Origin of the sequence: Pseudoclavibacter endophyticus, from assembly GCF_008831085.1 — a bacterium.
Lineage (GTDB): Bacteria > Actinomycetota > Actinomycetes > Actinomycetales > Microbacteriaceae > Pseudoclavibacter > Pseudoclavibacter endophyticus.
This window is the reverse complement of sequence record NZ_WBJY01000002.1, coordinates 1-113,079: the sequence shown is the minus strand read 5'-3', so window position 1 is coordinate 113,079 and position 113,079 is coordinate 1. Positions and strand designations below refer to the sequence as shown.

The following is a 113,079-nucleotide window of genomic DNA, read 5'->3' as shown; positions in this document are numbered from 1 at the left end:
CCTCGGGCACTCGAACGCCGCCATCGGCCGGGAGCTGTTCATCGGCGAGGCCACCGTCAAGACCCACCTCGCGCACATCTTCGAGAAGCTCGAGGTGCGCGATCGCACTCGGGCCGTGACCAGAGCCATGGAGCTCGGCCTGCTGTAGCGGTGCCCGCGGCGGCGACGCCGCCTGGCGGTCGGACCTAGAGCTCGATGCCGAGCAGCACCGGCTCCGGCTGCAACTCGACGCCGAACTCGCCGAGGACCCTGACCCGCACATAGCGGGCCAGCTCGGCGATCTCCTCGCCGGTGGCGCCGCCGCGATTCGTGATCGCGAGGGTGTGCTTCGACGAGATCGCGGCGCTCGACCCCGGCAGGGAGAAGCCTTTGCCGATACCCGACTGCTCGATGAGCCAGGCGGCCGAGAGCTTGGTGAGCTCGGTGCCGTCGGGCGCGGCCGGTTGCGCGTACCGGGGCGCATCACGCGGCAGTTCGCGCGCGAACGCCACCGAAACGACCGGGTTGACGAAGAACGAACCCGACGAGACGGAGTCGGGGTCGCTCGCGTCGAGCACCATGCCCTTGGAGGCCCGCAGCCCGAGCACCGTGTCCCGAACGCGCAGGACGGGGAGGCGCTCGCCGACGTCGACGCCGAGTGCCGACGCGAGTTGCGCGTACGCGATGGGGGCGCCGAGGTCGTCCGGCAGGTCGAGCAGCTCGAGCTCGACGCGCAGCACGACCCCGCGCCGTTCACCGCGTTTGAGGGCGCTCGTGCGGTAGCCGAGACCGAGGTCGTCGCGCATGATCCAGATGACCTCGTCGAGGTCGGCGTCGTAGAACTCGATCCGGCGCAGGGTCGACGCCACCTCCTGACCGTAGGCGCCGATGTTCTGCACGGGCGCGGCCCCGACCGAGCCGGGAATGCCCGCGAGCGCCTCGATCCCGGCGAAACCGAGGGCGACCGCCATGTCCACGAGCTCCACCCACGGCTCTCCCGCTTCGGCGACCACGAGCACGGTGCCGGCGTCGTCACGCTGGTCATCGACCGTTTCGATGCCGCGCGTCGCGATGTGGAGGACCGGCCGGTCGATGGGGTCGTCGCCGGCGATCGTGTTCGACCCGCCCGCGAGGATCACGAGCTCGTCGTGCTCGGCGAAGAGCCGCCGGGCACGCTCGACGAGCTCGTCCCGCGTCGTCGCGGTCTCGAACCGCCGCGCGGGGCCACCGACGCGGGTCGTCGTGTAGTCGGCGAGTCGCACCGTCATCGCGTCGCCGCCCGCGCGTCGGTCTCGTCGTCGCCGTCCGTTCCGGGCGCGAACCGGGCTCGCACCTGCGCCTTGCCCAGCACGGTCTTCCCCGCGCACGTCACCGTCAGGTCGATGCGACCGACGCCGTCGTCGCCGGCTGTCTGCCCCACGCGGGCATCGATCGTCACCTCGGCACCCTCATCTGCGTCGACCACGACCGGCCTCGTGAACCGCGTCGAGTACGACACGATGCGGGCCGGGTCGCCGAGCGCCTGCACGAGGGGCTGGATCGCGGCGCCCATGGTGAGCATGCCGTGCGCGAGGACGCCCGGCAGTCCGACCGCCGTGGCGATGTCGTCGCGGTAGTGGATGGGGTTGAAGTCGCCCGAGGCGCCCGCGTAGCGCACAAGCGAGTCGCGCGTGAACGTCATCGTCGTGGGGGCCGTGACGGCGTCGCCAACCTCGGCGGCCCGCCCGTCCCAGCCCGCGGGCATCGTCGTTTGCTCGCTCGCCCCCCGGCTCATGCCGCGACCTCCCCGCGCACGACAAGGGTTGCGGTCGCCGTCACGACGTGACCGCCATCGGCATCCGTCACGACGGTGTCGGCGGCGATCATGCTGTTGCCGCCGAGCGACTTGATGCTCGTGATCTCGAGGACGGCGCGCAGCTCGTCACCCGCGACGATGGGGCGCTCGTAGCGGAACCCCTCGTCGCCGTGCACGACGTTCTGGAGTTCGATGCCGGCATCGGGGTCGGCAAGGAACAACTGCATGCAGGCGTCCTGCAGCACGGCGGGGAACGTCGTCGGCGCGACCACGTCGGCGTAGCCGGCGGCCCGGGCCGCCTCGACCTCCAGGTGGATGCGATTGGTCGCGAACAGGGCGCGCGCCATGGCCCGCACGTGCTCGCGCCCCACGAGGTACGGCTCGGGCAGTTCATAGCGGCGGCCCACGAGGCCCTGGGAGTCACTCACCCGACCATCCTATGAGCCACGGACGCCCGCGCCCTGGTCAGTGGTGCGACGGACCCCGGACCCCGGTCGCCGGTGCCGCGTGCGAATCGCCGAGGTCGATCCGTCAGCTCGCGCGGCGCGCGCGGTGCTCCTCGAGGCTGACGGGATCAGCGTAGGCCGCGCCCCCCGCCTGGGCCCCGACGCCCGCGAATGGCTCGCCGGCCGCTGCTTCGACGGCTTCGGCGGCCCGCTCGTCGGCCTCGACGGCCTCACCGGTGCCCGCGGCGAGCACCGAGCGCTGCGCGAAGTCGAGCGTGCGGAGGTCGATGCGGGTGACCGTGTCGTCCGGCACTTCTTGCCAATCGTCCTGGTCGATGCCGGATGACGCGAAGACGGTCGTGCCGTCGGCTCGCCGGAGCATCTTCATGCGGTAGTAGTCGTCGTTGTGGTCGATCGGCAGCAGGTCTACGTCGACGCCGTACTCGGCGAATGTGTCGACCGTGACGTGCGCCGTCGACGAGGCCCGCACGACGAGCAGCTCGTTCTCGCTCATGAGCGTGGCGTTCAGGCTTGCGGTCGGGAACACCTCGCGCAGCACGCCGACCGCTTCAACGAGGCCGCGTCCGAGCGAGCCGAGGCGCCGCGCGTACTGCCGCACGAGGGCGAAGTAGAGCTCGCTGTCGGTGTCGCCGCTCACCCCCGCGAAGCTCGACGGCTCGAGCAGCCGGTGAAAGCGCGACGTTGGCGAAATCGTGCCGTTGTGGGCAAAGGCGATGCCCTCCGCGATGAACGGGTGCGTGTTGGTCATGGTGCGCTTGTGCGAGTCGGTCGCGAGCCGCAGGTGCACGAGACGCGCGGGCGAGGGCGTGTCGCGCAGGATCGTGGTGAGCACCGGATCGTCCTGCCCGGGCGTGGAGATGCGCAGCGATTCCACCTCTGGCGTGGGTTCGCCCGGGCCCGCCGCGAGCCACGCCGTGCCCCAGCCGTCGCTGTGGACCGTGGTCATGTGCTGAAACGCATCGCTGCGCATCTCGCCGATCACCTCGGAGACCGTCGTGGCGTGCGGGGCTGCGTACGCGAGCAAGCGGCACATGCGATGACTCCGTTCAGGCGGTCGGGACGGACAGACCGCTCCATCTTGCCTCGCGCCCGGCCGATCGCGCTCGGGCGGTGACGTCGTGTGACACTCCGTTCGCGCCCGGCCCAGTCTGGTCATCGTGCCGAACGTGCGGTTGCATTGGGGCATGCAGCCCCCGCACCGCCGCGTCGCCGCCCGATCCCGCGCGGCGACCCTCGTGGCGCTCGGCGCACTGTTCGGCGCCATCCTCGCCCCCCTGCCCGGCGGCGCGGCGGTCTCGGCGTCGGCCGCGCCCGCTCCCCCGCAGAACGTGCCCGCGCTCGTGCCGCAGCCCACCGCCGTTGTGGATGCCGACGGCGAGTGGCGGCCCGACGCGACCACACGCATCCTGATCGTCACGGAGCAGCCCGAGCTGTTCCCCGCCCAGAGCGCGCCACCTCACGGCCTCACGGGCGCGCCGGCGGACGGCGCCGTGCCCGACACCGAACCGTCGACCGCCCCTGAACGGCTCGCGGCCGAGGCGGCGCGCCTCGCGGCCGAACTCGTCGCGCTCGACGTCATGACAACGCCGCCGGAGCTGCACACGGTGACGCCGCTTGAGGCGGAGGACGTGGCGCTGCCGACCGATATCCGCCTCCGCACGACGAGCAGCACGCTTGCCGAGCCGCCGGACGGTCAGCCGGACGAGGCGGGTCGCCTCGAGATCGACGCCGAGACAGGGGTGGCGCTGAGCGCGCGCACCGACACCGGGCTTTTCCGCGCGAGCCGGGCGCTGCTGCAACTGCTCACCGCCCACGGCGGGGAGGCGCCGGCGGGTCTGTACGACTTCGTGCCCGCGACCGAGGTGCGCTCGGTGCACCTCGATATCGCGCGGAAGACCTACTCGCTCGAGTTCCTCAAGCAACTCGTCGACGAGCTCGCCTGGAACGGCCTGAACGAGCTCGAGCTGCACGTCAGCGAGTTCGAGGGCTTCGCGCTCGAGAGCACGACGCACCCAGGGATCCAGTCGCCGACCGTGCTGTCACAGGCCCAGCTGCGCGAGCTGCTCGCCTACGCCGAGGCGCAGCACGTGACCGTGACGCCGTCGCTCGACATGCCCGGACACCTCGAGCACGTGCTCGAGGCGCTGCCGCAGTACCGGTTGCTCGCGGCCGACGGCTCGCCCGTGTACGGCGCACTGGACATCACGAACCCCGAGGCGATCGCGTTCGCGCGCGAGCTCATCGCCGAGTACGCGGCGATCTTCGAGCCGGGACAGTGGAATCTCGGAGCCGACGAGTTCGTCGATTTCGACGACGACGGCGAGGTCGCCCTCCTGACGGCTGCGGCGCGCGCCGCGTACGGGCCCGATGCGACGGCGTTCGACGCCATGACCGCGTTCGTCAACGAGACGGCGACGTTTCTCGCCGATCTGGGCTTCACCACGCGGGTGTGGAGCGACGGCATGCTGCGCGCGAGCATCGTCGAACTGGACCCGGCGATCGAGGTGGCGCACTGGACCAGGAGGCCGCCCGGCTCGGTCCCGGCTGCAGCGTTCGCCGACGCCGGCCACCGGCTGATCAACGTCAACGACGAATACCTGTACTTCGTGCTCGGCGAGCGCGTCGGGTACGCCTATCCGACGGGCGAGGCGATTCTCGACGAGTGGCGACCCACGCTGCTGGCCGGCGACGATGCCGTGAGCCCGGATGCGATCGAGGGCGCGATGTTCGCGATCTGGAGCGACATCCCGGAGGCGCTCACCGAGGACGAGGTGCTCGAGCGGGCGCGTCTGCCGATCCAGGCCATGTCAGTGCGTTCCATGAACCCGGATGCGCAGATCGCCTTCTCGGACTTGGTCGACGCAGCCGTCGCGATCGGCCCGGCACCGGCGGGGCTGAGCGGCGTGCACGCCGCGCCCATCGCGCCGCCGGACCTGCCGTCGGTCGACGCCGGCCCATCGGCGCCTGCCGAGGAGACGGAGGGCGCCGCGGCGATCTCGAACCGGCTGCTGCTGACCGCCGGCGTGGTGGTCGCCACGATCGCGGTGATCGTGATGGCCGTGCTGCTCGTCGTGCGGTTCCGGCGAGTCGGCGCCGGGCGCGACGAGCGCGGGTCCGGGAGCGGACCGGGCGCCGGCGCCGAACCTGGCACCGACACCGATGGCCTGCCGACCCGGCCAGGCGGCCACGGCTAGACCTCCGGCCTCGGCGCCCGCAGGCGCTACGTGGCGACGCGCGCCATCGCTCGGCGAAGCGCGAGCGCCTTCAGCTCGACCTCGTCGGTCTCGGCCCCGGCCTCGCTCGCGAGCACGATCGCTCCGCCGGCGCCGATGGTCCACCGGCCGCCGGCGAAGACCGCGGTTCGGATGACGATGCTCAGCTCTGTCTGCCCGTCGGCGCTGAGCCAACCGAGCGCGCCGGAGTAGACGCCGCGCGGGCGACCCTCGAGCTCGGCCAGGATCTCGACGCTCCGCTGCTTCGGCGCCCCCGTCATCGAGCCGCCAGGGAACAGCGCCCGCGTCACGTCGAGCGATGTGACGCCCGGCTCAGCGACGCCGCGCACGGTCGAGACGAGCTGGTGCAGTGATGCGTAGCTCTCCACCCGCATGAGCGCCGGGACCTCGATGCTCCCGGGGCGGCAGACGCGGCCGAGGTCGTTGCGCAGGAGGTCCACGATCATGAGGTTCTCTGCGTACGTCTTGGGGTCGGTCGCGAGCGAGGCCGCGGCGCGGCGGTCGTCGTCGGGGTCGTCGCTCCTCGCGGCCGTGCCCTTGATCGGCTTCGTCTCGTAGCGTCCGTCACGCCCGCGCAGGTATCGCTCGGGAGACGCGCTCACGATCGCGACCGGTTCGCCGCCGTCGTCGAACTCGACGAGCGCCGCGTAGGGCGCGGGGTGCCGATGCGCGAGGTCCTCGAACAGTTCGAGCGCGTCGATCCGCATCGCCGCATCCACCTCGAAGGCGGTGGTCAAGCAGAGCTCGTACGAGTCGCCCGCGCGCAGCGCCCGCTGGCAGGCCTCGATCTTCGCCGCATACGCGGCGCGGTCGTCACGCCACGACCCGTCGACGACCGGCTCGCCGGCGCCGCCGGTCATGCCTGCGGTGTCGGCGGATGCTCGCGATCGGCCGTCCGGTTCTGCCACGCCGGGTGCACCGGCGGCGGCACGCAGCGCGTCGGAGACGCGGCGCGCCTCGCTCTGGAGTGCTGCGTCGGCGACACTCGTGTCGGCGCCGGCGACGCACACCGTGAGTGTGTTCTCGCGGTGGTCGATGACGACGTAGCGGGACGGACGCACCCAGCACGCATCCGGCGTCGATGCCCCGTCCGCGGCGACGCCGAGCTCCCGCAGGCCGAGCTCGTAGCCGAAATAGCCGATGTGCCCGCCTCGGAATGGCAGGTCCTCGCCGCCATCGATGCGCGTTGCGGCGAACCGCCCCTCGAGCCAGGCGAACGGGTCGTCGCAGGCGAAGGCCACGCGTCTGGGCTCGGACATCGCGCTGCCGCTCGACCACGAGTCGCGCACGATCGTGCCGGTGACGGCGCTCCCCCCGTGACGTGCCGCCCCCGTGACCGGCTCGTCGAGGCGGAACCGGAGGACGTACGCGTTGCCGTCACCGACCACGTCGCTGGCGTCGCCGAGCACGCTCCAGCGCGAGTCGTCGCCGTCGACGAGCGCCGATTCCAGCCAGAACGATCCGCGTCCGCGCGTGAGCACGTTGCGCACGATCGCGCGCGCGGCCGCCCGCGCGGTGATGCCGAAGCCCTCGAGTCCGAGGCGCTGCGTGCGAACGTGGAGTGTTGCCGGTTCGGCGCTGGGGCCTCCGACTGCGCCGGGAGGCCCGGCCGCGGCCGGCCGCGGCACCGCGACCGGAACGGTGCGCTCGCGCGGCGTCGCTTCGAGCGTCGGTTGGACGCTGCCGGGTCGCTGGCGCGCGAACCGCTCGACGACCGCGATGAAGTTCGCGAGGACTCGCGAGCCATCGGCGCTCGCGATCGACTCGGGGTGGAACTGCACGCCGAACCACGGGGTCGACTCGATCTCGAACGCCTGGATGACGGCGTCCTCGCTGCGCGCGGTCACGCGGAGGAGCGGCGACGGCGTGGGGCCTGGCACGATCGCGAGCGAGTGGTAGCGCGTCACCCGGGTGTCCGCGGGGATGCCCTCGAAGAGGCCGGCGCCCTCATGGCGGAGGGGGCTCAACCAGCCGTGCCGCGGCTCGGGCGCCGGCACGACCTCGTACCCGAACCGACGGGCGAGACCCTGATGCCCGAGGCACACGCCCAGCAGCGGCGTCGGCGTGTTGTCCCCCGCACGGCGGAGCACCGCGTCGATGAGGGCTCCTGAGGCCGCAAAGTCGCCCGCGCGGTCGGGGTGCCCCGGTCCCGGCGAGATGACGACGCCCGACACCTCGTCGGCGGCCAGGAGACGCAACGCCTCATCGCCGGCGTCGGCGGACACGACCCGCACCTCGAGGTCGGTGCGTTCGCGAAGGCGCTGAACCAGGTTGTAGGTGTACGAGTCTCGGTTGTCGAGGACGACGATCACAGTGGCTGCCACCAGCCTTCGGCTGCATCCAGCCACGCGCGTAGCAGGGCCTCGTCGTGGGTGCGGGAACTGCCGTCGACCGAGACGACCGGAGTGATGCCGTGGAGGGCGTTGACGTACCAAAGCTCGTCGACCTCGGCGGGGGTGAACCGTTCGACGCTGACCGCCGCAGGGGGGACGGGATGCGCGTCTGGCGTCGCCCCCGCGTCGGGCGCCGGGGGCGGCCCAGCAGGAACGCCCAGCGTGTCGAGCATGGCCGCGACGGTCGTGCTCGGCAGCGCGCGATCCGTGTCGGGCAGCACCAGCGTCAGCGCTGGCCCGTCGGGTTGGGCCGGGCGATGACGCCACCCGATGACCGCGCCGTTCGCCGCTTCGATGACGTGCCCCGCGGCATCCACGTACAGCGCATCGTCGTCGCCGGCCTCGCGCGCAGTTCCTCGGTCGCTCGCCGTTCGCTCGCCGTCGGCGCCCTTGAGGAGCGGGAAGCGCCGCCGGTCGCCGGCGACCGCCAGCCGGGTCGTCGTGCGCAACGGCGGTGCCGGGCGCACGGACACGTCGAGCGCGATGGCGCCGCTCGCCTCTGCTTCGAGCATGCGACGAGCCTGGAAGAGGGGGAACCAGTCGCCCTCGCGCGGAATCGATGCGATGCCCTCTCCCCAGACCACCTCGACCGCGGCTCGCGACGGCGCCTCCGTGCCGAACGCCGAGGTGAGCGCGGCGACGAAGCGTTCGAGATGCGCACCGGCCCGCACGGCGCGCCCGTCCCGCACGAGGAACGAATCGATGACGGTTGTCGGCGACTCGGGGGGCGGCGTCGGCGCGGCGTCGCGGTCGGAGGTCATCGCACCATTGTGCCGGTCGCGCATGAGGCCGGGAACATCCCCTTGCCGTTACCTATGTCGATAGGTATATTCGATCGCAGCGCAGTGCAGCGCCTTGCGACGTAAGGATCGAACGTGACGAACCCTGAAACAACGCCCGCGAACGCCCTCCGCCTCATCAGCGACTTTTCGGTTGAGATGACGGGGAAGCAGAAGGATATCGATGATCTGCGGGAGGCGGCGCCGCTGCTTCCGGCAGGAACCCGCGTGAATGTGACGTTCCTCGGGAATGAGAATCTGGAGATGCGGATTGCGGCGTCGAAGGCCGTGCTGGAGCTCGGCTTCACGCCGGTTCCGCATGTGTCGGCTCGCCGTCTCCACTCGGAGGCCGAGCTGACCGAGTTCCTCGCCGCGTTGCAGGAGATCGGTGCCTCGAAGCACATCTTCTCGGTCGGCGGTGATCCTGCCGAGCCGATGGGCCCGTACGGCTCGTCGCTCGAGGTCATCCAGTCGGGCCTGCTGCCTCAGTACGGGGTGGAAGACGTTTCGATCGCCGGTTACCCCGAGGGACACCCCGACATCGCGTCCGACGTGCTGTGGCGCGAGCTCGAGGGCAAGGCGGTGTCGCTTCGCGAGCAGAACCTCTCCGGTGTGATCCTCACGCAGTTCGGCTTCGACACGGACCCGGTGGCCTCGTGGGTGAACGACGTTCGCGGCCGCGGGATCGACTTCCCGATCCGGATCGGCACGCCGGGCCCGGCCGGCATCAAGCGACTCATCAACTTCGCAAAGCGCTTCGGTGTCGGCGCGAACGCCATGATCGTGAAGAAGTACGGGTTCTCGCTCACCAATCTGATTGGCACGGCCGGTCCTGACAAGTTCATCACCGAGCTCGGTGACCTGCTCGCCGCCAAGGAGTCGGCGGGTGATGTCGGCCTGCACTTCTACACGTTCGGCGGTATGACGGCCACCTCGAAGTGGGCGCAGGAGTTCACCGCGAGGCAGGAGGCCGCAAAGTGAACGCCCGCACCGAAGCCATGCGTGACCACGCGTGCCTCATCGTGTACGGCCCCGATAAGCGGGGCGTCGTCGCGGCGGTCACGGGCCTGCTCGCGCGCCACGAGTGCAACATCGTGTCGCTCGACCAGTACACCGACAACCCGGACGGGGGCGACTACTTCCAGCGGGTCGTGTTCACGCGCCCACACCTGACCGCGGCGTTGCCAGAGCTCGAGAGCGAGCTCGCCTCCACGCTCAAGCCGTTCGACATGGAGTTCAAGCTCACCGACCAGTCAGTGCCCAAGCGCATGGCGATCCTCGCCTCGACGTCGGACCACTGCCTGCTCGATCTCTTGTGGCGCCACCGCCGCGGCGAGCTGCCCGTGACGGTACCCATGGTGGTCTCGAACCACGACGTGACCGCGGATGACGTTCGCACCTTCGGCATCCCGTTCTTCCACGTGCCCTCGCAGCACGGCCCGGACAAGTCGCAGTCGGAGGCCGAGATCCTCAAGCTCCTCGCGGGCAACGTCGACTTCGTCGTGCTGGCCCGGTACATGCAGATCCTCTCGAACGACTTCATCGAGAAGGTCGGCGTGCCGGTCATCAACATCCACCACTCGTTCCTGCCTGCGTTCATCGGCGCCGGCCCCTACAAGAAGGCCAAGGAACGCGGCGTGAAACTGGTGGGAGCCACGAGCCACTACGTGACCGAGGAACTCGACGAGGGCCCCATCATCGAGCAAGACGTCGTGCGCGTCACCCACGCCGACACCGCGGTCGACCTTGCACGCCGCGGCGCCTACGTCGAACGCGAAGTCCTCTCGCGCGCCGTCACCTGGCACGCCCAAGACCGCGTCATCCGAAAAGGCAACCACACCATCGTCTTCTAGACGACGACGTCCGCACCCCACCATCCACCACCGCAACACCGAGAAACGGAAGGTTCCCACAGTGGCGAACAACCTCCAAGAGCTGCTCGACGAGACAAGTGCCGTCGAACTGCTGCGCAACTCGCAGATCGGCTCGTACATCTACCCCGTCGTGCCCGCCGACTTCACCAACTGGATCAAGGAGCAAAAGGCGTGGCGCGACACGGCCGTGCTCTACGACCAGTCGCACCACATGGACAACGTGTTCCTGAAGGGCTCTGACGCGATCAAGCTCATCTCGGACACGGCGATCAACTCGGTCGCCAACTTCGCCGTCGACAAGGCGAAGCAGTACGTCCCCACGACCGCAGCGGGGCACGTCATCGGCGACGGCATCCTCTTCCGCGAAAGCGAGGACGAGTACGTCTACGTCGGTCGCGCCCCCGCGTCGAACTGGCTCATGTACCACGGTGAGACCGGCGACTACAAGAACCTCGAGATCGAGGTCGACCGCCGCTCGCCATCGCGCCCCTACGGCCACGCCGTGCAGCGCCGCTACTACCGCTTCCAGATCCAGGGCCCCCGCGCCTGGGATGTCATCGAGAAGCTCAACGGCGGACCGCTCGAGCAGCTCAGGTTCTTCAACATGTCGACGATGACCATCGCCGGCAAGCAGGTTCGCACGCTGCGCCACGGCATGGCCGGCGCCCCCGGCCTCGAGATCTGGGGCCCCTACGCCGAGCACGACGAGATCCGCGACGCGATCGTCGAGGCGGGCGCCGAGTTCGGCCTGCTGCCCGTCGGTTCGCGCGCCTACCCCTCGAACACGCTCGAGTCGGGCTGGATCCCCTCGCCGCTTCCCGCGATCTACACGGGTGAGGCCGAGCAGGGCTACCGCGAGTGGCTCGGTGTCGACAGCTACGAGGCGACGGGCACGCTCGCCGGCTCGTTCGTGTCGGACAACATCGAGGATTACTACATGACGCCGTGGGAGCTCGGCTACGGCTCGTTCGTGAAGTTCGACCACGACTTCATCGGCCGCGACGCGCTCGAGAAGATGGACCCGGCCGCGCAGCGCCGCAAGGTCACCTTCGCGTGGAACGCCGAGGACCTCGGCAAGGTGTGGACGTCGCTCCTCAACGTCGACGGCCCCAACTACAAGTTCTTCGACCTCCCGCTCGCCAACTACGGTTCGGCGAACTACGACGCCGTCATCGACGCCGACGGCAACGTGGTCGGCTACTCGATGTTCACGGGCTACAGCTCGAACGAGCGCCGCGGCCTGTCGCTCGGCGCCGTCAACCCTGACGTGCCCGAGGGCGCCGAGCTCAAGATCGTCTGGGGTGAGCCGAACGGCGGCACCAAGAAGGCGTCGGTCGAGCCGCACGAGCAGACCGAGGTCCGCGCCGTCGTGAGCTCTGTCCCCTACTCGACGGTCGCTCGCGAGACCTACCAGGGCGGCTGGCGCACCGGCTACACCGACTAGCCGAACAACACCGCACCCTCGCGTATTCGCGCGAGCGGAGGGGGTGGGGCGACTGCCCCGCCCCCTCTGGTGTTTCGGGCGATGGTGGACCACGCGCCGCCCGGACACCTCCACACACGCTTTTTCGAAGGGAGCGTCCCCGTGAGCTTGCGCTACGCCCTGCTCGCGCTGCTGCGCGTCGGCCCGCAGTCGGGCTACGACCTGCAGAAGCAGTTCTCGGTCTCGGTCGGACACGTCTGGCATGCTCCCGACTCGCAGATCTATCCGGAGCTTCGCCGCATGGATGCTGACGGCCTCATCGAGGCCGAGGAGCAGGCGCGCGGTACCCGCGGCACGCGCCGCGTTTACCACATCACGCCCGCGGGCGACCAAGCGTTCATCGACTGGATGAATGAGACGCCCGACTATCAGCGCGTGCGCGAACCGGCCAATCTGCGGGCCTCCTACCTCGAGGCTGCGACCCCAGAGGCGGCCCGCGGTTTCCTCCGCGCGCACATCGCCCACTGGGAGGGCGAGCTGAGCCGCTGGGAGAACGAGCTCGTCATGATCGACTCGAGCACCAACTCGATGCTGCAGCGCCGCCTCGCCGTCACGCGCGACGAGGACCGCGAGCGCACGATCGCCTACAAGCGGTTCACGTACGAGGGGCTCGTCGAACGGGCGAAGACCGAGATCGCGTGGGCGAAGCGCGGGCTGAAGCTGGTCGATCGGTTCGAGCGCGAAGCGGACGTCGAGGCCGGGGAGAAGAGTGGGGACGACGCCGAGGCCGGTGCGGGGGTCGAGACCTCCGCCGCGTCGTAGGGCGCACTCGACCGGCGCGCGGCTGCTCGCCGCTACGCCACCGCGACGCCCGAGGCGGCGGCTTCGCTGCGGATGACCTGCGCCGCCTCGGCGAAGAGCGCGGCGCCGTCGTCGAACGGCGCGCGCCAGATCTTGAGATGGTTGGCCGCGGCCTCGGGCAGGATCGACCGTGAGAACGCCTCGACCCCCACCCTGCCCCGGTAGCCGGCCTCGAGGGCGGCGGCCAGCACCGAGCGCACGTGCGCCGCATCGCTCGCGAATGCTCCGCGGCCTGCGTCGCCGAGCTCGAGGTAGCCGAGCCATGGCGCGGCGGAGCGCACGGCCTCGGCTGGGTCGGGCTCTTCGACCCTGAGGTGGAACGAGTCGAGGTGCACGCGAAGATTCGACGATCTCGATGCCGTCGCGAACGCCACCGCCTGCGCCGCCGTGTTGATCGCCGCCGTCTCGTAGCGGTTCAGCACCTCGAAGGTCATGAGCACGCCCTGGTCGGCCGCCTCGTCGGCGACCCGACCGACCTCGTCGGCGGCGTGCAACATCCGGTCGTCGTCGACGGGACCGGCCGGCGACTCGAAGCGGCCATACGGCACGCCATTCAGTTGGTCGCCGCCGAGCCGCACCGTCAGTGCGACCATGGCCCGCAGGGCGTCCGCTCCGCGCTGGCGCACGGCGGGATCACGCGACGAGACGTCGGCGTCGACCGTCTGCCCGGCGATCGGGATGGGCACGATGCCATGATCGTGGAACCGCCCGCGCAGCGCCTCGACGTCGACGGCCGCGGGATCGACGGGAGGCAGCACCGCCGCCGCGCACCCGTGCTCGCCGAGGGCGGCGAGCGCGGGCAGCAGCTCGCCGTCGCCGAGCCCCGCGATGAGTACGTTGAGATGGCACGCGAGCTCGATCGTCCCGTCCCCGGGCTGCCGGCCGACCGGATCGGGCGCCATCAGAACTCGGGCAGGTCGAGTCGCTGCTTGAACGACGAGTAGCCGTCCTCGACCTGCACGACGGTGCCGTTGATCGCGTTCGCCTCGTCGGAGGCGAGGAAGGCGACGACGTTGGCGATCTCTTCCGGTTGCGTGAGGGCGCCGCGCAGCTGCTCGGCAGCGAAGGTCGCCCGCAGCTCGTCCGAGAACTGATTGATGATCGGCGTCGCGACGCGGCCCGGTGTGATCGCCACCGCGCGCGTGCCGTACTGCGCGAGCTCGTACGCAGCCGAACGGGTGAAGGCGATGACCGCGGCCTTGGCGGCGCTGTAGGTGAACGAGAGCTCAGCACCGTGCTCGCCGTACACGGAGGAGGTGCTGATGATGACGCCCCCGCCGCCCTGATCGCGGAACTGCCGGCCGGCGGCGAGGATGCCGTAGTAGACGCCGTGCTGGTCGACGCGGATCATCGGCTCGTAGTCGACCTCGGGGTCGTGGTCGAGCAACGGCTTGCCCCCCGCGATGCCGGCGTTGTTGAAGATGACGTCGAGCCGTCCGAACGCGTCGACGGCCGATGCGACGGCCGCCTCGACCTCGGCGAATGACGAGACGTCGACCCCGACGGCGACCGCTCGGCCCTCCCCCGCCGGCGTCGCGACGGCGTCTGCGACCTCCTGCGCCCGCCCGACGTCGATGTCGGCGATCGCGACGCTCGCGCCCTCGGCGATGAACTTCTCCACGGTCGCGCGCCCGATGCCGCTCGCTCCGCCCGTGATGAGGGCGACCTTGCCCTCGAGTCGCTTCGTCATGTGTGTGTTCCCTTCAGCGTGGTGATGGTTCGGAGGATCGGTGGGATGCCGTTGGGACGGCGGCGAGCAACCGGCCGTTAGTCGGTCGGCTCGATCTCGTCGACGTTCGAGCTGTCGACGAGCGTGACGTCGACCGCGACGAAGTTCTCGCTCGGCAACGTGCCGTCGGCGGCAAACTCGCCCATGGCATCCATCACGGTCTGCATGACATCGGGCCACGGCTGCACGACCGTCGCGATCATGGGCCCGCCTGACGAGATCGCGTCAAGACCGATGCCGACCGCGTCGACGCCCGTGACCACGATGTCGTCGCGTCCGGCCTCGCTGATCGCCTGCGCCGCGCCGATCGCCGCGTGGTCCCAGCCGCACCACACGGCGTCGAGTCCCTCAGGGTTGGCCTGCAGGTAGTCGGTGACGAATCTGAGTGCCTCCTCCTGCGAAGTACCGGGACTGAGCACCTGTCGGATCTCGCCGCCGGCGATGTTCGCCCCGGCGCTCTGGAACGCCTCGAGCGCCATGTTGCTCCGCGTCATGATGCCGACGTGCGGATCATGGCCGATCACCATGATGTCTTTGTCGGCCAGGCCGCCGAGCGCGTCGTCTATCGCGCCGACTGTGAGGTCGGCGATCTGCTGCTGGTTCGTCGTCACGTCCAGCACGAAGTCATCGTTCGGCTCGACGCCTCCGTCGATCGAGAAGATCGGGATGCCGGCGTCGTTCGCAGCCGTCACGAGCGGCGTGATCTGGCGGGGGTCGGGAAACCCGGCAAGCACGGCGTCGGCGCCCTGCGTGATCGCGGACTGCACGTCCGTATTGATCTTGTCGTAGTCGAAGTCGCTCGTGTAGAGGGTGACGTTCCAGCCGAGCGCCTGCCCCTCTTCGACGAAGCGATCGAGGGTCGATTTGCCGACGGGCGTGCCGTAGCCCGCGGTGAACGCCGCGACGGTAAACGCGTCGGGGTCGCCGCCCGCGGCGTCGGAGCATCCGGTCAGGCCGATCGCGGTGGCGAGGGCGAGGCCCGCGCCGATCAGGGTTTTCGTACGCATGCTGTTCTCCTTTGATACTGCTGCGTTGGAATGTGGCGGCTTCGCCGCCGGTGAAGAGGGATGCGCCCAGCACGATCGGCGCGCGAGGACAGCTCCGATGAGCCGAACGCCCGAGCCGCTCAGTGTTGTCGGGACTTGACGGCAGACATCGTCACGGCGGCGATGATGATGATGCCCGTGAGCACTTCCTGCACATACGTGTTGACGCCCAGGATGTTGAGACCATTGCTCATGACGCCGATGATGCCGACGCCGACAAGCGTTCCGCCGATGTTCGCCTGGCCCGAGCGAAGGATCGTCATGCCGAGGAACACGGCCGCGACTGCGAACATCATGTAGTTGTTGGCCGAGGTGGCGCTCGCACTGCCGAGCCGGCTCACGAGGATGATGCCGCCGACGGACGACAGCATGCCGGCGACGGTGAAGGCGAGGCAGCGACCGAGTCGGACGTCGATTCCCGAGAGCCTGGCGACCTCGGCGCTACCGCCGATCGCGTACCAGCGGCGGCCCTGCGTCGTGAAGCGCAGCACGACCCAGGCGAGCACGGCGACGACGACGGCGAAGACCACGGGCGTCGGAAGGCCGAGCGGGCGCCCCTGACCGATCCAGAGGAAGTCGTCCGGCATGCCGTAGAGCGTCGTGCCGCCCGTGACGATGAACGCCAGGCCGCCGACGGTCGTCATGGTTGCGAGGGTCGCGACGATGGCGGACAGCTTCATATAGGCGACGAGCACACCGTTGATAAGCCCGACGAGCGTGCCGACGGCCAGACCCGCGATGATGGCGACGGAAGTCGGCGTTGCCGTCGTCATGAGCACGGCAGCGGTCGCACCCGAGAGCGTGGCGTTGGTCCCGACCGAGAGGTCGATGTCACCGACCACCATGACGACGGTCTGCGCTGCCGCAATAATCGTGAGGATTGCGACTTGCTCGAGGATGTTCCGGATGTTACCGACGCTGAGGAACGCGTCAGGTCGCATGGCGCCGAACACGATGATCAGCATGAGCAGGGCGATGATCGTGCCGCCCTGCCAGAACCAGACGCCGATCGATGGGCGTTCGCTCGGCTGCGGAGGCGCGCTTGGCGCGGTCGTCGATTCAGTGGCGGTCATCGGTGACCCTTCCGTAGGCGTACGCGAGCAGCTGTTCGTCATCGGCGCCGTCGGCGCCGACGCTCCCGGCGATGCGCCCCTCGTGCATGATCATGATGCGATCGGACAGGCCGATCAGCTCGGGAAGTTCGGAGCTCACCGCGATGACGGTCGTTCCGTTCGCCGCCAGCTGCCGGATGAGACGGTAGATCTCGGCTTTCGTGCCGACGTCGATGCCGCGGGTCGGCTCGTCCATGAGCAGCACCTTCGGCTGACGGGCGAGCATCTTGGCGAGCACGACCTTCTGCTGGTTCCCGCCCGAGAGCTGACCCACCGGCTGACCTGGCCCGCGGGCCTTGACCTGGAAGTTCGCCAGTCCGGTGCGCGCGAGCTCGGCGACGGCGCGCTGCGACATCCACCCGATACGGCTGAGGGCGCCGAGGTTGGCGAACGCGATGTTGTCCTGGATCGACCGGTTGAGCACGACCCCCTGGCTGCGCCGCTCTTCCGGTACGAGTGCGATGCCGGCGTTGAGGGCGCGCCCGACACCGCCGAAGCGACCGACGGGCTCTTCATCGACGAGGACCCGGCCGGCCGTTCGTTTCTGGGCGCCGGCGATCAACCGCAGCAGCTCGCTGCGGCCCGAACCGGCGAGGCCACCGATCCCCAGCACTTCACCGGCGTTGACCGAGAACGAGGCGTCGACGACGCGATGGCCCGACAGCCCTTCGACGCGCAGCACCTCGCGCGACGTCGCCGTGCCGCGGTCGGGGTACATCGTGTCAGCACGGCGTCCAACCATGGTCGAGATCACCTCGTCGATGGTGGTCTCTGCCACGGTGCGGGTCACGATGGTCCGCCCGTTGCGCATGACCGTCAGCCGGTCGCACAGCTCGAAGACCTCATCCAGCCGGTGCGACACGTACACGATCGCGACGCCCTCCGCGCGGAGGCGCCGCAGCGTCTCGAACAGGTCGCGGATTTCGGTGTCGGTGAGCGACGCGGTGGGCTCATCGAGGATCAGGACTCTCGCGTCGGTCGCGAGCGCGCGGGCGATTGCGACCATGGTCTGCTTCACGGGTGGCAAGGCCCCCGCCAGGCGTCCGAGCGGGATGCGCTGGTTGAGGCGCGCGAGCTGACGGTTCGCCTCGGCGTGCAGACGGCGCCAATCGACGAAGCCCGCTGCGGCCGGCGTCCGCTCGCCGAGCACGATGTTCTCAGCGACCGTCATGCTCGGGATGATCGAGATCTCCTGGTACAGCGCGACGATACCCGCGTGGTTCGCGGCACGAACGTTGGGGATGCTCACGTGCTCCCCGTCTCGCGATATCTCACCGGCATCCGGCGGAAGGACACCGGTGAGCGCACGGATCAGCGTCGACTTTCCCGCGCCGTTCTCGCCCAGGAGCGCATGGATCTCGCCCGGCAGCACGTCCAGGTGCGCGTTGTCGAGCGCGAGCACACCGTCGAAGCGCTTCACGATGCCGTTGGCCTCGAGCGCCGGGACCATGGCAGGTGCTGGCGCGGGACGATTCGGGGAGGGCCGCGTCATGAGGCGCCCGCCGCATTCGGGGGGTCGTGCGCGTCGAGATCGTTGCAGCGGATGAGGACCTTGGCGTACCGGCCGCTGATGTGCACGCGGAACGCCTCTGCTGCGTCATCGAGGTCGAAAACGGCCTCGGTGAGCTCGTCGAGTTCCAGGTGCGGCAGCAGTTGCAGTGCGCGCGGGAAGGCGTAGGGCGAGACGAACACCCCCGTGATCGTGAGCTCCTGCAGGTAGAGCCGGTCGGAAAGGTTGAGCGGCATCTCGTAGGTCTCCGGATACATCGCGCCGTACACGACCGTGCCGCCGCGCGCGGCGAGGTCGAGCAGGCCGGCGACCGCGCGGGGGGAACCGGATGCGTCGATGACGGCATCGAAACCGGCCCCGCCCGTGATGCGGTCGGCTTCGGCCTTGAGATCGCCGCCCACCGGGTCGATGACGTGCTCGGCGCCGTGGCGCAGCGCCATGTCGCGCCGCTCGGCGATGGGCTCGATGAGGGTGAGCGAGGTCGCGCCGGCGCGCTTCAGCACCTGCAGGGCGAGCTGACCGATCGGGCCGCCGCCGCAGATCACGACGCGGTCGCCGACGCGGATGTTCGCCTTGTCGGCGATGCGCACCGCCACCGAGGTCGGCTCGAGGATGCAGCCGTGCCGCAGCGAGACCGTCTCGGGCAGCACGTGCACCTGCGACTCGTGCCACGTGACCGTCTCTGCCATGCCCGGGCGGTTGTAGTCGCCGATGCGCTCGCAGAACTGCTGGCGCCCGTCGACGCACGGCGGGCACGAGCCGCAGAAGCGCAGGAAGTTGCCGGCGACCCGGTCGCCGACCTTCAGGCGCCCGCGGCCGGCGACGACGCCACCCTGCGCGCCGAGCGCCTCGATGACGCCCGAGAGCTCGTGACCCAGCCCGATCGGCACATCCGTGCCGAAGAACCCTTCGGCGAGGTGCGGGTCGGAACCACAGATGGCCGAATACGCGACGCGGATGCGCACGTCCTCCGGCCCCAGCTCTGGCGCGGGCAGGTCGACGATGCCGATCCTGCCCCGCGCGGCCTCGTCGGGGTCGCGCAGGCTGCCGATCTTCGTGACCGCTACCGTTTTCATTCGTCGCTCCTTCGCGTCGAAAGGGTGGTTCTTCCTCGCGCCGTCGCCGGACGCCGGCGTCGCGGGCGCGTCGTTCCCCGGTTGCCGGCCGGGCGCCGGGGCGCGGCCTGCCGCTACTTCGCGACCGCGCGCCGGAGTGCGGCGAGGGTGGCGCTCGGGCCGTATCCGTGTTTTTCGCGGAGTTCCTCGTCATCGCCGAATCCGGCGTAGACCTGGGGGATGCCGAGACGTTCGAACGCGTTCAGCGCGGTCCCGTTGTCGGCGAGCACGTCGGCGATGCGTGTCGCGAGGCCCCCGTAGGCGAGGTGGTCCTCGAGCACCACGAACCGGCCGTCGGTCTCACTGGCGCACCGGAGCACGAGCTCGGCGTCGATCGGCTTGATCGTGAACATGTCGATCACCCGCACCGAGTGGCCCTCGTCGGCAAGCACGTCCGCCGCGTTGAGGGCCTGGAGCACGGTCGTGCCGTGCGTGAACAGCGTGACGTCAGCGCCATCTCGCGCCACGATGCCCTTGCCGATGCGGATGTCGTGCTCGCCCGGCTGGTAGAGCACCGCGTCTGCTTTGCCCGCCGCGAGGCGGATGTAGATGGGGCCCGGCATGTCCATCGACTGGCGAAGGATGTCGCCGACCATGAGCGGGTCACCGATGCTGGTGACGGTCATATTCGTCAGCGCCCCGAGCAACGTGAGGTCCTCGACCGCGTAGTGCGTCGATCCACCGTTCCCGACAAGGCCGCCGTGGGTACCGATGATCTTCACCGGCAGGTTCGGGTACGACACGTCCGTGCGGATCTGTTCCAGCGCCCGCATCGACAGGAACGGCAGCATCCCCGACACCACCGGGAGGTTGCCGTCGTAGGCGAGCCCGGCCGCGATGCCCACGCACGCCTGCTCGGCCAGGCCCACATCGATGAACCGGTCGGGGTACTTCTCGCGGAACTCGACCAGCGTCGCCCCGATGTCGGGAGTGAGCACCCAGAGGTTCTCGTGCGACTCCCCGAGCTCCGCGAGCGTCGACCCGATCACGGACCGGGCCGAGAGCATCTCGCCGAAGGTGAATGTCGTACTCACGCCACCCGCTCCTTCCGCGACGCCGCGAGCGACGCCATCGCCCGCTCAAGATCTGCGGCCCCCAAGCGACCCGCATGCCACGCGAGGTTGTGCTCCATGAAATCCACGCCCTTGCCCTTCACCGTCTCCGCGATGATCACCGTTGGTCGTTCCGACGACGACGACGGCAACCCGTCGATGGCGCCGACGAGCGCCGACATGTCGTGCCCGTCGACCTGTACGACGTTCCAGCCGAACGCCGCCCACTTATCCGGGTACGGCTCGAACACGACCCGCTCCTCGGCGAAGCTCGTCATGAGCTGCCGATTTCGGTCGATCACGGCCACGAGGTTCCCGAGCCGGTTGCTGCGAGCGGCCATCGCGGCCTCCCACACCGACCCCTCGCCCGTCTCGCCGTCGCCGAGCAGCGTGAACACGCGATGCGCCTCGCCGCGCCCCCTGGCGCTCAGCGCCATGCCGACCGCGAGCGGTAGCCCGTGCCCGAGCGACCCCGTCGACGCCTCGACACCGGGCAGCTGCACCTTGCACGGATGCATGCCGTACGCGCTATCCAGCTTCCCGTACGTGTCGACGATGCCGTCGAAGTCGAAGAACCCGCGGATCGACATCGCGATGTACATGCACACCGCCGCGTGCCCCTTGCTCAACACGAACCGGTCGCGCTCGGGGTTGCGGAGATCGGATGGATCCACGTGCATCCCGTACTGGAACAGGGCCGTCAGCACATCAGCCGCAGACAGGTCACCACCGATGTGCACCGCGCCCTCGTACGTGCCGCACAGATGCAGCAACTTCTCGCGGAGCTCGTACGCGCGTTCCTCGAGCTCGGCGACCGATGGCCGCTCGGCGGCCGCCGGCGTGTGTTCACCCATGAATGCCTCCTCTTCGACGCAGAACGGTGTCGATGCCGCGCAGCCCCCGGCATGCTCCGTCAACGTTGACGGCGGCCACGCGGGTTGCTCGACGCCAGCAGCGTAACCCGATTGTGTTTACAGGTAAACCCTTAATCTCATGAGGGCGTGCGCGCCCCCAGGAGGGTCGAACCGCCGACGGCCCAACCGGGGCGAGCGCTCGCGACGGCACGGCGCCCGGCCGCATTAGGCTCACTCTCGTTGCCCCAGCTCGGCGAGAGGAGACACGTGAGCGACGAAGGCGCGCGACCGGCCGAGACCGTGACGCAGTCGGTGCCGGCGGACGCGCTGACCGAGCCGCTCGCGGCCACCATCGACCCCGACGACTTCATGCCGCGGCTCGTCGCGCTGCTGTCGAACAAGCTCGTGTGGCGCGAGTCGCGGCTGTTGCGCGAGCGCTTCGACCTCGGAACGAACGACTGGCGCGTGATCTCGGCCCTCGCGATCCGGCCGGGGTTCAGCCTCACCGAGATCGCCGACTTCATCGCCGTCAACAAGGCGATCATCTCGAAGAGCGTGACGACGCTCATCGCGCGCGGGTTCATCGTCGTCTCGCACGCGCCCGGGCGCTCGCGGCCGCTGTATCTCACCCCCGCGGGGGCCGACATGCATGACCGGATGCTGCCGCTTTCGCTGAGCGGGCAGGACTTCGTGCTCGACGGCATCGACGTCGAGCGCGTCGCCGACCTCAATGCGTTGCTTCGCGAACTGCTGGCCCGAACGGACGAAGCGGGATTCCGAGAGCCGAAGGGGTTGTAGCGGCGACGCCCCTCCTGACGCGCCTCGCGGCCGCCCCGGAGGGAGCGGAACCGGGGATCGATGCCGAGTTCCGCTCCCGAGGAGCCGACGGAGGCGGCGTCACGAGGGGCGCACGCCGCGGTACCGCTAGTGGGCCATCGAGGCGAGGGCCTCCGGGTCGAGCCTCGAGATCGAGCGGGTGTCCTGGAAGGCGCGGACGCCCTCGATGCCCTGTTCGCGACCCATTCCGGATGCGCGCATGCCGCCGAAGGGAGCGCGCAGATCGAGGCGGGGAGCGCCGTGGTCGTTGATCCACACGTAGCCGCACACGAGCTGCGATCCGACGCGCTTCGCCACCTCGGGGTCGGCCGTCCACACGGAACCGGCGAGTCCCGCCCAGGTGTCGTTGGCGAGCCTGACGGCCTCGTCCTCCGTGTCGAACGGGATGATCGGGATCACGGGCCCGAACTGCTCCTCGGTCACGACCCGGAGCGACGGGTCGGCGTTCACGACCATCGCGGGCCGCACGAAGTTGCCGCCTTCGAGCTCGCCACCAGGAAGCTCGCCGTACTCGCGGACATCCGCCCCGGCCTCCTTCGCCTCGCGGATGAGCGTCTCGACGAACGCCTTCTGCGCGGGCTGGTGCAGGGGGCCCATCGTGGTGCCCTCGTCGAGCCCGTAGCCGAGCTTCGTCTTCGCGAGGCGCGCCTCGAACCCTGCGACGAGCTCGTCGAGCCTGGACCGGTGCACGAAGACGCGCTTCGCATTCATGCAGATCTGACCGGTCGTGTCGTACACGCCCGCGAACAGGCGATCGAGGTGCTCGTCGTCGATGATCGCGTCCTCGAGCAGGACCGCCGCGTCGTTCCCGCCGAGCTCGAGCGTCACGCGCGTCAGCGACTGCGACGCCATCTCCATCATCTTCTTGCCGCCGCCAACCGAACCGGTGAAGCACACCTTCGCGACGTCATCGTTCGCGATCAGCTTCGACATGTTCTCGTCGCGACCGGTCACGACGTTCAGCACGCCCGCCGGCAGCTTCTCCGCCACCCGCTGCACGACCCGGGTCGTCGCGAGCGGCGCCGACGGCGGCGGCTTCACGATCGCCGTGTTGCCCGCCAGCAGGGCGTGCGGGAGCGCGGCGCCGAGAATCGCGATCGGCCAGTTGAACGGCACGATCACGCTCACCACGCCGAGCGGCTGGTACGCCACCTCGGTCTCGGTAGGGATCGCGCCCATGATCGGCGGCAGCGTCGTCGTGCCGTCGACCTCGTCGGCCACGGCGAGCGCCAGATTCCAACGGATCTCGAACACGAGAGCGTCGACCCAGCCCTCCATGCGGACCTTGCCGTTCTCCTGCGAGAGCACGGCTGCATCCGTGTCGCGCTCGTCCGCGATCCCTGCGATCGCGTCGGCCATCATGGCGGCCCGCTCCTTCGCCGACATCGCCGACCACGCGGGGAACGCGGCCTTGGCGGCCGCGACCGCGTCGAGCACGTCCGCCTCCGTCGCCGCCGCAGCCTCGCCCACGATCACGCCGGGCTTCCCCGGATCGGCGATCTTCAGCACGTCATCCGTGAACCGCTCCTCACCGCCGATGTACAAGCCCGTGCGGACGGCCGCCTCGGTTGCTGTCTCTGTCATTTCAACACCTCTCTGTGTGTGACCAGGTCGTTTTCTGGGGGTCACCGCTCCGAATCGAAGCATGGTTGGGCGGCCGCCCGCTGGGCGGGGGCCCACGCCGCGGGACACTGGGGTTCAGCGCGATGCACTCGCGCGCCGCGATCTGCGACGATCTCGTCAACAATCCTGCCCGCCCCGCTATCCTGTGGCAACCAGCGGTTCGGGTCCATGCGTCGCGGCCGGCGACGATGACCGAGCGAGACGGGGGATGCATGTCTTCTTCGGTGCGGCACGTCGACGACGGCGCCGGGAGCGCGGTCAAACTCGAGCAGGAGCAGCCCGGGACGCCGGCGGGCACCGCGGGCCCCACGCCGGTCGACGAACTGACCGAGCGCATCCGCAACGCGATTCTCGCGGGCGAGTTCGCGTCGCACCAGCGGCTCATCGAAGCCGACCTTTCCGCGCGCTATGACGCGACGCGCGCGGCCGTCCGCTCGGCACTGCTCACGCTCACCGGGGAGGGGCTCGTCGAGCGCCAGCCCAATCGCGGTGCCCGCGTGCGAGCGATCACGGTCCGCGAGGCGGTGGAGATCGCAGAGGTGCGCGTTGGACTCGAGTCGCTGTGCGCGCGCAAGGCAGCCGAGCACGCGACCGACGACGACGTCGCCGGCCTCCTCGAACTGCGTGCAGCCATCGCGGACGCTGTCGCTGCCGGCCGCCTGCTCGAGTACGGCGAGCTCAACCGCGAGCTCGACCGCCGGCTCCGCCGGATGAGCGGGCACGACACCGCGACGCAACTGCTCGAACGACTGCTCGCCCAGTCGGCCAGGCATCAGTTCCGCCTCGCGTTCCACCCGGGACGGGCAGCCGTTTCCGCCCTCGAGCACATCGCCATCATCGACGCCGTCATCGCACGCGAGCCCGACTCCGCCGAGGCCGCGACGCGCACGCACCTGCAGGGCGTCATCGAGGCGCTCGCGTCGCAACGGGAGCACTAGCCAACCGCCCGGCACCGCCCCGAGCCGAGCATCCGCATCTCCGACCGCACCGCCGCAATCCCTTCGACCGTATCGCAGCAGAGGAGCAGCCATGCAGATCACCGCAGCCGTCGCCGACCACACGGGCGCCCGCATCGAACTCGAGCAACTGACGCTCGACGACCCCGGCGTCGGCGAGGTGCGTGTGCGCCTCGTCGCGACCGGGGTGTGCCACACCGACAAGATCACGAGGGACGGCGACCTGCCGTTGCCCCTGCCCGGCGTGCTCGGGCACGAGGGCGCGGGCGTTGTCGACGCGGTCGGCGAGGGCGTCACGGAGGTCGCGGTCGGGGACCACGTCGTCATGGGCTGGGCGTTCTGCGGCGTGTGCCGCAACTGCCGCCGCGGCGAACCCAAGTACTGCGAGCAGACTGGCCCCGCCGTCGCCTCCGGCGTGCGGTTCAAGGGCCCGAATGCCGGTGAGAGCGCCTATCGACGCGAAGACGGCACGCCGATCTCGGGTCACTTCTTCGGCCAGTCGTCGTTCGCGACGTACTCGATTGCCCTCGCGAGCTCGCTCATCAAGGTCGACCAGTCGGCCCCGCTCGAACTGCTCGGTCCGCTTGCCTGCGGCATCAGCACCGGCGCCGGCGCCGTGCTCAACACGGCCAAGCCGCAGCCCGGCGACACGATCGTCGTGTTCGGCGCGGGAGCCGTCGGCCTTGCCGCGGTCATGGCGGCGCGCTCGACCCCGGCGGCCGCGATCGTGGCGGTCGACCTGCACGACTCGCGGCTCGAGCTCGCGACCAAATACGGAGCGACGGCGGTCGTGAACGGGCGCGCCGATGACGCCTCCGAGCAGATCCTCGCCGCGTGCGGCGGCCGCGTCGACTACGCGATCGAGTGCACGGGCGCGATCGCGGTGATCGAGCAGGCCGTGTCGCTGATCGGGATGCTCGGAACCGTCATCCTCGTCGGTGGCGCCCCGGCCGGCTCGTCGTTCAGCGTCGAGCACCAGCCCGCCCTGTGGGGCAAGCGCATCGTCGGCACGCTCGGCGGGGGCTCGTCGAGCGCGGAGTTCATCCCGGCGCTCATCGCGCTGCACGCGCAGGGCCGGTTCCCGTTCGACGAGCTCGTGAAGTTCTACGAGCTCGCCGACATCGAGACGGCCATCGCCGACAGCCTCTCGGGCGAGGTCGTGAAGCCGATCGTGCGGATCTCGCAGCCATAGGAGGCGGCGCAGGCCGGTTGCGCGGCGTTGGCGACGCGGCGCGAGACCACGCACTGGCTAGGCTGATGCGCGGCGCCTCGACTGCGCCTCGCGGCGGCGGCCCGCCGATGGGCAGGGAAGCGCACACCAGATCGAGAGCAACGGAGACCGGCCAATCTTGAAGGAGCCCCGCGACGTCGACGATCGCGACTACGTGCAATCGCTCGAGCGCGGTCTCGCCGTCATCCAGGCCTTCGCCGACCACGGGCCTGAACTGTCGCTGACCGAGACAGCTCAGGCGACCGGCCTCAGCCGGCCAACGGCACGCCGTCTCCTACTGACACTCACGTCGCTCGGCTATGTCCGCGTGTCCGGGCGCAAGTACTCGCTCACGCCCAGGGTGCTCTCCATCGGCTATGCCTACGCGAACTCGCTCGACCTCACGGCCCTCGCTCAGCCGGTCATGGAACGCGTCGTTTCCGAGGCACGCGAGGCGTGCACCCTCGCGGCGCTGGACGGTGAGGACATCGTGTACCTCAACCGCGTCTCGACGCGCCGACTCGCCCACCTCACGTTGGCCGTCGGTACCCGGCTGCCCGCCTACGCGAGCGCCATGGGACAGGTGCTGCTCGCCGATCTGTCCCCGACCGATCTCGATCGCTACGTCTCCGCGACCGAGCTGTCACCGCTGACACCACGCACCATCCGCACCGAGCAGGCGCTCCGCGAGCGCCTCGACGACGTGCGCCGGCGAGGGTACGCGCAGGCCGATCAGGAACTGGAGGAGGGCATCCGAGCCGTCGCCGTGCCCGTTCGCGGCACCGACGGCCGGGTCTTCGCCGCGCTCGGTATCTCCTCGACGGCCGTCGAACTCGATGAGCTGTGCTCACGCCATCTCGAGTTGCTCCTCGACAGCGCGCACGAGCTGAGCGTCCACCTCGGCAGCGAGTACTCGGCGAGCTAACGCGGGCCGCTCCCGGACCGCTCGCAGCCGGGCACAGGATCGAGCAGCGTCGCGTCGAGGTCATCGAGGCGGGGCGCGCCGAGCAGCGCCATGGTGCGCCGGAGCCCGGAACCGAGAATCTCGAGGCTGCGATCGACGCCGCGCTCCCCGCCGGCCGCGAGCCCATAGAGGTAGGCCCGGCCGATGCCGACCGCGTCGGCACCTGCGGCGATCGCGGCCGCGATGTGCTCGCCCGACCGTACTCCGCCGTCGACGAAGACCGGGAGGCCGGCTCCGACGGCGGCGCGCACCGCAGGCACCAGCTCGAGCGTCGCGGGTGCGTGCTCGAGTTGGCGCCCGCCGTGGTTCGACACGACCAGGGCGTCGACGCCGCGCTCAGCGACCTCGACAGCACCGGCGACCGATCCGACGCCTTTGACCACGATCGGCCCCGACCAAACCTCCCGCAACCAGTCGAGGTCGCGCAGCGTCGCGGTCGGATCGAAGATGCGGCCGACCCGATCGACGAGCGCTTCGCCGGGCCGGCTGACGGCGGCCGACCCAAGCGGTTCGCGCGTGAGCATGTCGAACCACCAGCGCGGATACCGCGCGATATTGAGCGCCGTGCGGCGCGTCAACGCAGGCGGCAGCGTCATCCCGTTGCGCACGTCGCGCAGTCGTTCGCCCGCGACGGGCACGTCGACCGTGAGCACGAGCGCGCTGAACCCGGCGTCGCGTGCGCGCTCGACGATCTCGCGCGAGAAGCCGCGGTCGCGCCACAGGTAGAGCTGAAACCATCGCCGCGCGTCCGGCGCGTGCGCCGCGAGCACCTCGGGCGAAGTCGACGCCATCGTCGAGAGCACGTACGGAACGCCCGCCCGCGCCGCCGCGCGCGCCGCACCGATCTCACCGTGCGCGTGCACGGCGCGGGTCATGCCGGCGGGGGCGAGCCAGAGCGGCAGTTCCGCCGCGAAGCCGAGCATGTCGCGGCCCGTTTCGACGACCGACACGTCGCGCAGCACGCGCGGCGCGAACGTGACATCGGCGAACGCTCGCGCGTTGCGGCGGAGCGTGAGCTCTTCACCGGCGCCCCCGTCGATGAAGTCGAACACCATTCGAGGCACACGCGCCCGGGCGCGATCGCGGAGATCGGCGATGCTGTGCGACCGGCACAGGGCCCGGCCGCCCTGGCCCCGCTTCGGTCGCTCAAAAAGCCCGGCGATCTCGGAGACGTGAGGCAGCCGTCGCGCCGGGAGCCAATTGCCGGCATGCCCGGCCTCGTCATGCATCCGCGTCTCCCCCGCTCCCAATCCCAGCGGCGACGCGCCAGCCGTTGCCGAATCCGGCGGCGTGCGCGGCCCACGCGCCGGCCACCCTGCCACTGAGCAGCGACGGCCCGAGCATGGTTCCCTCGAGCGCGGCGGCGCCGTTGATACGCCCGCCAGCCATGCCGGACACCTCACCGGCCGCGAAGACCCCGGCGATCGGCCGCCCCTTGTCGTCCACGACGCGGCACCGCAGGTCGGTGCGCACGCCCCCGAGGGTCTTGCGTGCCAGCAGCCGCATCTCGAGGGCCGTGAACGGCGGCTCCGCGATGGGCCGGCGCCCCGCGATTGCCCGCCCGAACTCATCGGCCGCCGCCCCGCGCCGCGCCGCGCCGGCACCGTTGTATGACGCGACCGTCGCGGCGAGCGCTGCTGCCGGCACCCCAATGCGCTGGGCGAGTTCGTCAAGCGTCGGCGCCGTGGCGACGTGCGGTGAGTGCTCGAGGAAGCGCGCGATGGCTGAGCGATCAGGCCGCCCGTCTCGCTGGTACGGCGGATTGGCCAGTTCGAGCTCCACGGTCATGCCGGCGTCGATGATCGCCCAGCTTCGCCCCGGGAGCTGGCCGAGCACGGCCGCCGCACCGCTCATGCCGCCCGACAGCTCTTCGTTGTGGAAGCGCTGCCCGCGTCGGTTGATCCAGATATTGCCGGGCACGCGCCGGAACGCCACGCCATGCTCGGGCATCGCCTCGCGTGGATCGGGGATGCCGTACGGATAGCACCAGATCTTGTCGAGGTTCGTCATGGTGCCGCCGATCGATTCAACGAGGGCGTGGCCCCGGCCGGTGGCTCCGGGCCCGGACCCGACGCGGATGTCGGCTGCCGCCAGATCTGGGCGGTGACGGAGCACGAGTTCGAGATTCGAGGCGAACCCGCCTGTCGCGACGACGAGCGACGTGGCGTGCACCCTGATCGTGCCACCGCGAATCGCGATGTCGAGCTCGACCGCCCGGCCAGGTCCGCGCCCCGCGTCCCCGCCGGCAGCGGCGCGCAGGGCGAGGCGCTCGGCAGACGCCGAGGTGCGCAACGCACCGCCCCGCGCGCGGAAGGCCGCGAGCAGAGCACGCATGAGCCCGAACCCACCGAGCCTGGGCCTCGCCCATCGGGGCACGGAGTTGCCCTCATGCTGCACGATGTCGGTCCATTCGACACCGAACCGCTCCGCCCACACGCCGACCTCGCGGGCCGACGCCTCGACGTAGCGGCGCGCCCACTCCGCATCGGCCGTCGGCCCGCCGAGCGACATCCAGTCGTCGAAAGCGAGGGCGGGGCTGTCGCGGATGCCGAGGCGCGCTTGCAGGGAGGTGCCCACGAGCAGGCACCCGCCTCCGGATATGATGGCCGCGCCACCCGGGTCGGACTCGGCTTCGAACACCAGCACGCTCGCACCTGCGTCCAGGGCCTCGATGCCCGCCGCGATGCCGGCGGCACCGGAGCCGATGATCGCCACGTCGACGTCGACCGCCCCTGTGCCCGGCACCTCCCCTTCGCTCACGTGGCGTGTGTGCGGGCGGGTGAGCGGACGTCGCGCGTAATGCGGCAGTCGAGGACGAGTGGCCCGCGGCGATCCCAGGCGGCCAGCGCGGGAGCGAGGTCGTCGAGCCGGTCGATGGCGACCCCGGCGGCGCCGAGGCCTCTCGCCACCTGCGCGAGATCGGCCCGCCCGAAGATGGCCTCGTCGGTCGGGAGCCCGGCCTGATCGGCAATCAGCACCTCGGACCCGGCTGCCCCGTCGTTGTAGCACGCCACGAGCAGCGGCAGTTCCTCACGCACGGCCACCTCGAGTTCGCCGAGCGTCATATAGAAACCGCAATCGCCGATGAACAGCGCCGTCAAGCGGTCGTTCCTGGCCGTCGCGACCCCGATGCTCGGGCCGAAACCGCAGCCGATCGCGCCGAAATCGCACGTCCAGATCAGCGCGGTGGGCGCCTCGTGCCGCATGAAGCAGATGGGCCACACCGTGAAGTGGCCGCCATCGACCACGATCGTCCGGTCGGGCGGCAGCAGCTCGTCGAGTCGCTCGGTGAGGGTCCGCGGATCAAGCTCTCCCGGCCGCGACACGTCGACGTAGCTGATCCGGTCCGGGGCATCTGGCAGGTGCCGCGGCGGCTCCAGTGGTCGTGCCTCGAAGCGCGCGAGCAGCTCCTCAGCGACGCGGGCGGCGTCGCCGCAGACGCTGACGTCGGCCCGATTGAAACGTCCGATCGCGTGCGGATCGGCGTCGACGTGCACGAGCGTCGCGCCATGTAGATAGGTGTCGGCACGGGTCTGCAAGTGGTTGAGGCTCGCGCCGATGGCAATGATGCAATCGGCACCGTGAATGGTCGCGCGAGCAGCCGCGTGGGAGAAGCCACCGAAGATGCCGAGATTCGCGGGCGATCCCTCGAACAGCCCGACCGCCCTGACGGACGTTGCAAGGTACGCCCCGCACGCGTCTGCAAGTGCACCCAGCTGGAGCACCGCCTCGGGCGCCGCTGCGCCGCGACCGGCGAGGATCACGATGCGCTTCGCCGATCGGAGGACACGCTCGACCTCGTCGATGTCACCTCGCTCGGGTCGGCCGCCATCCGGACTGCTCTCCTCGGCATCCGCCAGCGCGCGCCGGGGTGCCGCCGTGCTCGATGCGCCGGCTGCGGGCTCCATCGGGCTTGGCGCGACTTCGACGCCGAACGGGATGATGAGCGCGACGGGCAGCCGCTGCTCGGCCGCCATGGCGTGCGCCCTCGCCGTGTCGCTGGAGGCGCTGCGCGCGCTCACCCTCACGATCGGCACCCCGATCGTCGCGAGGATCATGTCGGGCGTCAGCCCCTGCACGCCGACCTCAAACGGCGCCTGCCTCGGTGGCACGCCAGTCGTGTCGGCCATGATCATGACCTGCGGGCTTCGCGCGAGCACGGCGGTTCGCAGCGCCGTGACGGCGTTGGTGAAGCCCGGGCCGTGCGTGACGCTGCTCCAGCCGACACGATCGGAGGCTCGCGCGTATCCATCCGCGGCGCCGATCGCCCCGTTCTCGTGACGAAGATGATGCAGGCGCGCGCCCCGATCGCCGAGGTGATGCACGACGCGCAGATTGGTGCCGCCCATCAGGGTGAAGACGTCGTCGGCGCCAAGGTCCCGCGCGGCCGCCGCCACGGCCTCGGCAACGGTCGTCGCTCGCGTCGCCCCGGCCACGTGCTCGGACGTCACCGCGCCGTTCGCCGTCATGCCGCCTGACCGCTCCCCGCGTCGCCGCCGGCGCGCGACGAGCTGGCGGCGCTCGCCTCGGCGATCAGCGTCGCAACCCGGGTGCGCAGTTCGGCGAAGCGGGGCAGCGCCTTCGTCTTCACTTGGCTGCGCGGCCTCGGCAGATCAACGTCGATCACCTCCGTGACCACCGTCGGCCGGCCCGACATCACGACCACCCGGTCGCCGAGGTACACGGCCTCGTCGATGTCGTGCGTCACGAGCATGACGGTGAGGCCGGCATCCTGCCGAACGCGCAACGTCAGGTCTTCGAGGTCGGCGCGAGTCTGCGCATCCACCGACGCGAACGGCTCGTCCATGATGAGGAACTCCGGCTTATAGGCGAGTGCCCTCGCGATCGCGACGCGCTGCTGCATGCCCCCCGAAAGCTGCCACGGATAGCTGTCGGCGAATCCATCGAGACCGACCTCGTGCAGGGCGTCCGCCACGACCTTTCGTCGCTCCCGACGGTCCTTGATGGTGTTCTCGAGCGGGAGGGCGACATTGCGCTCGACCTTCGACCAGGGCATGAGTGAACGGCTGTAGTCCTGAAAGACGCACGCGACCTCCGGCGGCGGCGAGTCGATCATCTTGCCCGTACGCGTGAGCATGACCTTGCCGCTCGTGCGCGGGAGCAGGCCCGCGAGGCAGCGAAGCAGCGTGGTCTTGCCCGCGCCCGACGGCCCGACGACGGTGACGAATTCCCCCGCCTCGACCTGGAAGGAAACGTCGCGCAATACTTCGAGGGATTGCCCGTTCGAAATGTACGACTTCTGCAAATGCTCGACAGTCAGCATGGTTACTCTCCCGAATCTTGCTTGTACCAGCGAAGCATTCTTCGCTCGACCAAAATGAATAGTCCGTTGATGAGGACGCCGAGGATTCCCAGCAGCAACATGCCCGACCACATCAGGGTCACGTGGAAGTTCTGCTGCGCCTGCAGCGTCACGTAGCCGATGCCGTTCGTCGCGGCGACGAGCTCGGTGACGACCATCATCACGAACGCGACGCTCAACGCGATCCGCATGCCCGCGAGGATCTGCGGCCCGGCCGCCGGCAGCTGCACGTTCAGGAGCCGCTGCTTGCGCGTCAGGCGGTACGTACCGCACACGTCCTCGAGCACGAGATCGACGTTGCGAACACCGTCGATCGTGTTGAGCATGACGGGAAAGACCGTCACGAAGGCGATGAGCGCGATCTTCGGGGTGTCGCCGATGCCCATGAGCACGATGCTCACCGGCACGAGCGCGGTCGCCGGAAGGGCACGGCCGAACTGCAACACCGGGTTGAGCGCCCTCGCCACGAGCGGCTGCCGGCCGAGGACGGCACCGAGGCCGACGCCGATCACCAGCGCGATGGCGAAGCCGGCGAACATCCGCAGCAGGCTGGGAAAGACATCCGTCACGACCCTCGTGAGGAGCCAATCCTCGCCGAGCCTGACCATGATGTCGCGCAGCGGCGGAAAGAAGGGGGAGGTGCTGCCGAGCGACACCACCCACCAGGCGACGAGGATTGCGATGGGCACGATGACCGAGATGAGCACTCGATTCACCTGGCGGCCGAGCTTCAGCGGCGCGGCGGTCGTTGCAGTGGTCACGATCACTTCTCCCTATACGACGCGTGCCAGTGGAGCATTCGGCGCTCGGTGCGCTCCAGCACGACGTTGATGAGCACGCCGACCAGGCCGACGATGCCGACGAGCGCGTACATCTCGGGGTAGACGCCGTTCGTGGCGTACACCGCGATGTCGCGCCCGAGGCCCTCCACCGTCGTAATGATCTGGACCGCCACGACGACGACGAGCGCGTGGGATGCGGCGATGCGCAGGCCGGTCGCCATGAACGGCGAGACGGCGGGCAACACGATGTTGCGCAGCTGCTGCCTTCTCGTGAGCCCGAACACGCGGCCGGTGTCCTTCAGGATCGGCGAGACGCCGACGACGCCGTAGTACGTCTGGTAGAGCATCGGCCAGATGGTGCCGACCGCAGCGAGCACATACGCCGTTTCGGGCTTCGCCCCCATCACGAGGATCAGGATGGGCAAGTACACGACCGCGGGGATGAACCGCAAGAAGTCGAGTACGTAGTGCAGTAACCGGTAGAGCAGCGGAATCGCACCGACCGCCACACCGAGCGCGACGCCCCCGACGACGCCGACGATGAGCCCGATCGCGAGCTGCTGGACCGTCGCGACGAAGCTCACCCAGAACGTGCCCGTGAGCATGAGCTGCACGGCGGCCCCGAAGGTCACCGAGAACGGCGGCACCTCTGGCGGGAAGAAGCCCACTCGGCTCAGGACCTCTTGCAGCGCGATGATCGCGGCCGTCGTCACCCACGGCAGCGCCACGAGGAACCACGGTCGCTCCCGGAGGAGCACGGCCGGCCGGTTCCCGGGCGCCGGGCCCCCATCTTCCGGCCCGCGCTTTCGAACGTCGCCGTTCGGTGGCGAGGTGACGGCCGTCATGGCGCGACGATCTCGTCGATCTCGGGGGCTGAATCGAGCACGCCGTACTTCTCGAGGAACCCGGCCTCGGCCTCGACGGAGGCGACGTCGATCTCGGCGGAATACAGAGGAAGCGGCGCGCTTTCCATCAGCTCGGCGTCGACGCCCGTCTGCTCGACGATCTGCGCTCGCGTCTCCTCAGGATGCTCGTTGGCATACTCGGAAGACCGTTCGAGCGCTGCTCGCCATCGCTCGACGATGCCGGGGTTGTCGGCGATGAACTGCTCCGACATGTAAAACACGGTGAAGCCCGCCTCGGGGTTGTCGAAGGCGACGGCGGCCGAGTCGCCGATGTCGCGGAAGCCGTCCTGCCGAAGGCTCGTGGCGAACGGCTGCGCCGTGCTGATGGCGTCGACTTCGCCCTGCCGAAGCGCCGTCACCGCGTCGGCGAACGGCAGCTGCACGAGCTGGACGGCGTCGGGGTCTCCCCCGTCTTTCTCGACCGCCTCGCGCAGCCAGAACTCCCAGCAGCACGACAGCGAGTTGACGGCGACTGTCTTGCCCTCGAGGTCGGAGAACGTCTCAATGTCGCTGTCGCCCGCGACCATGGTCTGGTACTGCGTGCCTGCAGGGTCCTCGCGGTCGTTGACCGAACCCGACACGATCTGCACGGGAATCCCCTCGGCGACCGCGCTGATCGCCGGGGAGACGGCGCCGAGCGCCACGTGCATCTGCCCGTTGATGAGCTGCGAGATGGCTCCAGAGCCGGTGGCGGAGTAGTCGATCGTGACGTCGAGCCCCTCCTCCTCGAAGAAGCCCTGTTCCACGCCGAGCAACAGCGCGGTCGACGACTGCGATGCGGCGACGCCCGCAGTGATCTCCACCGTGCCATCACCGCCTTCACCGGCGTCGCCGCCGTCACCCGCGCATCCGGTCATCACGAGTGCGGTCAATGCCACCAGTGCACCCGCAGTCGTCAGTCGATGTTTCTTCGCATTCCAGGACATTGTCGTCCTCCAATTCGCGTCGTCGATTCCGGCCCTCGTCGGCCGAAATTCGATGGAGATGTGCGCCGCTGCGGCTGGGCACCTGAATCAGCTGGTCTTTGCTGAGGGTCCACGAGCAACAGCGCGGTGTTGAGTCATCGTCGTGTGCTGTTTTTGGGGGGTCGGCCCTGCGGGTCTTCGTTGACTGGTGGGGTTCCAGGGCCGGATGGTCGGGGAGGCGGCTCAGGAACCGGCCACGAGCGACCTCGCCGCCTGCTGGGCGTCGTAGTCGTAGAGCCAGAGCCGCAGCCCCTTCGAGCCACGGATCTCGTCATCGCGCTGCCCGAGGTCGTCGTAGCCGGAGTCGTAGCGGCGGCCGTTGTCGCGCGCGCCGCGCTGCACCGCGGTCGTGCGCTCGCGCCGGAGCCGCTCGTAGCGCTCGAGTGCGGACTCGACCGCCGTCGGTTCGGCGGCGCTGAGCACTTCTGCGAGCACCATCGCGTCCTCGACGGCCTGGTTGGCGCCCTGGCCCAGGTGGGGGAGCATGGCGTGCGCCGCGTCACCGAGCAGGGTGACGCGACCCGACGTCCACGTCGGCAGCGGCTCGCGGTCATAGAGCCCCCACCAGAAGGTGGACTGCACGGCGTCGAGCAGGCGTCCGACCCGTGGGTCCCACCCCGCGAAGTCGGCGCGGAGCCGATCCACATCGCCCACCGCCGACCACGACTCCTTCAGCCGCTCGTGGCTCGGGACGAAACCGACGTAGTTGATCAGCTCGCCGCCCCGCACCGGGTAGGTGAGGAAGTGCTTGCCCTCTCCCATCCAGAGCTGCCCGACGCCGCGCGGCCACTCGGGCAGGTCGCTCGCCGGCACGAGCCCGCGGTAGGCGATCGAACCGCTCGGGGTCGGGCTCGGCAGGCCGGGAACGACGGCCTGGCGCACCACCGAGTGGATGCCGTCGGCCCCGATCACGAGGTCGGCGCGCTCCTTGCGCGCCTCGGCGAAGCGGAGCGTCACGTCGGTCGCCGTCTGCTCGAGTGACTCGAGGCGGTGGCCGGTGCGAAGTCGCTCGCGACCAAGCGCCGTCGCGAGCACGTCGACGAGGTCGGCGCGGTGGAGGCCGAGCGTGAAGTACTGACCGGAGCTGTCGGCGGTGGTCATCTCGCCGATGGGCTCGCCGTCGGCGCGGAAGTAGCTCGAGCCGTCAGCATACCGCGCAGCGACGGCTTCAATCGCGCCGCGGAGCCCGAGTCGCTCATACATGCGTAGGCCGTTCGGGGCAACGCCGATGCCGGCCCCGACCTCGCCGATTGCACGGGCCTGCTCGTAGACCGTGACCTCGTGACCGGCCTGGCTCAGCGCGATCCCGGCCGAGAGGCCGCCGATGCCGGCCCCGATGATGGCGACCTTCATTGGCGCTGCCATGCCTTCATCCATTCGCATACCGAATCCTGTTCGCTTCTTAGAATAGTTGGGCGGTCAGAGCCGCGCAACGACGGGAGAGACGTGGTGGACAGTGAGTTGGAAGAGAGCATGGGCGGCCTCGCGAAGGGCCTCGCGATCGTCGAGAGCTTCGACCGGGACCATCCGCGCCTCACAGTCACGGAGGCCGCGAACCTCACCGGCCTCACCCCGCCCGCGGCTCGGCGATGCATGCGCACCCTCGAGTCGCTCGGGTACCTGAGCTATGACGGAAAGTTCTTCCGGCCAACGCCCCGCGTCGCCCGCCTCGTCACCGCGTACACCGATACAGATTCCCTTCCCCGTCTCGCGGCCCCGCTCTTGGTTGAGCTGCGCGACGAGTTCGGCGAATCCACGTCGCTCTCCGTACTCGACGGCAACGAGGTCTTGTTCATCGGCCGCGCCGAGGGGCAGCACCTGGTCAAGACCGGCCAGCGCGTCGGGGGCCGACTCCCGGCGGCACACTCTGCGGCTGGGCGCGTCCTGATGGGGGACCTCGCTCACGATGTCCTCACGGAGGTCATCGAGGCGAGCGCCGGCGGGACGACGACGGAGAAGGCGCTGCGCGGTGCCGACGCGCTCGCGGCAGAGGTGCGCGACGTCGCCGTGCGCGGGTACAGCGTCACCGATGAGGAAGTCGAGATCGGCCTCCGCGCGGTCGCCGTGCCCGTGCGCGACCCGGGCGGTCTCATCGTCGCGTCGCTCTCGATCAGCGCCCTCAGCGCCCGCGCGAGCGTCGAGCGACTCGTCGACGCGTTCGTGCCCGCCCTCGCGCTGCGGGCGTCGAAGCTCGGTCGCATGCTGTGACTCCATCGCCTCAGGCGGCTTCCGCGGCGTGCTCGACCACGTCGTAGTCGTAGATCCACTTGCGGAACTCGACGTGCGCGCGCATCTCTGCGTCCCGGACCTCGAGATCCTCGTAGGCCGAGTCGTACCGCAGCCCGTTCGCCCGCGCCCCGCGCTGCACCTCGCCGACCCGGTCGCGGCGGAGCCGCTCGTACACCTGCAGGCGCGCGGGAGCGTCAGCTGCCGTGGCGTCGGCAAGCACGGTCGCGAGCGCCATGCCGTCCTCCATGGCTTGGTTCGCGCCCTGCCCGAGATGAGGCAGCATCGGATGCGCCGCGTCACCGAGCAGCGTGAGCCGGCCGGCCGTCCAGGTCGAGATGGGGTCGCGATCGTAGAGCCCCCAGCGCAGCGTCTCGGTCACGTGGCTCAGCAGCGTGCCGATGCGTTCATCCCATCCCGAGAACTCGCGCCGGAGCTGATCGGGATCGCCCGGCGCCGACCATGACTCACGCATCTCGGCGGCGGCCGGAACGAACGCGACGTAGTTGACGAGCTCGCCGCGGCGCACGGGGAAGGTGAGGAAGTGGCGGCCTTCGCCGAGCCACATGTGCCACGCGTCATCCGGCCAGTCGGGTACGAGCCGGTGCGGCACGAGGCCGCGGTAGGCGACCGATCCCGAGAACACCGGGGTCGCCGGCGGCACGACCTGCTCGCGGAGCGCGGAGTGGATACCGTCGGCGCCGATGACGACGTCGGCATCCGCTTCGCTGCCGTCTTCGAACTCGAGACGCGCGCCACCGTCGGTCTGCGTGAGGCCGACGCATCGGTGCCCGGTGCGCACGACACCCTCGGGGAGCTGCCCCGCAAGGAGTTCGACGAGATCGGCGCGGTGCATGCCGAACACGGCGTTCCAGCCGGCCGAATCGGTGACCTGCACCGTCGCGATCTCCGTTCCGTTGTCACGGTGGTACCGAGAGGCGTGGCCGACGCGAACGCCGACGCGCTCGACCGCGCCGCTTACGCCGATACGTTCGAGTTGACGGACGCCGTTCGGCGTGAGAAACACGCCGGCACCGATCTCGCCGAGCGCACGGGCCTGTTCGAAGACCGTCACGGGGATTTCGTTGCGTAAGAGGGCGTTCGCCGTGAATAGGCCGGCGATGCCGCCGCCGACGATGGCGACGCGTGGCGCGCTGCGATGCATCTTGCGACTCCCTTCGTCCCGGCCCGCTACACCGTGACCGGTGCCGCGTCGCCGCGGCGCTCGGTCCGGACGACGTCCGCGTACGGCGAGGGTGCGACCGTTGCGCGGACATGCAGTTGCTGGTGCCGCTCGACCTGTGGCTTACGCGAGCCCCCGTCGGGTTCGCCCCAGACGATGACGACCTCGTCGCCGATGTTGACGCGATCGGCGTCGACCATGGCGAGCGACAGGAGCTTGCGCTCGTTGATCGTGTAGCCGGTCTTCGTTGCCAGGCCGATGCGGTTGCCGTCGGCGTCGAGCACCTCGTCGCGATGCATGAGGTTGCCGTAATCGGCGACGGGCAGCTCGAGGAATTTGTACGGAACGCCGGGGGTGAGCAGCGATCCGTAGACTTTGAGTACGTCATCGGGGTTCCACACGAGCGAGACCTTGGCCTTCTGCGGCTGGTCGGCCAGCGCTTCGAGGGCGTCGCGGCCGATGAAGTCGTGGTCGAACGACACGAGCTTGCCGTACCCCATGTCGTACGGCGTCACGTAGTAGCCCTCGATGCTGTCGGGGGTGAAGCTGCCGGCCAGTTGGAAGCGCGCCTCCCATGCCGTGTCGGGGAGCCACTCGCGGTAGGGGCGCAAAGCCTCGCCCGTGTAGACGGCCGGCAACGGGTACGCCATCCAACCGCCCTCGAAGCTCGCGCTGTAGTAGGTCTTCGTGCCGCCCTGCAGCAGGCCGCGCGGCGTGCCGGCGTCGAGGATCGCCTGTCGCACGATGTCGCGCTGCTCGTACGGGCCGGAAATCTCGACTCCCCGGTATCCCGACATGCTGTGGCCGAGCACCAGCACCTCGACGCCCGCCACGGTCACGGTGGCCGTGCGGAAGAAGCCGAGCTGCAGCGGGGCCTCGTCGATGACCGCATCGAAGATCGATAGCGCCTCGGGCCCGGCGAGCTGATAGCGGAACTTCGTGCGCGCCCCGGTCGGGTTGTCCGACGTGTTGTCGTCTCGCGTGATCGCGACGTCCCATTCGCCCGCCTCGGCTTGGAACTGCACCCAATTGAGCAGCGGCGAACTGCTGACGAGCTCGAAACTGCCGTCGGCGAGGGCGTAGAGGATGCAGTCACCGATCATGTGACCATCCGGGGTGCATCCGATGTACTGCTTGGCGCGCCCCGGCTCCAGAGTCTTCAGGCTGTTGATGCCCACGTAGTTCAGCAGCGCGAAGGCGTCGGGGCCGCTCACGAACAGTTCCGGCATGTGATGCGACTGGTCGAAGAGGACCGCGCTCTCGCGCCATGCGCGCTGCTCGTCACGCCAGTTCGTGAACTCTGGCCGAACCGGCGTCAAGTCCTGACGCCCCCGGCTGTGGGCTCCGGGCGAATCATTGTAGAGATACGAAACCAGGTCGGGCGTCGCCTCGATGAAGCCCTGCAGCGAGCGGGCCGTGGACTGAACGCTCATTCGCGCTCCTCTCACCTCATCGTTGAGATTTCGGATACCGGACCAATTGTCCGTATAGCGTTCATTTTGCGCCTCCTCGTTGGGCTTGTCAAGACGCATCGCAAATCGCGACAGCTGGCGCGATCGAGACCGCGGCGCTCGGCACCCTCGCCCCATTTCAGGCGGACCTACGATGCTCAGCACACGGAGCTACTTTCGTTTGAGAGGTGGCCAGGTCGGCACGAGGAGCTTCGAACTGAGCATTGACAGGCACCAAGACGCGAACCTAGGGTTTCGTCCGTACCCCCACAGACTTCGGCGAGGCATCGACGCTCACGCCGGTTCGGAACTCGCAGGGAGGCGCGTCATGACAGAAACTACGTTCATTCCGCATGTGATCGGGAGTGACGAGCGCGAGGCCAGTGACGGTCGGAGCTTCGACAACATCGATCCGTGGACGCAGCGCGCGGTTGCCAGTGTTGCCCGCGGCGGACCGGTCGACGCGGCGGCCGCCATGGCGGCGGCGCGAGCCGCGTTCGACGACGGCCCCTGGCCGCTGATGAGCGAACGCGAGCGCGGCGTCCTGCTGCACCGGTTCGCCGACGTCATGGCGTCGCACGCGGAGGACCTCGCACTGGCCGACGCGCACGACATGGGCCGGCCCATCGCAGCGATGCGCACGTTCGACGTGCCGAGGGCGATCGGCATGATCCGATTCTTCGCCGACCACCTCGCGTTGGCGACGGCCGACACGTACCCGATGGGCCCGGCGTTCCACGCCTTCACGGCCTATCGACCGGCCGGCGTGGTTGTCGCGATCTCGCCGTGGAACCATCCGCTCATGCTGGGCGTCTGGAAGATCGCCGCCGCCCTCACCTGGGGCAACACTGTCGTGTGGAAACCGGCAGAGGACAGTCCCACCTCGGCCTCTCTCGTCGGGGCCTACGCGCTCGAGGCGGGCATCCCCGCTGGCGCGCTCAACGTGGTGCAGGGGCGTGGCTCGGAGATCGGCGACGCGCTGACCTCATCGGCCGGCGCCGACCGCATCACGTTCACCGGCTCGACCGCGACCGGACGGCGTGTTGCCGAGATCGCGGCGAAGCAGCTCGTCCCCGTGACGCTCGAGCTCGGGGGCAAGGGCGCGACGATCGTGCTGGACGACGCCGACCTCGAGCTCGCGGCGAGCACCGCGGCGCGCGCCGTCTTCAACAACACCGGCCAGGTGTGTCTCGCCGGCACCCGGGTGCTCGTTCACAACCGGGTCCGCGAGGCCTTCATGGCGCGATTCCAGGCGCACGCCGAGGCGCTCCGCGTCGGCGACCCCTTCGACGCGGCGACCGACCTCGGACCGCTCGCCTCGCAGCGGCAATTCGAACGGGTATCGGGGTACTTCGACCTCGCACACGACGAAGGCACGGTGCTGCTCGGCGGCCCCGGCGAGGGGTGGACGTTCACCCCGACCATCGTCACCGACCTCGACCGCAGGGGTCGGGTCTGGCGTGAGGAGGTGTTCGGGCCGATGGCGGCCGTCACCGGCTTCGACGACCTCGACGAGGCCGTCGCCGCCGCCAACGACACCGACTACGGGCTCACGGCCGTCGTGTTCACGGAGTCGACGCGCCTGGCGCACACGATCGCACGACGGCTCCGATCCGGCACCGTGTGGGTCAACTGCTACCAGGTCCGCGATCTGCGGGCTCCGATCGGCGGGCCGGGCTCCTCCGGCATCGGGCGCGAGGGCGGCGATTTCAGTCGCGAGTTCTTCACCGAGCCGCAAGCCGTCTTCCTGTCGACGTCGGTCGACGACGCTTGAGCCGCCCGCAACGAAGAGGAACCACTCATGCTCACAGCCCTCATGCGCGGTGTCGACCAGCCGGTCTCGATCGAAGAGGTCGAACCGCTGCCGGCCGGCCCAACAGACCTTGTCGTCGAGATCGAGGCATCCGGTGTGTGCCACAGCGACATTTCGGCGATGCGCGGCTATCTGGGTCTCGCCAACCCGACGATCATCGGCCACGAGGTCTCAGGAACCGTCCTCGAGGTCGGTACGGAGGTACGAGGCTTCACGCCGGGCGACCGAGTCATCGGCAGTCTCGTTCCGCAGTGCGGCTCGTGCTCCTGGTGTCTCAACGGTCAGACGCACCTCTGCGCGACGACTATGAGCGTCCGCGAACGCGTGCGCGCCCGCACCTCGGACGGGCTGCCCGTCACCGCCATGCTCGGCCTCGGTGCCTTCGCCGAGCGCATGACGATCGACCAGCAGCTCGCGGTGAAGGTGAACTCGGACTTGCCCTCCGATCAGCTCGCCCTCATCGGCTGCGGTATTGCGACGGGGGCCGGTGCGGCGATGTTCACCGCGGGGGTGCGCCCCGGCAGCTCAGTCGCCGTCGTTGGCTGCGGCGGCGTCGGGCAGGCGGCGGTGCAGGGCGCGCGCATCGCGGGGGCGGCGCAGATCATCGCCGTCGACCCGATCTCCCTCAAGCGTGAGCACGCCCTGCGGAACGGTGCCACCCACGTCGTCGACCCGGCCGCCGGCGGCACCCCCGAGCAGGTGCGCGCCCTGACGCACGGTCGCGGCGTCGACGTCGCCATTGAGGTGGTCGGCATCCAGGCCACGGTCCTCGACGCGTACCACAGCGCCCGCCGAGGGGGCACGGTGGCGACGGTCGGCATCCCAGCGCCGGACACCACGATCAGCCTGCCCGCCACCGATTTCTTCCGCGCAGAGAAACGGGTCGTCGGCTCGTACTACGGATCCACGCAGGTGCGCACCGACTTCCAGAAGTTCGCCGACCTCATCGAGGCCGGACGCTTCGACGCGGAGAGCATGATCACGCACCACTACCGGCTGCCGGACGTGCAGCAAGCGTTCGACGATCTCGAGGCCGGCGGCGTCGTGCGTGGCGTCATCCGCCATGACTGAGCGCGCTCCCCGACCGCAACGAAACCGTTCGCAGCAGCGATTTCAGCCGCTCAGCCTCCTCGGCGTCGAGCGGCGAGCACAGTTCGCGGTGCACCGTTTCGGCGCGTGGCGTCAGATCCGCGAGCGCGCCGTGCGCCGCGGGCGCCAGGCAGACGACGTTGCGCCGCCGGTCGCGTTCGTCCGGTGTCACGACCACGATGTCCTGACGCCGGAGTCTCGAGATCACGTCGGCCGCGGTCGACGTGTCGAGCGACGCGAGCGAGCTGACCGTCTTCTGATCGAGCGCCCGGCCGGCGAGCGCGCACATGACGGCGTACTGCGTCGGAGTCGCGGCCCCGCCGACATGCGCCGACCAAAGGCGCTGATGCCGTTGCTCGGCCCGACGCAGCAAGTGGGTGGCCGTGGTCGGCAACGGCAGCACTCCTGCGCCGGGGTTCGCCGGCGGTTCCGCTCGAAGCTTCGGGGCGTCGGCGTACGCGACGGTCGCGAGCAGCCGTATGAGGTCGTCGCGCACCGCCTCGTCGAGATCCCGCAGCAGGCGCTCCTGCACGCTCCGCACCTGCTCGGTGATCACGTGCAAGCCCACCTGAGCCGGCGGCGTCAGCGTGAGCGCCCGTCGCCGTCCATCGTGGGTGGCCCGGCCGCGTTCGATCCAGCTGTTGGCCTCCAGTCGGGAGATCACATCGGCCGAGGTCGACCGGTCGAGCGCCGCGAGTTGATCGACCATCGTACGCGGAGCATCCGGATACGCCGCGACGACCGTGAGGATGGCGTACTGGGCCCCCGTGATGCCGCTTCCGACGAGGTCGCTCCAGTGCAGCGTGTGCAACTGCTGCGTGCGGCGAAGCAGGTGACCGAGCGACGACGCGAGTGGCGAGGACAGCGGCTGCTCGACGCCCGACTGGAGGCTTTCCGGTGCCGGCACGACCGCCTCAACTTCCTCGAATCCGAATGCACGTTCCGACGAGCGTCGCGATCTCCCCTCAGACACGCGTCCATTTCCCGTCATTCCTCACAATGACAGACCCCCGCAATGAAAGGCAACGAAGCCATGAATCGCAACGCTCGAGGCGCCCTCAGCGCCATCGCCGTGGTCGCCGCGGCCGCGCTCGCTCTCACAGGATGCGCGCGCGGTCCCGCGGGTGACGACGGAACCAGCCCCGGCATCACCGACGACAGCATCACGCTGGGCATCACGACACCCCTCAGCGGCAACACGGCCGGCCAAGGTGTCTGCTCCGTCGCCGGCCTGGCCGCCTATTTCGGCGCCAAGAACGCCGAGGGCGGCATCGCCTTCGGGGATGGGAAGACGCGCACGGTCGAGATCGAGGCGCTCGATGACACCTACGACCCGCAGAAGGCGAAGGCCAATTACGACCAGCTCAAGGACAGCGTCTTCGCCATGACGGCCGGAATCGGCACGCCAACCAACCGCTCGTACCTGAGCGCCGCGATCGCCGACGAAGTGCCGCAGGTCCTGCTCATGTCGGGAGACCCGATCTTCAACGATCGGGAGGAAAGCCCATGGCAGCTCGGCTTCGTGCCCACGTACATCAACGAGGGCGCGGCATTCGGCGAGCAGCTCGCCGGCTCGAGTGATGACCACGAGGTCGCCGTGCTCTATCAGAACGATGACTACGGCCTCGGGTACCTGGAGGGGTTCAAGGAGGCCGTCGCCGACGCCGCCAACGTAGAAATCGTGCAGGAGCAGTCCTACGAGTCGACCGATATCTCTGTCGATGCGCAGGTGACGGAGATGGCCGCGACCGGCGCGGACGTCGTACTCGCCGCCGTGCCGATCAACCCGCTCATGATCGGGGCGATGCAGAAGGCGCAGAGCCTCGGTTGGATGCCCAGCTGGCTGTTGCCCTCCAACACGTCGAGCCCATCGGTGATTCTCGAGCCCGGCGGCGCGGAGAACTATCCCGGCGTGTATTCCGTGGCATTCGCCGTCCCGTTCGACGCCCCGGAGTACGCGGATGACCCGGAAGTGCAAGGCTTCCTCGCGAATCTGGAAGCGCACGGCGACTACGCCGATGTGCCGCCGTTTCCGCACTGCGCGTGGAGCTACATGATCGCCGCGACCCTCGACCAGGCGTTCCAAGACATGGGGCAGCCGACGCGCTCGTCGTTCATGGAGGCGTTGCGCTCGATCGATGACTTCCAAGCGCCGCTCATGCTGCCGGGCACCTCGATCAGCACGACGGAAGACGGCCAGCCCGCCGTCTCGTCGGTGGTGGTCCAGAAATACAACGGCTCGGGGTACGACACCGTCGAGTCGTGGGACGAGGGATGACCGGCGTGCAAGCGGCCCGTCGGCGAGGCGCCGTCGCGCTCCGGCCCATTCACTTGAGAGAGGAATTTCCACAATGAGTCACGAGACCCTGCAGGACGTCATCGACGGAACCACCGACTTGGTCGCCCATTTCCGTTCGTCGAAGATCGGCAAGCACGTCTATCCCGTCGTGCCCGCAGAATTCACGAACTGGATGAGCGAGCAGCTCGCGTGGCGCAACAGCGTCGCGCTGTTCGATCAGACCCACCACATGGACAACTTCTTTATCCAGGGCCCGGATGCGCTGAAGCTCGTCTCCGATACCGGCATCGGGTCGGTCGCGAACTTCGACATCGACCGTGCGAAGCAGTTCACGACGACCGCACCGAACGGGCGGGTGATCGGGGATGGGATCATGTTCCGCGAATCCGCCGACTCGTTCACGTTCGTCGGGCGTGCTCCGACCGTCAACTGGCTTTCGTATCAGGCGGAGGTCGGCGGGTATGACGTGGAGACGGTGATCGACCGCCGTTCGCCGTCTCGCCCCCGCGGCCCGGCCTCCCGGCGGCTGTTCCGGTTCGAGGTGCAGGGCCCGCTCGCCTGGCAGGTGCTCGAGAAGCTCCACGGCGCCGAGATCCCCGAATCGCGTTTCTTCCGCATGGGGCACATCTCGATCGATGGACTGCAGGTCCGCACGCTCCGCCACGGCGTCGCGGGACAGCCCGGCCTCGAGCTGTGGGGACCGTACGACGAGCACGACCGGGTGCGGGATGCGATTCTTGCGGCGGGCGCCGAGTTCGGCATGCTCAGCGTGGGTTCCCGGGCCTACCCGTCGGTGAGCGGAGAAGTCGGATGGATTCCCTCACCGCTTCCCGCGATCTACACGGGGGAGGAACTGGCCGATTACCGCCGCTGGCTTCGTGCCGACAGCTTCGAGGCGGTCGGATCGATCACGGGGAGTTTCGAGTCGGTCAACGTCGAGGACTACTACCTGACGCCGTGGGACCTCGGCTACGGACGCTTCGTCAAGTTCGACCACGACTTCCATGGCCGCGAAGCGCTCGAGCGGCTCGACACGGAGAGGCAGCGCGGCAAGGTCACCCTCGAGTGGAACGCCGAAGATCTCACCCGCGTGATGGGCACGCTGTTCGACCCAGCAGCGCCGACGTACAAGTTCTTCGACCTGCCCAATGCGACGTACGGCACGGCAAACTACGACGCCGTACGCAACACCGACGGCGATCTCGTGGGGTTCTCGACGTACACGTCGTACTCCTACAACGAACGGCGGGCCCTTTCGCTCGGCATCGTCGACGCGGACATCGAGATCGGCACCGAACTCGAGCTCGTGTGGGGGGAGCCCGGTGGCGGTCGCGACCTCGTCGTCATACCGCCGCACGAGCAGACGACGATTCGGGCGGTCGTTCGGCCGGCGCCCTACTCGGCCGACACCCGTCAGTCATATGAGGGCGGAGGCCGGTGGCGCAACGCTGCGCGGCGGTAGCACCGTCGCCAACGACCGCGGCCCGGCCGGTGCGAAACCGGCCGGGCCGCGGTCGTCGCGGGGCGTGCGACTAGCCGAAGGACTCGACGTTGTCGAAGCCCTGCCCGTTGTACTTCTGCACGATGACCGTCGAGACGGCGGGCTGGCCGTCTTCCGTCGTGTTGACCGACGTGCCATCCAGCATCAGCGGCGCCTGGAAGTCGCTGATCTGCATCAGGTGCTCCATGAAGTTCGCGCGCGTCGGCTCGGTCATGTTCTGGAATGCCTGCTCGAGCGTCGCGCCGATCATGTAGCTCCACATGCAGTGCGGGAACTGGGGCACACCGGCCTGATCGGTGTGCTCCTCGAGGTTCGTGAGGAACTCCTGCACGTCCTCATCCTCGGCGTATTCGGGCGAGGCGGGCGCCTTCGCGAACGCCACCGAGTAGACGCCGGGGAAGGTCTCCGCGCCGGCGGGCTCGAGGATGGCGCCCGGGCTCGACGTGTTGGATGGCTGGAACCAGCTGGGCGACCATCCGAGCTGCTTCGCCTGCTCCATCGCCGTGATCACAAGCGGGGTGATCGACATGGCGTTGAAGATGACGTCGGCGCCCGTTGCGGCGAGCTCGGTCATCTGCGCGTTGACGGTCGTGTCGGTGGCCTCGTAGGTCAGCTCGCCGACGATCTCGATGTTGTCGACTCCCTCGATCTCCTCCTTGAAGCCCTCGACGTAGCCCTCGCCGAAGTCGTCGTTCTGGGACAGGATCGCGACCTTGTGCTCCTCGCCCGAGTTCGCCAGCAGCTCGCCGAACGCGGCGCCCTCGTTCTGATAGATCGGCACGAAGCCGAGCTGCCAGGGGCTCGCCTCTCGGTCGCTGAAGATCGGGTCACCGGTCTGGACGAGCACCTGCGGCACCTCATCGCTGATCGCCGCCTCGAGCCACGCGCGGTTGGTCGGCGTGCCGAGGCCCGACGTCATCGCGAAGACGCTGTCCTTCAGCTGGTCGTAGTTGGCCTTCGCCTTCTGCGGGTCATAGGTGTCGTCGAGCGCTTCGATCTCCACCGTGCGCGTGTTGCCGTCACCGAAGGTGACGCCGCCCTCGGCGTTGACTGCACCGAAGTAGGCCCTGATGCCGTCCACGGTGCAGTTGCCGGGACCGGCCGTTCCGCCGCTGAGCGGCGTCGTGATGCCGAGGGTGATGCTCGTGTCGGTGATGCCGGGGCTCGCCTCGCCGCCCTCGCCGCCGCCGGCGGGTCCGCGCGCGCATCCGGTCAGCGCAAGCGCCGCCACGGCCGCGAGCGCGACGCCGTTGATGAACGTCTTCCGTCGCTTCGTGTGGTTCATGCTGGGTCTACCTTTCTGGGGTGGTGCCGTCTGACGGCGGGCGCGTCGATGCGCCGCCCTCATCCGAGGACGCAGTTGTCGATGACGATGATGGTGTGGATGCTGTCGGTTTGGCCAGGCCCGCGGCGCCCTCCGGACCGGTCGGCACGGCCGGCGGTGGAGCAGCGCCCGGTGCCCCGGGTCTCGAGCCGCCGCCGCGCCGGCGTGTGAGGCGTTTGATGAGGCGCGGCAGCGTGACGACGCCGCCCGGCAGCACGAACAGGACGACGAGCAGGATGATGCCCTGCAGCAGCGCCGTCGCGTTGGGGTTGATGGCGTTCGTGAGCTGCGGAACGAACACGTAGTAGGCACCACCGATCACGGAACCGACGATGCTGCCGGCTCCGCCGATGACCATCGCGGCGAGCAGCGTGATGGAGTGGTGGAACGCCATCGTCTCGGGCGACGTGTATTCGACGACGAACATGTAGAGGAAGCCGCTGAGGCCGCCGATGATCGACGCCACGGTGAACGCGAGCACCTTGTAGTTGTAGGGCGAGATGCCCATCGACTTGGCGACGTTCTCGTTGCCCTTCACGATCGCGAAGGCACGGCCGTACTTGCCCCGGACGAGGTTGCGGGTGAGGAGAAAGGCTGCCGCGCCGATGATGAGGACCACGTAGAGCTGCCACTGGTCCTTGTAGAGACCGGTCCAGTCAGGCGCCTGGCCGAAGCTCGCCGAGATGCCCTGCGACCCGCCCGTGAAGTCGCCCATTCGCTTGGCGAGGGGCAGGCCGATGATGGGCAGCGCGATCGTCACCATTGCGATGGCCAGGCCGCCGAGCCGTGCGGCGGGCAGGGCGATGAGCAGGCCGACGAGGCCGGGGATGATCATGCTCAGCAGGAACGTGATGACGATGTGCCAGCCCTGCTCTTCGCCATAGGCGGTGACGTAGGCGCCGAGGCCGAGGAAGAAGATCTGGCCGAGCGACACCTGGCCGGTGTAGCCCATGACGACGTTAAGACCGAGCACGGCGACGGCGAAGACCACAACGCGGGCGAGCGTCTGGTTGGCGAGCTCGGGCAGCATGAGCGGCAGAGCAAGTATGACGACCGCGACGACCGCGATGACGACGGGCGTGAACCACGGGCGCTTCGTGATGCCCTCGGCGTTCGCGATCGCGATCGCGCCGGTGTTGGTCTTCCGGGTTGTGTTGGACATCAGACGCGCACCACCGATTTCCGGCCGAAGAGGCCCTGTGGTCGAACGACGAGCACGACGAAGATGAGGATGAACGGCACCGCGATCTTGAGGTCGTGGCCGATGAATCCGACGTAGACCGCCGCGAGATTCTCGAGCACCCCGATGATCCAGGCCGCGACGACGACGCCCAACGGGCTCGACAGGCCGCCGAGGATGACGGCGGCGAGCGCGTAGACGAGCGCATTGTCCATCATGCCCGGCGTCAAGGTGAGCGACGGGGCGACGAGGGCTCCGGCCACGGCACCGAGGGCGGCCGCGATGCCCCATCCCGCCATGAGGAGACGCCCGACAGGCAGGCCCGACAGTGCCGCGGACTGGGGGTTGATCGACACGGCGCGCAGCGCGAGGCCGAACTTCGTGCCCATGAGCAGCAGTTGCAGCAGCAGCATGATCGCGACGATCGCCACGATCGTGCCGATCGAGCGCACGCTGAGGGCGGCGCCCGCGACATTGACGGTGTCGAGCGGGAAGAGCGAGGGCATCTGGTGGTTGTTGTACGACCAGATGAGCCCGCAGAAGCCCGTGATGAGGGTGAGCAGGCCGATCGTCGCGACGACGGCGGTGTCGGGTTCGCCGCCCTCGAATCGGCGCATGAGCCCGCGCTCGATGGCGGCGCCGATAACGAACGACAGCACCATCGAGATGATGATCGCCAGGATGAGGGGCACGCCGGTGCCCAGGAACCACCAGGCGAGGTAGGCCGAGAGCACGGCCATGCCGCCCTGTGCGAAGTTGATGAGCCCGGTGGCCTGATTGACGAGCACGATCGCGAGCGCGAGCGCCGCGTAGATCGAGCCGGTCGAGAGGCCGTCGACGACGAGCTGTATGAAGGTCCCCATCGGTCAGCCTCCCAGGTACGCGCGACGGATCTCGTCCATCGACTTGAGCTCTTCGGATGCCCCGGTCAGCACGCTGCGCCCCGTCTCGAGCACCGTGGCGGTGTCGACGAGGTCGAGCGCGAGGTTGGCGTTCTGCTCGACGACGAGCATGGCGATATCCGATTCCTGTCGCAGCCGGGCGATCGCCTGGTACACCGACTTCGCCGTGCCGGGCGCGAGCCCGAGCGACGCCTCGTCGAGCATCAGCAGCTTCGGCCGCGCCATGTAGGCGCGCGAGATCGCGAGCATCTGCTGCTCGCCGCCGGAGAGGGCCGAACCGGCCGACGTGTACCGGGCCTTGAGATTGGGAAACAGGTCGAGCAGGTAGTCGATGTCGCTGCTGACCTTCGCACGGTCCTTGCGCAGGTAGGCGCCGACCCGCAGATTCTCTTTCACGCTCAGCCCCGCGAACGTGCCGCGGCCCTCCGGCACGTGCGCGATACCGATTCCCGCGATGCGATCGGGGCCCATCCCCCGGATCTCGCGGCCTTCGAAGCGGATGGACCCACCCGCGCGCACCATGCCGCAGATCGCGCGCAGCGTCGTGGTCTTGCCGGCGCCGTTCGCGCCGAGGATGCCGACCGCGCCGCCATCGGGCACGGAGAGCGAGACGCCGTCGATGACCTGGACCGGGCCGTACGAGGCCGTGATGTTCTCGAGCTCAAGCAGCGTCATCGACCTCGTCCTTCCCGAGGTAGGCCTCGATCACCCGCGGGTCGGACTGTGCCTCGGCGGCGGTGCCCTCCATGAGCTTGGCGCCGTGGTCGAGCACGACGACGCGCTCGGTCAGGGCCGAGATAACGCCCATGTTGTGCTCGACGATGACCACGGTGATGTCGTCATTGTCGCGGATGCTGCGGACGGTTTCGATGAATTGCTGCACCTCGGAGTGGGGCAGGCCGGCCGCGGGCTCATCGAGGAGCAGCAGCCGCGGCTTCGACATGAGCGCCCGGCAGAGCTCCACAGCCTTGTGCAGGCCGTGCGAGAGCTCGTCGGCGGTGTTGTCGATGGCCCATCCGAGGCCCGTGCGCTCGAGGAGGGTCCCCGCCTCGGCGCGGAGCTTGCGCTCGCTGCGCCACGTGTGCGGCAGGCGGGCTGCCCACTCGACGGGCCCGCCCGGGAGCCTCGTGTGCGCCCCGAGCATGACGTTCTCGAGCACGGTCTCGCGAAGCTGCAGACCCGGATGCTGAAAGGTGCGCGCGAGACCGTGCTTCGCGAGGGTCGACGGCCGCACCCCCGCGACCTCGGCGTCGTCGATCGTGATCGAGCCGCTGTTCGGGCGGTAGTGACCGCTGATGCAGTTGAAGAGCGAGGTCTTGCCCGCGCCGTTCGGCCCGACGAGGCCGAAGATCTGGCCGGGCTCGACCTCGAATCCGACGTCGTGCAAGACCGTGATGCCGCCGAACCGCAGCGTCACGTCTCGCAGGGTCAGTCGCGCCGCCATTGAGCACCTTTCGGGAAACCGCAACAGTGCGGGTCCGGGGCGGCCGACCTTGGTCACCCCGGGCGGGTCAGAATCGGGTGATTCGTCGCACGGTACTTCATTGTCAACGATTTTGGCGCGAGTCCGTGTCGAACTCGAACATCGATGCCAATGCGTGACCGTGGTACGGCGGGATGCTCGCTCACGTTCGCGTGGCTCGCGGCGTTTTGCGGGCATCCGAGTAACAGGTCCTCAAGCTACGCGCCCCCCACGACACCGCGAGCACTTTCGTCCGTTGAACGGATAAATCACGGGCGCACCTGCCTAGGTTGAGGGCATGGCGAGAGGTTCAGCGGGGCGATCGGCCCTCCAGCAGCACCTGCGCGTGCTCGACGCGTTCGACGCGCTCAACCCGACGCGCACCCTGACGGAGATCACGCGGGTGACCGGGATGCCGCACTCGACCGCGCACCGCATCGTCGGCGAGCTCGTGCGCGAGCGGCTCCTCGAGCGCGGGCCGGAGCGCACCTACCGCCTCGGTCTGCGGCTGTGGGAATACGGGGCGCGAACGCCGGGCGTTGTGGGCCTGCGCGAGGCGGCGCAGCCGTGGATCGCCGCCGCGAACTCGCGACTCCGGCAACACGTGCAGCTCGGTGTGCGCGTCGACACCGACGTGCTGTTCATCGAGCGCATGTCGGCCAACGACAGCGTCGTCAACGCGTCGCTCGTCGGCGGTCGCGTGCCGCTTCACGCCTCGTCGAGCGGGCTCGTCCTGCTCGCATTCGGGCACCGCTCGATCGTTGAGGATGTCATCGCCACGGGCATGCGCCGGCTTACTCCGCACACCATCGTCGAGGAAGGCGAGCTGCGCCGGACGCTTCGGCGCATCCGGAACGATGGCTTCGGCGTGACACACGGACACATTCATCTCGAGTCGATGGGCGTCGCCGTGCCCGTGTACGGGGCCGACGGCGTCGTCAGCGCGAGCATGGGCGCCGTGGTCAAGAACACCGAGGGCACGCCGATGGCCGTCATCGAGATTCTGAACGTCGCCGCGGCCGGCATGACGCGCACGCTGCAGCAGCAGGGCGGGCAGCCGTCCCTCGGACCGCCCGGAAGCGGCAACGTCTCGCAGCGTTCGTGGGAGGTCATCGAGACGGTGCATCGGTCCCGCGCCGACCGGGCGTCGCGCGGAACGGCGGGGGGACGCTGAAGGCGCGCGGGCGGGCGTGACCGAGCACCACCGGGCACCACCGAGCGCAACCGAGCGCAACCGAGCGTGACCGAGCACCACCGAGCGCAACTTGCTGCGCCGGGGTGCTGCCGATTACCACGGGTGACTACCAAAACGGACGGGTGCTACCGAATGTTCGGTAGCACCCGTCCGTATTGGTAGCCATACCTCGGGCGGCGACGCGCGCCTCCGCCGGAGCGCCCGGCCCGGAGCGCCCTACAGCTTGCCGGTGGTGCGCCAGCCGCCCTGGTACTCGCCGCGCGCCGTCTCGGCGTACGGCACGGGGCTCACGATGGCGCGCACGGCGAGCTGCTCGTGCGGCTCGACCGTGGTCTTGCCCGACCCGCCGTCGGGCTCGCCCCAGACCACGCGGACCTCGGCGCCCTCCGGCACGTCACGGTGGACCGTCGCGAGCGACAGGCCGCGCTTCTCGTTGGCGGTCACGCCGGTGAAGAGCGAGAGGCCGATCGTGTTGTCATCGGCGTCGATGACGGCGTCGAAGTTCGACGAGCCGTAGTTCGCATTCGGAAGGTCGAAGAACTGGTACCCGGGACCTTCGCGGTCGATGACCGAGGTGAGGATCTTGGCGAGGTCTTCGTCGTTCCAGGCGAGCGTGACCTTCTTGCGCTGCTGCTCCGGGTCGAGCTTCTCGAGCGCGTCGCGGCCGATGAAGTCGTGGTCGAACTTCACGAACGAGCCGTAACCGAGCTCCCACGGGTTGAGGTAGTAGTCCTCGATGTCGTCCGAAACGAACGAGCCGGCGACCGCGTTGATCGCCTCGTAGCTCGTGACGGGCAGCCACTCGCGGTAGGCGCGCTCCGCCTCGCTCGAGTAGATAGCGGGGAGCGGCGAGGGGATCCAGCCCGACTCGAGCGTGTTCGACGAGTACGCGCGTGAACCGCAGGGCTCGATGCCGAACTCGGCGCCGGCCTCGAGCACGGCGTCGCGGATCTTGCCGTGCTGCTCGTACGGGCCCCAGATCTCGAGCCCGGGTGCGCCGGCCATCCCGTGGCGCAGCGTGTGCACGCGCTCACCGGCGATCGTCATCTCGCCCATGTGGAAGAACCGCACCTTCTCGACGGTGCCGCCGGCGAGCTTCTCGATGATGTCCCAGGCGCGGGGGCCCTGGATCTGGAAGCGGTAGTACTTGCGCGTTACGGCCTGGCCGTAGGGGCGCGAGGGCGAACGGTCGTCGTAGGTGAACTCGACGTTGTACCCGCCGGTCTCGGCGTGGAACTGCAACCAGTTGGCGCCGGGGGCGCGACCGACGTAGACGTAGTCGTTCTCGGCCTCGCGGAAGAGGATGCCGTCGCCGATGACGCCGCCGTTGGAGGCGGTCGGCACGAACTGCTTCGCGGTGTTGACGGGGAAGTTGGCGAACGAGTTGACGCCCGTGTCGCTCAGCAGCTTGAGTGCGTCGGGGCCCGACAGGAAGAAGTTGACCATGTGGTGGGTCTGGTCGTAGAGCACGGCCGTCTCGCGCCATGCCTTCTGCTCACGGCGCCAGTTCGAGAACTCCGCCGGAACCACCGGATAGATGTAGGTGCCGAGCCTCGAATTCCGAAGCAGTTCGACGGTGTTGCCGTGCTCGTCCAGCAGCTCTTGCAGGTTGTTTGCCATGCGTCTTCTCGACCTCCATGTCGCGATGCCCTCGAGCGGACGGGATCGTCCGCGTGCATCCTTTGCGAATCGTCGCCAAAATTGTATGCAGAATCTTGACCATTGCGCCAGGGGTGTGGAAGCCTGATCGCGACGTCGCTTGCCGCGAGAATGCCGCTTGCCGCGAGACAGGAGAGCCATGGCCGAGTTCACCCCTTCATTGCTTGTCGTGAGCGCCCACGCGGGCGACTTCGTGTGGCGCGCGGGCGGCGCGATCGCCAAGGCGGCGATGCGCGGCGAGCGCGCGACCGTCGTGTGCCTCAGCTACGGCGAGCGCGGCGAGTCGGCGAGCAAGTGGCTCGCCGGCAACTCCCTCGAAGAGATCAAGGCGATCCGCCGCGACGAGGCCACGGCCGCGGCGGCCGCACTCGGTGCCGAGATCGAGTTCCTCGACATGGGCGACTACCCGCTCGTCGAGACGCCCGAGGCCATGACGCGCCTCGTCGACGTCTTCCGCCGTGTGCAGCCGACGGTCGTGCTCACGCACACCCTGGCCGATCCGTACAACGGCGATCACCCCGCGGCGGCGCGCATGGCCCTGCAGGCGCGCGTGCTCGCGCAGGCGATCGGCGTGCCGAACGCCGACGGATCGGTGCCGACGAAGGACGAGATCATCGGGGCACCGCCCGTGTTCTTCTTCGAGCCGCACCAGCCCGAGCAGTGCGACTTCCGACCGAACCTGCTCCTCGACATCACCGATGCGTTCGAGCGCAAGCGCGCCGCCATGGAGTGCCTTCCGGCGCAGACCCACATGTGGGAGTACTACACGCAGCTCGCGATTCGTCGCGGCGTGCAGCTCAAGCGCAACGCCGGTCCGAACCTGGGCCTGCCGCACGACACGATGGGCGAGGCCTACGTGCGCTACTACCCCCAGGTCACCGAGGAGCTCTCGTGAGTGATCACGTGATCGTCACCGACATCGCGCGCGCCGACGCATCGACGGTGGAGGCCCTTGCCGAGTTCGGCGCCGCGACCGTGCACGAGGCGATGGGCCGTATCGGGTACGCGGGCCCGCGCATCCGCCCCATCCAGCAGGGAACGGCGATCTCCGGCAGCGCCGTCACGGTGCTCGCGGCGCCGGGCGACAACCTCCTGATCCACGCGGCCATTGAGCAGGCACAGCCGGGCGACGTGATCGTCGTCGTGCCGAAGGCGGAATCGCCCTACGGCTACATCGGCGACCTCATGGTGACGCAGATGCACGCACGGGGCGTGCGCGGGTATGTCACGACCGGCGGCGTCCGCGACACCGCCGAGCTGCGCGAGATGGGCTTCCCCGTCTGGACGGCGCACGTCTCCGCGGAGGGCACCGTGAAAGACACGCCCGGCTCGGTGAACGTGCCGGTCGTGCTCGACGGGGTCGTCGTGCACCCCGGCGATGTCGTCGTGGCCGACGACGACGGCGTCACGATCGTGCCCCGCGAGCGCGCCGACGCCGCGCTCGACGCCTCGCGTAGACGCGTGGCGAAAGAGGCCGGCGACCGCGAGGCCTACGCGGGCAGCGAGCTTTCGATGGACCGCAAGGGCCTGCGCTCGGTCATCGCCGATCTCGGCATCCGCACGCTCACGCAGGCCGAGTACGAGGCGGAGCGGCGGGGAGCGGCCACACCCTCATGACCGAGGCCGACGGCATCCCGTGCCTGCTCATGCGTGGCGGCACGTCGAAGGGCGCGTTCTTCCTGCCCGAGGACCTGCCCGCCGACCCGGCCGCGCGCGACGACCTGCTGCTCCGGATCATGGGCACGCCCGATGTCAAGCAGCTCGACGGCATCGGCGGCGCCACGACCCTGACCTCGAAGGTCGCGATCGTGCGGCCGAGCGACGAGGCTGGCATCGACCTCGACTACCTCTTCCTGCAGGTCGGCGTCGACGCCCCGACCGTTTCGGCGATGCAGACGTGCGGCAACATCCTCGCGGCGGTCGGTCCGTTCGGCATCGAGCGCGGCCTCGTTCCGGCGGATGCTCGCGAGACCACCCTGCGCATCCGCCTCAGCAATACCGGTGACGTCGCGACGGCGAGACTGCAGACGCCGGGGGGCGCCGTCACGTACGACGGTGACGCTTCGATCGACGGGGTTCCGGGCACCGCTGCCCCGGTCGAGCTCATGGTCGAGCGCGCCACTCCCCTGCTTCCGACGGGCAACGTCGTCGACGTGCTCGACCTCGGAGAACCGGGCCGCCAGCGAGTCACCATCATCGACATCGGCATGCCGGTCGTCCTGCTGCGCGCCGACGAGCTCGGACTCGACGGCACCGAGTCTCCAGAGCGCCTCGAGGCGAATGCCGATCTCGTTGCCCGCGTCGAACAGGTCCGCCTGCTCGCCGGTGGGGCATTCGGCCTCGGCGACGTGACCGAGCAGAGTGTGCCGAAGATGATCATCGTCTCGCCGCCCCGGCACGCCGGGGACGTGACCGCGCGGGCCTTCGTGCCGCACCGCGTCCACACCTCGATCGGCGTCCTCATGGCCGCCTCGGCCGCTGCGGCGACCCGCATACCGGGTACGGTTGCTCACGAGGTCGCCGGAGCCGATGGCAGGACCGCGCCGGCCACGGGCGCAGGGGCGGGAGACTGCGAGGGCGCCGGGCGCGACGTCGTCGTCGAGCACCCCGCCGGTTCGCTCGCCACCACGGTCTCCGTGACCCGCGACGACGACGGCACATGGCGCGGGGCGTCGACCTCCACGCGCACCGCGCGCAAACTGTTCGACGGCCGGGTGTTCGCCCGCTTGGCGCACCAGGACCGCTGACGCGCACGCCGAACCGTCGCCCACCACACACCACCGACCACGACGTCAGAGAGGACCATCGCATGGCCACCCCGGATCAGTTCGAGATCGCCCACCTGGGCGCCGTCGAACTCTTCACCCCCACGTTCGACGAGAGCCTGCACTTCTTCCGCGACCTGCTCGCGATGCGCGAGGTCGCCCGCATCGGCGACTCGTCATACCTGCGCTGCTGGGACGAGTATCAGCTCTACACGATCAAGCTCACCGCGTCGGAGACGAACGGCGTCGGCCGCACGCTGTTCCGCGCCTCGAGCGAGGAGGCGCTGCAGAACAGGGTCGCCGCAATCGAGGCGGCCGGTCTCGGCCGCGGGTGGCGCGAGCCAGAGGTCGGCATCGGCCGCTCGTACGAGTTCGAAGACCCCGACGGCCACACGATGGCCATCTACTACGACACCGAGCGCTACGTGCCGGACGACCAGGACCGACCGGCCCTCAAGAACCAGGCGTCGAAGTTCCCGGGCTACGGCGTCAACGCCCGCCGCATCGACCACATCAACTACCTCGCGTCCGACGTCGACGCGGCCGGCGAGTTCTGGCGCGACGTCATGCGCTCGCGCGAGTCAGAGCGGGTGCGCCTCGACAACGGCAGCATGGCGGCGTGGTGGTTCCGCTTCCACCAGAAGTCGTACGACGTCGTCTACTCCGACGACTGGTCGAAGCAGCGCGGTCGCTTCCACCACCTCGCGTTCTCGCCCGACACCCGCGAGGACATCCTCAAGGCCGCCGACATCTTCCTCGAGAACGGCGTCTACATCGAATACGGCCCCTACAAGCACGCCATCAACCAGACGTTCTTCCTGTACGTGTGGGAGCCCGGCGGCAACCGCATCGAGTTCGCCAACGCCGGCGCACGCCTGCTCGCCGACCCGGACTGGCCGGTCGTCGAGTGGAGCCAGGCCGAGCGCGCCCGCGGCCAGGCGTGGGGGATGAAGACCGTCGCGACGTTCCACACGCACGGCACCCCGTTCGTCGAAAACCAAGAGGAGATCGACCGCCAGGCGCTCGAGGGCAAGCACTAGGCGTATGGGGCCAGGTGGTTATTGACGCTGGCCCGAGCGACGGCTGCGGGAGGGCGTCCATCGTGTGGTGACGCGGCCATCTGATGGCAGGTCAGGAAGGAACCGCAGGAGGCGAGCCCGCCCGACCGTTGGCCCGAAGGGTCGCCAAGGCGGAGACGGTTGCATAGCCGCGCCATTCGAGGCTTGCGGCCGGGGAAGAGCTGGTGAAATCCACGTGCCATCCACCGTCGGCTTGCTGTCCGTCCTCCAAGCGATTCAGGTCGGCCGTGACGGCGACGGCGTCAGCAGGAGGCGGAGCCGTGGGCCGTCGACGTTCGCGACACTCTGGCCGCGAGTTCACCGCAGGACCGAGGTGCGCTCCATCGATCACTGTGGACGGTATCGCGATGAGCTCGCTCAGATCGAACCGCTGATCTCTCAACTCGCGGGCGGGTATGCCCAGCAGCGCGTGCGCTGCGCCCGGCCGCAACCTCAACCCCCAGGTGACGCCACCGCTCGTCGACGAAGCGATCGTCGCCGTGGTGTCCGCGCCGGCGAACACGAATCGCTCCTCGGACCACATGAGGTCCATGACTCCGTCGGGAAGGATGCGTCGACTGCCAGGTTCGGCCTCGACACGCGACAGCAACGCCCCAGTACGAGGAGCGCGCCGAGCCGTATAGCTGCCCATGTCTCGCCCCCCTTCGTTCGTGCCGCTTCTCGTTCACTCCGTGCACCAGTGTCCGGACGTGGACAACGTCATGGCCAGAAGGCACTAGGCGGCCCCAAGCCCGGCCGACACGGCGAAGGACAGGAACATGCCGATGATGACCGTGCCGTACAAGAAGGCCAGCACCGAGTTGATCGAGGCGAACACCCGCACCCGCGGGGCGACCAGCGAGAAGTCCGTACTCGAGTAGGCGGTCGCGAACTGCACGGCCACGAAGACGAAGTCGCTCATGCGGCGCTCGCTGCTCCGCAGCGCGCCGCCGTCGGCGTGCCGGGGCTCCGGGAAGCGCACCGCGTCGCGCAGGGCCCACTCGCGCAGATAGGTCGTCGTGAAGCTCGTCACCATCATGATCCAGCCCCCGATCAGACCCGCGAGCGCGCCCACGGCGAGCGTGAGGTCGGAGGTGAATTCCGGAGCCAGCACGAGGGCGACGACGCCCACGAGCGCGGCGAAAGCGGCCGACACGGGGAACGTGATCTCGTCACCGCCCAAGAGGTAGAGCGCGATCCGGCGCTGCGACGAGATGGCGGCCGAGTCGCTGGCGACGCGCCTGAGCGCGTCGCCCCGGTAGCGGCGGAAGACGACCAGTGTGAGGACGGCATAGCTGCTGCCGTAGACGAAGAGCATGGCGCCGATGAGGGCCAGCATCTCGAGCGACTCGGCATACGGCGACTCGACGCGCTTGAGAAGCTCGGCATCCGCGGCGGCGAGGTACGCGACCGTCCCAGCGCCCAGCAGCGCGCAGGTGAGCAGGAGGCAGAGGGCGTGACGCCACACGTCGATGGCGAGCCGCGGCGTCGTCGGCGCCTGTCCGGCCTGGCCGACCGCGGCCCCGACCTCGTCCCCCATGACTGCCCTCTTCCCTCGCCGACGACAAAGGCCCGATCGGTGCAGAACGAGTCTGCGCCGTGATCGGGCCCGTCGCGCGGTAGCTGAGGCGGGATTCGAACCCGCGACCTCACGATTATGAGTCGTGCGCTCTCACCAACTGAGCTACTCAGCCACGTGGCGCTATGAAACCGCGCCGTGACGATGCGGCGCTGGACGCTGCATCGTGGAGCCCCGAGTCAGGATTGAACTGACGACCCCTTCCTTACCATGGAAGTGCTCTACCACTGAGCTATCGGGGCGAGATGCTCCGCGGGCTTGTGGCCCGCAAAAGCACCGGACGAGCATAGCAGCTCTCGAAAGCGCGCTTGCACGTCGGTGGGTTCACGTTCCTGTGTCCTGCCGGACGCTAGGCCGACACCGACGAGTCGGCGCGAACGACGACGGTCTCGGGCGAGTTGTGCTCCTGCAGGTAGGCGTACGGGTCGACCTGCACGCCCTCGACGTGGATCTCGAGGTGCAGGTGCGCACCCGTCGACGACCCCGTGTTGCCGACCTTGCCGACCTCGTCGCCGACCTTGACCGTGTCGCCGACCTTGACCGGGATCGAGCCCGTGAGCAGGTGGCCGTAGAGCGATGTGATGCGCTCGCCATTGATGATGTGCTCGACCTCGACGTAGACGCCGAGACCACCGTTGTCGGTCTCGTGCACCGTGACGACGGTGCCGTCGGCGATCGAACCGATCGGCGTGCCCTCACCAGGGGTCATGTCGATGCCCTTGTGATCGCTCGAGCAGCCGGAGCAGGGGGCGTTGCGCGAGCCGAAGTAGTCGGAGATCACGACACCCTCGGGGAACGGCCACTGCACGGCCGCCATGGGATCGTTCCAGTACGTGCTCGGGTCTGGCCGTTGGATGCCGAACATCGTGTTGTAGGCCGTCGCGCTGCCCATCGTCGCGACCGCGTAGCCGGGCTCGCGACCGGAGTCGGCCGAGGCCGTCTCGACGTCGGCGGCGGCCGAGCCGACGCTCAGGGACTGCGCCCCGCCTGCGGCGCCGATAGCCGCGTCAGCCGCCTGCTGTGACTGCTGGTCGGAGTTGTTCGCGACAGCCGGAAGGGTCGTGGCGACAGCGACGGTCGCGGCGAAGCCGAGGGCCGTGAGGCCGGCCGTGCCGCGCAGCGCGGCGCCGCGGCGGGTGTTGCCGCCGCGGTCGCGCTTGACGCGCACGAGGGCACGCTTCGATCCCGTACGGACGGGAGCGATGTGCGTCAGCGCGGCCTGGTTGCGGCGAAAGCTCAGCGGAAGCTCGACATCGGCCTGCACGACGCCGTCTCCAGCCTCGGCGTCGGCCTCGAGGGCGGCGACGGGCGTGATCGCCGGCGTGACGGCAACGGCGGCGGGAACGACGACGGCCGGAAGCGTGCGGGCGTCGCCGACCTTGGCCGGCGCAGAGGGGGCGGATGCCGCCGCGGCGGTGGCCGTGGCGGTCGCCGGCGCGGCGGTGATGGCCGACGCAGCGGCGCGGCGGGCGGCGCGGCGCGTCAGCGGCGCCACCTCGGATGCGTCGCCACGGCCGTCGGACGATGGCGAGACCGCGGTCGATGGGGAGGTCACGGTCGATGGCGACGCGGCGGGAGAGGCCGCGGGCGTCGGCGTGACGGGGGTGGCCTCCGGAGCCGCGGGGCCCCGTTCAGCGGCACGCCGTGCGCGGCGGGAGGCGTAGGCGAGCGGAGCCGCGGCGGCATCGGCGTCGGTGCGCGCATGGGGCTCGGACCGGGCCGCGGGGGGCGACGCGGCAGTGCGGGCCGCGGACTCGGCGGCGAGCGCAGCGCGGCGTTCGGCTTCGCGGATCTCTCGACGTGTCATGGCGCCAGCGGGAGCTGCTGCCGTGCTCCGGGAGAGTTCCTGTTCCAAACCGATTCCTTTACTAACGAGGTGCGACTACGAAAGAATAACGGAAAGGTCACAGAACGGTCAAGGTTGCGTGCGTGTCGCCTGGGAACGGTGCGCACTCCCTGAGAAGTCGTGCGCCCGGTTCACTGCGTCGGTGCCCGTGGACCCTCATCGGCGGGCGCGAAGCCCGGAGCGATGAGCCGCCGGAACGAGTCCGCGATGCCCGGCGCCGTCGCGACCGTCAACGTGCGCCCCTCACGATCCGCGCCGTGCCCGACGCCGCGCCCGGAGACGACGGCACCCGATTCGCGGGCGATGAGGGCACCGCCCGCGTGATCCCACGGCCAGGTGCCCGACTCAAAGTAGGCGTCGAGCCGGCCGCACGCGACGGCGCACAGGTCGAGCGCCGCGGCGCCCATGCGCCGCAGGTCGCGGAACTCGCCGGCGATCTGCGCCCACGCGCTCGCCTGCCGGCGCCGGTCGGCCGCGTCGTAGCTGAACCCCGTGGCCACGAGTGATTGGCCGAGCTCGGTGACGGACGAGGCGCGGATGGGCTCGTCGTTTCTCGTCGCACCGCCGCCGGCGGTCGCCGTATAGGTCTCGCCGAGTGCGGGCGCGTGTACGACGGCCGCGAGGGTCGCGTAAGCCGCGGGCTCACTCGAGGGCTCGCCGACGACGGCCGCGATCGAGATCGCGTAGTTCGGGAAGCCGTAGAGGTAGTTGACGGTTCCGTCGATCGGATCGACGACCCAGACGATGCCGGTCGACGAGGCGGCGGGGTCAGTTTCTTCGCCGTAGAAGCCGTCGCCGGGGCGCAGCTCGGCCAGGCGATCTCGGATGAGAGCCTCGGACTCACGATCGGCGGCGGTCACGACGTCGACGGCCGAGGACTTCGTCGCCGCCACGGCGACCCCCTCCCTTCGGCGACGCATCACGAGCTCGCCTGCCTCGAGCGCGACGGTGCGCGCCGTCGCGGCGAGCTCCGCGAGGTCGACCGCCGGCAGCGAGGCGGGATCGGCGGCGGGTTCGGTCTCGCGGGGGCACGTCACGCGGCGAGCGTAGCAATGCCGGGCGATGTCACCGCGTCGGCCCTGTTCCCGCCGCACGAGACCCCGGGCACGCATCTGCATCCTTCTGTGTTTTTCTGTGGTTCTGTTGTTTTTTTCGCCCCCCGGACGTACGCTCTCGGCATCGCACGACGAGGGAGCCCTGCATGTACGCACCGGAACGGCAACGGCTCATCGCCGAGGTCGTCGCGAACCATGGGCGCGCATCCGTCGCCGACCTCGCCGAGCGCCTCGGCGTGACACCCGAGACCGTGCGGCGCGACCTCGACGCGCTCGAGACGACCGGCGCGCTGCGCCGCGTTCACGGCGGTGCTGTCGCCGCCGACCGCGATGCGACGACCGAGCGGCCCCTGGGCGAGCGCGAGGGCGAGCATCTGCGGCAGAAGCGCGCAGCGGCGGATGCCGCGATGCGCTTCATCCCGAGCAACGCGCGCTGCAGCGTGCTGCTCGACGCGGGCTCGACGACCGCCGTCATCGCCGAACGCCTCGCGGCGATGCCGGCCCGCAGCGTCGAGGGTCTGACCGTCATCTGCAACTCGTTCCAGATCATTCGACGTCTCGCGGCCCACCCGTCGATCGGCATCGTGACCCTCGGCGGACGCCTCCGCAGCGTCACGGGCGCCGCCGTCGGGCCCATCACGCTCGATCAGCTCGGCGCTCTCCGGCCGGACGTCGCGATCGTCGGCACCAACGGCATCAGTGCGGACTTCGGATGCTCCACCCCCGATCCCGATGAGGCGGCCGTCAAACGGGCCATGGTGCGGAGCGCCGCCCGCCGCATCATCGCCGCCGACTCGTCGAAGTTCGATGAAACCTCCTTCGTCAGGTTCGCGTCGCTCGACGACCTCGACGCGGTCGCGACCGACGAGGCTCCGACAGGCGATCTCGCGGCAGCGCTCGCGGTCGCGGGGGTCGAGGTCGTGACGCCATGATCGTGACGCTGACCGCCAATCCCGCCATCGACCGCACCGTCGTGATCGACGAGCCGCTGCGACGCGACGCCGTGCACCGCGCCAGCCGGACAAGTGATCAGGCGGGCGGCAAGGGCGTCAACGTCTCCCGCGCCCTGGTCGCATCCGGGGCTGCGACGGTCGCGGTCTTTCCGGCGGCGTCCGATGACCCGTTCACGCTCGCCGTGCGCGAGGAGGGTCTTCCCCACGTGGCCGTGCCGATCGCGGGCCGAGTGCGCACGAACATCGCAATCACCGAGCCCGACGGTACGACGACCAAGATCAACGAGCCCGGCCCGGAACTCGACGTCGTCGCGCGCGAGCGGCTCGTCGAGGCGATCGTCGAGGCGTGTCGCGGTGCGAGGTGGCTCGTGCTCGCCGGTTCGCTCCCGCCCGCCGCACCGCCGCTGCGGTATGCGCGCATCCTCGAGACGGTGCGCGCCCGCCTCGGCGACGGCGCCCCGCGTATCGCCGTCGACAGCTCGGGGCCTCCTCTGAGCGACTTGGTCCTCGGGGGCCTGCGCGTCGATCTCATCAAGCCGAACGCGCACGAACTCGCCGAGCTCCTCAACCGGGCGGACCACCTGACGAGCCGGAGCGACTGGCTCGAGGGCGACGCGCTCGAGGCCGACCTCGGAACGGCCGTCGACGCCGCCGGACGGGCGCTCGACCTCGGGTGCGGTGCAGTGCTGCTGACCCTCGGCGGGACGGGGGCCGTCTACGTCGACCGCGCCACGGCGCTCGTCGCGTCGCCCCCGCCGATCAGGGTCGCGTCGACCGTCGGCGCGGGCGACGCCTCACTCGCGGGCTTCCTCCTCGCGCACGGGGAAGGCGCCTCGCCCGCGGGCGCGCTCGCGCAGGCCGTCGCCCACGGCGCCGCGGCGGCATCGCTCCCGGGCTCGACGCTCCCGTCGCGCGCGCAGACCCATCCGGAGGCGGTGCGCGTCGAGGCGTGGTGCAGCCCGGTTCTCCCCGCCGACGACCAGGCGGTCGGCGGCTCCGCAACTCCCCGTTCCGACGCATCCGGCGTCGCCCAGTAGAGAGGTCAATGCCATGACCGACATGATCACCCCCGAGCTAGTCACCCTCGATCAGCATCACGGCGACGACAGCGCCGCCGTCATCCGGGCCCTCGCCGAACGCATCGTCGCGCACGGGCGCGCGACCGATGCCGAGGCGCTGTCCGCAGACGCCCTGGCCCGCGAGCAGAAAGATTCGACCGGCATCCCGGGCGGCATCGCCATCCCCCACTGCCGGTCGGCCGCCGTCACGCGCCCGACCCTCGCGATGTCGCGCCTGAGGCCCGGCGTCGACTTCGGCGCCGGCGACGGCCCGGCCGATCTCGTGTTCTTCATCGCCGCGCCCGAAGGGGCCGACGACGCGCACCTCGAGTTGCTTTCGAAGCTCGCGCGCTCCCTCATCCGACCCGACTTCACGCAGGCGCTGCGCGAGGCCGACACGACGGCCGACGTCGTCGCCCTCGTGGACGACGCGATCGGTGAGGGCCGTGAGCGGCCGGTTCCCGGGGCCGGCGAGACGGCCCCGACGGATGCTGCGAGTGGCGCCGGGGCATCCGGCGCTCCTGACGCGGCCGACGTGAACGACGCATCCGGCGGCGCGGAAGCGACGGGCGCCCGGATGACGATCATCGCCGTGACCGCCTGCGCGACCGGCATCGCGCACACCTTCATGGCGGCCGACTCGCTCGCGGAAGCCGGCAAGCAGGCCGGCGTCGACCTGCACGTCGAGCCGCAGGGCTCCGGCTCGGTCAGACCGCTCGACCCTGCAGTGGTCGACCGGGCGCAGGCCGTGATCTTCGCGACCGATGTCGACGTGCGCGACCGGGCCCGCTTCGTGGGCAAGCCCGTGATCCAGGTGCCCGTCAAGCGGGGGATCGACCAGGCGCCGGAACTCATCGAGCGCGCCGTCGCCGCCGCGCGCGACCCGCAGGCGCCCCGCGTGCGCGCGCAGGACGCCGACGGCGAGGCGGCCGGCTCGCCCCGACCGGGCCGGCGCGAGCCGGTCGGCAAGCGCATCCAGCGCTGGCTCATGACCGGCGTGAGCTACATGATCCCGTTCGTCGCGGGCGGCGGTCTCCTCATCGCCCTCGGGTTTCTGCTCGGCGGCTACGACATCACCGACACGGCGGCCGACATCCTCGTCGAGAACGCGCTGTGGAACCTCCCGGAGGGCGGCCTCGGCGCCTATCTCGGTGCGGTTGCGTTCATGATCGGCAACGCCAGCATGGCGTTCCTCGTACCGGCCCTGGCCGGGTATATCGCCTATGCGATCGCCGACCGTCCTGGGATCGCCCCCGGCTTCGTCGCGGGGTCGGTGGCCCTGCTCATGAGTGCCGGCTTCATCGGCGGACTCGTGGGCGGCCTCATCGCCGGCGGCGTCGCCTGGTGGCTCGGCACGTGGCGAGTGCCGCGCTGGCTCGCTGGCCTCATGCCGGTCGTGATCATCCCGCTCGTCGCCTCGATCGTCGCATCCGGAAGCCTGGCCCTCGTGCTCGGTGGGCCCATCGCGGCGCTCATGAACGCGCTCGACGCATGGCTCGGCGGGCTCACGGGCGGCAGCGCGGTGCTGCTCGGTGCGCTGCTCGGCGCCATGATGTGCTTCGACCTCGGCGGACCGATCAACAAGGTCGCCTACTCGTTCGCGGTTGCCGGCCTCGGCGCCGGGGCCGTCGACAATCAAGCGCCGTGGCTCATCATGGCCGCCGTCATGGCAGCGGGCATGGTGCCCCCGCTCGGCATGGCCCTCGCCACCTTCGTCGCCCCGAGGCGCTTCTCCAGGATCGAGCGGGAGAACGGCAAGGCGGGCGTGCTGCTCGGAGCCGCATTCATCTCCGAGGGCGCGATCCCGTTCGCCGCGGCCGATCCGCTACGCGTGCTCCCGGCCACCATCGCCGGGGGTGCGGTCACCGGTGCCATCACCATGGGCATGGGCGTCACCTCGCAGGCGCCCCACGGCGGCATCTTCGTCTTCTTCGCGATCGGCAACGTGCTGTGGTTCGTGCTCGCGGTGCTCATCGGCGCCGTCGTCACGGCACTCGTCACCATGGGGCTCAAGATCGTGACGGGCCGACGGGCCGAGCCTGACACCGCGACGGGTGCGACGCCGGTCGCGGCCGGCCGTACGCCCTCCGCCGACGCGACCGCTGCCACTCCCGCAAGCGCAGCCGAACGCGCCGGGACAGCCGGCTGAGCCGAACCGCGCAGGCGTCCGGGCGACGATCCGGCGCCACGCGGTTCAGTGCGGCGCGTCGCCCAGTTCGCCGGCGAGCTGGGCGGCGCGCAGCTCGTACAGGGCGTCCGCGGGCTCGAACGTGCCGACGAAGTGCCCGTTGAGCTCAAGCGTCAGGTGACCGATGAGCGCGCTGAGGGCGTTTGCCAGCCGCAGTGCCTGCCCCGGCGACACGCCAATCACCGCCCCCATACGGCCGGCCTGCTCGGCCAGCACTGGCGTCGCCGGCGGGTCCTCGCCGGCGCCCGCCGGGCGGGCCCGCCCGGCGGCGCCGACGTCCCCGGCCCCTCCGTCGCCGGACCCGCCGGGACGGGATCCGCGGGGATCCACGACCGCGGCGAATGCCCCGACCACTCTCGCGGCGAGTCCGATCGTCTCGGGCGGCGCGGAGTAGTCCGGGATCGCCGACCCGTACACCAGCGCGAACTGGTGTGGCGCGCCGATCGCCCAGCGCCGCAGCGCGACCGCGCGTGCGGCGAAGTCGCGGGGCGACCGCTCGAGCTCCTCGGCCAGCTCGATGTAGGCGTCGACGAGGAGGCCCGTGATGAGGTCGTCGCGACTCGCGTAGTACCGGTAGACGTTCGACGAGACCATGCCGAGCTCGCGCGCGATGGCGCGAAGCGAGAGCCCGCCTGGGCCCGCCCTTGCGAGTTGCGCACGCGCCCGGTCCTTGATCCGTTCGAGCGTGGCCGCTCGTCGCGCGGCGCGCGGAAGCTTGTCGTCGGTCTCGGGCATTGCTCCATCATGCCCTCCGAGCCGAGATGAATGTGAGCGCCGCTCTTGACTCAAAGGAGAGCGGTGCTCACACTTAGAGTGATCGGTGCTCACAATTGGAGGAACCATGCTCACCCTCGGACAACGACTCTGGCCGACCCTCGCGGGTCTCGGCTTCGCCGCCTTCCCCCTGCTTCGCCCGTACGGGGACAAGACCGGCGACGCGGCCGATGCCGCCGCCGCCTTCGCCGATCCGTCGTGGGTCGCCTCGCACGGCGTCTGCATGATCGCCTTCATCGCCCTGGCCCTCGCGCTTCGCGCCCGCGGTGCCCGCCGGAGCGAGCTGGGCGCATGGGTCGGCACCGGACTCCTCCTGCCCTTCTACGGGGCCGAGACCTTCGGCCTGCACGCCATCGGCACCCACGCGACGATCTCCGGGGCCGATGACCTATGGCAACTCGCCGACGGGGTACGCAATCAGCCAGTCGCCCTCGCCTGCTTCGCGCTCGGCCTCCTCGCCCTCGCCGCTGTCGGCGTCGGCGTTGCGGTCTCGTCATGGCGCTCGGGAGCCGTGACGCGGATTGCGGCGATCATCGTGGCGGCGGGCCTGGTCACGTACCTTCCGCAGTACTTCCTGCCGGAGACGGGCCGCGTGATCCACGGCGTCGCCCTCGGCATCGGGCTCTTGTTGCTCGCCGCGGCACCGGCCCGAGCAGCACGGACGCCGTCGCCGGCACCCGAGGCGATTCCTCGCCCAATCGGGCCCGAGGTCGGCGAGAATGGGCCAAATCGAACTGTCGAAAGGACAAACCATGGCTGAACGCCAGGCAACCATCGCAAGCACGTCGGGCCTGCACGCTCGCCCAGCGAAGCTCTTCGTGGAGGCGGTGCAGAGGCAGCCGGTGCCGGTGACCATTCAGGTGGGAGAGGGCCCCGCGCTGAACGCCGGCAGCATCCTTTCGCTCATGGGACTCGGCGCCGCGCACGGCACGGTCGTGACCCTCAAGGCAGAAGGCGATGGTGCCGACGACGCGCTCGACGAGCTCAAGACCTTGCTCGAGACGGACCTCGACGCCGCCTGAACGCGCCGGCAACGAGAAACGCCCCGTGTCGCCCAGTTCACTGGGCCACGCGGGGCGTCGTACGTGGTGGCGAGTGAGGGATTCGAACCCCCGAAGGCTGAGCCGTCTGATTTACAGTCAGATCCCTTTGGCCGCTAGGGTAACTCGCCATGCGGACGCGCTGGAGCGCGATCGCGCAGAGGAGATCGTATCGCGCGCGCCGTCGGATCGCGAATCGGATCGAAGCAACGACGCGCCGGAGAGGCCCTCACATTCTCACCCGCTCGTGATCCTCACAAACTCACAGCACAGTCAAACTCACAGGCTCACCTCGTACGCTCAACCGCTCACATTCTCGGGGCAGCGGCGCGCGAGCAGCGACGCAAACGACCACACGACTGACGCAACGGAGGAGCAACCTCGCCATGCGCCGACGCGAGATCAGCGACAACCCCTTCCGGCCGGGATTCGGCCCGACGCCACCCGAGCTCGCCGGCCGTGAGGCGATCATCGACGCGTACGGTGAGGCCTTCTTACCGGGCACGTGGTCGACCTGGCGCGCGACCATCATCTCGGGGCACCGTGGCATCGGCAAGACGACGCTGCTCGGCGCCCTCGAAAAGGAGGCCGCCCGGGCGGGCTGGCTCGTCGCCTCGACGACTGCGCGCCGCGGCGTCGTCGGCGAACTCGTCAATGATCGTCTGCCACGGCTGCAGACGGAGGCAGACAGGCGCGGCGCCAAGACCCGGATCTCCGGTCTGGGCTTCGCCGGTGTCACCGTCCAGCGGACGGTCGCCGACCGGTCACCGACGACCCCGACACTGCGTGGTCGCGTCGAGGATCTCCTCAACATTCCTGGCGTCACCGGCTTGCTCATCAGCATCGACGAGCTGAACCCGCGCGCCGTCGAAGACCTCGCCGAGGTCGTCGACGTCGTCCAGCACGGATTTCGCGAGAACCGCCCGATCGCCGTTCTCGGGGCCGGACTGTTCCCCGACATCGCGGATCTCAGGCGGCACCCCGGGCTCACATTCCTACACCGAGCTCACAGCGTCGAGTTGCCGCAGCTCACCTACGACCAGACCCTCACAGCGCTGCGCGATCCGATAACCGCCGGCGGACGTCACATCGACGAGGAGGCGCTGCGCCTCGCGGCCGCCATCACGCAGGGCTACCCGTACCTCACCCAGGTCATCGGCGCTGACGCGTGGGATGCCCGTCCCGACGAGCTCGAGATCACGCGCGACGACGTCGAGGGCGCGTTTCCGACTGCCCACCGGCTCATGAACGAGCAGGTCCTCCGCCCAACCATCGCGCGCCTGCCGGATGCCCTCGTCGACTACCTGCTCGCGATGGCGGTCGATGACGGGCCGAGCCTCGCCCGTGATCTCGAGGCACGGCTCGGAATCGCCTCGAACACCCTCGCGAACCGCCGCGCCAGGCTGCTGCACGAGGAACGGATGATCGCGGCCGTCGGACACGGAACGGTCGACTTCGCCCTGCCGTACCTCCGAGAGTTCTTGCGCGACCTCGCCGCCGAGCGCGCCAATCGCCACGTGCTCGGCCGGCGCCCGGATTTCCCCCCGCCCCCGCCGCTGCCCGGCCGGGCGGCGCCGGATGGCCAGGGCTCAGCACTACGATGACGGGCATGGCAGATTCTTCGTTTGACGTGGTGAGCAAGGTCGACAAGATGGAGGCCGAGAACGCCGTCAACCAGGCGCGCAAAGAGATCGACCAGCGCTATGACTTCAAGGGCACCGGCGCCTCGGTCGAGTGGTCGGGCGAGATGATCCTCATCAAGGCCTCGACGGAGGAGCGCGCGAAGGCGGTTCTCGACGTGCTGCAGTCGAAGTTCATCAAACGCGGCTTCTCGCTGAAGACCCTCGACTCGGGCGATCCGTACGCCTCGGGCAAGGAGTTCCGCATCGAGACGCGCTTGAAGGAGGGCATCGACCAGGCGAACGCGAAGAAGCTCTCGAAGCTCATCCGCGACGAGGCCCCCAAGTCGGTCAAGAGCCAGATTCAAGGCGACGAGCTGCGGGTGCAGTCGAAGAGCCGCGACGACCTGCAGGCCGCCATCACGCTGCTGAAGGGCGCCGACGTCGACGTCGACCTGCAGTTCATCAACTTCCGCTAGCGGTTCACCGTAGCGCGCGCGATGTTGGAGCCGATCGACGAGTTCGTCGGCACGTTCATCGACGTACAGGGGCTGGTGACGCTGCTCATCACGGTGTTCAACACCGTCGTCATCGTCCTCGCCATCGTCTTCATCCCGCGAAATCGTCGCCCCACGACGGCGCTCGCGTGGATCCTCACGATCGCGATCCTGCCGATCGTCGGCCTCCTGATCTTCTTCCTCTTCGGCACGAACCAGCTCTCGACGAAGCGCCGCCGCAAGCAGGCCGAGGTCGACGCGATCATCAGCCGGGCCGTCGGGCAGATCGATGCGTCGGAGCTACAACGTACCGAGCCCCCGTGGTTCCACCAGGTCGCAGAGCTCAACACGAACCTCACCTCGATCCCCCTCGCGGACGACAACGCGCTCGAACTGCACAGCGGCTATCACCGGGCGATTGAGCGCATCGTCGACGCCATCGACACGGCGACCGGCTTCGTCCACGTGCTGTACTACACGCTGAGCTACGACGAGACGACGGCGCCCGTCTTCGACGCCCTGGAGCGGGCGACCCAGCGGGGCGTCCGCGTACGCGTGCTCTACGACCACATCGGGTCGTTCAAATACCGCGGCTACCGGCGCATGAAACGGCGGCTGACCGAGATCGGCGCCGAGTGGCGGCCGACCCTGTCGCTGTGGCCGTGGGAGGGCGGACTGCAGCGCCTCGACCTGCGCAACCACCGCAAGATCGTCGTCGTCGACGGCCGCGTCGCCTTCGTCGGCTCGCAGAACCTCATCGACCGCGGCTATCAGAAGCGAAATAGCCGACTGCAGTGGAAGGACCTCGTGCTGCGCCTCGAGGGGCCGATGGCGCAAGGTGTCAACGCCGTGTTCATCTCGGACTGGTTCGCCGAGACCGACGAGCTGCTGTCCCAGGTCGACCCCGCCGAGGTGCCGGGGCAGCACGAGCACGACACACCGCCCGCCGAGGAACTGCCCGTCGAGCGGTACGCGACGCAGCTCGTCCCCTCGGGCCCCGGTTACGAGACCGAGAACAATCTGCGGCTCTTCAACCAGCTCATCTATCTGGCGCAGCAGCGACTCGTGATCGTGAGCCCGTACTTCGTTCCGGACGACTCCCTCCGCTACGCCATCACCACGGCAGTGCAACGGGGGGTCTCGGTCGAGCTCTACGTGGGCGAGATCGGCGATCAGTTCTTCGTGTATCACGCGCAGCGCTCGTACTACGAAGAACTCCTCCGCGCGGGAGTGCGCATCTGGCTCTACGGCAGTCCGTACATCCTGCACTCGAAGCACATGACCGTCGACGACGCCATCACCGTGATCGGCTCGAGCAACATGGACATGCGGTCGTTCACGCTCAACGCCGAGCTCATGCTCATGGTTCACGGCAAGTCGTTCGTGCAACGCATGCGCGAGGTCGAGAACGGCTACCGGGCGAGGGCGACCGAGCTCACACTCGAGGAGTGGAAGGCGCGCCCGCTCGTGACGCGCGTGTTCGACAACGTCGCGCGCCTCACGAGCGTGATGCAGTAGCGGTCCGGTCAGCCCGCGTGGCGCAGGCGGTACCCGTAGTCGGGGCCGGCGGAGCGCTCCTCCGCCGCGATGTGTTCGGGGCGCGGATCGGCCGCCGTCCCACCCTCCGCGACAGCGGCAGCCTGGTCGACGTGGGCGAACTCCGGGGGCGCGTCGAGCGTGTCGGCGCTCAGGGGGTCGGCTGCGGCATCCTGCGCGTCGTCGCCGCCGCCCTCGCCGTCGTCGGCGGGGTGCGGCACGTCGAGCTCGGGGCTGTAGCTCGTGAGCTGCAGCACGCGTCCGCCGTGGAGCAGCGTGATCGAATGGAACTCGCCGTCGGGCGTGCGCAGTTCCAGGCGCAGCGACCCGTCGACCTTCGGCGCGTACGTGCGCCCCGAACTGCCCTCGGCGTTCCACTCCGCCTCCGCCGACGCGAAGCTCGCGCCGGCGTCGAAGGGGGCGAGGGTCCGTTCGACGCGGACTCGCTGCACCACGAACCGACCGCCCCTCGGACCATCGAGGTGCAGCACGCTCGGCGTCGCGATGGCACCGTCCTCGGCGGCGATGTTCGGCACGACCCCCGTCACGACGCGCGTCTGGGCGCGTCGCAGACGAAGCAGCGCCGCCGATCTGTCGGCGAACCAGTCGCTCATCCGTCACCTCTCCCCACTGGCCTCGCGCCGTGGCAGAACGAGACTACGAGGCCGTGCCGTTCGGCGCCAATGGGGAGGCCTCCACCGGGAGCCGGGCGACGTCGCGCGCCGGTGGAGAAGACAGCCGGCGGAGGAGCTCCCCCCAGATTCGGTACCGCGACCACGACGGGCCAGGAATGCGGTGCCTACTCCTCGCGCCGGCTGAGACTCTGTGAGCAGTCCGTCACTTCGGACCGCTCGCGCTCGTTCTCTGCGAGGTCTTCAGCGTACGAGCGATGCTCCGCTTCGGATATGGGGAGGACTCCCCATATCGCGTCGCACCACGAATGCGCCGCGGAACGAACGGGTCCGCGACACCCAGCGACGCGCCGCAGCAGGGCGACGCGCCGCAGCGCACCGACCTCAGCGTTCGTCGCGCGAAACCCTCAGCATCTCGTCCCGCTCCACGACCTTGATGCGCTCCCGCTCCCGTACGGCGCCACGACCGCGCTCGTGCTCGTCGAGCCGGTGCCATCCGGCGAGATCGGTCCAGCGCACGCCCCGCTCATCAAGCAGACGTACGATCGCGGCCTCCTCGGGCTCGGCCGGCGACCACCAGTTGCGCTGGTCGCGCACGAGGTTGCCGATCGTCTCCATGGCATCCGACTTCGTATGGCCGATGAGGCCGACCGGGCCCCGCTTGATCCAGCCGGTCGTGTACATGCCGTACGCCAGCTGACCGTCATCGTCGACGACCTGGCCCTCCCGGTTCGGGATGACACCGCGGCGCTCGTCGAAGGGCACACCCGGCAGGCGCGACCCGAAGTACCCGACCGCCCGGTACACCTGCTGCACGGGGTAGTCGCGGAACTCTCCCATGCCCCGAACACCGCCGGCCCCGTCTGGCTCGGTGCGCTCGACGCGCAGGCCCGACACGGCCCCGTTCTCGGTGAGCACCTCGTGGGGTTTCGCGTAGAAGTGCAGGTGGATGCGGCGCGATGCAGTGTTCTCGCCCGCGGCCGCCTTCTCGCGCCACTTGCGGGTGATACGGCCGATCACCATGAGCTGCTTGTTCGTCTCGGCGAGCTGGAGCGCCTCAGGGTCCCGGCCGAAATCCTCCTCGTACACGACCACGTCGACGCCGGGCACCTCGCCCAGCTCGCGCAGCTCGAGCGGCGTGAACTTCACCTGCGCCGGCCCGCGGCGACCGAACACGTGCACGTCGGTGACGGCCTTGGCGCGCAGACCCTCGTAGACGTTGTCGGGGATCTCGGTCGAGAGCATGTCGTCGGCGTCCTTCGCGAGCACGCGCGCGACGTCGAGCGCGACGTTGCCATTGCCGATGACGGCGACCGAGGTGGCGTCGAGCGGCCAGTCGCGGGGCACGTCGGGATGCCCGTCGTACCAGTTGACGAAGTCGGCGGCACCGAAGCTCCCCTCGGCGTCGTTGCCCGGAATGTCGAGGTCGGCGTCGCGCACGGCGCCCGTTGCGAAGATGACGGCGTTGTAGTGTCGCTTGACGTCGTCGAGCGTGAGGTCGGTGCCGAAGTCGACGTTGCCGAAGATGCGGATGCGACCCGTGTCGAGCACCTCGCGCAGCGCGCCGATGATCCCCTTGATGCGCGGGTGATCCGGCGCCACCCCGTAGCGCACGAGCCCGTACGGTGCGGGCAGGCGATCGAAGAGGTCGATGGAGATGTCGAACTGATGCTCGGATTTCAGCAGGATGTCGGCGGCGTAGATGCCAGCCGGTCCCGCCCCGACGATGGCGAGACGAAGCGTCCCGCGGTGCCCGGCGGCGGTATCGACATTGGCCATGCGTTCTCCTGGTGCTTCGTTGGGCGCGTCGTTTTGCTTCGCCTGGCGCGTCATCGATCGCGCGCGACGACGTCTTCGGCGAATCGCTCGAGGGCGTGCTTGACGACGCCCGCCTTGACCGGAGCGAGCGCGTCGAGGGCGAGGGCGGCCCAGCGCTGCGCCTCGTCGCGCGTCTGCGCCGTGACGGGGTGTTCGCGCAGTTCCTCGACGATCGCGGCGATCTCGGGGTCGTCCGAGGCCGGTTCCGTGCCGGCGACCCTGGTTCGGATTCGATCGAGCAGGTCGGCCGAGGCAGCGTCGGTTTCGGCCCGCTTCGCGAGCAGCAGCACGGGAAGTGTCTCGACGCCCGCCCGCAGGTCGGTTCCGGCCCGCTTCCCGGTGTCCTCCGCGTACGGCGAGAGATCGATGACGTCGTCGGCGATCTGGAAGGCGACGCCGACGCGCTCGCCATACGCCTCGAGCGCATCCACGTACGCTTCTGGGCCCCGCGACGCGAGCACGCCGAACTGCGCCGCAGAGGCGATGAGCGCCCCGGTCTTGTCGGCGAGCACCTGGATGTAGTGGTCGACGGGGTCGTGGTCGTCCCGCGGGCCGATGGTCTCGCGCAGCTGCCCCAGGACGAGGCGCTCGAACGTGCTCGACTGCAGCTCGATCGCCCGCTGCCCGAGCCTCGCGAAAAGCCGGCTCGATCTCGCGAACAGCAGATCACCTGCGAGGATCGCCACCGAGTTCGTCCAGTTGAGGTGCGCCGCCGTCACGCCGCGTCGCAGGTCGGCCTCGTCCATAACATCGTCGTGGTAGAGACTCGCGAGGTGCGTGAGCTCGACCGCCGACGCGGCCGTGAAGACGTCGTCGTGGTCCGGCTGCTCGCCGAACTGGGCCGCGAGTAGCGTCAACATCGGCCGCATCCGCTTCCCTCCCGCATTGAGCAGGTAGGTCGTCGTGACGTCGGCGAAGTCATCGGCGAACTTCACGTCGGCGGCGAGCTGCGACTCGACGCGCTCGAGCCCGGCATCCAGGACCTCACGAAGACGTTCTTCGCCAGGACCCAGCCCGCCGGGCTCGCCCGGCGGCGACACGAAGCCGGGCGAGGGGCGACGCGGTGCCGATTGGGGCTTCACGCGGGTCATCTCCTGGTGGTGCGGGGGCGGGGGGCTGCCCGCGGCGATCACTGGTCGGTCTCGTCGGACGATTCGTCGAGGGGCGTGAACCCCTTGTGCAGCGCGACCATGCCGAAGCTGAGGTTGCGGTACTTCACGCGCTCGAACCCGGCGGTGCGGAGCCAGCCCGCGAGCACGGGCTGGGGCGGCCAGGCCTCGATGCTCTCATTGAGATACGCGTAGGCGTCGGCGTCACTCGACACCGCCCGGACGACCGCCGGCATGATGCCCTTCATATAGGCGGTGTAGAAGGCGCGAACGGGCGCGCTCGTCACGGTCGAGAACTCGCAGATCACGGCGCGCCCGCCCGGCCGCAGCACGCGCAGCATCTCATCGATAGCGGTCTGCGGCTTCTGCACGTTGCGAAGGCCGAAGCTGATCGTGACGGCGTCGAACGAGGCATCGTCGAATGGCAGCGCCATGGCATCGCCCTGGACGAAGTCGATCCTCGGGTCGTCTCCGTGGCGGCGCCTGCCCTCGTCGATCATGCCCTGCGAGAAGTCGAGTGCCACCACGTCGGCACCGGCGTCGGCGAACTGCTTCGACATCGTGCCGGTGCCCGCAGCAATGTCGAGCACCCGATCGCCCGGGCGCGCGCGCACGGCGTGACGCGTCTGCGACCGCCAGTACGGCGCGATGCCGGCGGTGAGGATGTCGTTCGTGCGGTCGTAGTGCTTCGATACGCGATCGAACATGCTCGACACCTGCTCGGGACGCTTCTGCAGGTCGGGAGTGGTCACCGGGTCATCCTACGCTGTGGCGCGTCGCCGCCACCTCCGCCACCGGCCCTCCTCGCCACGACTACGCTCGTGGGCATGCCCGTGCTGCCCCGTCTCCGCACCCGCACGGTGGTGGCCGAAGACCCGGGCAACCTGATCCTGCACACCGACCCCTGGCATCCGGTCGTGTGGCTTCGGAGGGGCGAGGGGCTCGCCGCGTCGGGGACCGCCTGGGAGGGCCGGTTCCGCGGATCGTCGCGCGTTCCGGATGCCGGAGTCGCGTGGAGCGAGCTCGTCGCGGCTGCCGAGATCGACGACGACGTGCAGGTTCCCGGCTCAGGTCTCGTCGGGTTCGCGGCATTCGCGTTCGACGACCATTCACGCGCCGCGAGCGTGCTGCGGGTGCCGAGGACCGTGGTGGGGCGTCGTGACGGGGCCTGCTTCGTGACGACGATCACGGCCGACGGCGCCGAGCCCTCCCGGCCGACGCTCGGTGCACAGGCACCGCTGGGGGTGGATGCTCGCACGCGCTTTCGCGAGGGCGCCATGACGGCCTCGGCGCACACGCACGCCATCACGCACGCGGTCGACCTGATCCGCGAGGGCGTGCTCACGAAGGTGGTGATCGCGCGCGATCTCGACGGTCGGCTCGCCGCCGGCGCCGACCGTCGGCACGTGCTCACGCGGCTCGCCGATTCGTACAGCGACTGCTGGACCTACGCCGTCGACGGCCTGGTCGGCGCAAGCCCCGAGATGCTCGTGCGGGTCCTCGGCGGCCAGGTCTCGGCACGCGTGCTCGCCGGTACGACGCGACGAGGCCGAACGCCGCAGGAGGACGCGTCACTCGAGCACGACCTTCGCCGCAATCCCAAGGACCGCATCGAACACCGGCTCGCGATCGACAGCGCGATCGCGCAGCTCGCGAGCCTGGACGACCACGACGAGCCGGAGACGGGCCTCACCGTGAGTCCGGAGCCATTTGCGCTCGCCCTACCGAACGTGTGGCACCTCGCGAGCGACATCCGCGGCGCACTGCCGCAGGGGCGCACCGTGCTCGACCTCGTGCACGCCCTTCACCCGACGGCGGCCGTCGGGGGAACCCCGACCGGTGTCGCGGTCGAGACGATCAGGCGTCTCGAGCGCTATGACCGGCGTCGGTACGCGGGACCGGTCGGTTGGCTCGATTGGCGCGGCGACGGCGAGTTCGCGGTCGCGCTGCGCGGGGCCGAGATCGATGACGACGGGCGCGTCACGGCGTTCGCGGGCGGGGGCATCGTCGCCGATTCGAACCCTATGGAGGAGTTCGCCGAGACGGAGCTGAAGTTCCGGCCGATCACGCAGGCCCTCGGCGACGACACGGAGCGGGACGCCCCGCCTCGACTCGGCCCGAGATGACGCGAGGCCGGGGCGGCGACCGACTCCCGGCTATCGGCTCTCGGCGAGCCGTCGGCGCTCCACGTCGACGTCGTAGCCGGCCTCCGGCCACTGCGGGTCGAGCTCCCGCAGCGCGCCGAGCAGAAGCTCCTTGACCGCGAGGCGCGCGTACCACTTCCGATTCGCCGGCACGCAGTACCAGGGCGCCTCGTCGATCGACGTGCGCCGCAGCGCGAGCTCGTAGGCCGCCTGATAGTCGTCCCACAGCATCCGTTCGTCGATGTCGCCCGGTTCGTACTTCCAGTGCTTGTCCGGGCGAGCGAGCCGCCTCGCGAGGCGGTCGGCCTGCTCGTCCTTCGAGATGTGCAGCATGACCTTGATGACGGCGGTGCCCGCCGCGACGAGCTCGCGCTCGAAGTCGACGATCGCGCCGTAGCGCCGCTCGATCTCTTCGGGCGGCGCGAACTGGCGCACTCGCTGGATCAGGACGTCCTCGTAGTGTGAGCGGTCGAACACGCCGATCATTCCTGACTCCGGCAGGCGGCGCTCGATGCGCCAAAGGAAGTCGTGTCGCCGCTCTTCCTCGGTCGGCGCCTTGAACGACGCGATCTGCACGCCCTGCGGATCGACGCTGCCGATCACGTGGCGCAGGATGCCGCCCTTGCCCGCGGTGTCCATGCCCTGCAGCACCAGCAGCAGCGACGGGGCGTCACCACCGACGCGCGCCTGCGCGAACATGCGTTCCTGCAGTTCGGTGACCACGTCGTCTTCGGCGTGGGCGAGCGCATTGCCCGCACGCTTGCCGCCGTCGAATCCGGGGGTCGATGCGGGGTCGATGTCCTCGAGCCGGAAATCGTCGGTCACGCGAAGGTGGTCAGCGAGCTGGATGCTGGTCATGACCGGATCGTAGTGGGCCGTCGGGCGCCTGCCCCCACGGAAGCGACCGCGGCGGGCAGGCTCGTGGTCGTATAGAGCGCCGCGTGCATCTCAGCGCGGCAGCGGCACTTCCACGACAATCCGCTCGTGCTCGTGGCTCGTCAGCGCAGCCTCGAGCTCGGCGCGGGTCGCGGCACGTATGTGGTGCCAGCCGTAGGCGGTCGCGATCGCGCGGAGGTCCGCCGCGTGCGGTGTGTACAGCACGCGCTCCAGTGCCGCGCGACCGGCCGAGTTCCCGACTTCGAGGCCGTCGAAGATCGTTCCTCCGCCGTCGTTGCCCACGATGATCTGCATCCGCGGGGCGGGTTCACCTCCCTGCCCGGCGAGCAGCGAACCCGCATCGTGCAGGAACGCGAGGTCGCCCAGCAGCACGCGTGTCACGCCAGCGGCGGACGGCGCGAAGTCGGACTGGCTCGCAGCCGCGACGCCGAGGGCCGTCGCGATGGTGCCGTCGATGCCCGCGAGGCCGCGGTTGGCGTGCACGCGCAGCGGTTTCCCGGTTGCGCGACCGTCGAGCACGCGCACGAGGCGCGAGGCGCCGAGCACCAACCGGTCGTGAGGCCAGGTGGCGCGCCACACCGCGTCGACGAGCAGTTCACGCGTCACCGATTGGCGGGCCACCGCGAGCTCGCCGCGAGCGAAGCGGCTGCGCTCGGCGTGGGCGCTCGAGACGACCGCATTGAGGTCGGGAGCCGGAGGATCCGAGCTTGCGGCGGCGACGAGTTCGTGACTCGCCCGCACCCACGCGCGCAGCCATGCGCGCGGGTCGACGAGTTCACCGCGGTGCGCCCGCACGTCAGTGCTTCGCGGGGTCTCGTTCCGGGCGATCTCGATGCGGTCGACCCTCTCGGCGACCCGCGCCGGGGGGCCGTAAGGCTCGCCACCGGTCGGCCCCACGACGATCGCCTCGACGTCGTCGCGAGCCACGAGCGCAGGCACTTCGCGGCTGAGGGTCGGGTGTCCGAACACGAGCACGCGGCCCACGAGATCGCGGAGCTCGGGTGACGGAGAGGCGTGGCCGAGCAACTCACGGTAGGCGATCACGAGGTTCCGCCCGAAACGCGACCCGCTCGACACCTCGGCGACGAGGGGCAGTCCTGCCTCGTGCGCGACGCGTTCGGCGTCGGGCCCGGCCAGATCGCCCGCGACCACCAGTGTGGGCACGCCGTCGGCGGGGTCGATGGTGCGAACACGTTCGTTCTCCCGCACCGTCGCCCGCTCCCGTCGCGCAGGCGGCGCCTCACCCAGCACCGCGTCGAGGTCCGGCAGCGCCGAACTGAGCGGATCGCGGAATGCGACGTTCACGTGGAGGGCGCCGCGGGTGTCGGTAATCGAGACGGCCAGCTCGCGAGCGCGCCTGTCGTCGTCGGACGCATCCAAGCCGCCGGGGGCGGGGACGTCGACGAACGGCACGAGCGGACCGAACACCCCCGGTTGCACGGTCGCCTGGTTGGCACCGACGCCGACGAGCTCGGGCGGGCGGTCGGCCGTTATCGCCACGAGCGGCACCCCGGCGTGGAAGGCCTCGAGCATCGCGGGATGCAGATTCGCGACGGCCGTCCCCGAGGTGGTGACCACCGCGACGCCGCGTGCCGTCTCGCGCGCGAGCCCCAGGGCGAAGAACGCCGCCGACCGCTCGTCATGCCGGACGTGCAGCCGTAGCCGGCCCCGCGCCTCGAGCTCGGCCGCGACGAGCGCCAGCGCCTGCGACCGCGAGCCTGGGCAGAGCACGAGATCGCGCATGCCGAGCCGCACGGCCTCGCCGAGCAGCCGGGCGGCGAACGCCGTCGACGGTGCCGTTCGCTCATCCGCGGGCTGGGACCGGCCCGGGGACTGAGACTGAGACGCGGACGCGGACGTTGCCGTCTGTTCGGCTGGGGCCTCGGCCGGTGACGTCGCCGCCGGCGGCTGCGCAGTCGTGGCGAACTCCCGTACCCGGCCGGCGTCGTTCAATACGCCAGGCTTTGACGGCGAGCCGCCGTCAGGCACGGGACAAGCCGCCACCGGGCCGATCGTCGTCGTCGTCTGACTCTGCGGCCGAGCTGGAGTTCGAGTCGTGAGCGCCCTGATCAGCGTTGGCGTGGGGAGCTCCGGGCGACGACTCGCTGTCGTTAGCGCCATCGGCCGACGGCGCTACGCCGGTCGTCCCTTGGTCGCGGAGCTCCTCTCCCGTCACAAGCTGGTCGTCAAGGGCGCGAAGCTCTTCCTCCAGCTGGCGAATGCGCTCGTCGTGGGCCGAGTCGCTTCCGAGCGACGTCAGGAACGCCATGTCGTCGTCCGGCGCCGATGGGACGGTCTCGACGGGCCGCAGCAGCAGGCCCTTCCCGAAGAGGATCCAGAGCACCGGTCCGACGAGGGGCACGACGAGGATCACCAGCAGCCAGATGGGCTTCGAGAGCGCCCGGGTGCGCTTTGTGTCGGTCATGGCGCAGTCGATCACCGCGTAGACGGTGATGACCACTGCGATGACGACGGCGGCGATGAGGAGGCGTGACATGGTGCCTTCATCTTAGGTGAGAAGGCTTGGCGTGAGCCGCCTCCCGGCCGCGCTTCCGCCGCGCGGGGAACGCTGAGAGCGGACACTGGTCGTGATGCGCTGCAGGGACGCTCGACGCGGTCCCACCACGCAACACTCGTACACTGGTGGTGGGTCGACGAGGGGACGAGCATGGATTCGAAACGCGCCTGGGTCGGCTACGCCGTGATTCGCGTGCTCGCGTTCGTCGTTCCGTTCACGCTCGTGATGGTCGCTTACCCTGCGTGGTCGTTCAACTGGGTCGCGGGCGTCGTCGCCGGCACCATCATCGGGGTGGGAGTTTCGTATCTTTTCCTGCGACGTCACCGCCTCCGCATGGGCGCCGACCTCGCCGCCATACGGGAACGCCGCGACCAGCGGATGCAGCTGGATCGCGAGGAGGACTCGGTGCTCGACGCGGAGGAAGAGCCCGTCGAGACGGGTCAGGGCCGTTCCGAGACGGGTCAGGATCAATCGAGCGATGTCGCGGGCGACGCGGGCGAACCCGACGGCCCGGTCGATCCAAAGGACCCGAGAAGCCCAGACACCCCGGGCGACCCAGACGCTTCAGATGACCGGTGAGACTGCGGGAGCCCGCCCGTTCACCCTGCTTTGACCCCGTGCCGCTCGCGCTACGGACAGCACGGATGGTGAGCACGCCCGTCGACCGAGAACTCGGGACCCGGCGAGCCGGTCGCCGGGTCATGCGGTCTCACCGGTGAGCAGGTCGACACCGTACAGGGCCATGTACGCGACCGGGTCGACGAAACCGGGGGCGACGCTGGCGTCGCCGACATGCGGCAGCGAGCCCACGTCGGGGTCGGTCGTGGCGATCGTGTTCACCCGGAAGTCGAGGTGGCAGCCCGTCGACGGCCCGGCGTTGCCGACGGCGCCGAGTCGCGCACCTGCCTCCACGACGTCACCGAGGGCGACGGTCACATCGCTCGCGAACATGTGCAGGTAGCTGATCACGGTGCCGTCGTCGGTCGTCACGGATACCCAATAGTCCGAGGCCGCCGTGACGGTGCCGGGCCTGGCGGCGACGACGGGCACGCCGCACGCGGCGCCGAAGTCGAGCGCCGGGTGCCAGGTCGACGATGCGCAGCCCCCCGGCCCGCCGACCCGGCACGGCCTCGGCCCCACGCCGTCGGTGATCGGCGCGGGTTCGCTGAGCGGGTAGGCACCGTCGCCGGATGTCGCCGGCCGCGGGCAGTGACCGGGGGCGTCGCCGACACGGTCGAGCACCTCGATGGCCGCGCCGAGCCACTGCTCGTAGGCGTCGGGGAACGCCGAGGCTTGCACGCGCTGTGCGGCGACCCCGGGGTCGTCGTGCTCCCAGGCGTCGAGGTCGAGCAACCCTGGCGGCGTGCCTGCGTTCGGGCCGTCCGGACCACCGAGAAAGGCGCGGGCGGCGTACCCCGGGTCCATGAGTTCGGCCACCGTTCCCCACGACATCGAGGGCCGTTGCTGGAGCACGCCGATGGAATCGTGATCGTCCCCGACGCCGTCGTGCGGGAAGTTCATCGACTCGGGAACGGCGCCGGGGTTCGCGAGATTTCGGAGCCTCGACTCCTGCAGCCCCGTCATCAGCATCACCAGCGCCGCGCGATCGCTCGCGCCCCGTTCACGGACGGCGGTGACCATGGCCGCAGCGTTCGCGAGCTGAGCTGGATCGAGCGGCACGGCCTCGCCGGAGGTCGAGTGAACGACCATTCGGTCGCCACCACGGGCGCCGGTCATCTGGTGGTGATGCACGTCTGCGGCCGAAACGCCGGCCGGGCGGCAGGCCCCAGGCCCCGCCCCCAGCGCCGTTCCCATGAGCAGTGGCACCATCATCACGACCCCCACCGGCGTGAGCAGCGCCGCCACGAGCAGCAACGTGGCGATCGTGCGGGCGCGAGGGATGCGGCGCGACAGCGGTTCGCGCGAGCGCCCGCCCCGTCCCGTCCTCACGCCCCGCCTCGTGCCGGCGTCACGCGGGGCGCGACAAGCACTGCCGCGGCCGACCAGCTCACGGGATAGCGCCGCTCGTCGTCACCGCCGACCGGCCCGACCCGGAGGTTGTCGGCGCGGCGACGGCGCCACGATCGCCGAGCCGGACGATGACGGGCGTTGGACGGGCCGGCACACCGATGTCGCCACGCACGAACGAGCGAAGTGAGGCGGCAGCGCTCCGGCCGCCGGCCCGCAGGCGCCGCCCGATACTCGCGAGGGCGACCGCCGCCGCGATGAGCACCCCGGTGACCCACGCCATCTGCATGGTGAGCGACGTGCCCGCATCCGCGGCCTGCCGGGCGACCGCGACGATGAACGCGCTCGCGGCAGCAACCGCCACGATGAGCACCACGACGGCAATGAGTGACGTCGCCGCATCGGCAACGGCCCTCGCGAACCGCCTGCGGCCGATGCCGGGCAGGATCGCCAGGTTGATCCACACCATTGCGCGGATGCCTGCGACGACGCATGCGAGCACGGCCCCGAGCAGCGCGATCGAGAGCACGGCGACGAAGCCGAGCAGCGCCGATGACCCGCTCATGGTGACCACGACGGCAAACGGCTGCCAGAGGCTCGGTTCGTCGGCGTACGCCGCCGCCTTCTCGCTGCACTCGGCAACCGCGTCGCGCACGCCGGAGTTGCCGGGGGCGGGCGCCTCCTCGCCCATCGACTCGGTGAAGGCCTGCTGGCACGGCGTCCCGTCGAGCCGGCCTCCGAACGCCACCTCCTGGGCGGCGCCGCGAACGAACAGTGTCACGATGTGCGTACGGAGCAACGTCATCGCGGTCTCGGGGTCGCCGACGGCGGCCTCCTCCCCGATGCCGGGACGCTCGTCGCGCGGGTGCTCGCCGCCGGCCTCGGTGAGCACGTCGTCGACGACCATGCTCGCGATGGCCTCGCCCGCCGTGCGGGCGTCGCCGACCGGGTCGTCGCTCCCCGTGATCGCGGTGAGCGGGGCGAGCATGACCGTTGTCGAAAGGGCGAAGCAGGTCGCCGAGACCGCCAGCTGGGTCACACCGGCGCCGAGTCGGCCGCGAAACGCAACGATCCCGCCGACGAGCGCTGCGACGAGGAGGGCGAACGGCGCCCACGCGACGCCGCCCAGCAGGTCGGCGAGTGATCGTCGAAGCGCGTCGAGTGGCCCGAGCACCCACTCGAGCCACGCGAATCCGAGCACCCATTCGAGCAGTTGGAGTGACAGCGCGATGACGCCAACGTGTCCGGTCCACGCCGCATCCGTCAGCCAGGAGGTCATCGTGGCGTGGCTGTCGAGAGCGCTGCCGCGATCAAGCGGAAGGTGTTGGTAGCTCACGAGGGGGATGCCCTCGGCGTCGGTGGCGTCGAGCCCGTCGAGCAGGGGATTGGCGCTCGCGGCGGTGCCGGTGGATGCCGCGACCCCGTCGACGTCGGCGCCCAGCAGCACACACGTCCCGATCCAGAGCGCGAGCGCGGCGAGGATCCACCTCATTCCCGGCGCCCCGCAGTTATGGGGGTCGTTCCGAGCGCGGCGCGCCGCTCGGGCCGCTGCGGCGGAACGACTCTGATCTTGCCGATGCGCTGCCTCGCGTCGCGGAGGAACGCTTCACCGCGGCGAGCGTGGTCGACGACGCCGTCGACGCCGGCCGGCGCGGTCTGTTCGGTGAGCTCTCGCACCAGTTCGGGATCGCGCTCAAGCCCGCGGTCGAGCCACTCGAGGGCGCGCTCCGCGAGCACCGGGTCAGTGTGCCGCATGACCATTCGCACCGGGATGAGACCGCGAGCGCGCACGTCGCCGAAGTCGTGGGGATCGTGGGAGGCCAGGAGTGCCATGGCGTTGTGCTTGCGTCCGTCGCGAAGAAAGTCCAGCACGTAGGCCTGCCCCTCCGGTGAGGTGGTGATGTGGTGACATTCGTCCGCGCAGAACAGCGTGAGATCGCGGCTCGTGAACGCGATCTGTCGGGCGATGCCCGTGAGGAACGCGTACATGGCCCGGCCGACAAGCTTCTCGAGCGGAAGTTCTGCGAAGAGGTGCTGTCGATCGAGCTCCTGCGCCGTCGGGAGCGCGAGGCCCGCCGTGAGCGGAATGATCGCGCGCGCCCGCAAGTCGAGCGTGGGCAGGCCGCCGTCGAAGAGCACGCGGCCGAGGTCAGTGCCCGCGATGAGATCGACGAGCCCCAGGATGCGCCGTGCCGCTTCCCCGGTCTCGCGACCGAGTTCACGGCGGAGGTCGCCGAGGCTGCGTAGGCCTCGCGCCCGTGCGGCTTCCGGCTCGAGAAGCCGCGCGAGTTCGACTCCGAGCTCGTCCCGCGGGCGAACGCCGAGGAGCGAAGCGAACAGTGATCGGACGTACCGTGCGCCGACGTCCGGGCCGAAGAGCCGCAGCGGGTCGATGGACCACGCCGGGTCGGAGAGGTCCACGACGGCCGTGTCACGCGGCAGCAGCGAGGTCGCGAATGTCGCGTACTCCCGAGCCTCGGTACGGTCGATGATCACGACGCGGGCGCCCCGATCGACGCAATCGCCGGCGATCTTCTTGAGTGCGTAGGACTTACCGGCGCCGAGCTCGGCCACGATGCCGATGCTCGCGCTGCGGTCGGCCTGGATCGTGGCCGCGGGGTCGAGCAGGACCGGTGAGCGTCGCCCCGTCGTGAGGTTGACGCCGAGCTGCAGTCCGGTTTCGTCGCCGAGCTCCGTCGCGACGAGCGGCACGGCCGACGCGAACTCCCCTCCCGTCGTGAGTTGCGCGAGTTCTCGGACGAGCGGTTGGGCGGGGATGCCGGGCTGCATGGCCCACCAGAGTTGCCGTTGACCGCCCAGGGGCGGGTCGAAGCGGAACTCGGAGAGGCGAAACCGCTGCCGCACGGCGGATGCACGTTGCATCGCCTCGACGGCGCTCGTCCCACCGATCGCCAACACGGTGGTCGCCTGCACCTCCACCTCATCCTCGGAGCGGCTGAGCGCGGCGGCGTAGTCGCGGAGCGAGGCCGCCACCTCGCCGAGCTGCGCACCCTGTCCGACGAGCAGTTCGTCCGACTGCGCGTCCTGCTGCTCGACCTGGTCGCGAAGCGAAAGCTCGGCCGAGCGATTGCGGCGCCGAACTTCGTTGCCGGACGAGATCGAGAGGCGGACGGCCCAGTCGACCGGCACGTCGGCGCGGTCGATCGCTGCGAGCCACTCCCCGCCGGGCACTGCCCAGCCGCCTTTCGGGCCGCTCGTGAGCGCGAGGAGTACCTGGTAGGAGGCGTCGTCGCTGCGGGCACCGTGCACCTTGAGGAACCGGCGCGCGAACGGATTGCGCACGAGCGGGGGCGAGTCGAGGTCGGTCACGGCGCCCTCGTCGAGCAGGGCGTCGGTGAGGACGGTCGGTGCCACGAATCGTCCGGCCGGTTCGGTCGGCGCCGGCCGAACGTCGTCGGGCTCCGGCGGGAGCCCACGCCGACAGGCACGATCGATGAGCCACGCGACCTCGCTCGGCGAGGCGGGGCGAGGCGCGAACGCTGTGGGAATCGCGTCGACCACTCGACCGGCCGCACGCTCGGCCTCGTCGACCAGTACGGCCGGCGGCGTGCGCCTCGGTAACGCGAGCGCGTCTCGCACCTCGGTCTCGGCCACCGCAGCCGCCGCCCGCAGGCGCGTACGAAGGTCGCCGCCCGCAAGCGGCACCGCGAGCCAATAGGTGCGTTCGATGCTGGGCTCCCGCAGCAGCTCACGGTGCACAAGCTCGACTTCGCTGCGCCACTCCGAGCGGTCAGCGGCGCCGCCGAGCAGACGCTCCGCGGTCGTCGCCGCACTCTCCGGCGCGCACACGCTCACCAGCAGCGCCTCACCCGACATGCCCTGCAGGAGGGCACGATGCTGGGCGCGGACGAGCTTCTTCGCCTCAGCGCCGGCATACCCGTACGGCAGGCCGCCGAGCCGCCACGTGGCCCAGACCACCCCCGACTTCGTCCACATGAGGTGGTCGCGCAGCATGACCGCCTGCGGCATCATCACGTTGATCGCCTCGCGCGGGGCGACCCACCGAGCAGCGATCTGCCCGGCCGCCGGACCGGGCGGCCTCGGTAGGTACCGAGTCGGGGTGCGAGCGCGCACGTCAGCGCCGAAAGGACGACGATGCCGGGGTTGAGCCTGCTCGTTGGCAGCATGCGGGCCGCGAAGGCCGCGCCCCAGACGACTCCGGTGATGATGAGCAGATCGATCACGATGCTTCCCGTCGACCATGCCGCTCGCGTCGCTGCCGCGATGCTCAACACCGCGCCCGCGACGCCCAGCTGGGTGAACGTGTACGGGCCGCCCCAGAGCCGGGTCCCCTCCGGCAGTCGACCGATCATGCGCGGGTACCTCCGCGAGCTCGTGTAGAAGCGGGCGGATTCGGTCGTGGACCCCGCTGCCTCCGTCATGCCGCGAACTCGCGCCCGAGGAGCCCGGCGAACCACTCGAGCCCGCCGCCTGCCGCGAGCCAGATGACGGCGGCGGCCCCCACGAGCGCCAGCACGGTGGGCGCCAGCCGCAGTCTGCTTCGGGCGGCGACCACGAGGAACAGGAGGATCGCGACGACGACCACGCCGGCACGGATCGTCGTCTGCAGATTGTCGAGTGTGGCGTTGACGGTGTCGAGCACGCCTGCGGCGTGCAGGTGGGCGGTGAGATCGAGCGCGATGTCCATGATGGTGTGTCGTCCCCCTCAGTAGCCGGTCAGCGGTGGTCGTCGTCGGTGGATGCTTCGGGCGGCCCCGGCGCGATAGCGGAGGCCTCCCAGCGACCGTCGCGCGCGGTCAGCACGAGCCAGTAGGTCAGGGTCTGCGATGACTCACCCCGGTTGACCGCCACGACGGTTGCGCGCACGTGAAGGACATCGCCCGGCGCGGGCGGGGAGGCGGGCTGCTCGTTGGTGCGCAGGTCACGTACCGACGCCGAGACGTAAGGCGCGCCCGCCAACGGCACGATCCCCGCCTCCGGGGCGGTGAAGCGTTCGAGATCGGGGGACGAGGTGAGGTACGCGGCCAAGAACATGGCCGCGGCGGTTCCCGCCTCAGTCGAGACGGCGAGCTGGTGCGGCGGCGGAGTGGGCGGGTTCGCGGCCGGAGGCAGCGCGACCGCGGCCGGCTCGCCGAGCGCGCTCAATCCGTCGGCCGTCGCGACCGAGACTTGGAACGAGCGAGGCACCCACACCGCGCCGGGCACCACGACGTCGGCGGCCGCGCTGTCGTGCTCCGGCGGCGCCGACTCATCGACGAGACCGGCCACGATCACTGCGACGACACCGGAGGCGTCTGGCCCCTCGGTAGCGGCGACGGCAAGATCGCGGTAGCCGGTCGGCACGGTGGCCTCGATCGTGGCGCCCGGTAGGAGCGTCGCGAACGGCTCCGGAGCATCAACGGTCGCCGACAGCCACGCGCCGACGAGCATCACGGCGAGGGCTTCGGCGCTCAGCGTCGGCTCGACCTGCGAGGCCGCCTGCGCCTCGGCCTCCGGCAGCGATGGGCCGGGCGCCAGTGCACTGGCGACGAGTGCGATCGGGCCGCATGCGATGGCTGCCCAGAGCAGGATGCTCACACCTCGGCCCGCGAGTGCGCGGCCGGCGGTCCAGTCGCTCGCGGCGCGCACGGGGCGCCGGCGGCCACCCGGGTCGCCGTGCGAAGCGTGCTCGTCGAGACCCGACTCGGGAGGGGTCACCTCGTCGGGGGCCACGCCCTCGGTCGAAGCTTCGTCTCGACGGGTCGCCGACACCGCCCGCGTCGCTCGCGACGAGCCGTCGCGGACGAGCGCCCCGAGGCCAGCGCCACGCTCGCCGACCGCTGCCCGAGAAACGACACGGTCCGCCGGTCGAGACCCGGGACGCGAATCAACACCGAGCGTCACGGCCGGCCCCCTCGGGCTCGGCGACCGCACGCTCGATCGCACACCGATCTTCGGCTTCAGCCGCAACGACGCGTGCCGCTTGCTCGCTCGGCCCGCTCGCGTCGATGGCTCGGATGAGCCTCGCGGCATCGCTCACGAACTGCCACCAGCCCACGGCGCCGTTGTCTTCGTCGAGATCGTGTCTCACCCGTCGGCCACCCTTCGTAGTTCTCAACGAAGGAGGGTGCGAACGGTCGCCGAAATCAGACAGCGAGTGCCGAAATCGATGCGGGTTCGGCGCTACGGCAGTTCGTCGCCGCCCGAGCCGTCTAGGGGCGTCCCGCGGTTCCGGCGGGCGTCGTCCGCGCGCCGCGCCGCGTCGTCGTCGGCCGCGTCGTCGTCATTGGCACCGCCGTCGATGGCACGGTCGCCGATGGCGCTGCCACCGCTGGGGCCTGGGCGTTCGGGCTCGCCGACCACAGCATCCAGTTCGGCATCCAGGTCATCGCCGGGTTCTGCATCCGCGTCTGCGGCCTGCCGCTCCGGCTCGAAGCGATCCAGGTACGCCGTCGATTCGGCGTTCGGCTTGTACGAGAGCACGAGCATGGCGAGCACGACGAGCGACAGGATGAAGACCACACCGGCCGCGATGAGCCCGTTCAGCAGGTTCCGCGTGGTGAGCAGCACGATGAGGAGCACGAACACGCCGAACACGGCCGAGAGCCCAACCAGCTGAAACGGCTTCAGCAACGCCTTCCTGTTGGTCCCTGCCACGCTGCTAGTCCTCCATGCTTTCGTTGTGAGTGTTGTCCGCCACGTCAGCTTCGGCGCCTGCGTCGCCCCCGGGGGCGGCCGTGGATCTGCGGGTGATTCCGCGCAGCGTGATGCCCTCGATGATGAGGACGACCGCGAGCATCGCGGCGAACGCCCCGAGCAGGCCGGTGGACTGCACGGTCGCCGTGAGCGCGCCTTCGATGTGCTCCGTACCGCCGTAGCTCGCGTTCAGATCAGGCGGTACGAGTGCGATGACGATGCCGAAGAGCAGCGTAAGCGCACCTGAGATCAGCACTTCGCGCGCGAAGAGGGGCAGTCGCCTCACCCGCCACGCGGCGATGAGCTCAAGAAGGCCAGTGACGACCGCCCAGATCGCCACGTGCCAGATGAACCCGCCGGCCGTGGCGAGGTGCGGCACGGCGCCGAACACCAGCGCGGCACCGCCCGCGATGGCCGACACGATGGAGCGCAGAAAGGTGAGACCGCGGGCCGGATGGAACGGGATGCCGACGGCCTCGAATCCGATGAGCACGCCGGTCGCGAGGGCGAACGCTCCGAACACGACGAATGAATACGCGGGCGTGTACTCCTGCGTGAACGTGATCACGAGTGCCGCGGCCGCTGCCGGGAGGGCCCGCACCAACAGGGCGACCCACAAACGCTCGGGCACGTTCGTCACGCCGTGCCCGCGGGGTCGCCGCGGAATGCCGCCGGCCGTCGCCGACGGAGTCATGTGCGCGCCTCGTCCGGCGTGAGCGAGAAGGCAGGCCGGCCGATGCCCTCGATCATCGCGTCGGCCGGATCCTCGCCGGTCCCGAGGATCCTCCCCGTCGCGTCCACGTGCACCACCGTCGGCACGAAGTCACGCGCCTCTTCGGTCGTCATCTGCGCGTAGCTCATGACGATGATGACGTCGCCCACGTGGCCGAGACGAGCCGCGGCTCCGTTCAGCCCGATCACGCCGCTGCCGCGCTCACCGGGAATGAGGTAGGTCTCGAAGCGGGCGCCGTTGTTGACGTTGACGACGGCCACCTGTTCGCCCGGCAGCAGGTCGGCGGCATCCATCAGGTCGAGATCGACCGTGAGCGATCCCACGTAGTGCAGATCTGCCTGGGTCACGACCGCCCGGTGGATCTTTGACTTGAAGATCGTGCGAAGCACTGGACACCCTTCGGCCCCGGGGACAGGTTCGGGGCGCGTCGACGAGGCGCCGTTCCGCGCCAATGGTCCAGTCTATCTCGCGTGACGACCGCTCTCACGTCCGCACGTGCAAGGACGCCGAGCGGTCACCGAGGATGCGCCGAACGGGCGCCGGCCGGGCGTCAGGTGCGCTCGAATGTCGCGCGGTAGGAACTGCCGTCGACCTCGGTGACCGTCATCGTGAGGTCGTAGTCGGTGCCGCCGTCGGTCACCGTGCAGGTGTACGTGGACCCCACGTAGATCTCGACGTCGTCGTTCGGCGAACCCGGGCACGTGACGTTCGTGGGCACAACGCCGTACTGCTGTTCGTAGACCTCGTAGAACCAGTCCTCGATCGCCTGGACGGAGTCGTAGAGCGTCTCGCCCGACGGGCCGTCGGTGGTCGGAGGAGGCGTGCCGCCGGGCGAAGGCTCCGGCGACTCAGTCTCAGTCTCGGTCGGCGACGGCTCCGTCGTCTCGGTCTGCGTCGTGGTCGGCTCGGCCTGATCGTTCCCACCCTGCAGACTCGAGATCACGACCCAACTGATGAGCGAGATGATCACGATGCCCGCCACCGCGATGAGGATCCAACCCCAGGCGGGCATGCCCGACTTCTTCGGCGGCTGTCCGTACCCGCCGTACCCGCCGCCGCCGTAGCCGGCGCCCTGGGCGAGCGGCTGGTCATAGCCCGGCTGCTGCTGACCGTAAGCCGGTTGCTGCTGACCGTAGGCGGCCTGCTGCGCGTCGTATCCGGGCTGCTGCTGCCCGTACGCCGGTTGTGCAGCGCCGTACCCTGACTGGTCGTAGCCGGGCTGCTGCTGCCCGTAGCCCGGCTGCTGGTCGTACCCGGGTTGCTGTCCGTAGCCCGGCTGCTGTCCGTAGCCGGGTTGCTGGTCGTACCCGCCCTGTCCGGGTTGCGGTTGCTGGCCGGGCTGCGGTTGCTGCCCGAAGCCGGGTTGCTGCCCGCCAAAGCCTGGCTGCTGCTGACCGTAGCCAGACTGACTGCCCTGGCCGTACTGGCCGAATGGGTCGTTCGGGTTCGACATCGCTTGCCTCCGCCTTCACAGTATCTGCTCGGTCGCGCTTCATTGTCGCCGCTTGAGTGTTCGTCGCACCAGCATCGCAGGGAGGAGGCGACATGCTCCTGAGGCATGTGCCGGTCGCACCACGCAGTTGGGGCGCGCGTGCACGAGCCGTTCCCAGGCCACCGGCGCACGTCACATGAGGTCGATCGCGACCGTGGCCCGGTCGCGGAAGTCCTCGGCCGCAGTCCCGAGATCGCCCTGGTCCGCGCACATCGTCAGCAGACCGATCACGGTGCCGGAGTCTGCGAACGCCCGCGTCGCGACCTGCACGTGTGGAAGCTCGGGCGACGAGGATTCGTACTCGGCCAGCGCGAACTCGATGCTCCCCCCTCCGAACGCTGCGACCGCGACCGTTTGCACATCGGCAGGCGCGCCGCCGATCGTCGCGGCCATGTGCGCTTCCGAGGCTTCGCGATCACTGCCGGACCCCTCGAGCTCGCCGACACCTGTCTCGATGATGACGATGCCGGCGCACTCGGCGGGCTCGTACGTGTACTGCTCCTGCCTGAGATCGCCATCGAGATAGACGCTGCCCACGTCCCAGTCGTCACCCCGGTCGACGGCGACACGCGGTCGCTCGCCCAATCCGTGCGACTCCGACATCGGCAGCTCCCCCGTGAACGGCGAGAGTTGCTCGTCTCCGCGAGGGTCCTCCGGGTCGAAGGCGCTCGACAGCACCCCTGGGAGCACGAGAACCCCAACGGCCGCGATCGCCGCGATGACGGCGACGATGAGCAGGATCCACCCGAGGCGCGGCGTGCGTCGCGTTGGTACGGCCGGGCCGTGGCCGGGCGGCGCTCCGTGCGCCGGCGCGGCACCGAAGCCGCGGGATGGCTCGTTGCTGCGGGGCATCCCGGGGGCGAACGTCGGGCCGTACCCCGACGCCCCGCCGTAGCGCGCCGGAGCGCCGTACCCGGTTGCGGGATCAGCGCCGGGCCCCGCACCGTATGCGGGCGGGACACCCTGTGCCGGCGCGGCACCGGCGGCGAACGGAACACCCCCCGGGGATGCTCCCCGCGGCGCGCCATGTGAGGGAGACGGAGACGAGATCGGCGCCATCGCCGGTGGGGGCCAACCAGAGTTCGTCATATGCGCGCGCTTTCGAGAGGTGCCGGGCGTTCCCCCAGTGTGCCTGCGAGGCGCCGGCGGCGATACCCACCCGGGGGTGAGCCTCACCGGCCCGGCGTCATCCAGGGGCAGCATGCACGGACGCCGCGCGGCGGAGTCTGACCGCCCGGCGGCCGGCCGGCGGCAGAGCGGCGGGCGGCAGAGCGACCGGACCGGGTCTAGTGCTCGAGACCGGTCGCCGGCGTGCCTTCGAAGCGGCGGGAGAGGTCATCGGCCAGGTCGCCGATCTTCTCACTCGCGGAGCAGCCGATCCACATGACCGACGGCGCCTCGCGCGCTCCTTCGGCCTCTGGCATCCACTCGGCCATCCAGCCGCGCACGGCAGCCGCGAGCCGTTCACCACGCGGCGCGATGCCGTCGGCGCCGTCGCGCACGAACCACGAGATGGCCACGTTGTCGGGCAGCGTCCACACCTCCACCTGGGCGGAGTGCTCGACCTCGACGAACACTTGGCCGTAGGCGTCGACAGGGAGCCGCGACACGATCCCCGCGACCAGGGGGAGATCGACGCTGTCGCCCGCGATTAAGAAGTGGGTGCGGGGAACTTTGCGCTTCGCCATGGGTGTCGCCTCGGTCCTCTCCTCAGTCGCCGCCGGAAAGGGAGTGGGCGCGGCGCCGACTAACTCTTAGGTTAGCCTTACCTGCTTGTGAATGCTAGGGCTCTGCCCGTGAGCGCGGGGCCGGTGACGCCACTCGTCCCCGACACGGCTCCGGTTCGTCCGGCAGTCCCGGGTCGCCCCGCGCCGCTACAGTGGCTTCCTCACTAACCGGGGATGGGAGCGCCATGTCAGTCGGTCTACTCGCGGTCGTCGATGACATCCTCAGTGCCGCGTTGAAGGCGTCGTCCAAGTCGGCGGCCGTGGTGGTCGATGACGCGGCCGTCACTCCGCAATATGTTCGCGGGCTGTCACCCGCGCGCGAGCTTCCCGTCGTCGGCAAGATCGCGCTCGGCTCGATCGGGAACAAGTTCGTCATCATCATCCCCTTCGCGCTGCTCCTCACTGCGTTCGCGCCGTGGGTGCTTCCGTACCTGCTGATCATCGGGGGCGTCTACCTGTGCTTCGAAGGCGCCGAGAAGGTGCTCGAGTGGTTCGGTGTGGGGCACGCCCATCACGAGGAGGGCGCCCGAGATGAGAAGAAGCTCGTGTGGGGCGCGATTCGCACCGATCTCATCCTCTCGACGGAGATCATGCTGATCTCGCTCGCCAACCTCGACACCTCGGCCGGTTTCTGGTTCACGCTCGCAGCGCTCGCCGTCATCGCCATCGCGATGACCGTCATCGTCTACGGAGCCGTTGCGCTGCTCGTGAAGATCGACGACATTGGCCTCAAGCTCGCGACGGGCGACGCGAAGGGGCTCCGCCACACCGGTGTGCGGATCACGCGGTCGATGCCCGTGGTCTTCCGCATCATCAGCGTCATCGGCACGGTGGCCATGCTCTGGGTGGGTGGGCACCTCGTCATACTGAACGCGGGAGAGGTCGGCGTACCATTCGCGATCGACGCCCTGCACGCGCTCGAGCACGTGCTCGAGCCGGCTGGCCCGATCGTGGTCTGGTTCGGCGACACGCTCGTTTCAGCGATCGCGGGTCTCGTCGTCGGGGCCGCCATCGTCGGCGTCATCATGGGAATCGGTCGGATGCTCGGCAAACAGCCGACGTTCACCGAGGGCGGCGAGGCTCCCGGGGCCGTCGATCCCGCGGCCTGAGGGACTGCAGCGGACCACTGCGCGCCGGGTGTCGCAGCGCGAACCGGCGCCGACGAACTGAACCGCCGACCTGAACCGCCGACTACCCGAACTGCTGGGCGGGTGCCATGTTGCCGAATCGTGACAGGTGCCCCTGGAACGACAGCGCAATGGTGTCGGTCGGACCGTTGCGGTGTTTGGCCACGATCAGGTCGGCCTCGCCCGCGCGCGGGTGGTCTTTCTCGTAGGCGCCGTCGCGGTGGAGGAGCAGCACCATGTCGGCGTCTTGCTCGAGGGAACCAGATTCGCGAAGATCGCTGATCTGCGGCTTTCTGTCGGCGCGCTGCTCGGAATTCCGGTTGAGCTGCGACAGGGCGATGACGGGCACTTCGAGTTCCTTGGCGAGCAGCTTCAGCGCGCGCGAGAACTCGGAGACCTCCTGCTGCCGGCTCTCGACCCGCTTCCCCGACGTCATGAGCTGCAGGTAATCGATGACGACCATTTGGAGGCCGTGCTTCTGCTTGATTCGCCGGCATTTCGCCCGGATCTCAACGAGGGTCATGTTGGGACTGTCGTCGAGGAAGAGCGGCTTGTCGTTGATGCGGCCGGCCGCGCGCGCGAGATCGGCCTGGTCGTTCTGGTCGAGCCCGCCCGTGCGCATCTTGTTGAGCCGGACGCTCGCCTCGGCCGACATCATGCGCATGGCCAGCTCGCTGCGGCCCATCTCGAGCGAGAAGAAGATGCATGGCATGTCGTGGTGCAGCGCCGCCGAGCGTGCGAAGTCGAGGGCAAGCGTCGACTTTCCGAGGCCGGGCCTGGCGGCGATGATGATGAGCTGCCCCGCGTGCAGGCCATTCGTGAGCCGGTCGAACTCGGCAAAGCCCGTCGGTACGCCTGCGAATGCGCCGTCGCGATTCTGGGCCACGTCAATGTCGTGCTGCGCCTCTTCGATCGCGACCCCGAGCGGAACGAAGTCTTCCGACTCGACCCCGCCCGTGACCCCGTAGATCTCTGCCTGCGCCTGATTGACGAGCTCGACGACCTCGCCCTCGCCCGCGTACCCCATTTGCACGATGCGCGTGCCGGCCTCGACCAGGCGCCGCAACACGGCGCGCTCGGCCACGATCTCGGCGTAATAGCCGGCGTTGGCAGCCGTCGGCACGATGCCGGCGAGGGTGTGCAGGTACTCTGCGCCACCCGCCCGACTGAGCTCGCCGGACTTGGTGAGGTGGGCGGTGACCGTGATGACATCGGTCGGCTCACCGGTGGCATAGAGGTCCTGAATTGCGTCGAAGATGATCTCGTGCTTCGGCACGTAGAAGTCGACCCCGCGTACAGCCTCGACGACGTCGGCGACGGCGTCTTTCGACAGCAGCATGCCGCCCAGCGCCGACTGCTCGGCGAGCAGGTCGTGCGGGGGCGTTCGCACCGCATCGCGCGCCTCACGATCGCCCTCAGCCGAGATGGCTGCGATGTTCGGAATCGACACCGGGGAAGCTCCTTTCCGCTGCGTCGCACGCACGGATTCATCGACGCGGAACAGGTGTATCGCGCACCTCGGACATCGCGCCCGGCGTCGTCGTCAGCGAGGCCTGCGCGGAGACTGCGACAACGATAGGGCACACCCAGGTGCGACCTGTGGATAACAGTGTGGATGATTCGTGGACAGGTGTGGACACGCTCGGCCAGCCTGTGGGCGACCGTGCACCATGACCATGGGAGGCAGGCGAGTATTTCCATGCCGACCTGGGCGTTTCCGCTATTCACGCCCTGTGGAGAACTCTTGCTTCAAGCATGGGTTGAAGGCCGGGGCAGTAACGACCGACACCCTCGTGAGACACTCCGCGAAGCGGGCGTCGACGCAGTTGTCCACACCCCTGCACCGCCGACGACGACGAACGCGCCCCCAGCATCCACCGAGATGGATGCCGGGGGCGCGGTGCGTGTGAGCGTCGCCTACTTGGCGGCGACGACCTCGAGGGCGATCGTCGCGACGATGTCGTCGCGGAGCCGCACCGTTGCCTCGTGCGTGCCGACGGCCTTGATGGCCGTCGGGAACTCGACCTTACGGCCGTCGATCGTGCCGAGGCCCTGCTCGGCGACGGCATCGGCGACCTGCGGGCCACGAACCGAGCCGAAGAGGCGTCCTTCTCCGCCCGCCTTGACTTCGAGACGAACCGTGGCGTCAGCGAGGGATGCCTTGAGCGCCTGTGCCTCTTCGAGCGAGGCCAGTTCGCGCGCGGCGCGGCCGGCACGAATCTGTTCGATTTGGCGCTCGCCGCCGCGGCTCCACGTCACGGCGAGGCCCTGCGGAACGAGGTAGTTGCGGGCGTACCCGCTCTTGACCTCGACCACGTCGCCTGCGGCACCGAGGCCGGACACCTCGTGGGTCAGAATGATCTTTGCCATGTCGACACGCCCCCTTAGCGGCCCGAGCCCGCGTACGGAAGGAGCGCCATCTCGCGCGCGTTCTTCACCGCGCGAGCGATCAGGCGCTGCTCCTGCACCGAGACACCGGTGATACGGCGGGCGCGGATCTTGCCGCGCTCCGAGATGAACTTACGGAGGGTGCTGACGTCTTTGTAATCGATGACGCCCACGCGAATGCTCTTCGCGGGTGCGGTGGGCTTGCCCTTACCGCGTGCGCCACCCTTGCGGCGGTCGCCGCTTGCCTTTCCGGCCATGGGTTCTTCCTTTTGTGCTGGTGTGACGGGAGCCCGTTAAAACGGGGGCTCGTCGAAATCGTTGGAGGCGCCTGGGGTTGCCCAGCCACCGCTGTTGCCGCCCTGCGGCGCCTGCGACTGACCCCAGGGGTCTGCCGCTGCGGGCGCCTGCGCGGGAGCGGTGCCGCCGGTGTTTCCACCCGCGTTTCCACCGGCGTTACCGCCGAAGGCTCGCTGGCCGCCGCCCGAACCACCCGACGTGCGGGTGATCTGCGCGGTGGCGTAGCGGAGGCTGGGACCGATCTCGTCGATGTCGAGCTCGAAGGAGGTGCGCTTCTCGCCCTCTTTCGTCTCGTACGAGCGCTGCTTGAGGCGACCCTGCGCGATCACCCGCGAGCCCTTCTGGAGGCTCGAGGCGACGTGCTCGGCGAACTCGCGCCAAACGGACGCGCGAAGAAACAGCGCCTCGCCGTCCTTCCATTCGTTCGCTTGACGATCGAAAATGCGCGGTGTCGACGCGATCGTGAAGTTCGCGACGGCGAGACCGTTGTGGGTGTAGCGGAGCTCAGGATCGGCCGTGAGGTTGCCCACCACGGTGATGATCGTGTCACCGGCCATGGCTATTCCGCCGCGGTGGTCTTCGGCGCGGATGCGATGCGAGCCGTGGACGACGCGGGCTTGCGCGCGGCGCCGGACTCGGCGGGGGCCTCGGTCACGACCGGCTGTCGCTGCGCGCGGGCTGCCTTGCGGGCGGCCTCGGCGTTCACGCGGGCGATCGCCTCTTCGGCGCGAAGCACCTTCGTGCGCACTACGGCCTCGCTCAGCCGCAGCTGGCGGTCCAGCTCCTTGGCCGCGTCGGCGCTCGAGGTGAAGTTGACGACGGCGTAGATGCCCTCGGACTTCTTGTTGATCTCGTAGGCCATCTTGCGACGACCCCAGATGTCCGTGTTCTCGATGGTTCCGCCGTCATTGCGAATGACGCCGAGGAACTTGTCGAGGCTCGGAGCCACGGTGCGCTCGTCGATCTCGGGGTCGAGGATGACCATCAATTCATACTGATGCACAGGAAACCCACCTCCTCTGGTCTCGATCGGCTGCAGACGTTCTGCAGCAGGAGGGTTGTTGCATCGTGCCGACACCGGCGGGGCCGGGTAGGCAACCTGCAAAGACTAGCCGACTACCGGTATCCACGCCACTGGCCACGAAACGGTCACACGGGCCGCCGGCAGGGCATGCCGGTCCGCAGGAAACCGACCGTCCGGCCAGCCCCCAAGCTCATCGGCGGTCATACCGGGGCGGGATGCTCCCCGGGTACGCCAGCGAACTAGTCTTGCGACAGCGACGATCCAGCGCAGCACCAGCACGAAAGAACGGGCTCATGGCAGACGAGCACACCCCTTCCCCGTCCACCGGCGACGATCAGCCGCTTTCCGGCGGCGCGAACCCTCCTGCGGCGGACGGCGGCAACCCTTCGGCGACACGGTCGAGCGCGCTCGGCCGGTACGCGAGCAGCGGCTCGTACACCTACGACGGCGGCGCGGGCGAGAACGACCCCTACGCCCAGACCTCGGCGACGACCAACCCGTACGACCAGGGCACCACAAACGGCGACCCCTATGCCCAGACGTCCGCGACGACCAACCCGTACGACCAGTCGACGGATGGCCTCGGCCAGACCTCCAACGCCGGCTCCGCAGCCGGCAGCGACCCCTACGCCCAGACGTCATCATCGGCCGACCCCTACGCCCAGGGCGCGAATGGGTACGGCCACGGCGCGGATGGCTACGGCCAGGGGGCGGACGGCGGCAACCCCTATGCGCAGACGTCGTCGACGAACCCCTACCAGGATGATCTCGGCCCCGGCGCCCAGGCGGGGGCGCTCGCCGCCACGGTGAACCCCTATGCCCAGCCAGGTCCGTACGCCCAGCCAGGTCCCTACACCCAGCCCGGTCCGTACGCGCATCCGGTCGCCCAGGCCGGGCCCGGGCCGTACGGGGCGCAGCCGCCCTCCCCAGGTGCTGCCGCCGGCCAGCCGTACGGGTATCCGGGCGGCGCGGTCCCCGCGCCGTACGGGGCGCAGCCGCTCTACCCCATGCCGAATCAGGGCGGCGGCTTCAACGCCATGGGGCTCGTGTCGCTCATCGTCGGCGGGATCGGCGTGCTGCTGTTCCTCATCGGCGGCCTCGCCATGTTCCTCGGCATCGTCGGCCTCGTGTTCGGTGTCCTGGGCCTGACCCTCTCGCGATTCAACGCCAAGAAGGGGCTCGCGATCGCGGGATCGATCGTCAGCGTCGTCGCCCTCGTCCTCGGCCTCGTGAGCCTCGTCGTGTTCAACGCGATCCTGGACTCGGCGTCCGGAGCCGCCAGCGACTACGACAGCGCGGACTATGCGGTCGAGGTCGTCCTGACGGTTTCGTCGTCGGGCACCGCGCCAGCAGACATCGAGTACAACGTCAGCAACGGCAAGTCGGGGACGAACGCGTTCGACACGTCCGACGTCCTGTTCTCTGAGGCGCTGCCCTGGGAACAAACGGTCGATATGAACATCAATCCGGACTACGACTACTCGCGCGCGAGCCTGTCGATCTCGTCGGACGACTATGACACCTCGTACTCGTGCGAGATCACCGTCAACGGCAAGCTGGTCGCGCAGCAGACGAGCACGGGCTACACCTCCTGCTACGTGTCAGGCCTCTATTCCTACCTCGACGAATAACGGCTCGCACCTCGACGTGCAGGGCGCCGGGAGGGGCCGTGGCCCGGGCGCCCGCACCGGGCACCGGCACCGTTCAGACCACGGCGTTCGCGGCTTCCTCCGCTTGCGCGAGGCCCGTCGCGACGTCGATCTCCCCCGCGAACACCTGGTCGAGCACGGGCTTCGCGTTGGCGATCATGGCACCGAAGTTCTGGCCCGCGGCGGGGTCGATCTGCGGGTTGCCGGCGAGCACCTCGAAGAATGGCGACACGTCGACGCCGGCCTGCGACCAGTACGCGTCGTAGGCCGCGCGCGCGCCAGTCACGGCGGGGACCGCGGCGCCGGCCGAGGCGAGGTACTCGTTGCCCTCGGGCGAACCGAGCCATGCGAGCAGCCGCTCGGTTTCGTCCGGATGCTCACCGGCGGCATTCGCGGCGGCGACGACTCCGGGTGTCGTGGTCACCTGACCGGCGGGGCCGGCCGGCAACTCGGCGATGCCCCACTCGAAGCTCGCCTCGCCGGCGACCTGCGCGAGGCTGTACGTGCCCGAGAGGTAGACGGCGAGCGAGCCGTCGAGGAATCGCTCACGCGGTCCCTCGCCGCCGGGGTTCGATTCGGCGGCAGGCGGCGCCACGCGGTGTTCGTTGATGAGGCGCACGAGATAGTCGTAGGCCTCGAGGGTGGCGGGGTCGGTCAGCGTCAGGCGCCCCGCGTCGTCCTGGTATCGACCGCCGTTCGAACCGATGAAGTTGAGCTCGACGTTCTGCAGCTCCTGTCCCGCATTCAGGCCCCACTGCTGCACGGAGGATGGGTCGAAGTCGGGATCTGCCGCATTGCGGCCCTGCTCGTCGAGCGTGAGCCGTTGCAGCAGGGGAAGCAGACTGTCTCGGCCGGGATCGGTCGGGTGCCAGGTCAGCCCGTCGAGCTCACCGGGTGTGACCCCAGCGCGGGCGAGCGCGTCAGCGTTGTAGTAGAGAGCCGTGCCACCGTCCATGACCTGGGGAACACCCCACATTTCGCCGTGCTTGACGTACTGCGAGATGACCTGCGGGCTCCACGCACCGGTGGGGTCGTGGTCGAACAGATCGGAGACGGGCCGAACCAGCCGGTTGTCCGCGTAGTCCTCGTAGTACGACCCGTTGAGCCAGAACACATCGGGCCCCGAACCCGAGGCGACGTCGTCTCGGAGCGCGACGAAGTACTCGTCCCACGCTACGACGTCGACCTCGACCGCAATGTCGGGGTTGGCCGCGCTGAACGCCGAGACCGCATCCTCATAGGCGGCGGCGGCGTGCTCGTCCCAGAGACGTAGCGTCAGCACCGTCTCGGCGTTGCCATCGCCGGCGTCAGCCGCCACGCATCCCGTCAAGGCGACGAGCGCGGCCGCAGTCACCGCCGTGAGCCCTCTGCGATGCATATGCGTCCCATCCCTTGCCGGACGCCACCATTGTGCCGCACGCGCCGTCCACCTCGCGGGCTCCCGTTGACGGATGACCTCTTCTGACGCGCGCGCTGCCGCATGACGACGACGGGAGCCCGCGTCAGGCGTCGCGGGACGCCCACCACTCCCGCAGGCGGGCCTCGGCGGCAGCTTCGCCGATGAGCCCTTCGTCGAGCCGCAGATCCATGAGGAATCGATACGCCTCGCCGACCTGTGGACCGGGTTTGAGGTCGAGGATCTGCATGATGCGCTCACCGTCGAGCTCTGGGCGCATCGAGTCGAGCTCCTCCTGCTCGGCGAGGTCGCGGATTCGGCGCTCGAGGTCGTCGATGGCGAAGCCGAGCCGGTCGTGCCTGCGCTGGTTGCGCGTCGTGATGTCGGCGCGAATGAGGATGAGCAGCCGGTCGAGCTCGGGGCCCGCATCGCGTGAGAAGCGGCGGACGGCCGAGTCGGTCCAGCCCGCGCCCTCGTAGTTGTAGACGCGCATGTGGAGCTCGACGAGCCGGGAAACGCTCGCGATGGCGTGGTTGTCGAAGCGCAGCTTCGCGAGGCGTTTGCGCGCGAGCTTCGCACCGACGACGTCGTGGTTGTAGAAGGTGACCTTGCGGCCGGGGCCGAAGCGGCGCGTGCGGGGCTTGCCGATGTCGTGCAGCAGCGCGGCGAGGCGCAGCACCACGTCCGGCGCCGCATCGGGCGTGCGCTCCCGCTCGAGGGCGATCGCGCGTTCGAGCACCACGATGGAGTGCTCGTAGACGTCCTTGTGCTGGTGCGCGTCGTCGCGTTCGAGTTGCAGCGCCGGGAGCTCCGGCAGCACGAGCTCGGCCAGGCCCGTCTCGACGAACAGCTCGATGCCCGCTCGGGGTTGCGGGGTCGCCAGCAGTTTGACGAGCTCCTCGCGCACGCGCTCGGCCGAGATGTCGGTGATGCGTGAACGCAGCTCGACGATCGCGTCGAAGGCTCCGGAGTCGAGGTGGAAACCGAGTTGCGAGGTGAAGCGGACGGCGCGCAGCATCCGCAACGGATCGTCGCCGAACGAGACCGCGGGCGAGGATGGCGTGCGAAGCACCCCCTGCATGAGGTCGTCCATGCCCCCGGTCGGGTCGATGAGGTGCAGTTCCGGCAGGGCAAGCGCCATCGCGCCGACCGTGAAGTCGCGGCGGTGCAGGTCGCCCTCGATCGTGTCGCCGAACTCGACGACGGGTTTGCGGGAGAGCCCGTCATAGGCGTCGGCCCGATAGGTCGTGATCTCGACCTGCTCGCCGTCGACGCGCGCACCGATCGTCCCGAAGGCGCGACCGACATCCCAGTGCGCGTCGGCGATCGGGCGAATGAGCTCGAGGATGCGATCCGGTCGCGCATCCGTCGTGAAGTCGAGATCGGTGATCGGGCGGCCAAGGAACGCGTCGCGAACGGGGCCTCCCACGAGCGCGAGCTCGTGCCCGTGCCGGCGGAACGTCTCGGCGAGGCGTGCGACGGGTCGTGAGGCCGCGAGCGCACGAAGGCGCTCAAGCGCATCCTGCACCTGCTGCATCCCCCCATCCTACGAGCGGACCGGACGTGGGCCGACCGGGTGACCGGCCGCGGGAGCGACGGGCCGAGCGACCTGGCGGCCGTACGATGGGCGCCATGGATGACGGGCGTCAGCGACGGGTGCCGCGGGCGCTGAGCGCCATCGCCCGCCGCGGCACCCCGCTCGTGCTCGTCGGGGCCCTCGCCGTCGGCGCGCTCGGCCTCGCCGGCTTCGCGGAGAGCGGGACACCCCTCATCGCCGAGGCGGGTGCGCCGACCGGAGACGAAGAGCCGGGTGGCGCCGGCGGTCCCGCGACGTCGGACACGGGTGCCGGCCAAGCCGCCGACGCCGCGACACTCGCCCCGGAAGGACGCGTCGACGCCGCGCCCGACGACGCCGTCACGGTGTTGGTGGCGCCCGGCGGCGAGGGCGGTCTGGCCCCCGGAACCGACCTCACGGTGACGGTCGACATCGTGAACCGCACCGAGACCGACCTCGACGCGGGTGAGCTGGCCGTCGCGATCGGCACCGACACGATCGACAGCCGCTCCGAGTACTCGGCGTGGCTCGACGCCGGCGGGACGGCGGCTCCGGAGACGGCGTCGCTCCGCACCGACGCACCCGCCGTCGAGGCGGGCGAGACCGAGACCGTGACGATCACGGTGCCGGCCGGCGAGCTTCCGTTCGACGACGCGTCGCCGTTCGGCCCCCGGCGACTTGCCGTGCAGCACGTGATCGCCAGTGAACTCACCGCCGAGGGCCGGTCGGCCATCGTCGTCGGCACGCCCGTCGACGCCCAGCCGACCCCCCTCTCCGTCGTCGTCCCGATCGTTCCGCCATCGGGCACCAAGGCGGTGCTCGATGCCGGCGAACTGCGCGAGCTCACCGCCGCGGGCGGATACCTGACGCAGCTGCTCGACGCAGTCGAGGGCACGAGCGCGACGCTCGCGATCGACCCTCGCCTGCTCGTTTCGGTGCGGGCGCTCGGCAACGCCGCCCCCGCCCCCGCCGTCGCCTGGCTGGAACGACTCGAGGGCCTCGACAACCCGAGCTTCGAGCTGCCGTACGCCGACGCCGATCTCACGCTGCAGCGGCAGGCCGGGCTCACCGAGCCGTTGTCGCTCCTCGGGCCCGAGTTCGTCTTCGAGCCGATTGACGGCGCTGCCGACCCCGCCGCGAGCCCGGAACCCACGGCGACCGACGCCCCTGACGAGGCGGGCACGCCCGGCGCGAGCGGAACGACGGGGACGGCCGGGACCGATCAGGCGGCCGCCGACGACGAGGGCGGCGCGATCGGCGACGACGCTGATCCGGACGCGGCGTCGGCATCCGCGGGGTCCGTTGCCCCCGACGCCGCGTCACCCGGACCGACCGAGACCGAGGACGCGCCGGACGGAGAGAGCTCGCGCCCGACCCTCGACGAGCTGACCGCGTTCCCCTACACCGTGGAGAGCGTCGCGTGGCCGGTATCGGGAACGCTCTCGACGGACGACCTCGCCGCCTTCGGCGGCTGGGGCTATCGCGGTGTCATCGTCGAGGACGCCGCGGCCGAACGGCTCGCCGACTACGACTTCACTCCGGCCTATGACCTGAATCTCGACGGCTGGAGCGCGATGAGCACCGACTCCGAACTCTCGAGCGCCTTCGAGCTCGCAGCGTCGACAAACTCGACCGCCGACCGCGACGCGGCGATCACGCAGCTGTCGACGGTGCTCGCGATCGTCACCCGCGAATTGCCGCAGCAGCCGAGGTCCCTGCTGGCGACGGCGGGGCGCACCGCGCCGACCGACCCCGTGGCGCTCGGCGAGACGCTTCGCGCGGTTGACGCGCTCGCGTGGCAGACCCCCGGCACCCTCGAGGTTCCGGATCTCACCGAGGGCGACGTGCCCGTGGCGACGCTCCGCGAGGGCGCCCACGCCGAGGTGGCCGTCGCGCGCGTCCTCGAGCTGCTCGGAGCCGAGGAGCGGGCGAGCGAGTTCGCGACCATGTTCGACGACCCGGAACACTTCCGCTCGGAGCGGCGCGCTGCGCTGCTGGCCTTGTTCTCGGCTTCCTGGGCGGCCGACCGCGACGAGTGGTCGGTGGTGGGGGACGCCTTCATGGACTACACCACCGCGACCGAAGCGAGCGTGGCGATCACCGACTCGAGCGACATTCAACTCATCGGGCGCGAGGCACAATTCCCCGTCTTCGTGCGCAATGACACGGAGCTCGCGGTCACGGTACAGGTCGTCCTCGAGCCCACGACGGGCCGGCTCGAGGCGGGTGAGCCGGTGACGATCCGCATCGAGCCGGGTTCGATGGCGCGCGCCCAGGTGCCCATGCAGGCGATCTCCAACGGGAACGCGGAGGTCGACGCGCGCATCCTCACCCCCGACGGCGTCGAGCTGCTCAGCAGCCAGCGACTGCGCGTCAACGTGCAGGCCGAGTGGGAGACCGCCGTGGTCGTGACCGCCGCTCTCGCGCTCACGACCCTCTTCGTCTGGGGCGTCGTCCGGACCGTGCGCCGCCGACGGCATGAGAAGGTAGGAGCTTCGTCGGCGGGCGCAGTCCCGCCCGGCGGTACCTCGGTGAGCAGCGAAGGGGAATAGCGGATGGCGCGGGGCGGTATCGGCCGCGCGAGCATGCTGCTCGCATCCGGCACCCTCGTGTCGCGCATGCTCGGGTTCGTCAAGGCGATCGTGCTCGCCCAAACGATCGGCGTCATCGGCAACGGGGCCGACGCCTTCGCCAACGCGAACATGCTGCCGAGCAGCATCTACTCGATCATCGCGGGCGGTGTGCTCAACGCGGTGCTCGTGCCACAGGTTGTCCGCGCCGCACGGCACGATGACGGCGGCCAGCAGTACATCAACCGGCTCGTCACGATCGCGATCGCCGGCCTCGCCGGCATCGCGCTCATCGCGACGATCGCCGTCCCGCTGATCGCCCGCTTGTACGGCTTCAGCATCGAAGACCCCGACCTGCTCACGCTCGTCATCGCGCTCGCCTACTGGTGCATGCCGCAGATCTTCTTCTACGGCCTCTACGCCGTGCTCGGCGAGGTGCTCAACGCGCGCGGTCTCTTCGGCCCCTTCACCTGGGCGCCCGTGCTGAACAATGTCATCGGCATCGGCTTCCTCGTGCTGTTCTCCGTCATCTACGGCGCCGACCCCACGGGCGATCGACCGATCAGCGAGTGGACGCCCGACATGATCGCCCTGCTCGGCAGCACGACCACCGCCGGGGTCGCGTGCCAGGCGCTCATCCTCTTCGTGTTCTGGCGCCGCGTCGGCCTCACCTACCGCCCCGACTTCCGCTGGCGTGGCACCGGCCTCGGCAAGGCGGGCAAGCTCATCGGCTGGACCTTCGGCATGCTGCTCGTGCTGCAGTTCTCCGGGCTCATCGAGACGATCGTGCTCAACATCGCGGCGGGCAAGGCGGTCTCGGTCGCGGCCTTCCAGAACGCCTACCTCATCTTCGTCTTACCGCACTCGATCATCACGGTCTCGATCGCGACCGCCTACTTCACCCGCATGAGTGCTGCCGCCGGTGAGAACCGCCTCGGCGATCTCGTGCGGGACTTCTCGGGCGGTGCGCGGCTCATCGGCCTCTTCATCGTCTTCTCGGCCTGGGCGATCGCCGTCATCTCGCCGCCGTTCGCGAGGATCTTCGAGTCGACGCAAGAGGGCGTCACCGACATCGCGATCGTGCTCTGCTGCTTCCTGATCGGACTCGTCTCATTCTGCGGCCTCTTCCTCGTCCAGCGCGCCTTCTTCGCGCTCGAAGACACGCGGACGCAGTTCTGGGTGTTTCTCGCGACCATGCCGCTCCACGTGTTCGGCATGGCCCTCGCGGCCACGCTCGAGGTGCACATGATCGCCGCGGGCCTGGCCCTGTCGCAGTCAGCCGTCTCGGTCGTGCGCCTCGTCATCCTGCTCGTGCTGCTCCGGCTCCGCATCGGGCACCTCGATCTTCGCCGCATCGCGCGCTCCTACGTGCGGTTCGCAATCGGCGGTCTCGCCGCTGCCGCCGTCGGCTTCGGCCTCATGTGGATGCTCGGGGCGTACGTCGACGACGGCTTCGCCCGCAGTGGCATCGGTCCGGCGCTGCTGGGATGCGCGGCCGGCGGCGGCGTCATGGCGCTCGTGTACCTCGTGACTATGTTCGCCATGCGGTCGCCCGAGCTGCGCGAAGGTCTTGATCCTCTGCTGCGCCGGGTGGGGCTCGGACGACTCGTCGCGGTGCTGCCCGCCGCGCGCCCCGCCGATGATCCCTCGCGTGAGCGACGCGACGACGACGCGGCGAACCGTGACGCGGGCGGTGACCGGGGCGGTGAAGCAGGCGGTGCCGCGATCGGCGTGGATGCTCCGATCGCTCCCGGGGGCTTGCCTCCGACGGCAGGGCAACCGACCCCGCCCGCCGCAACCGAGCCCGGCGCGCCGGAAACGTGGCCGGATGGCGCGTGGGGCCTTGAGGGCGATGGCCACGCCGTGCCGGATGGTGCGGCCGACCCAGGGTCACCTGTGGGCCCAGCACCGCGCGAGCGCGGAGCCGGCACCTCGCGCGGGCGCGGTGCCGGCGCCCCGCGCGGTCGCGACCGCGACCCGGACGAGCTGCGGGCACGCGACGACGCGTGGTCGGCGTGGCTCGGCTCGGCGGCGAGCCGGCAGGCGGATCGGCCGAGTGATCCCGAGGTCGAGCGGCGCGAACAGGGCGCCTACGGTGGCGCTTTCGCCGCGATGAACGCGACGGGCGATCTGTCGACCGCCGGCATCCTGTTGCCACTCCATGCGACCGGCCCCACGGGGCCGCGCACCCGCCGCGAGCGTCGCATGTTGGAGCAGGACGCTGCGCGCGCAATCGCCGAGAAGCGCGCCCGCGAGGCGGCGCGGCGGCGAGCGGCCGAGACCGAGCGCGGCGCCGAACAGCCAACCGATGCCGAACGGCAGGCGTCGATCGCCAGGCAGCGCCGTGCCGAGGAGCAGCGCCTTGCCGAACAACAGCGCCTCGCCGGACACCACCCCTCGCGGGAATCGCCCATCCCGCCGTCGCGCGGGCCGCGAGGAGCCGCCGAACGCCGCCGCGCGCAACTGCGCAACGAAAGTGGCGGCCCCGGGACCCAGGGTCCCGACGGGCCCGACGGCGTGCCACCGGCCTCCGCCGGCCGACCACCGCAGAACGGCGACGCGAGCGGCCCCCGGCGCGGTCGCGACGACGCGCGCAGCGGCGGGCGCGATCGCGACGCGGGCCGCAATGACCGGCGCGATGACGTGCGGGCGATGTTTGACGAGTGGCTCAACGACGACGACAGCCCCTAGCCGCGAGGGACGATCGATCCCGAGACGCGACGCGCCATCGCCCGAGCTACGACGTGTCAGCGCGAGGGGGCGCTCGGCGCGTCGTCGCCCTCCCACACGTCGTTCTCTTCGAGGGTGCCGCCGCCGCCGACGCGAAGGTCTTCCAGCGAGTCGGCGACTTCGCACAGGTACTCGACCACGTCGCCGCTCGAGAGGATCGGGCCCGTTATGCGGTCCATCTCCAACACTTGGCCGTAGCTGCCGAGGGGCCCGGGCGCCGTGTCGACCCCGGTCGCGTTGCCGAGCCGGTCCTCGTCGATGGCGACCCAGCCCGCGTGCCACCAGCCGGGCTGCAGCAGGCCGCGTTCGGCGTCCGGGCAGACGTAGTCGGCGGGGACATCCTCGCCGTGGTCGGCGATGCGCCGCCACAGCTCGGTCGCTGCGACGATGCTGCCGCAGGACAGCAGGGTTCCCCGGGCCCAGCCGTCCCGCCGGGTGCCGTTGTGGCGCAGGAGCGAGGCTCGGAGGAGGGCAGGCAGCACGACATCGAGCTGCGCCTCGACCTTGCCGACGTCGGCTTCGCTCGCGCCGGCCGACAGCAGGTGGGCGGCATCATGCTCGGCGTACCACTCCTCGATTTCGCGCCAGGCAGCGTCGAGCTCGTCGCGCCACCCGGCAGTCGGCGTCATTTGCGCACCTCGTCGAGTCTCGTGGAACATTTGGCGTACGGTAACCCAGGCCAGTGGCGGCAGGGTGACGCCGAGGGAACGTCCCGGTTGACGCGGCGTGCTCAGTCGTCCGGCCGTTGGCCGCTCGGCCGACCACGCGGGGGCGCTTCGGCGACCGCCGCCGCCCGAGCACGCACGGCCCGATCGCCGTACCCGTGCTCCCGGAGCACGCGGGCGAACTCGGCCGGCGCGCCGTCGGGCGGAGCGGCCGCAGCGACGAATCCGTCGGGACGAACGAGGTACCAGCGATCGCGAAGCAGGCCGACGTCGGGCCGCGGATCGAACCGGTGGGCGGCTGACACCAGCTCGGGCATGCCGTCGAGCGATGGGGGCGCCGGCGAATAGGCGTGGACCTGCCAGGTCGCCTCGCGAAGCACGCCGTGATTCGATCCTGTCCACGGCAGCCGACGGCCGACGACGCGGTCGCGGCGGCCCCGTGCACGACCCTTGGCTGCGTCCGACATCCAGTAGTGGATGCGGAGCTGGCCGACGGCGGCGACCGCGGAACGGCCGACGGGAAGGCGGAGCAGCAGGGGCATGACGGGGGCGATGAGCGGCACGGCGAGCCGGCGCAGGCGCCGATTGCGCGGGCGCTGATCGGTCACGAAGCGGAATGCCGCGTCGCTGGTGCTCACGAGGCGGCGCGCGACCGGGCGCCGCTCGGCGTCGTAACGGTCGAGGAGCGCGTCGGTGGCCGTGCCGTCGAGCACGGCGGCCAGCTTGAAGGCGAGGTTGTGGGCATCTTGCAGGCCGGTGTTCATGCCCTGGCCCCCGACCGGCGAGTGCACGTGCGCGGCGTCGCCGGCGAGCACGATACGTCCGTCGCGGAAGCGGTCGGCGACCCGCGAGTGCAGGCGATACGTCGAGAACCATCCCGATTCGCGCCAGGTGACGCCGAACCCCTCTTCGGCGATTCGCCGGGCGGCGGCTTCGTCCGGCTCGCCGCGGATGACGCCGACGAGCCGGTGCCGCCGCTCGCCATGGAGCGGGAACGTGATCATGAAGGAGCCCGTGCCGAGTCGCACACTCACCGTTTCCGCGGGCAGGCCCTCCACGCCGGTCGCGTCGGCGACCCAGAACGTGTCGGGGCTCGTCGTGCCGCTGAACGGGATGTCCGCGGCCTTGCGCACCGGCGACGACGCCCCGTCTGCGCCGACGCACCATCGCGCCCGGATCTCTCGCGTGCCGCCGTCGTGCGTGACGTGCGCCGTGACGCCGTGGTCGTCGCGGTCGAGCGACGCCAGTTCGTGCCCCCAGGAGACCGTGCCGCCCGCGTCTCGGAGGTGCGACACCAGGAGCCGCTCGTTCGCCGACTGCTCGAGAATGTGGATCCCGGGGTACGCGGACATGCCGAGCCCGATGCGTCCGACCGGCAGCGGCACCGGCGCGGCCCGTCGTTGCCAGCCGGGACGCACGTACCGGGCGGCGACCGACTCGTCGCGCACCGGATCGATCATGCCGAGCTGCGCGTAGAGCTCGAATGAGCGCTGCTGCACGGCGATCGCACGGGATTGACGCGTCGGCCCGTCCTTGCCGTCGATGAGGACGTGATCGACGCTAAGCCGCTGCAGCCAGTTCGCGAGCATGAGCCCGGTCGGGCCGGCGCCGACGACCAGCACATCCGTCGTCGCGGGCAACGTTGAGGCTGGACGCATGCGACCAGGCTATGGGCCCGGGCCGTCGCAAGAAAGCGTCGCCGCCGCCGGTGAGACAACGATGCCGCCGTGGCGCCACCGAGTGCGGCGTCCCTCCCGACTGACGCGAAGATCGCGCGGCGCAGCACGGAAGTGACGGTGCACTCGAGCGCACGGCGTGTTGTCCTGGGCTGGGCCGGAACGAACCGGGGCGGTCTGTCGTGGGGGGCGAGCGGTTCGGCGGGGCACACACATCGCGGGAGTCGCGCTTTGTAGCGCGTATCGCCCTCAGCCTGATTTGTAGCTTCAGTCAGGATCCACGAACAGGTGTCTGCTGATCGCGACGGCGATCGCGTCTTCTCGCTTGGAGACGCCGAATTTCCGGTAGACGCTACGCAGGTGCGACTTCACTGTGTTGGAGGAGACGCTGAGTCGAGCGGCGACCTCTGTGACAGTGGGAACAGTTCTGAACGTTTCGAGCACCGTCAATTCGCGTTGCGTCAGCGGCGTACCCGTCGTTGAGGTCGTGAGCACGGATCGGACAGGACTCCCGTCGAGGACTTCCGCGTATCCTGCCTTCCGTAGTGCTGTGACGACCCGGCTGTGGTCGTGGGCGGGCAAGAGCGCCAAGGGCAGGAGCATCTGAGTACTCCTGAGCAGTTCTCCGAGGTGATCGATGATCCCAAGTGCCCGTGGCTTGGCGGAGATCCGGAGCATCACTGCCGCCTCGAGGGCGGCAGCTTCGGCTGCAAGGCGTGCCGGCAAATGTGCATTGGTGATCGAACGCAGGGCCGTGAGTGCCGAGCCCGTGCGGTCGAGGCAGAGCTCGACTCGCGCCTGATTGATCCTGCCTCGAGGGCTTTCGGCGAGGTCGTCGCGAAGGATCGCCTCCGCGGCGAGCGGGTTGCCGAGCGCAAGCTGGAGAAGGGCTCTTGTGCCTGAGAGATCCGCGCGGACCGCGCGGGAACGGCCTTCCGGTCCTCGCAGTTCTGAGAAGGTGTCGATCTTCGCGAGGGCGCGCCCCGGGGTGCCTTCCATAAGATGGATGAGTGCTTCAACCCTCGCGATAGCCGTCCAGTGTTCGATGGTCCGACGGTCGTGGGCCATCGCGTTGAGACGTCCGCGTGCCGAGGCTGCGTCGAACTTTTCCAAAGCGAGTATTACTTCTGCGACTCCATAGAACGTGCCGGTATATGAATTGCGCTGTTCGCTACTCCATACGGCCGTCCGCGCATATTTAACGTGGGATTTCGCCTCCGGCAGTCGACCCTCGAGCGCGTGAATACCTGCCAACATCGAGAGGTTTCCGAACGCGGACGCGGGCTGGGCCGCCACTGCCATTTCCGCGAGCCCCATACCAAACGTCTCGAGAGCCGCGTCGACGTCTCCGCCGTAGTACAGGGTGATTCCGGCTTGACAGTACACCCTCGGGAGATGGGGTATCTTGCTTCGATCCTCGAGGGCTATGCTCTCGAGCGCTCTGACGGCGTGGCGCGCCGGCGCGAGCCCGAGTTCGGGACTGCCCAGAAGCCGGTATGCCGTGGCCTCGGTCGCCCGAATGAGGGCAAGATCAATTGCCGCATGATCAGTCGGATTCTCTTGCGCGGATCTCACGGCGATCATGAAATAGCGTGTTTTCAGGAGACGCTGAAAGTCGGTTGAAATGTAGCATAAGCCGAGCAGCAGAGCGAGCAGCGGTCGCGAACGCAGCTCATGTGCCGGAATTCGCGACAACAGCGGGCGGAGATTCTCTTCGTTTCCGTTGAGCAAATTGAACCACTCGGTCCGTACGATCGACGTGGCCATTGCCAGGTCCGCTTCTTGAACAGCCCGAGCGAGAGCATGATATGGCTGGCTCACCACTGACGAGCACCCGTCATCCGTGCCCGATCGCTCGATCCGATAGTTCATTTCATTTCCACAGGTGTTCTTCGCTCCCCGTGAGCGATGACAAGCCCCTTTATCAGTTGGTGACCGAATGAACACGACGGAGACGGGTGTTCGTCCCGCACCGTGACGGTGCGGGACGAACACCCCGTTCAAGGTCAGCTCATTCGCTTTCTCGCCTTCATGGCAAGCAGGGTCACGCCGACAAGCCCGAGGGCGAGGCCGACTGCGCCGAGGGGCCACAGAACGTCCGTGCCAGTGGTGACGAGGTGCTCATCACCATCCGGCCCGACCGGCACGCCCGGTTGTTGGTCGTTCGTGATCTGGCCGAGATCAACCACGGCCGTCTCTTCGGTCACCGTGAACACACGAGGAGTGCTGTCGAGGACGTACCCCACAGGAGCGGTCTCCTCGACAAGC

Annotated in this window: 101 protein-coding genes and 3 tRNA genes (1 of these 104 only partly in view); 34 read left to right on the top strand and 70 right to left on the bottom strand. The window is 69.7% G+C overall.

Annotated features, from left to right (window positions below):
• Nucleotides 1-148: the 3' portion of a response regulator gene (locus F8O04_RS10220; RefSeq protein WP_158029288.1), read on the top strand. It extends 521 nt beyond the left edge of the window; the window shows 148 of its 669 coding nt (coding positions 522-669); its start codon lies beyond the left edge, outside the window; its stop codon occupies nt 146-148.
• Nucleotides 149-185: 37 nt separating this feature from the next.
• On the opposite strand, the gene F8O04_RS10215 is transcribed toward F8O04_RS10220, so the two are convergent.
• The 4 genes from F8O04_RS10215 to F8O04_RS10200 form a co-directional block, all read right to left on the bottom strand.
• Nucleotides 186-1,247, bottom strand: coding sequence for a UDP-N-acetylmuramate dehydrogenase (locus F8O04_RS10215; protein ID WP_158029287.1), 1,062 nt, complete (start codon nt 1,245-1,247; stop codon nt 186-188).
• Nucleotides 1,244-1,723 (bottom strand): MaoC/PaaZ C-terminal domain-containing protein, encoded by a 480-nt coding sequence (locus F8O04_RS10210; RefSeq protein WP_158029636.1) that lies wholly within the window; start codon nt 1,721-1,723, stop codon nt 1,244-1,246. Before F8O04_RS10210 ends, F8O04_RS10215 begins: the two co-directional genes overlap by 4 nt.
• A 26-nt stretch (nt 1,724-1,749) precedes the next feature.
• The gene (locus F8O04_RS10205) at nt 1,750-2,202 is read right to left on the bottom strand and encodes an FAS1-like dehydratase domain-containing protein (RefSeq protein ID WP_158029286.1); all 453 of its coding nucleotides are present in this window, start codon (nt 2,200-2,202) and stop codon (nt 1,750-1,752) included.
• Nucleotides 2,203-2,305: 103 nt separating this feature from the next.
• Nucleotides 2,306-3,274, bottom strand: a complete 969-nt coding sequence (locus F8O04_RS10200) for a class II glutamine amidotransferase (RefSeq protein ID WP_188726384.1) — start codon at nt 3,272-3,274, stop codon at nt 2,306-2,308.
• Between the two features lie 151 nt (nt 3,275-3,425).
• Between F8O04_RS10200 and F8O04_RS10195 the strand changes: the two genes are divergently transcribed.
• Nucleotides 3,426-5,435: a beta-N-acetylhexosaminidase gene (locus F8O04_RS10195; protein WP_188726383.1), complete on the top strand. Its 2,010-nt coding sequence runs from the start codon at nt 3,426-3,428 to the stop codon at nt 5,433-5,435.
• A gap of 26 nt (nt 5,436-5,461) precedes the next feature.
• Here the strand turns inward: F8O04_RS10195 and F8O04_RS10190 are convergent, their stop codons facing one another.
• Together F8O04_RS10190 and F8O04_RS10185 are read right to left on the bottom strand one after the other, a co-directional pair.
• Nucleotides 5,462-7,798, bottom strand: a complete 2,337-nt coding sequence (locus tag F8O04_RS10190) for a chorismate-binding protein (protein WP_188726382.1) — start codon at nt 7,796-7,798, stop codon at nt 5,462-5,464.
• Nucleotides 7,783-8,628: an aminotransferase class IV gene (locus tag F8O04_RS10185; RefSeq protein WP_188726381.1), complete on the bottom strand. Its 846-nt coding sequence runs from the start codon at nt 8,626-8,628 to the stop codon at nt 7,783-7,785. Before F8O04_RS10185 ends, F8O04_RS10190 begins: the two co-directional genes overlap by 16 nt.
• 114 nt (nt 8,629-8,742) lie before the next feature.
• Between F8O04_RS10185 and F8O04_RS10180 the strand changes: the two genes are divergently transcribed.
• The 4 genes from F8O04_RS10180 (at nt 8,743) to F8O04_RS10165 (ending at nt 12,765) form a co-directional block, all read left to right on the top strand.
• Complete coding sequence (locus tag F8O04_RS10180) at nt 8,743-9,627, top strand: methylenetetrahydrofolate reductase (protein WP_308420199.1); 885 nt, start codon at nt 8,743-8,745, stop codon at nt 9,625-9,627.
• 17 nt (nt 9,628-9,644) lie between these two features.
• Nucleotides 9,645-10,499, top strand: coding sequence for a formyltetrahydrofolate deformylase (gene purU / locus F8O04_RS10175; protein WP_158029634.1), 855 nt, complete (start codon nt 9,645-9,647; stop codon nt 10,497-10,499).
• Between the two features lie 61 nt (nt 10,500-10,560).
• Nucleotides 10,561-11,964: a vanillate/3-O-methylgallate O-demethylase gene (ligM, locus tag F8O04_RS10170; protein ID WP_158029281.1), complete on the top strand. Its 1,404-nt coding sequence runs from the start codon at nt 10,561-10,563 to the stop codon at nt 11,962-11,964.
• A 141-nt stretch (nt 11,965-12,105) separates the two neighbouring features.
• Nucleotides 12,106-12,765: a PadR family transcriptional regulator gene (locus tag F8O04_RS10165; protein ID WP_158029280.1), complete on the top strand. Its 660-nt coding sequence runs from the start codon at nt 12,106-12,108 to the stop codon at nt 12,763-12,765.
• 32 nt (nt 12,766-12,797) lie between these two features.
• Here F8O04_RS10165 and F8O04_RS10160 read toward each other — a convergent pair whose 3' ends face one another.
• The 8 genes from F8O04_RS10160 to F8O04_RS10125 form a co-directional block, all read right to left on the bottom strand.
• Complete coding sequence (locus F8O04_RS10160; RefSeq protein ID WP_158029279.1) at nt 12,798-13,706, bottom strand: sugar phosphate isomerase/epimerase family protein; 909 nt, start codon at nt 13,704-13,706, stop codon at nt 12,798-12,800.
• Nucleotides 13,706-14,494, bottom strand: coding sequence for an SDR family NAD(P)-dependent oxidoreductase (locus F8O04_RS10155; RefSeq protein WP_158029278.1), 789 nt, complete (start codon nt 14,492-14,494; stop codon nt 13,706-13,708). The genes F8O04_RS10160 and F8O04_RS10155 overlap by 1 nt, the downstream gene beginning before the upstream one ends.
• 77 nt (nt 14,495-14,571) lie before the next feature.
• Nucleotides 14,572-15,540: a sugar ABC transporter substrate-binding protein gene (locus tag F8O04_RS10150; protein ID WP_158029277.1), complete on the bottom strand. Its 969-nt coding sequence runs from the start codon at nt 15,538-15,540 to the stop codon at nt 14,572-14,574.
• 119 nt (nt 15,541-15,659) lie between these two features.
• Nucleotides 15,660-16,652, bottom strand: a complete 993-nt coding sequence (locus tag F8O04_RS10145) for an ABC transporter permease (RefSeq protein WP_158029276.1) — start codon at nt 16,650-16,652, stop codon at nt 15,660-15,662.
• Nucleotides 16,639-18,141 (bottom strand): sugar ABC transporter ATP-binding protein, encoded by a 1,503-nt coding sequence (locus F8O04_RS10140; RefSeq protein WP_158029275.1) that lies wholly within the window; start codon nt 18,139-18,141, stop codon nt 16,639-16,641. Before F8O04_RS10140 ends, F8O04_RS10145 begins: the two co-directional genes overlap by 14 nt.
• Before the next feature lie 38 nt (nt 18,142-18,179).
• Entirely contained in the window at nt 18,180-19,277 is a 1,098-nt protein-coding gene (locus F8O04_RS10135; protein ID WP_158029274.1) for a zinc-dependent alcohol dehydrogenase, read from the bottom strand.
• A gap of 113 nt (nt 19,278-19,390) precedes the next feature.
• Complete coding sequence (locus F8O04_RS10130; protein ID WP_158029273.1) at nt 19,391-20,350, bottom strand: transketolase family protein; 960 nt, start codon at nt 20,348-20,350, stop codon at nt 19,391-19,393.
• Complete coding sequence (locus tag F8O04_RS10125; protein ID WP_158029272.1) at nt 20,347-21,222, bottom strand: transketolase; 876 nt, start codon at nt 21,220-21,222, stop codon at nt 20,347-20,349. Before F8O04_RS10125 ends, F8O04_RS10130 begins: the two co-directional genes overlap by 4 nt.
• A gap of 267 nt (nt 21,223-21,489) precedes the next feature.
• Here F8O04_RS10125 and F8O04_RS10120 point away from each other — a divergent pair, with 267 nt between their 5' ends.
• Nucleotides 21,490-22,020, top strand: a complete 531-nt coding sequence (locus F8O04_RS10120; RefSeq protein WP_158029271.1) for a MarR family winged helix-turn-helix transcriptional regulator — start codon at nt 21,490-21,492, stop codon at nt 22,018-22,020.
• A 126-nt stretch (nt 22,021-22,146) separates the two neighbouring features.
• Here the strand turns inward: F8O04_RS10120 and F8O04_RS10115 are convergent, their stop codons facing one another.
• Complete coding sequence (locus F8O04_RS10115) at nt 22,147-23,643, bottom strand: aldehyde dehydrogenase family protein (protein ID WP_158029270.1); 1,497 nt, start codon at nt 23,641-23,643, stop codon at nt 22,147-22,149.
• Between the two features lie 251 nt (nt 23,644-23,894).
• Here F8O04_RS10115 and F8O04_RS10110 point away from each other — a divergent pair, with 251 nt between their 5' ends.
• The 3 genes from F8O04_RS10110 to F8O04_RS10100 all read left to right on the top strand — a co-directional run bounded on the left by F8O04_RS10110 (nt 23,895) and on the right by F8O04_RS10100 (nt 26,773).
• Nucleotides 23,895-24,620 (top strand): GntR family transcriptional regulator, encoded by a 726-nt coding sequence (locus F8O04_RS10110; RefSeq protein ID WP_158029269.1) that lies wholly within the window; start codon nt 23,895-23,897, stop codon nt 24,618-24,620.
• A gap of 91 nt (nt 24,621-24,711) precedes the next feature.
• Nucleotides 24,712-25,830, top strand: coding sequence for an NAD(P)-dependent alcohol dehydrogenase (locus F8O04_RS10105; RefSeq protein ID WP_158029268.1), 1,119 nt, complete (start codon nt 24,712-24,714; stop codon nt 25,828-25,830).
• 157 nt (nt 25,831-25,987) lie between these two features.
• Nucleotides 25,988-26,773, top strand: coding sequence for an IclR family transcriptional regulator domain-containing protein (locus F8O04_RS10100; RefSeq protein WP_225735005.1), 786 nt, complete (start codon nt 25,988-25,990; stop codon nt 26,771-26,773).
• On the opposite strand, the gene F8O04_RS10095 is transcribed toward F8O04_RS10100, so the two are convergent.
• The 8 genes from F8O04_RS10095 to F8O04_RS10060 form a co-directional block, all read right to left on the bottom strand.
• Nucleotides 26,770-28,041 carry an alpha-hydroxy acid oxidase gene (locus tag F8O04_RS10095; protein ID WP_158029266.1) on the bottom strand — a complete coding sequence of 424 codons (1,272 nt, stop codon included), beginning with the start codon at nt 28,039-28,041 and terminating at the stop codon, nt 26,770-26,772. The genes F8O04_RS10100 and F8O04_RS10095 overlap by 4 nt on opposite strands.
• Nucleotides 28,034-29,572 (bottom strand): FAD-binding protein, encoded by a 1,539-nt coding sequence (locus tag F8O04_RS10090; protein ID WP_188726380.1) that lies wholly within the window; start codon nt 29,570-29,572, stop codon nt 28,034-28,036. The genes F8O04_RS10095 and F8O04_RS10090 overlap by 8 nt, the downstream gene beginning before the upstream one ends.
• Nucleotides 29,569-31,281: a thiamine pyrophosphate-binding protein gene (locus F8O04_RS10085; protein ID WP_158029264.1), complete on the bottom strand. Its 1,713-nt coding sequence runs from the start codon at nt 31,279-31,281 to the stop codon at nt 29,569-29,571. Before F8O04_RS10085 ends, F8O04_RS10090 begins: the two co-directional genes overlap by 4 nt.
• Nucleotides 31,278-32,096 (bottom strand): ABC transporter ATP-binding protein, encoded by an 819-nt coding sequence (locus F8O04_RS10080; protein ID WP_158029263.1) that lies wholly within the window; start codon nt 32,094-32,096, stop codon nt 31,278-31,280. Before F8O04_RS10080 ends, F8O04_RS10085 begins: the two co-directional genes overlap by 4 nt.
• A gap of 2 nt (nt 32,097-32,098) precedes the next feature.
• Complete coding sequence (locus F8O04_RS10075) at nt 32,099-32,896, bottom strand: ABC transporter permease (protein ID WP_225735004.1); 798 nt, start codon at nt 32,894-32,896, stop codon at nt 32,099-32,101.
• A 2-nt stretch (nt 32,897-32,898) separates the two neighbouring features.
• Entirely contained in the window at nt 32,899-33,762 is an 864-nt protein-coding gene (locus tag F8O04_RS10070; protein ID WP_158029262.1) for an ABC transporter permease, read from the bottom strand.
• Nucleotides 33,759-34,694 (bottom strand): ABC transporter substrate-binding protein, encoded by a 936-nt coding sequence (locus F8O04_RS10065; protein ID WP_188726379.1) that lies wholly within the window; start codon nt 34,692-34,694, stop codon nt 33,759-33,761. The genes F8O04_RS10070 and F8O04_RS10065 overlap by 4 nt, the downstream gene beginning before the upstream one ends.
• Before the next feature lie 276 nt (nt 34,695-34,970).
• The gene (locus F8O04_RS10060) at nt 34,971-36,152 is read right to left on the bottom strand and encodes an FAD-dependent monooxygenase (RefSeq protein ID WP_225735003.1); all 1,182 of its coding nucleotides are present in this window, start codon (nt 36,150-36,152) and stop codon (nt 34,971-34,973) included.
• Between the two features lie 84 nt (nt 36,153-36,236).
• Here F8O04_RS10060 and F8O04_RS10055 point away from each other — a divergent pair, with 84 nt between their 5' ends.
• Nucleotides 36,237-36,995, top strand: coding sequence for an IclR family transcriptional regulator domain-containing protein (locus F8O04_RS10055; RefSeq protein ID WP_192497428.1), 759 nt, complete (start codon nt 36,237-36,239; stop codon nt 36,993-36,995).
• 10 nt (nt 36,996-37,005) lie between these two features.
• Here F8O04_RS10055 and F8O04_RS10050 read toward each other — a convergent pair whose 3' ends face one another.
• Together F8O04_RS10050 and F8O04_RS10045 are read right to left on the bottom strand one after the other, a co-directional pair.
• Nucleotides 37,006-38,178: an FAD-dependent monooxygenase gene (locus F8O04_RS10050; RefSeq protein WP_158029259.1), complete on the bottom strand. Its 1,173-nt coding sequence runs from the start codon at nt 38,176-38,178 to the stop codon at nt 37,006-37,008.
• 26 nt (nt 38,179-38,204) lie between these two features.
• Nucleotides 38,205-39,629, bottom strand: a complete 1,425-nt coding sequence (locus F8O04_RS10045; protein ID WP_158029258.1) for an aminomethyltransferase family protein — start codon at nt 39,627-39,629, stop codon at nt 38,205-38,207.
• A 346-nt stretch (nt 39,630-39,975) separates the two neighbouring features.
• Here F8O04_RS10045 and F8O04_RS10040 point away from each other — a divergent pair, with 346 nt between their 5' ends.
• Together F8O04_RS10040 and F8O04_RS10035 are read left to right on the top strand one after the other, a co-directional pair.
• Nucleotides 39,976-41,421, top strand: a complete 1,446-nt coding sequence (locus F8O04_RS10040; RefSeq protein WP_158029257.1) for an aldehyde dehydrogenase family protein — start codon at nt 39,976-39,978, stop codon at nt 41,419-41,421.
• Nucleotides 41,422-41,448: 27 nt separating this feature from the next.
• Nucleotides 41,449-42,531: a zinc-binding dehydrogenase gene (locus F8O04_RS10035; RefSeq protein WP_158029256.1), complete on the top strand. Its 1,083-nt coding sequence runs from the start codon at nt 41,449-41,451 to the stop codon at nt 42,529-42,531.
• Here F8O04_RS10035 and F8O04_RS10030 read toward each other — a convergent pair.
• The gene (locus F8O04_RS10030; RefSeq protein WP_158029255.1) at nt 42,515-43,456 is read right to left on the bottom strand and encodes a MarR family winged helix-turn-helix transcriptional regulator; all 942 of its coding nucleotides are present in this window, start codon (nt 43,454-43,456) and stop codon (nt 42,515-42,517) included. The two genes, F8O04_RS10035 and F8O04_RS10030, sit on opposite strands and share 17 nt — an antisense overlap.
• 126 nt (nt 43,457-43,582) lie before the next feature.
• Here F8O04_RS10030 and F8O04_RS10025 point away from each other — a divergent pair, with 126 nt between their 5' ends.
• Nucleotides 43,583-44,827: an ABC transporter substrate-binding protein gene (locus F8O04_RS10025; protein ID WP_158029254.1), complete on the top strand. Its 1,245-nt coding sequence runs from the start codon at nt 43,583-43,585 to the stop codon at nt 44,825-44,827.
• Nucleotides 44,828-44,900: 73 nt separating this feature from the next.
• On the top strand, nt 44,901-46,310 hold the full coding sequence (ligM, locus tag F8O04_RS10020) for a vanillate/3-O-methylgallate O-demethylase (RefSeq protein WP_158029253.1): 1,410 nt from the start codon (nt 44,901-44,903) through the stop codon (nt 46,308-46,310).
• A 70-nt stretch (nt 46,311-46,380) separates the two neighbouring features.
• Here ligM (F8O04_RS10020) and F8O04_RS10015 read toward each other — a convergent pair whose 3' ends face one another.
• The 5 genes from F8O04_RS10015 to F8O04_RS09995 are packed head-to-tail and all read right to left on the bottom strand — an operon-like array spanning nt 46,381 to nt 51,199.
• Entirely contained in the window at nt 46,381-47,634 is a 1,254-nt protein-coding gene (locus F8O04_RS10015; protein ID WP_158029252.1) for an ABC transporter substrate-binding protein, read from the bottom strand.
• A gap of 7 nt (nt 47,635-47,641) precedes the next feature.
• Nucleotides 47,642-48,835, bottom strand: a complete 1,194-nt coding sequence (locus F8O04_RS10010) for a branched-chain amino acid ABC transporter permease (RefSeq protein WP_158029251.1) — start codon at nt 48,833-48,835, stop codon at nt 47,642-47,644.
• On the bottom strand, nt 48,835-49,716 hold the full coding sequence (locus tag F8O04_RS10005) for a branched-chain amino acid ABC transporter permease (RefSeq protein WP_158029250.1): 882 nt from the start codon (nt 49,714-49,716) through the stop codon (nt 48,835-48,837). Before F8O04_RS10005 ends, F8O04_RS10010 begins: the two co-directional genes overlap by 1 nt.
• A gap of 3 nt (nt 49,717-49,719) precedes the next feature.
• Nucleotides 49,720-50,430 (bottom strand): ABC transporter ATP-binding protein, encoded by a 711-nt coding sequence (locus F8O04_RS10000; protein WP_158029249.1) that lies wholly within the window; start codon nt 50,428-50,430, stop codon nt 49,720-49,722.
• Nucleotides 50,417-51,199, bottom strand: a complete 783-nt coding sequence (locus F8O04_RS09995) for an ABC transporter ATP-binding protein (protein WP_158029248.1) — start codon at nt 51,197-51,199, stop codon at nt 50,417-50,419. Before F8O04_RS09995 ends, F8O04_RS10000 begins: the two co-directional genes overlap by 14 nt.
• A gap of 316 nt (nt 51,200-51,515) precedes the next feature.
• Here F8O04_RS09995 and F8O04_RS09990 point away from each other — a divergent pair, with 316 nt between their 5' ends.
• Complete coding sequence (locus tag F8O04_RS09990) at nt 51,516-52,391, top strand: IclR family transcriptional regulator (RefSeq protein WP_158029247.1); 876 nt, start codon at nt 51,516-51,518, stop codon at nt 52,389-52,391.
• A gap of 237 nt (nt 52,392-52,628) precedes the next feature.
• On the opposite strand, the gene ligM (F8O04_RS09985) is transcribed toward F8O04_RS09990, so the two are convergent.
• Nucleotides 52,629-54,032: a vanillate/3-O-methylgallate O-demethylase gene (ligM, locus tag F8O04_RS09985; protein ID WP_158029246.1), complete on the bottom strand. Its 1,404-nt coding sequence runs from the start codon at nt 54,030-54,032 to the stop codon at nt 52,629-52,631.
• A 178-nt stretch (nt 54,033-54,210) separates the two neighbouring features.
• Here ligM (F8O04_RS09985) and F8O04_RS09980 point away from each other — a divergent pair, with 178 nt between their 5' ends.
• The 4 genes from F8O04_RS09980 (at nt 54,211) to F8O04_RS09965 (ending at nt 57,876) form a co-directional block, all read left to right on the top strand.
• Nucleotides 54,211-54,966 carry a PIG-L deacetylase family protein gene (locus tag F8O04_RS09980; protein WP_158029245.1) on the top strand — a complete coding sequence of 252 codons (756 nt, stop codon included), beginning with the start codon at nt 54,211-54,213 and terminating at the stop codon, nt 54,964-54,966.
• Nucleotides 54,963-55,688: a 4-carboxy-4-hydroxy-2-oxoadipate aldolase/oxaloacetate decarboxylase gene (locus F8O04_RS09975; protein ID WP_158029244.1), complete on the top strand. Its 726-nt coding sequence runs from the start codon at nt 54,963-54,965 to the stop codon at nt 55,686-55,688. Before F8O04_RS09980 ends, F8O04_RS09975 begins: the two co-directional genes overlap by 4 nt.
• Nucleotides 55,685-56,818, top strand: coding sequence for a PrpF domain-containing protein (locus tag F8O04_RS09970; protein WP_158029243.1), 1,134 nt, complete (start codon nt 55,685-55,687; stop codon nt 56,816-56,818). The genes F8O04_RS09975 and F8O04_RS09970 overlap by 4 nt, the downstream gene beginning before the upstream one ends.
• 62 nt (nt 56,819-56,880) lie before the next feature.
• A complete protein-coding gene (locus F8O04_RS09965; RefSeq protein WP_158029242.1) occupies nt 56,881-57,876 on the top strand; it encodes a VOC family protein in 996 nt (331 codons plus the stop codon).
• 91 nt (nt 57,877-57,967) lie between these two features.
• Here F8O04_RS09965 and F8O04_RS15295 read toward each other — a convergent pair whose 3' ends face one another.
• The 6 genes from F8O04_RS15295 to F8O04_RS09935 all read right to left on the bottom strand — a co-directional run bounded on the left by F8O04_RS15295 (nt 57,968) and on the right by F8O04_RS09935 (nt 62,356).
• Nucleotides 57,968-58,546 (bottom strand): DUF6597 domain-containing transcriptional factor, encoded by a 579-nt coding sequence (locus F8O04_RS15295; protein ID WP_373285869.1) that lies wholly within the window; start codon nt 58,544-58,546, stop codon nt 57,968-57,970.
• 84 nt (nt 58,547-58,630) lie between these two features.
• Nucleotides 58,631-59,434, bottom strand: a complete 804-nt coding sequence (locus F8O04_RS09955) for a DUF1345 domain-containing protein (RefSeq protein WP_158029241.1) — start codon at nt 59,432-59,434, stop codon at nt 58,631-58,633.
• An 80-nt stretch (nt 59,435-59,514) separates the two neighbouring features.
• Nucleotides 59,515-59,588, bottom strand: a tRNA-Met gene (locus F8O04_RS09950).
• Between the two features lie 52 nt (nt 59,589-59,640).
• Nucleotides 59,641-59,715, bottom strand: a tRNA-Thr gene (locus F8O04_RS09945).
• Between the two features lie 107 nt (nt 59,716-59,822).
• Nucleotides 59,823-61,280 (bottom strand): M23 family metallopeptidase, encoded by a 1,458-nt coding sequence (locus F8O04_RS09940; protein WP_158029240.1) that lies wholly within the window; start codon nt 61,278-61,280, stop codon nt 59,823-59,825.
• A gap of 170 nt (nt 61,281-61,450) precedes the next feature.
• On the bottom strand, nt 61,451-62,356 hold the full coding sequence (locus F8O04_RS09935; protein WP_188726378.1) for an inositol monophosphatase family protein: 906 nt from the start codon (nt 62,354-62,356) through the stop codon (nt 61,451-61,453).
• Between the two features lie 164 nt (nt 62,357-62,520).
• Here F8O04_RS09935 and F8O04_RS09930 point away from each other — a divergent pair, with 164 nt between their 5' ends.
• The 3 genes from F8O04_RS09930 to F8O04_RS09920 are packed head-to-tail and all read left to right on the top strand — an operon-like array spanning nt 62,521 to nt 66,534.
• Complete coding sequence (locus F8O04_RS09930) at nt 62,521-63,306, top strand: DeoR/GlpR family DNA-binding transcription regulator (protein WP_158029238.1); 786 nt, start codon at nt 62,521-62,523, stop codon at nt 63,304-63,306.
• Entirely contained in the window at nt 63,303-64,364 is a 1,062-nt protein-coding gene (locus tag F8O04_RS09925) for a 1-phosphofructokinase family hexose kinase (protein ID WP_158029237.1), read from the top strand. The genes F8O04_RS09930 and F8O04_RS09925 overlap by 4 nt, the downstream gene beginning before the upstream one ends.
• 13 nt (nt 64,365-64,377) lie before the next feature.
• Complete coding sequence (locus tag F8O04_RS09920; RefSeq protein ID WP_158029236.1) at nt 64,378-66,534, top strand: PTS fructose transporter subunit IIABC; 2,157 nt, start codon at nt 64,378-64,380, stop codon at nt 66,532-66,534.
• Nucleotides 66,535-66,579: 45 nt separating this feature from the next.
• On the opposite strand, the gene F8O04_RS09915 is transcribed toward F8O04_RS09920, so the two are convergent.
• Nucleotides 66,580-67,308, bottom strand: a complete 729-nt coding sequence (locus F8O04_RS09915; protein WP_188726377.1) for a TetR/AcrR family transcriptional regulator — start codon at nt 67,306-67,308, stop codon at nt 66,580-66,582.
• A gap of 106 nt (nt 67,309-67,414) precedes the next feature.
• On the opposite strand from F8O04_RS09915, the gene F8O04_RS09910 reads away from it, so the two are divergent.
• Entirely contained in the window at nt 67,415-68,107 is a 693-nt protein-coding gene (locus F8O04_RS09910) for a hypothetical protein (RefSeq protein ID WP_188726376.1), read from the top strand.
• Entirely contained in the window at nt 68,100-68,369 is a 270-nt protein-coding gene (locus F8O04_RS09905; RefSeq protein WP_158029233.1) for an HPr family phosphocarrier protein, read from the top strand. Before F8O04_RS09910 ends, F8O04_RS09905 begins: the two co-directional genes overlap by 8 nt.
• Nucleotides 68,370-68,433: 64 nt before the next feature.
• Here the strand turns inward: F8O04_RS09905 and F8O04_RS09900 are convergent.
• Nucleotides 68,434-68,518: transfer RNA gene (locus F8O04_RS09900), tRNA-Tyr, on the bottom strand.
• A gap of 255 nt (nt 68,519-68,773) precedes the next feature.
• Here F8O04_RS09900 and F8O04_RS09895 point away from each other — a divergent pair.
• Genes F8O04_RS09895 through cls form a run of 3 tightly spaced genes read left to right on the top strand, consistent with a single transcriptional unit; the run spans nt 68,774 to nt 72,021 of the window.
• Nucleotides 68,774-69,991 carry an ATP-binding protein gene (locus F8O04_RS09895; protein ID WP_158029232.1) on the top strand — a complete coding sequence of 406 codons (1,218 nt, stop codon included), beginning with the start codon at nt 68,774-68,776 and terminating at the stop codon, nt 69,989-69,991.
• Between the two features lie 5 nt (nt 69,992-69,996).
• On the top strand, nt 69,997-70,485 hold the full coding sequence (locus F8O04_RS09890; protein ID WP_158029231.1) for a YajQ family cyclic di-GMP-binding protein: 489 nt from the start codon (nt 69,997-69,999) through the stop codon (nt 70,483-70,485).
• A gap of 21 nt (nt 70,486-70,506) precedes the next feature.
• Nucleotides 70,507-72,021, top strand: coding sequence for a cardiolipin synthase (gene cls, locus F8O04_RS09885; protein WP_158029230.1), 1,515 nt, complete (start codon nt 70,507-70,509; stop codon nt 72,019-72,021).
• Nucleotides 72,022-72,029: 8 nt separating this feature from the next.
• Here the strand turns inward: cls and F8O04_RS09880 are convergent, their stop codons facing one another.
• The 4 genes from F8O04_RS09880 to ubiE all read right to left on the bottom strand — a co-directional run bounded on the left by F8O04_RS09880 (nt 72,030) and on the right by ubiE (nt 76,350).
• Nucleotides 72,030-72,653: a hypothetical protein gene (locus F8O04_RS09880; RefSeq protein ID WP_158029229.1), complete on the bottom strand. Its 624-nt coding sequence runs from the start codon at nt 72,651-72,653 to the stop codon at nt 72,030-72,032.
• A gap of 402 nt (nt 72,654-73,055) precedes the next feature.
• The gene (locus F8O04_RS09875) at nt 73,056-74,450 is read right to left on the bottom strand and encodes an FAD-dependent oxidoreductase (RefSeq protein ID WP_158029228.1); all 1,395 of its coding nucleotides are present in this window, start codon (nt 74,448-74,450) and stop codon (nt 73,056-73,058) included.
• Nucleotides 74,451-74,500: 50 nt separating this feature from the next.
• A complete protein-coding gene (locus F8O04_RS09870) occupies nt 74,501-75,580 on the bottom strand; it encodes a polyprenyl synthetase family protein (protein ID WP_158029227.1) in 1,080 nt (359 codons plus the stop codon).
• 38 nt (nt 75,581-75,618) lie between these two features.
• Nucleotides 75,619-76,350 (bottom strand): bifunctional demethylmenaquinone methyltransferase/2-methoxy-6-polyprenyl-1,4-benzoquinol methylase UbiE, encoded by a 732-nt coding sequence (gene ubiE, locus F8O04_RS09865; RefSeq protein ID WP_158029226.1) that lies wholly within the window; start codon nt 76,348-76,350, stop codon nt 75,619-75,621.
• 75 nt (nt 76,351-76,425) lie between these two features.
• Between ubiE and F8O04_RS09860 the strand changes: the two genes are divergently transcribed.
• A complete protein-coding gene (locus F8O04_RS09860) occupies nt 76,426-77,724 on the top strand; it encodes an isochorismate synthase (RefSeq protein WP_158029225.1) in 1,299 nt (432 codons plus the stop codon).
• A 30-nt stretch (nt 77,725-77,754) separates the two neighbouring features.
• Here the strand turns inward: F8O04_RS09860 and F8O04_RS09855 are convergent, their stop codons facing one another.
• From F8O04_RS09855 to F8O04_RS09845, 3 genes are all read right to left on the bottom strand, one after another.
• Nucleotides 77,755-78,600 (bottom strand): PPK2 family polyphosphate kinase, encoded by an 846-nt coding sequence (locus tag F8O04_RS09855; RefSeq protein WP_158029224.1) that lies wholly within the window; start codon nt 78,598-78,600, stop codon nt 77,755-77,757.
• A 90-nt stretch (nt 78,601-78,690) separates the two neighbouring features.
• Entirely contained in the window at nt 78,691-80,592 is a 1,902-nt protein-coding gene (gene menD, locus F8O04_RS09850; RefSeq protein WP_188726480.1) for a 2-succinyl-5-enolpyruvyl-6-hydroxy-3-cyclohexene-1-carboxylic-acid synthase, read from the bottom strand.
• Between the two features lie 28 nt (nt 80,593-80,620).
• Nucleotides 80,621-81,136 carry a PLDc N-terminal domain-containing protein gene (locus tag F8O04_RS09845; protein WP_158029222.1) on the bottom strand — a complete coding sequence of 172 codons (516 nt, stop codon included), beginning with the start codon at nt 81,134-81,136 and terminating at the stop codon, nt 80,621-80,623.
• A 171-nt stretch (nt 81,137-81,307) separates the two neighbouring features.
• On the opposite strand from F8O04_RS09845, the gene F8O04_RS09840 reads away from it, so the two are divergent.
• Nucleotides 81,308-81,736 (top strand): DUF4229 domain-containing protein, encoded by a 429-nt coding sequence (locus F8O04_RS09840; RefSeq protein WP_158029221.1) that lies wholly within the window; start codon nt 81,308-81,310, stop codon nt 81,734-81,736.
• A 120-nt stretch (nt 81,737-81,856) separates the two neighbouring features.
• Here the strand turns inward: F8O04_RS09840 and F8O04_RS09835 are convergent, their stop codons facing one another.
• The 12 genes from F8O04_RS09835 to F8O04_RS09785 all read right to left on the bottom strand — a co-directional run bounded on the left by F8O04_RS09835 (nt 81,857) and on the right by F8O04_RS09785 (nt 93,695).
• Complete coding sequence (locus F8O04_RS09835; RefSeq protein WP_158029220.1) at nt 81,857-83,107, bottom strand: M23 family metallopeptidase; 1,251 nt, start codon at nt 83,105-83,107, stop codon at nt 81,857-81,859.
• A gap of 58 nt (nt 83,108-83,165) precedes the next feature.
• Nucleotides 83,166-84,617: a hypothetical protein gene (locus tag F8O04_RS09830; protein ID WP_158029219.1), complete on the bottom strand. Its 1,452-nt coding sequence runs from the start codon at nt 84,615-84,617 to the stop codon at nt 83,166-83,168.
• Entirely contained in the window at nt 84,614-87,118 is a 2,505-nt protein-coding gene (locus tag F8O04_RS09825) for an ATP-binding protein (RefSeq protein ID WP_225735038.1), read from the bottom strand. The genes F8O04_RS09830 and F8O04_RS09825 overlap by 4 nt, the downstream gene beginning before the upstream one ends.
• Nucleotides 87,118-87,459 (bottom strand): hypothetical protein, encoded by a 342-nt coding sequence (locus tag F8O04_RS14840; protein WP_188726374.1) that lies wholly within the window; start codon nt 87,457-87,459, stop codon nt 87,118-87,120. The genes F8O04_RS09825 and F8O04_RS14840 overlap by 1 nt, the downstream gene beginning before the upstream one ends.
• Before the next feature lie 65 nt (nt 87,460-87,524).
• Complete coding sequence (locus tag F8O04_RS09820) at nt 87,525-87,794, bottom strand: hypothetical protein (protein WP_158029217.1); 270 nt, start codon at nt 87,792-87,794, stop codon at nt 87,525-87,527.
• Between the two features lie 29 nt (nt 87,795-87,823).
• A complete protein-coding gene (locus tag F8O04_RS09815) occupies nt 87,824-88,819 on the bottom strand; it encodes a conjugal transfer protein (RefSeq protein ID WP_188726373.1) in 996 nt (331 codons plus the stop codon).
• A gap of 450 nt (nt 88,820-89,269) precedes the next feature.
• Complete coding sequence (locus F8O04_RS09810) at nt 89,270-89,743, bottom strand: hypothetical protein (protein WP_158029215.1); 474 nt, start codon at nt 89,741-89,743, stop codon at nt 89,270-89,272.
• 4 nt (nt 89,744-89,747) lie between these two features.
• Nucleotides 89,748-90,476, bottom strand: coding sequence for an HdeD family acid-resistance protein (locus F8O04_RS09805; protein ID WP_158029214.1), 729 nt, complete (start codon nt 90,474-90,476; stop codon nt 89,748-89,750).
• The gene (panD, locus tag F8O04_RS09800) at nt 90,473-90,904 is read right to left on the bottom strand and encodes an aspartate 1-decarboxylase (RefSeq protein WP_158029213.1); all 432 of its coding nucleotides are present in this window, start codon (nt 90,902-90,904) and stop codon (nt 90,473-90,475) included. Before panD ends, F8O04_RS09805 begins: the two co-directional genes overlap by 4 nt.
• 161 nt (nt 90,905-91,065) lie before the next feature.
• Nucleotides 91,066-91,968 (bottom strand): DUF4333 domain-containing protein, encoded by a 903-nt coding sequence (locus F8O04_RS09795; protein WP_158029212.1) that lies wholly within the window; start codon nt 91,966-91,968, stop codon nt 91,066-91,068.
• Nucleotides 91,969-92,139: 171 nt separating this feature from the next.
• Nucleotides 92,140-92,859 (bottom strand): hypothetical protein, encoded by a 720-nt coding sequence (locus tag F8O04_RS09790; protein WP_158029211.1) that lies wholly within the window; start codon nt 92,857-92,859, stop codon nt 92,140-92,142.
• Nucleotides 92,860-93,293: 434 nt separating this feature from the next.
• Nucleotides 93,294-93,695 carry an SIP domain-containing protein gene (locus F8O04_RS09785; protein WP_158029210.1) on the bottom strand — a complete coding sequence of 134 codons (402 nt, stop codon included), beginning with the start codon at nt 93,693-93,695 and terminating at the stop codon, nt 93,294-93,296.
• 224 nt (nt 93,696-93,919) lie between these two features.
• Between F8O04_RS09785 and F8O04_RS09780 the strand changes: the two genes are divergently transcribed.
• Nucleotides 93,920-94,843, top strand: a complete 924-nt coding sequence (locus F8O04_RS09780; RefSeq protein ID WP_158029209.1) for a DUF808 family protein — start codon at nt 93,920-93,922, stop codon at nt 94,841-94,843.
• 82 nt (nt 94,844-94,925) lie between these two features.
• Here F8O04_RS09780 and dnaB read toward each other — a convergent pair whose 3' ends face one another.
• From dnaB to rpsF, 5 genes are all read right to left on the bottom strand, one after another.
• Complete coding sequence (gene dnaB, locus F8O04_RS09775) at nt 94,926-96,311, bottom strand: replicative DNA helicase (RefSeq protein WP_158029208.1); 1,386 nt, start codon at nt 96,309-96,311, stop codon at nt 94,926-94,928.
• 467 nt (nt 96,312-96,778) lie between these two features.
• On the bottom strand, nt 96,779-97,231 hold the full coding sequence (rplI, locus tag F8O04_RS09770; protein ID WP_158029207.1) for a 50S ribosomal protein L9: 453 nt from the start codon (nt 97,229-97,231) through the stop codon (nt 96,779-96,781).
• A gap of 14 nt (nt 97,232-97,245) precedes the next feature.
• On the bottom strand, nt 97,246-97,506 hold the full coding sequence (gene rpsR / locus F8O04_RS09765; RefSeq protein ID WP_158029206.1) for a 30S ribosomal protein S18: 261 nt from the start codon (nt 97,504-97,506) through the stop codon (nt 97,246-97,248).
• A 36-nt stretch (nt 97,507-97,542) separates the two neighbouring features.
• Nucleotides 97,543-98,103: a single-stranded DNA-binding protein gene (locus tag F8O04_RS09760; RefSeq protein WP_158029205.1), complete on the bottom strand. Its 561-nt coding sequence runs from the start codon at nt 98,101-98,103 to the stop codon at nt 97,543-97,545.
• Nucleotides 98,104-98,105: 2 nt separating this feature from the next.
• The gene (rpsF, locus tag F8O04_RS09755; protein ID WP_263971339.1) at nt 98,106-98,549 is read right to left on the bottom strand and encodes a 30S ribosomal protein S6; all 444 of its coding nucleotides are present in this window, start codon (nt 98,547-98,549) and stop codon (nt 98,106-98,108) included.
• A 314-nt stretch (nt 98,550-98,863) separates the two neighbouring features.
• Between rpsF and F8O04_RS09750 the strand changes: the two genes are divergently transcribed.
• Nucleotides 98,864-100,201, top strand: coding sequence for a hypothetical protein (locus F8O04_RS09750; RefSeq protein ID WP_158029204.1), 1,338 nt, complete (start codon nt 98,864-98,866; stop codon nt 100,199-100,201).
• 73 nt (nt 100,202-100,274) lie between these two features.
• On the opposite strand, the gene F8O04_RS09745 is transcribed toward F8O04_RS09750, so the two are convergent.
• Entirely contained in the window at nt 100,275-101,597 is a 1,323-nt protein-coding gene (locus tag F8O04_RS09745) for an extracellular solute-binding protein (RefSeq protein ID WP_158029203.1), read from the bottom strand.
• Between the two features lie 124 nt (nt 101,598-101,721).
• Nucleotides 101,722-103,152: a CCA tRNA nucleotidyltransferase gene (locus tag F8O04_RS09740; RefSeq protein ID WP_158029202.1), complete on the bottom strand. Its 1,431-nt coding sequence runs from the start codon at nt 103,150-103,152 to the stop codon at nt 101,722-101,724.
• Between the two features lie 95 nt (nt 103,153-103,247).
• Between F8O04_RS09740 and F8O04_RS09735 the strand changes: the two genes are divergently transcribed.
• A complete protein-coding gene (locus tag F8O04_RS09735) occupies nt 103,248-105,722 on the top strand; it encodes a DUF6049 family protein (protein WP_158029201.1) in 2,475 nt (824 codons plus the stop codon).
• A gap of 3 nt (nt 105,723-105,725) precedes the next feature.
• The gene (gene murJ, locus F8O04_RS09730; protein ID WP_158029200.1) at nt 105,726-108,431 is read left to right on the top strand and encodes a murein biosynthesis integral membrane protein MurJ; all 2,706 of its coding nucleotides are present in this window, start codon (nt 105,726-105,728) and stop codon (nt 108,429-108,431) included.
• Nucleotides 108,432-108,487: 56 nt separating this feature from the next.
• Here murJ and F8O04_RS09725 read toward each other — a convergent pair whose 3' ends face one another.
• The 4 genes from F8O04_RS09725 to F8O04_RS09710 all read right to left on the bottom strand — a co-directional run.
• On the bottom strand, nt 108,488-109,099 hold the full coding sequence (locus F8O04_RS09725; RefSeq protein WP_188726371.1) for an SMI1/KNR4 family protein: 612 nt from the start codon (nt 109,097-109,099) through the stop codon (nt 108,488-108,490).
• Nucleotides 109,100-109,200: 101 nt separating this feature from the next.
• Complete coding sequence (locus F8O04_RS09720; RefSeq protein WP_158029198.1) at nt 109,201-110,793, bottom strand: FAD-dependent monooxygenase; 1,593 nt, start codon at nt 110,791-110,793, stop codon at nt 109,201-109,203.
• 285 nt (nt 110,794-111,078) lie between these two features.
• Nucleotides 111,079-112,578, bottom strand: coding sequence for a response regulator transcription factor (locus tag F8O04_RS09715; RefSeq protein WP_158029197.1), 1,500 nt, complete (start codon nt 112,576-112,578; stop codon nt 111,079-111,081).
• Between the two features lie 239 nt (nt 112,579-112,817).
• Nucleotides 112,818-113,079: hypothetical protein (locus F8O04_RS09710; RefSeq protein ID WP_225735002.1), on the bottom strand; the 262-nt coding region annotated here is incomplete at its 5' end.

Excerpts from the sequence above, each read along its gene's own strand:
- F8O04_RS09980 (WP_158029245.1), top strand. The coding sequence starts at position 54,211 with ATGGCCGAGTTCACCCCTTCATTGCTTGTCGTGAGCGCCCACGCGGGC.
- F8O04_RS09995 (WP_158029248.1), bottom strand. The coding sequence starts at position 51,199 with ATGGCGGCGCGACTGACCCTGCGAGACGTGACGCTGCGGTTCGGCGGC.
- F8O04_RS09895 (WP_158029232.1), top strand. The coding sequence starts at position 68,774 with ATGCGCCGACGCGAGATCAGCGACAACCCCTTCCGGCCGGGATTCGGC.
- F8O04_RS09910 (WP_188726376.1), top strand. The coding sequence starts at position 67,415 with ATGCTCACCCTCGGACAACGACTCTGGCCGACCCTCGCGGGTCTCGGC.
- F8O04_RS10140 (WP_158029275.1), bottom strand. The coding sequence starts at position 18,141 with ATGGTCCCGGCGCTCGAGGCCAACGGCATCGTGAAGCGCTTCGACGGT.
- F8O04_RS10040 (WP_158029257.1), top strand. The coding sequence starts at position 39,976 with ATGACAGAAACTACGTTCATTCCGCATGTGATCGGGAGTGACGAGCGC.
- F8O04_RS10145 (WP_158029276.1), bottom strand. The coding sequence starts at position 16,652 with ATGACCGCCACTGAATCGACGACCGCGCCAAGCGCGCCTCCGCAGCCG.
- F8O04_RS09760 (WP_158029205.1), bottom strand. The coding sequence starts at position 98,103 with ATGGCCGGTGACACGATCATCACCGTGGTGGGCAACCTCACGGCCGAT.
- murJ (WP_158029200.1), top strand. The coding sequence starts at position 105,726 with ATGGCGCGGGGCGGTATCGGCCGCGCGAGCATGCTGCTCGCATCCGGC.
- F8O04_RS10035 (WP_158029256.1), top strand. The coding sequence starts at position 41,449 with ATGCTCACAGCCCTCATGCGCGGTGTCGACCAGCCGGTCTCGATCGAA.
- ligM (WP_158029246.1), bottom strand. The coding sequence starts at position 54,032 with ATGGCAAACAACCTGCAAGAGCTGCTGGACGAGCACGGCAACACCGTC.
- rplI (WP_158029207.1), bottom strand. The coding sequence starts at position 97,231 with ATGGCAAAGATCATTCTGACCCACGAGGTGTCCGGCCTCGGTGCCGCA.
- F8O04_RS10115 (WP_158029270.1), bottom strand. The coding sequence starts at position 23,643 with ATGACAGAGACAGCAACCGAGGCGGCCGTCCGCACGGGCTTGTACATC.
- F8O04_RS10135 (WP_158029274.1), bottom strand. The coding sequence starts at position 19,277 with ATGAAAACGGTAGCGGTCACGAAGATCGGCAGCCTGCGCGACCCCGAC.
- F8O04_RS09965 (WP_158029242.1), top strand. The coding sequence starts at position 56,881 with ATGGCCACCCCGGATCAGTTCGAGATCGCCCACCTGGGCGCCGTCGAA.
- F8O04_RS09890 (WP_158029231.1), top strand. The coding sequence starts at position 69,997 with ATGGCAGATTCTTCGTTTGACGTGGTGAGCAAGGTCGACAAGATGGAG.
- F8O04_RS10095 (WP_158029266.1), bottom strand. The coding sequence starts at position 28,041 with ATGCATGACGAGGCCGGGCATGCCGGCAATTGGCTCCCGGCGCGACGG.
- F8O04_RS10155 (WP_158029278.1), bottom strand. The coding sequence starts at position 14,494 with ATGACGAAGCGACTCGAGGGCAAGGTCGCCCTCATCACGGGCGGAGCG.
- F8O04_RS09745 (WP_158029203.1), bottom strand. The coding sequence starts at position 101,597 with ATGCATCGCAGAGGGCTCACGGCGGTGACTGCGGCCGCGCTCGTCGCC.
- F8O04_RS09925 (WP_158029237.1), top strand. The coding sequence starts at position 63,303 with ATGATCGTGACGCTGACCGCCAATCCCGCCATCGACCGCACCGTCGTG.
- F8O04_RS10005 (WP_158029250.1), bottom strand. The coding sequence starts at position 49,716 with ATGGGGACCTTCATACAGCTCGTCGTCGACGGCCTCTCGACCGGCTCG.
- F8O04_RS10125 (WP_158029272.1), bottom strand. The coding sequence starts at position 21,222 with ATGGGTGAACACACGCCGGCGGCCGCCGAGCGGCCATCGGTCGCCGAG.
- F8O04_RS10015 (WP_158029252.1), bottom strand. The coding sequence starts at position 47,634 with ATGAACCACACGAAGCGACGGAAGACGTTCATCAACGGCGTCGCGCTC.
- F8O04_RS10215 (WP_158029287.1), bottom strand. The coding sequence starts at position 1,247 with ATGACGGTGCGACTCGCCGACTACACGACGACCCGCGTCGGTGGCCCC.
- F8O04_RS09795 (WP_158029212.1), bottom strand. The coding sequence starts at position 91,968 with ATGTCGAACCCGAACGACCCATTCGGCCAGTACGGCCAGGGCAGTCAG.
- F8O04_RS10195 (WP_188726383.1), top strand. The coding sequence starts at position 3,426 with ATGCAGCCCCCGCACCGCCGCGTCGCCGCCCGATCCCGCGCGGCGACC.
- F8O04_RS14840 (WP_188726374.1), bottom strand. The coding sequence starts at position 87,459 with ATGATCGGTCGACTGCCGGAGGGGACCCGGCTCTGGGGCGGCCCGTAC.
- rpsR (WP_158029206.1), bottom strand. The coding sequence starts at position 97,506 with ATGGCCGGAAAGGCAAGCGGCGACCGCCGCAAGGGTGGCGCACGCGGT.
- F8O04_RS10060 (WP_225735003.1), bottom strand. The coding sequence starts at position 36,152 with ATGGCAGCGCCAATGAAGGTCGCCATCATCGGGGCCGGCATCGGCGGC.
- F8O04_RS10185 (WP_188726381.1), bottom strand. The coding sequence starts at position 8,628 with ATGACCTCCGACCGCGACGCCGCGCCGACGCCGCCCCCCGAGTCGCCG.
- F8O04_RS09915 (WP_188726377.1), bottom strand. The coding sequence starts at position 67,308 with ATGCCCGAGACCGACGACAAGCTTCCGCGCGCCGCGCGACGAGCGGCC.
- F8O04_RS10070 (WP_158029262.1), bottom strand. The coding sequence starts at position 33,762 with ATGACGGCCGTCACCTCGCCACCGAACGGCGACGTTCGAAAGCGCGGG.
- F8O04_RS09820 (WP_158029217.1), bottom strand. The coding sequence starts at position 87,794 with ATGGACATCGCGCTCGATCTCACCGCCCACCTGCACGCCGCAGGCGTG.
- F8O04_RS10010 (WP_158029251.1), bottom strand. The coding sequence starts at position 48,835 with ATGTCCAACACAACCCGGAAGACCAACACCGGCGCGATCGCGATCGCG.
- F8O04_RS10085 (WP_158029264.1), bottom strand. The coding sequence starts at position 31,281 with ATGACGGCGAACGGCGCGGTGACGTCCGAGCACGTGGCCGGGGCGACG.
- F8O04_RS10105 (WP_158029268.1), top strand. The coding sequence starts at position 24,712 with ATGCAGATCACCGCAGCCGTCGCCGACCACACGGGCGCCCGCATCGAA.
- ligM (WP_158029253.1), top strand. The coding sequence starts at position 44,901 with ATGAGTCACGAGACCCTGCAGGACGTCATCGACGGAACCACCGACTTG.
- F8O04_RS09790 (WP_158029211.1), bottom strand. The coding sequence starts at position 92,859 with ATGCCCCGCAGCAACGAGCCATCCCGCGGCTTCGGTGCCGCGCCGGCG.
- F8O04_RS09780 (WP_158029209.1), top strand. The coding sequence starts at position 93,920 with ATGTCAGTCGGTCTACTCGCGGTCGTCGATGACATCCTCAGTGCCGCG.
- F8O04_RS09715 (WP_158029197.1), bottom strand. The coding sequence starts at position 112,578 with ATGGCCACGTCGATCGTACGGACCGAGTGGTTCAATTTGCTCAACGGA.
- F8O04_RS09875 (WP_158029228.1), bottom strand. The coding sequence starts at position 74,450 with ATGGCCAATGTCGATACCGCCGCCGGGCACCGCGGGACGCTTCGTCTC.
- F8O04_RS10110 (WP_158029269.1), top strand. The coding sequence starts at position 23,895 with ATGTCTTCTTCGGTGCGGCACGTCGACGACGGCGCCGGGAGCGCGGTC.
- F8O04_RS09825 (WP_225735038.1), bottom strand. The coding sequence starts at position 87,118 with ATGATGCCGCAGGCGGTCATGCTGCGCGACCACCTCATGTGGACGAAG.
- F8O04_RS09840 (WP_158029221.1), top strand. The coding sequence starts at position 81,308 with ATGGATTCGAAACGCGCCTGGGTCGGCTACGCCGTGATTCGCGTGCTC.
- F8O04_RS09750 (WP_158029204.1), top strand. The coding sequence starts at position 98,864 with ATGGCAGACGAGCACACCCCTTCCCCGTCCACCGGCGACGATCAGCCG.
- F8O04_RS09880 (WP_158029229.1), bottom strand. The coding sequence starts at position 72,653 with ATGAGCGACTGGTTCGCCGACAGATCGGCGGCGCTGCTTCGTCTGCGA.
- F8O04_RS10200 (WP_188726384.1), bottom strand. The coding sequence starts at position 3,274 with ATGTGCCGCTTGCTCGCGTACGCAGCCCCGCACGCCACGACGGTCTCC.
- F8O04_RS10160 (WP_158029279.1), bottom strand. The coding sequence starts at position 13,706 with ATGGCGCCCGATCCGGTCGGCCGGCAGCCCGGGGACGGGACGATCGAG.
- F8O04_RS09860 (WP_158029225.1), top strand. The coding sequence starts at position 76,426 with ATGCCCGTGCTGCCCCGTCTCCGCACCCGCACGGTGGTGGCCGAAGAC.
- cls (WP_158029230.1), top strand. The coding sequence starts at position 70,507 with ATGTTGGAGCCGATCGACGAGTTCGTCGGCACGTTCATCGACGTACAG.
- F8O04_RS09785 (WP_158029210.1), bottom strand. The coding sequence starts at position 93,695 with ATGGCGAAGCGCAAAGTTCCCCGCACCCACTTCTTAATCGCGGGCGAC.
- F8O04_RS10210 (WP_158029636.1), bottom strand. The coding sequence starts at position 1,723 with ATGCCCGCGGGCTGGGACGGGCGGGCCGCCGAGGTTGGCGACGCCGTC.
- F8O04_RS10025 (WP_158029254.1), top strand. The coding sequence starts at position 43,583 with ATGAATCGCAACGCTCGAGGCGCCCTCAGCGCCATCGCCGTGGTCGCC.
- F8O04_RS10080 (WP_158029263.1), bottom strand. The coding sequence starts at position 32,096 with ATGCTGACTGTCGAGCATTTGCAGAAGTCGTACATTTCGAACGGGCAA.
- purU (WP_158029634.1), top strand. The coding sequence starts at position 9,645 with ATGCGTGACCACGCGTGCCTCATCGTGTACGGCCCCGATAAGCGGGGC.
- F8O04_RS09970 (WP_158029243.1), top strand. The coding sequence starts at position 55,685 with ATGACCGAGGCCGACGGCATCCCGTGCCTGCTCATGCGTGGCGGCACG.
- F8O04_RS09870 (WP_158029227.1), bottom strand. The coding sequence starts at position 75,580 with ATGACCCGCGTGAAGCCCCAATCGGCACCGCGTCGCCCCTCGCCCGGC.
- F8O04_RS09855 (WP_158029224.1), bottom strand. The coding sequence starts at position 78,600 with ATGACCAGCATCCAGCTCGCTGACCACCTTCGCGTGACCGACGATTTC.
- F8O04_RS09735 (WP_158029201.1), top strand. The coding sequence starts at position 103,248 with ATGGATGACGGGCGTCAGCGACGGGTGCCGCGGGCGCTGAGCGCCATC.
- F8O04_RS09805 (WP_158029214.1), bottom strand. The coding sequence starts at position 90,476 with ATGACTCCGTCGGCGACGGCCGGCGGCATTCCGCGGCGACCCCGCGGG.
- F8O04_RS09725 (WP_188726371.1), bottom strand. The coding sequence starts at position 109,099 with ATGACGCCGACTGCCGGGTGGCGCGACGAGCTCGACGCTGCCTGGCGC.
- F8O04_RS09830 (WP_158029219.1), bottom strand. The coding sequence starts at position 84,617 with ATGAGGTGGATCCTCGCCGCGCTCGCGCTCTGGATCGGGACGTGTGTG.
- F8O04_RS10050 (WP_158029259.1), bottom strand. The coding sequence starts at position 38,178 with ATGCATCGCAGCGCGCCACGCGTCGCCATCGTCGGCGGCGGCATCGCC.
- F8O04_RS10000 (WP_158029249.1), bottom strand. The coding sequence starts at position 50,430 with ATGACGCTGCTTGAGCTCGAGAACATCACGGCCTCGTACGGCCCGGTC.
- F8O04_RS09940 (WP_158029240.1), bottom strand. The coding sequence starts at position 61,280 with ATGACACGTCGAGAGATCCGCGAAGCCGAACGCCGCGCTGCGCTCGCC.
- F8O04_RS09920 (WP_158029236.1), top strand. The coding sequence starts at position 64,378 with ATGACCGACATGATCACCCCCGAGCTAGTCACCCTCGATCAGCATCAC.
- F8O04_RS15295 (WP_373285869.1), bottom strand. The coding sequence starts at position 58,546 with ATGGGCAGCTATACGGCTCGGCGCGCTCCTCGTACTGGGGCGTTGCTG.
- F8O04_RS10150 (WP_158029277.1), bottom strand. The coding sequence starts at position 15,540 with ATGCGTACGAAAACCCTGATCGGCGCGGGCCTCGCCCTCGCCACCGCG.
- F8O04_RS09930 (WP_158029238.1), top strand. The coding sequence starts at position 62,521 with ATGTACGCACCGGAACGGCAACGGCTCATCGCCGAGGTCGTCGCGAAC.
- F8O04_RS09955 (WP_158029241.1), bottom strand. The coding sequence starts at position 59,434 with ATGGGGGACGAGGTCGGGGCCGCGGTCGGCCAGGCCGGACAGGCGCCG.
- F8O04_RS09905 (WP_158029233.1), top strand. The coding sequence starts at position 68,100 with ATGGCTGAACGCCAGGCAACCATCGCAAGCACGTCGGGCCTGCACGCT.
- F8O04_RS10045 (WP_158029258.1), bottom strand. The coding sequence starts at position 39,629 with ATGAGCGTTCAGTCCACGGCCCGCTCGCTGCAGGGCTTCATCGAGGCG.
- F8O04_RS09990 (WP_158029247.1), top strand. The coding sequence starts at position 51,516 with ATGGCGAGAGGTTCAGCGGGGCGATCGGCCCTCCAGCAGCACCTGCGC.
- F8O04_RS09740 (WP_158029202.1), bottom strand. The coding sequence starts at position 103,152 with ATGCAGCAGGTGCAGGATGCGCTTGAGCGCCTTCGTGCGCTCGCGGCC.
- F8O04_RS09845 (WP_158029222.1), bottom strand. The coding sequence starts at position 81,136 with ATGTCACGCCTCCTCATCGCCGCCGTCGTCATCGCAGTGGTCATCACC.
- F8O04_RS09720 (WP_158029198.1), bottom strand. The coding sequence starts at position 110,793 with ATGCGTCCAGCCTCAACGTTGCCCGCGACGACGGATGTGCTGGTCGTC.